This window comes from Candidatus Skiveiella danica, from assembly GCF_022705245.1.
Classification (GTDB): Bacteria; Pseudomonadota; Gammaproteobacteria; order Burkholderiales; family Burkholderiaceae_C; genus Skiveiella; species Skiveiella danica.
The window spans coordinates 1-108202 of the sequence record NZ_JAKJEW010000013.1 but is presented as its reverse complement, the minus strand read 5'-3'; the positions used below and the strand labels follow the sequence as shown (position 1 = coordinate 108202).

The following is a 108202-nucleotide window of genomic DNA, read 5'->3' as shown; positions in this document are numbered from 1 at the left end:
TGCGGCTGGGTTACCTCGGAAAGGTCACCGACAAGATCTCCTTGGGCGCCTCCTATTCGCCCAAGGTTTCCATGAGCAAGTTCGACAAGTACTCCGGACTGTTTGCCGAGAGCGGCAAGTTCGACATTCCCGAGAACTACGCGCTGGGCGCCAGCATCAAGGCTACACCCGACCTGTTGATCGCCGTTGACTATCAGCGAATCAACTACGCCGGCGTCCCCTCCGTGGGCAATCCCAGCTCCAACATCGGTGGCTGCATGATGGGCAACTATGCCAATTGCCTTGGCGGCTCCAGTGGCCCTGGCTTCGGATGGAAGAACGTCAATGTGTGGAAGGTTGGCGCCGAATGGCAGGCCACGCCGCAATGGACGCTGCGCGCGGGGGTCAATGTCGGAACCAATCCGGTTCCGTCGGCGGACGTAACCTTCAACATCGTTGCCCCAGGAGTGACCACATCGCACTTCACGCTGGGCGGCACCTATGCGTTCTCTCCGAAATCGGAACTGACCTTCGCCTATATGTATGCGCCCAAGCAGTCCGTGAGTGGCAGTTCCATGTTCAACGCGATGATGGGGCCGGGCGCCGGCGGCACGGAGACCATCTCCATGTCCCAGAACTCGATCGGCGTCCAGTACGCCTGGCGCTGGTAATTCGGTCTCCTGCCCGGAATGGCGATCCGGGCCAACCGATACCCAGGCTGCCGGGATGACCTTGCAGCCCTGTGATGGCGGGCCCGTCCACGACGCGCCCGCCACTTGAAGGACCATCTTCCCGGGACGGATGCTGGTGCGTCTGCGTCCTGACACTGAAACGAGGAAAGCGACATGCAAGCCAATCTGATCTCGGTCATCAACGTCGCGGCCATTGCCGTGATGCTGGTGTGCCTGTACATGGTGTTCACCCTGCGCAGCAAGATTCCTGGCGGCGTGGTGGGCAAACAGTGGCGCCTCCTGACCGTCTTGGTCACGCTGTTCACCGTGGGCTACTTCGTGACGCCCTTTTTCACGATGTTGCCAGCCAATATCATCAACCTGATCGTGGCGCTGATCTTCTTCTTTGGCGCCATCTACGTGTTGATCACCGTGCGCCTGATCTTTCGCATCATCGAAGAACTCACCAGCTGACGCCTCATGAACGGTGCTGTCATCTACGCCAAGACACGCAAAGGCCTCGAAGAGCTGACGCACCGCACGGCCGCAGTGCCACAGAAGGTGCGATCCATCCTGATTCTCGTTGACGGAAAGACACGTTGCTCCGAGTTGCTGCAGAAGTGTTCGTTCATTTCCGAATGCAAGGAGCACCTGGAGTGGCTGGAGCGCAATGGTCTGATCGAAGCCGTCGGAACGACGAATGCGCCCGGCGCCATAGCGTCCGATGCACCACCCATTCCTTCGCAAGCCCCGGTCACCATCTCACCGAAGAAAGCGCTGATCCAACTCGCGCAGGAACTGCTCGGCGCCCATTCAGGTGCCGTGGTGCAACGCCTTCAGGATTCGGGCGATGAGCACGACGCGCTGGTTCAGACGTTGGAGCGCTGCCACAAGCTGATCCGGCTTTCCATCGATGAGAAGAAAGCCGAGCAGTTCCGCCAGCGGGGTTCCGCCTTGCTGGCGCAGGACTGACCCTTGCGACTGGACGGTCTGACGGACCTCAGTTGTAAAGCCTGGCCATCGCTTCCAGCGGTACCGGCTTGATCTTTGAGGCGTGCCCCGCACAGCCAAACGCCTCAAACCGTGTCTTGACGATGGCGCGGGCCGCATTCTTCGCCGCCGTCAGCGCCTTGCGTGGATCAAACTCGCTGGGCTGTTGCGCAAACACCTGGCGCATGGCGCCGGTCATGGCCAGCCGGATGTCGGTATCGATGTTGATCTTGCGCACGCCACTCTGGATGCCGCGCTGGATCTCCTCCACGGGAACGCCATAGGTCTCCTTGATGTCACCACCAAACTGCCGAATGATCGCCAGCCATTCCTGCGGCACGCTGCTCGATCCGTGCATCACGAGATGGGTGCTGGGGATCTGCGCATGGATGGCCGCAATGCGGTCGATGGCCAGGATGTCGCCGGTGGGCTTGCGCGTGAACTTGTAGGCGCCGTGGCTGGTGCCGATGGCAATCGCCAGGGCGTCAACACCGGTCTTCGCCACAAAGTCCTTCGCCTGTACCGGGTCGGTCAGCATCTGGTCGTGGCTGAGCTTGCCTTCGGCACCGATGCCGTCTTCTTCACCCGCGTCGCCGGTTTCCAATGAGCCCAGGCAGCCCAGTTCGCCTTCGACCGAAACGCCGACCGCATGCGACATTTCGCAAACCCGGCGCGTGATGTCCACGTTGTACTCGTAGCTGGCAGGCGTCTTGCCGTCGGTCATCAGCGAGCCGTCCATCATCACGCTGGTGAAGCCCGAGCGGATCGACTGCTGGCACACCGCGGCGGAGGTTCCATGGTCCTGGTGCACCACAACGGGAATGTCGGGATGGCTCTCGACCGCCGCCAGCATCATGTGGCGCAGGTAGGCTTCACCGGCGTATTTGCGGGCGCCGGCCGAGGCCTGAAGGATCACCGGACTGTCGGTTTCCTGCGCCGCTTCCATGATGGCGAGAATCTGCTCCAGGTTGTTGACATTGAACGCTGGCACGCCGTAGCCGTGCTCGGCTGCGTGGTCCAGCACTTGGCGAAGGGAAATCAGGGCCATGAGGTGTCTCCAGAGGAAAAGAAAAGGAAAATATGAATCAAATTGGCATCATCCCAGCGTCAAATGGTCGTATACAGCTACAAAAACCGAAGTCGCCGGATCGTGGGAGCCGCCCTGTGCAAGAGCCTCAGCCCGCCGCGCGCTTCGTGAGAATCTCCAGCGCCGGCAGCGTCTTGCCCTCCAGCACCTCCAGGAAGGCCCCGCCGCCGGTGGAGATGTAGCCCACGTCCTTCTCGATGCCGTACTTGGCGATCGCCGCCAGCGTGTCGCCGCCGCCAGCAATGCTGAAGGCGTCGGATTGGGCAATCGCCTGCGCAATGACCTTGGTGCCGTTCTCGAACGCGGCGAACTCGAACACGCCCACCGGGCCGTTCCAGACAATGGTGCCGGCCTTCTTCAGCTGGGCGGCGAGCCGTTTGGCGGTCTCGGGCCCGATGTCCAGGATCAGGTCGTCATCGGCCACGTCGGTGGCGGCCTTGATTTCGGCTTTCGCGTCGGCCTTGAATTCCTTGGCGGTGACGACGTCGGTCGGGATCGGCACCTCGGCACCGCGCGCCTTCATGGCCTCGATCACGGCCTTGGCTTCACCCACCAGATCGGCCTCGGCCAGGCTCTTGCCGATCTTCAGGCCGGCGGCCAGCATGAAGGTGTTGGCGATGCCGCCGCCGACGATGAGCTGGTCCACATTGGCCGACAGGCTCTTGAGGATGGTGAGCTTGGTGGAGACCTTGGAGCCGGCGACGATGGCCACCAGCGGGCGCTTCGGGTGCGCCAGGGCTTTGGTGATGGCGTCGATCTCGGTGGCCAAGAGCGGGCCGGCGCAGGCAATCGGGGCGAACTGGGCGATGCCGTAGGTGGTGCCTTCGGCGCGGTGCGCGGTGCCGAAGGCGTCGTTGACAAAGATGTCGCACAGGGCGGCCATCTTCTTCGCCAGGTCTTCGTTGTTCTTTTTCTCGCCCTTGTTGACGCGGCAGTTTTCCAGCAGCACGAGCTGACCAGGGGCGACGGTGACGCCATCGACCCAGTTGGCGATCACGGGAACTTCACGGCCCAGCAACTCCCCTAGCCGTTTGGCTACGGGGGCCAGGGAGTCTTCGGGCTTGAAGTCGCCCTCGGTGGGACGGCCCAGGTGGCTGGTGACCATGACGGCGGCGCCGGCGTCCAGCGCCATCTGGATGCAGGGCACGCTGGCGCGGATGCGGGTGTCTTCGGTGATCGCGCCACTGTCGTCCTGCGGGACGTTGAGGTCGGCGCGGATGAAAACGCGTTTGCCGGCCGCAAATCCGCTGGCCACCACGTCGGAGAAACGGAGGACTTTCATGACGGAGGACCTTACGCCGTTCAGCGTGCGCCGGTGGTGGCGACCACGCGCACCATCTCCAGGCACTTGTTGGAGTAGCCCCACTCGTTGTCGTACCAGGCCACGATCTTCACGAAGGTGCCGTCCAGCGCAATGCTGGCGTCGGCGTCGAACACGCTGGTGCAGGTCTCGCCACGGAAGTCGGTGGCCACCACCTTGTCTTCGGTGTAACCCAGCACGCCCTTGAGCGCGCCTTCGCTCTGGGCCTTCATCTCCGCGCAGATGTCCTTTAGCGTCGCTTCGCTGTTCAGTTCGCAGGTCAGGTCGACCACGGACACATCGCTGGTCGGCACGCGGAAAGACATGCCGGTGAGCTTCTTGTTCAGCGACGGAATGACCACGCCCACCGCCTTGGCAGCACCCGTGCTGGAAGGAATGATGTTCTCCAGGATGCCGCGGCCGCCGCGCCAGTCCTTGTTGGACGGGCCGTCCACCGTCTTTTGCGTGGCGGTGGCGGCGTGCACCGTGGTCATGAGGCCGCGCTTGATGCCCCACTTGTCGTGCAGCACTTTGGCCACGGGGGCCAGGCAGTTGGTGGTGCACGAGGCGTTGGAGATGATGGCCTGGCCGGCATAGGTGTTGTCGTTCACGCCATAGACGAACATGGGGGTGTCGTCCTTGGAAGGCGCCGAGAAGATCACTTTCTTCGCACCGGCGGCCAGGTGCTTTTCACCACCGGCCTTGTCCAGGAAGATGCCGGTGGATTCGATCACGATGTCGGCGCCGACCTCGTTCCACTTCAGGTTGGCAGGGTCCTTCTCCTGCGTCAGGCGGATCTTCTTGCCGTTGACGATCAGGGTGTTGCCGTCCACGCTGACGGTGCCCTTGAAGCGACCGTGCACGCTGTCGTATTGCAGCATGTAGGCCAGATAGTCGGGCTCCAGCAGGTCGTTGATGGCGACGACCTCGATGTCTGCGAAGTTCTGAATCGCGCTGCGCAGCACGTTGCGTCCGATACGGCCGAAGCCGTTGATGCCGATCTTGAGGGTCATGACACGTATTCCGAAAAAAGCGAGTTGAAGGAATTCAGGCGGGCGACAGCGATGTCAGCGTTGCCAGCAAAGCGGTGAAGTCGGCGATCACCCGGTCCGGCGCGCAGGCCTCGATCGGCTCGCCCATGTTGTAGCCGTAGGGCAGCACCCACACCGGTACGCCGGCGTTGCGCGCTGTGGCCACGTCGATGGACGAGTCGCCGACGAACAACGTGCGGTCGCGTTCCACCTGAAACTGCGTCAGGCAGCTGTGGATGCCGGCCGGGTCCGGCTTCTTCACAGACAAAGTATCGCCACTGACCACACGGTCGAAAACCGCTGAAAGCTGGTGTGCGTCGAGCACCGTGGTGGTGTAGCGCGATTCCTTGTTGGTCACGACGGCCAGTTTCACGCCCTGGGCGTGCAGGGCTTGCAGCACCTCGCGCACCTGCGGGTAGAGGTGGCTGCGCGTGCCACAGCGGCGCAGGTAGTGCTTGTCGAACTCCGCGGCGATCAGCGCCAGGCTGTCGGACTGGCGCACGGTATCCACCGTGGTGTCACCGGCAAACGCGAGCGCCTGGATCAGCAGGGTGCGCGTGCCGTGGCCGATCCAGTCGTTGACCTGCTGCTGGGAAACTTCGGGCAGGTGAAACTGGCGCAGCGTGTCGTTGACCGCATCGCAGATTTCCGGCGCGGTTTCGATCAGCGTGCCGTCGAGGTCAAACAGCATCAGGTCAAAAGCTCTGGACATGGTCGCGACCCGGTGAAGCGTTTCAGTGCGTGCCCGGCACGATGTGCTCAGGCAAGGGTTGCTCGCCCCGATGCGCTGCGCGGTGTACCAACGTGCGCACCGCCTCCACCACCCGCTCCGGTGTGATGCCGAAGTGCTTGTACAGGTCGCCGGCAGGGGCCGACTCGCCGAAACTGGCGATACCCACCACCACGCCGGTGCGCCCCACGTACTTGCGCCAGAAGTCGGGGTGCGCGGCTTCCACCGCCACGGTCGGCAGGGCCAGCGGCAGGATCATTTCCTGGTAGGCCTCGCTCTGCCGGTCGAACACATTGGTGCAAGGCATGGAGACGACCCGGGTGGCAATGCCCAGCGCGCTCAAAGCCTGGTGCGCTGCCATGGCCAGCGAGGTTTCGGAGCCTGTGGCGACGATCACCGCCTGCGGGTTGGGCTGTTCGGCCAACACATAGCCGCCCTTTCGGATGTTGCCCACCATGGCCACGTCGGTCAGGCGTGGCAGGTTCTGGCGCGAGAGCGCCAGTGCGCTGGGGCCATCGCGCCGCTCCACGGCGCAGGCCCAGGCCACGGCTGTCTCCAGGCCATCTGCCGGGCGCCAGACGTCCAGCCCGGGAATGATGCGCAAAGAAGGCACGTGCTCGACCGACTGATGCGTGGGGCCATCCTCGCCCAGGCCGATGGAGTCGTGTGTGAAGACGTGGATCACGCGCAGCTTCATCAGCGCGGCCATGCGGATGGCATTGCGGCTGTAGTCGCTGAAGGTCAGGAAGGTGCCGCCGTAGGGGATGTAGCCACGGTGCAGCGCGATGCCGTTCATGATGGCGGCCATGCCGAATTCGCGCACGCCGTAACTCAGGTGATTGCCCCAGTGGTCGCGGCCCGCTTTCACGCAGCCCTTGAAATTGGTCAGGTTGGAACTGGTCAGGTCAGCGCTGCCGCCAAAGAACTCAGGGAGCAGCGGCGCCAGCAGGTCCAGCGCGTTCTGGCTGGCCTTGCGGGTGGCGACCGCGTCCGGTTTCGCCGCAATCGTCGCCAGTGCGGCGTCCAGTCCGCTGGCATAACCCTCACTCAGATCGCCCGCCATGCGGCGCTCGAATTCCGCCGCCTCCAGCGGGAACTGTGAGCGATACGCCTCGAATCTCTCACGCCAGGCCCGTTCGGTCGCGACGCCGCGCGCCACTGCGTTCCAGGCGCCCGCGATGTCAGCCGGAATTTCGAACGGCGCTGCCGTCCAGCCCATCGCCTCTCGCGTGGCGGCCACTTCCGCAGCCCCCAGCGCAGCCCCATGCACATCGTGCGTGCCGGCCTTGTTGGGTGAACCCATGCCAATCACCGTCTTGCAGCAGATCAGCGTGGGCTTGCCATCGACATGGCTGGCCTGGGCGCGGGCCTTGTGGATGGCCGCGTCCAGCGCCGCTGCGTCATGGCCGTCCACGGCAGCGATCACGTTCCAGCCGTAGGCCGCAAAGCGGGCCGGCGTGTCGTCGGTGAACCAGCCTTCCACATGGCCGTCGATCGAGATGCCGTTGTCGTCGTAGAACGCGATCAGTTTTGAAAGGCGCAGCGTGCCGGCCAGCGAACACGCCTCGTGGCTGATGCCTTCCATCATGCAGCCGTCGCCCAGGAAGGCGTAGGTGAAGTGGTCGACGATGTCGTAACTCGTGCCGTCTTCCTCGCGGTTGAACTCGGCCGCCAGCAGCTTCTCGGCCAGCGCCATGCCCACTGCGTTGCTGATGCCCTGGCCCAGCGGCCCGGTGGTGGTTTCCACGCCGGGCGTGATGCCGAACTCCGGGTGGCCGGCGGTCTTGCTGTGCAGCTGCCGGAACTTCTTCAGCTCGTCCATGGACAGGTCGTAGCCGGTAAGGTGCAGCAGCGCGTAGATCAGCATCGAGCCGTGGCCGTTGCTCAGCACAAAGCGGTCACGGTCCGGCCAGTGGGGATTGGCCGGGTTGTGCTTGAGGTGGCGGTTCCACAGCACCTCGGCAATGTCGGCCATGCCCATGGGGGCGCCGGGATGGCCTGACTTCGCTTTTTCAACGGCGTCGACCGCCAGAATGCGGATGGCGTTGGCCATCTGGCGGGCAAACTCGGGGGTTGGGTTCTGCATGGTGCGGGTCTCCCTGGTTTCAGGCTGCGAGAGCCCGCTTGCGGCGCTCCATCATCCGCCAGACGAAGGGCGTGAAGATCAGCTGCATGGCGAGCTCCATCTTGCCCCCTGGCACCACGATGGTGTTGGCGCGCGACATGAACGAATCGTTGATCATGTTGCGCAGGTACTGGAAATCGATGCCCTTGGGGTTGGAGAACCGGATCACCACCATGCTCTCGTCGGCGCTCGGAATATCGCGGGCGATGAAGGGATTGGAGGTGTCCACCATCGGCACCCGCTGGAAGTTCACATGCGTGTGCATGAACTGCGGGCAGATGTAGTTCACGTAATCCGGCATGCGGCGCAGGATGGTGTCCGTCACGGCCTCGGTGCTGTAGCCGCGCTGTTTCTTGTCGCGGTAGAGCTTCTGGATCCACTCCAGGTTGATGACCGGCACCACGCCGATCAACAGGTCCGGGTGCTGGGCGATGTTGACCTCGGGCGTAACCACGGCGCCGTGCAGGCCTTCATAGAACAGCAGATCGGTGTTGGCAGGAACGTCTTCCCAGGGCGTGAAGGTACCCGGCTCCTGTTTGTAGGGCGCGGCCTCCTCCATGTCGTGCAGGTACTTGCGACGCTTGCCGGTGCCGGTGGTCGCGTAGTCGCGGAACAGCGTCTCCAGCTCGGGAAACAGGTTGTTCTCGGCTCCGAAATGGCTGAAGTTGTTGTTGCCTGCCTTTTCAGCTTCGGCCGCCTTGAGCTTCATCTCCTTGCGGTCGTACCGGTGGAAGCTGTCGCCTTCGATGATGGCTGCGTTCACGTTTTCTCGGCGGAAGATGTTCTCAAAGGTGCGCGTCACCGAGGTGGTACCCGCGCCCGACGAACCGGTGATCGCGATGATGGGATGGCGTTCTGACATGGTGGGACCCTCGGATAAGTGGTTTTTGAATGAATTTGTGCTTTACCCAGCGTGGAATGGTCGCAATTAGCTACATTTTCAGTAGCATTCAGTCGCGAAACAGGCTGCGCGGGGCAAACAGCGGATTCTCGATCTCGCGCGGCACAGGCTCGGTGTGGTAGCGCTCGATGCGCTCCACCTCGTTCTTCGAACCGAACACCAGGCCGATGCGCTGGTGCAGCGATGTCGGCATCACGCCCAGCATAGGCTGACGGCCGGTGGAGGCGCGCCCGCCGGCCTGCTCGATGATGAAACCGATCGGATTGGCCTCATACAGCAGGCGCAGACGCCCGGGTTTGCTGGGATCCTTGGTGTCGCGGGGGTACATGAAGACACCGCCTCGCATGAGGATGCGGTGCGCCTCGGCCACCATGCTGGCAATCCAGCGCATGTTGAAGTCCTTGCCGCGTGGGCCGGTCTTGCCGGCCAGGCACTCATCCACGTAGCGCTTCACCGGCGGCTCCCAGAAGCGGCTGTTGGAGGCGTTGATGGCGAACTCCTGCGTGTCCGCGGGGATCTGCAGGTTCGGGTGGGTCAACATGAACTGCCCCAGGTTCGGGTCCAGCGTGAAGCCCGCTGCCCCGTTGCCCACGGACAGCACCAGCATGGTGGTAGGTCCGTACAGCGCATAGCCGGCGGCCATCTGTTGCGAACCGGGCTGGAAGAAGTCGGTCTCCACCACATCGCGCCCGCTGTCGATCACGTCCTGGGGAGCCCGCAGGATGCTGAAGATGCTGCCCACCGTCACGTTCACATCGATGTTGCTGGATCCGTCGAGCGGGTCGAACACCAACAGGTACTTGCCCCGCTGCTGGGCCTCAGGGATCTGGTAGGGGTGGTCCATCTCCTCGGACGCCATGCCCGCGAGGTGACCGCCCCACTCCGTCATCTGGGTGAAGTACTCGTTGCTGATCACGTCGAGCCGTTTCTGTTCTTCTCCCTGTACGTTGACGTTGGTGGTCACCTCCGGCTCGGCATGACCGAGCACACTGGAAAGTTCGCCAAAGGCCACCGATCGCGCGATGGCCTTGCAGGCCAGGGCCACGTCGAGCAGCAAGGCATTGAAATCGCCGCTGGCGCCGGGAAAGCGGCGACGCTGTTCGATGAGGTACTGCGTGAGGGTGAAACGGCGGCGCGTGGTCATGGTGGTTTGCTCTCGGAAAGGTTCAAGGATTCAGCGCAACGCGGACGCAGTGGGCGCAACGTCAGTGGCGGCAGCCTTGATCAGCTGTTGCATCACGGTGCGGTAGCCGCGATCGGCATCGGGCGCGCCAAACACCGCGCTGCCGGCCACACAGGTGTCGGCCCCCGCCTGCACAATTTCGCGGATGTTGTCGGTCTTGACCCCGCCATCCACCTCCAGCCAGATCGGCTGGCCACCGGCTTCTTCATGCGCCCGGATACGGGCGCGCGCTTCGCGCAGCTTGGGCAGCGTGGAAGGGATGAATTTCTGCCCGCCAAAGCCCGGATTCACGCTCATCAGCAGCACGATGTCGAGACGGTCCATCACGTGATCCATCCAGTCCAGGGGTGTCGCCGGGTTCAGCACGATGCCGGCCTTGCAGCCGTGGTCGCGGATCAGTTGCAAGGTTCGGTCAACGTGACGGCTGGCCTCGGGGTGGAAGGTGATGATGTTGGCGCCGGCCTTGGCAAACAGCGGGATCAGCGCATCCACCGGCTCCACCATCAGGTGCACGTCGATTGGAATCTGAACATGCGGGCGGATCGCCTCGCACACCAGCGGGCCGATGGTGAGGTTGGGAACGTAGTGGTTGTCCATCACGTCGAAGTGCACGAGCGCGGCGCCCGCCGCCTCGATGGCGCGGACTTCCTCGCCCAAGCGGGCGAAGTCCGCGGACAGGATGGAGGGGGCGATGCGCACGGTAGGTGGGGTCATGGAGTTCTCCGGATGGAATCAGGCGCGCAGCAACGCCTTCCCTGCATTGGCTTCAGCATGCCACGCACGCAGGTGGGCCACATTGACATAGCGCAGCGACGGCAGCACCCGCAGCGCGCTTTTGAAGTCGTGATGCGCGGTAAATGCGTTCGGCGTGATGATCGTCGCCAGAGACGCCGCCAGCGCGGCCTGCAGCCCGTTGGCCGAGTCTTCCAGCGCAAGGCAAGCCCGTGCGGGCAGTTCGAGCCGATTCAGGGTCTGCAGATAAACCTGTGGATGGGGCTTCTTGATAGGCGCGGTGGAAGCATCCTCGACCACGGTGAAATACTGTCGCCAGTCCGGGCCAATGGCTGTTCGCAGCAGAGCGGTGATGTTGACCGGTGAGGTGGTCGTGGCAATCGCCAGGCGCAGGCCATCGGTGAAAGCAGCCTCGATCAGCTTGAGCACGCCCGGGCGCAATGCCACGGCGCCGTCCTGAACGGCCTGCTCGTAGGCGGCCGTCTTGAGCTCGTGTATCTGGTTGATGGTGTCCTGCACCGCCTGGCCATCCAGCGCCCGGATGTCGGGGTGCGCCTGCATCCAGTAATGACGGATGCGCTCCTTGCCGCCCGAGATGTTGAGAAGTTCGAGGTACAGCGCCTCGTCCCATTGCCAGTCCATGCCCAGTTCGGCAAAAGCATGGTTGAAAGCTGCCCGGTGCGCGCTTTCGGTGTCGGCCAGAGTGCCGTCGACATCGAAAATGAGGGCTTGAAGGGCGGGTGAGGACATTGGCTTCTTTCCGACGAGGTGGGTGCGGCTGGATATATCAGTGAAAGTGGATTTACTTTACCCCCATGAACCCATAAACTCCAATCACGTTTATTGAATATTTCATCAGAATAATTTGATGAATAAGGAGTTGTGCCATGCGTCCCTATACGCTGAAACAGATCCAGACCTTCCTTGAAGTGGCGCGCCAGGGCTCGGTGTCGAAAGCGGCCGAGCGGCTGTTTGTCACCCAGCCGGCGGTATCCATGCAGATCCGCCAGCTGGAAGACGCATTCGGACTGCCTCTGGTCGAACCCGTGGGCCGCAACATCCGCCTGACCCACGCGGGCGAGGCTTTCCGCACGCACGCGATAGCCGCCATGGGCCAGTTCAAGGACCTCGAAGCCCTGATGGCCGATCATGTGGGCCTCAAACGGGGGCGCATCGACCTGGCCGTGGTCAGCACCGCAAAGTACTTCATCCCCATGCTGCTGGTGCGTTTTGGGAAGCAGTTCCAGGGTATCGACATCCAGCTCAAGATCGACAACCGTGAGAATATCCTCGGCCTGCTGGCGCGCAACGAAGCGGACCTGGTGGTGATGGGCCGCGCCCCTGCTGACATGGACTGCGTGGCGACGCCTTTTGCCACCAACCCCCAGGCCGTACTGGCTACGCCCGATCATGCGCTGGCGCGGCGCAAGAAATTGCCGTTCTCGGCGCTGGCCGACCACGGCTTCGTGGTGCGCGAGGAAGGCTCAGGCACACGAGCGGCGATGGAACGGCTGTTTGCCGATAACAAGACGCCGCTGAAGGTCGTGATGGAAATGCCCAGCAACGAGACCATCAAACAGGCCGTGATGGCCGGTATGGGTCTGAGCTTTCTTTCGCTTCGCACAGTGCGTCACGAACTGGCCAGCGGCCATATCGCGCTGGTGGACATTGTGGGCCTGCCGGTCATGGGCCACTGGTATGTGACCCACCTGAGCCAGAAGAAGCTCTCCCCGGCCGCCCGCGCCTTCAAGGAGTTCCTGATCGAGCAAGGGGGTGCGCTGATGGACTCCTGGAGCTGATTTTCAGGAAAAAAGACCTGTGTCCCGTCGTCGGATGGTCATTATTTGCTACAAATTCAGGACTCAATGAGGACGGCCTGCCGATCGGCCAGGGTAACGCGAACCCGCCCGACGGTGCGCCGATCTCCCGTGCGTCTTGAAGCCTCAGCCCTGCCCGGCTTTGCTGTGATCCAGCGCAAACTCCTCTTCCGGCGACAGGATCAGGCGATGGCGACCGACCAGGGCGAAATAGAGGACGCCGATGGCAAACCAGAGGGCGACCCACAGCACGCCTTCGCGGTACACCGGATCGGTCAGCTGGAAATACAAGGTCACAGCTGCGATCAGCACCGTCAGGCCTGCGCCGACGGTACCGAACGGGCTCCGGTAGGGCCGATGCAACCTGGGGAAGTTCCGGCGAAGTTGGATGAAGGCGATCGCCTGCATGATGTACGAGAACATGGCGCCAAAAACGGCCATGTTCAGCAGGTTGCCACCGATGACGGCGGCCCCCTTGTCCGCCCCCAGGCTGAACCACAGTGCCAGCATGACCGCCAGTGCCAGCACCGAACCGGCCGTCATGGCCAGGTGTGGCGTCTTGCGCCGGCCATGGGTGACGGAGAGCACGGTCGGGAAATACCCGGCGCGGCTGAGCGAATAGATCTGGCGACCCTCGGCAAAGATGATGGTGTGAAAACTGGCAACAAGGCCCAGCACGGCAACGGTCGCCAAAGTCTTGGCAATGCCTTCACCATAAATGGCCTTGAGGCCATCCAGCAAAGGTTCCCCGGAGGTGGCCAGTTTGTGGGAGCCGATGCCGGCCACGGATGGGTTCAGCCAAAGGATCATGAAGGCGGAAATGATCAGCGTGAAGATGCCCGCCAGAATGCCGCGTGGCATGTCACGCGCAGGGTCGACGGACTCCTCTGCGGCCAACGGCAACTGCTCGATCGCCAGGAACAGCCAGACAGCAAAAGGCAGGCAGGCCAGAACACCCATGAAACCCTTGGGCAGAAAGGGTCCCTTCCCTTCAGGCAAGGCCACGCCTTCCGCGCCCACATTCATGGCCCACCGGGTGAAGTCGATGGCGGGCAGCGCGCTGAACCAGAACACCACCAGGCACGCCAGTGCCAGCAGGGTCACGATCAACGTCACCTTGAACGAGAGTTCAACGCCAACGATGTTCAGGCCCACGAACAGGATGTAGAACCCTATCCACCACAACGGCAACATCGCGGTCGAGGTGCCGAAGATGCTCGACATGTAGCTGCTGATGAAATAAACGATGACGGCGGGCGTCAACACGTACTCGACATTTTCGGCCAGGCCGGTCAGGAATCCGCCCCACGGCCCCATCGCCGTTCGGGCGAAGGAATAGGCCCCGCCCGTATGCGGCAGCGCCGGTGACATTTCCGCCAGCGAAAAGGTCAGGCCCAGGTACATGATCGCGATCACCACGGTCGCCAGAAACATGCTGCCCCAGCCATTCGCCAGGCCCAGATTCCATCCTGAAAAATGCCCGGAGATCACGGCGCCGACACCCAACGCCCACAGCGACCAGACGCCTGCGTATCGGCGCAGGCCCCGTTTCTCGAAATAGGTCGAGTCCACCTGGGTGTAGTTGAAGCCGGATGAAACGCTCACGATGCCCCCTTGGACGTGTTCCGGGCCATGGCGCCGGTATCGGTTGTTGGACGGGCCGGCCGCGCGGCCCCCTGGATCAAGGGGCGTCCCTATCAACCGGATTCAACGCCGCAGTCTAAGGGCTTTTCTCGCGCAGCCACATTCGGGCGCCACCCAATTCATCAGCAATTTCTGATTAACTGAAAACTTAATTTGAATTTTTTTTATGAATCCAGACGCCTACAGTCCGTTCTATTGTCAGACCTAACCGGAGATTTCCCATGGACCAATCCAACCGCTACGCCGACCTGAGCCTGAAGGAACAAGACCTGATCAGCGGCGGCCGCCACATCCTCGTGGCCTACAAGATGAAGCCCAAGGCGGGCCACGGCTACCTGGAGGCCGCCGCGCACTTTGCGGCCGAATCCTCCACCGGCACCAACGTCGAGGTGTCCACCACCGACGAGTTCACCAAAGGCGTGGACGCGCTGGTGTACCTGATCGACGAGGCGACGGAGGAGATGCGCATTGCCTATCCGCTGGACCTGTTCGACCGCAACATCACCGACGGGCGCATGATGATCGTGTCGTTCCTGACGCTGGTGATCGGCAACAACCAGGGCATGGGCGACATCGAGCACGCCAAGATCTACGACTTCTACATGCCGCCGCGCGCGATCCAGCTGTTCGACGGCCCGAGCAAGGACATCTCCGACCTGTGGCGCATCCTGGGCCGCCCGGTAAAGGATGGCGGCTACATTGCCGGCACCATCATCAAGCCCAAGCTGGGCCTGCGCCCCGAGCCTTTTGCCAAGGCCGCTTACCAGTTCTGGCTGGGCGGCGACTTCATCAAGAACGACGAGCCCCAAGGCAACCAGACCTTTGCGCCCATGGCCAAAACCATCCCGCTGGTCTACGACGCGATGAAGCGCGCCATGGACGAGACCGGCGAGGCCAAGCTGTTCTCGGCCAACATCACCGCCGACGACCACTACGAGATGCTGGCTCGCGGCGAATTCATCCTGCGCACCTTCGGACCGGACGCCGACAAGGTGGCCTTCCTGGTGGACGGCTACGTGGGCGGCCCCGGCATGATCACCACCGCCCGGCGCCACTTTGCCAATCAGTACCTGCACTACCACCGCGCCGGCCACGGGGCGGTGACCAGCCCCAGCTCCAAGCGCGGCTACGACGCCTACGTGCTGGCCAAGATGAGCCGGCTGCAGGGCGCCTCCGGCATCCACGTGGGCACCATGGGCTTCGGCAAGATGGAAGGCACGAACGACGACCGCGCGATTGCCTACATCATCGAGCGCGACAGCTACACCGGCCCGGCCTACCATCAGGAATGGTTCGGCATGAAGCCAACCACGCCGATCATCTCGGGCGGCATGAACGCGCTGCGCCTGCCGGGCTTCTTCGAAAACCTGGGCCACGGCAACGTGATCAACACCGCGGGTGGTGGCAGCTACGGCCATATCGACAGCCCTGCGGCCGGCGCCACCTCGCTGCGCCAGGCTTATGACTGCTGGAAAGCCGGTGCCGACCCCATCGAATGGGCGAAAGAGCACAAGGAATTTGCCCGCGCCTTCGAGTCTTTCCCGAAGGACGCCGACGCGCTGTTCCCCGGCTGGCGCGACAAGCTCGGCACGCACCGCTGATCTAGCCCGGAGGCTGGGCGCAAGAGCGTTTCGCTCCGTGTCCCCCGGCCTGCGGCCTCCTCCTTTACCTGCGCAAAACGTTCTGCCGCCCAGCCTCCTAGCCCTGCTGGACAACACCCATAGTGAGCCCATCATGACTGCTTTGAACGCCCCCGGCATTGCGCCGTTCTACCAGGCCCAAGGCAACGAGGTGGCCTTGTACGAGGCCGCCTATGCGGCGCGCCTGCCGGTGATGGTCAAGGGGCCGACCGGTTGCGGCAAGTCGCGCTTCATCGAGTTCATGGCCTGGAAGCTGGGCCGCCCGCTGATCACCGTGGCCTGCAACGAGGACATGACGGCCAGCGACCTGGTGGGCCGCTACCTGCTCGACGCCGGCGGCACGCGCTGGCAGGACGGGCCGCTGACCGTGGCGGCGCGCACCGGGGCCATCTGCTACCTCGATGAAATCGTCGAGGCGCGCCAGGACACCACGGTGGTGATCCACCCGCTGACCGACCATCGCCGCCAGATGCCCTTGGACAAAAAGGGCGAGACGGTCCAGGCGCACCCGGACTTTCAGCTCGTGATCTCGTACAACCCAGGCTACCAGAGCCTGATGAAGGACCTCAAGCCCTCGACCAAGCAGCGCTTCGCGGCGTTTGAGTTTGACTACCCCGCCGCCGAACTGGAGGCGCAGATCGTCAGCCAGGAAACCGGGCTGGATGCGGCGCGGGCCGCGCAACTGGTGCAGATCGCCGCCGCCGCGCGCTCGCTCAAGGGCCATGGCCTGACCGAGGGCATCTCCACCCGCCTGCTGGTCTACGCCGCCCAGTTGATCCGCCATGGCGTGGCACCGGCCGAGGCCTGCCGAATGGCGATGGTGCGTCCGATCACCGACGACGCGGACATCCGCGACACGCTCGATCACACGATCGACGCGGTGCTGGCTTGAGGCATTGCGGACAGGCTCGGCCTTGCGCACACCACTGATCTTCGGGCGGCACCGTGTCCACCATTGCTGCACCGCCTGAGATCGTTCCCGGTTCCATAGAGCCTGCGCAACTGGAGGCCTGGCGCGCGCGCGTCGCCTGTGGCTTCCCGGCGGTGCAGGACGTGCTGGCCGATTGCCTGCTGGAGGCCCGGGCCGCACTGAGCGCCGAAGGCATGGACGCCTGGCTGGACTGCGCCCATGCGCTGGGGCGCATGGGCCGCGGCGCGGAGCCGGTGCTGGCCTTCCTGCAGGAGTGGCCGTCGGTGGCCAGCGCCGTCGGCGAAGACCTGCTCAACGATGTGATCGCGTTGATCCAGGCGATGCAAAAGTCGCCCAACAGCCGCGCCATTGCGCCGCTGCTTCAGAGTTTGGCGGCAGTCGCGCGCCGGCTGCTCGGGCCCGGGCCGATGCGCGACTACCTGCGCGTGACGCGCGAGCTCATGCAGCGCACGACGGTGTCCCTCCACGGCCACCACGCCACCTTCGAAAGCCCGGGGCTGCCGGTGTTCCTGGAACACGCGCCGCGGGCGCTCGATGTGCTCAACGTGGCCGGCCTCTCGCGCTGGGCCGACTATGGCGCGCGCCACTACCAGCACCATCCCGAGCGCCAGCGCGACTATTTCGCCCTGAAGTCCGCCGACAGCCGTGCGGTGCTGCAGCGCGAGCGGCATGGCACGCTGCTGGTGACGGTGGAGCGCCAGCTTGACCTCACGCTGCGCTGCCTGTGGCAGGACCACGCGCCGCTGCTGTCCTTCAGCACCGGCTTCGAGGACAGCCGGGCGCCCACGCCTTTCTTCGATGCGAACGGCATCGCCCTGCCCGATGTGTATGACGACTTCATGGGCCCGGGCGGACCCTGCGGGCTGGACCGTTATCGCGCCGCCCTGGCCCACATGGCCGGCCACCGGCGCTGGAGCCAGGCCCAGGTGGCCGACAACCTGAGCCCGCTGCAGCGCCTGACCGTGGAGTGCTTCGAGGATGCGCGCATCGATCACCTCGTGCTGCGCCAGTACCCCGGCATGCAGCCGCTGTTGCTGGCCCTGCACCCGCGCCCGGTTGAAGGCGCCTGCGACCCCGACACGGCGAGCTGCCTGCGCCACCGGCTGGCGATGCTCTCAAGCGCCCTGCTGCACCCGGCGCACGGCTACCGCGACGAGGTCCTGAAAGCATTTGTCGACGAGTTTCACGCCCTCATGGCCCAGGGGCCTTCCAGCACCGCCGACATGGCCGCGCTGGCGCTACGCCATGCGGCCCGCACCCGGCGCCAGAGCGACCAGTCGGCCCGCGTGTTCTTCACCGACACCGTGGTGAGCTACCGCGACGACAACCGCCACCTCTGGACCTTCATCGAGGCCGGTGACGAGGAAGACAGCTTTGCCGAGCCACGCCCGCCCGCCGCGCAGGAGATCCAGGGCTTGCCGCCGCGCCACTACCCCGAATGGGACGCCGCCGCGCAGGACTACCGGCCCGACTGGGTCAGCGTGTACGAGGGGCTGCATGCGGGCGGCGACGCCAGCTTGATCGACCGCCTGCTGGCCAAACACGCCGTGCTGGCCCGCCAGCTGGAGCGCCTGCTGGATCTGCTCAAACCCCAGGACCGCGTGCGTCTGCGTTACCGGGAGGAAGGCAGCGAACTCGACCTGGACGTGGCGCTGCGCTCGCTGATCGACTGGCGCGCCGGCGTGCAGCCTGACCCGCGCATCCTGATGAGCCACCGCACCGACGGGCGCAGCATCGCCGTGCTGCTGCTGCTGGATCTGTCCGCCTCATTGAACGATGAAGTGCCCGGCACCGGCCAGACCCGGCTCGCAGTTAGTCAGGAGGCCGTGGCGCTGCTGGCCTGGGCGATCGATCGCCTCGGTGACCCATTCGCGATTGCCGGCTTTCACTCGAACACCCGGCACGAGGTGCGCTACCAGCACATCCTGGGCTTTTCCGAGCGTTGGGGCGAGGCCTCAAAGGGCCGACTGGCGGCCGTGCAGGCGGGCTACTCCACGCGAATGGGCGCGGCCATGCGCCACGCCGCGCACTATTTGGGGGCCCAGAAGGTCGACAAGAAGTTGCTGTTGGTGCTGACCGACGGTGAGCCGGCCGATGTGGACATGAGCGACCCGCAGGCACTGATTCTGGACACGCGCCAGGCAGTGAAGGAGCTCACCCAGCAGGGCATTCACAGCCACTGCATCAGTCTGGATCCGAACGCCGACGCCTATGTGCGTGACATCTTTGGCCACCACTTCACAGTGGTCGACCGGGTGGAGCAACTACCGGAGCGCCTGCCCAGGCTCTTCATGGCGCTGACGCGCTGAAAGGCGACCCGCCGCAAGCATCGGGCCGCGTGGCCTCGGCGCCTCGCTTCCCCCTATTGCAGCGGCAATCCGCGTCGCAGCCAGCCCGGGCCAGCCGCGCTGCCGGCCATGCCTTCCCGGACATTGAAGACCTGCGTGAAACCCTGCGCCTCCAGGTAGCGCTGGACCTGGGTGGTGCGGTTGCCGGTGCGGCAGATCAGGGCGACCGGCGCGTTCTTATCGCCCTTGGTCAGCTTGAGCAGATCATCCATGAAGCCGGGCGCCCCCTTGGGATGCTGCATGTCGAGCCGCACGGCGCCTTGCGCCACACCGGTCTGCTTCCACTCATCTGGCGTGCGGATATCGACCAGGATCAGTTTGCCCGCCTTCAACTGAGCCAGGGCATCGGGCGCGCTCATCTCCAGGCCGGTGGCGGCAAAAGCGGGGATCAGTGTCAAGGCCGCCAGCGATGCCAGTGCGACGCGCCGGGTCGTCAGAAATCTTCCATTCACAAAAAAACACCTCAAGTTCAGGCAAGAAAAATACGGCCTGCAATTCAGATGGACTGCAGGGCCGGCAGATCGAGAATGCGGTACACACGGCCCTGCTTGTCCAAGGGTTGGATCACCTTTTCGCGCACAAGAGCACTGACCTCCCGGCTGACGGTTTCGAGCTTCAGGTCGAGCATGGCACCCATGTCCTCGCGCGAAAACAACGTCGCGATCTGCGCATCGGCCTGATTTCGCATTTTTAGGATGAAATGGGCCACGCGCTGGCGCGCGGTGCCGAAGTTCAGATCAGCCAGCCAGTCATCCGCCTCCTTGAGCGCATGTTGCCATTTCTCCATCAGCCGCCTGTGCAGACGAGCCGAACTGCCCCCCAGCATGTTGATCACCGAAAGCGGTATGCGGCACACGGAAATGTCGGTCAAGGCCACCGCATCGCTGTCGTACTGCGATGTAGCCAATGCCTCCAGCCCCGCAACGTCACCTGGACGCAGCACCCGGACGATGCGCTGGCGGCCATCGGGCGTCACGCGCACCAGCTTGATCATCCCGGTGCGCAACGTGAAGATCCCCATGGCCGCCGTTGACTCGGCAAACAGGGTGGTTCCCGCGCGAAACTCCAGGTCATCAATCGGCGAGTGGATCATGCCGAAATCCTGCTCGTTCAGGTCGGCAAACAGGACCATGTCCCGGATGCCGCAATTGCGGCAGTCGGAGGTGCCTTTCCAGGCGGATTCGGTCTTGATGGGAATCATTGCGTGCCGTCAGGCGTCCGTTGTAGCGTTGTAGTTTCGGGGCCAGCAAATTGTGGCATGCCTGGTCATCTGGCGCCCTGCCATTTAACCTGCGCTGTGGGGGTGCCCCTATCTTGCCTCGGATGCGCGGTCCCGTGCTTCTTTCAGGAAACCATCTTGCAACGTTTTTGATAGCAAATAGTGACCGATCCCCGCTGGGAAAGCACCGAAAGAATCAAGAAATCGTTGGGAGAATCATCCTCGGACGGCCTTTCGTGCCGCTTCCAGGCGCTGATCAAGATACGCCCCATAGAAATCAGGCAGCATCCCGCCCACGAGCCGTTCGGCGACCTCTTGCCCCCCCTTTCCGAAGAACAGGACGGTGGGGGCCAGTTTAATCGCCCAGCGGCGTGTCATCTCTTCATGGGTCAAGGCCTGCCCCTGAAAATCCTTGAGCGGGCGCCCGGTTCGCATGTCGACCTGGACGATATCCAGCCGCCCTTCGGCGCGCAGCGGGGCCAGATAGCTGTTGCGGGCCACCACGCAGAACGGGCAGCCTTCCAGGCTGACCATCACCACCAGGGGCTCGCCATGGCGCAAGGCTGCGGCCAGTTCATCCGCCAGCGAGACCGCCTGGGGCAAGGTAGACGATGCCGACCGCGCCGCCGGCACGAACGCAGCCAGGGCGCCGGCCACCATCAAGTGGCGCCGCGGGAGGGACGCCGCGACGGTGGAACCTGAAACAGGCGAAAGGTTCATTTGGATTCGTGCTCCATCAGCAAATAGGTGTTGTAGGCGTTCATGCGATTGGCAACCCGGAACAACGGAAGCTTCTCGAATCGGCTCCAGTCGGCCGCCTGGTAGGCTTCTTCGAAGGGTTCGAGGTTGCGCGCGGCCTCGCCCATGGTCGCGCGCAGGTAAACGAGGTAGTCGCGGGTCTGCTGCATGTCCTTGCGGGCCTCACCCGACAGCGGGCCATGCCCGGGCACAATGGTGGTGGCGTCGAATTTCAGCAGCACATCCAGCGCCTGGATCCATCGCCCGCTGTCGGCCTGACCGACAAACGGAATGCGGTTGCGAAACACCAGATCGCCCGCGAACAGCACCTTCTCCTTTGGAAGATAGACCACCAGGTCTTCCGGCGTGTGCGACGGGCCCACATGCCGGATCAGGAATTGCGTGCCACCCACGGTGAGGGTCTTGTCGCCGTCGATCCACTCGTCGGCGTTCACCAGCCGGGTCTTGGCATCGACCCAGGGCGCAAGTTCGGTGCGAGAGGTCTCCAGCCGTTGGCGGGCCGTCTCGGAGTTCAGATACTCCAGCGCCGAGCGGTGCGCGATGATGCGCGCGCCCTGGTTCTTGAAGGCCTGCAGGCCATAGATGTGGTCAGCATGGTAATGGGTGACGATCACGTGCGTCACCGGCTGGCGCGTCAGCTTGCGGATCTCCTGCAAAAGGCGCTCCGCCAGCGCCGGCGAGCCCAGCGCATCGATGACCACGACGCCGGCGGGTGTCACCACGAAGGCCGCGTTGGAGACGAAGTTCTGGTTGGCCGTGGAGCCCAGCGCCGACAGGCCCTCGACATACCACGCCGAAGGCGAAACCTGGACAGTTCTCATCACGGGCGCATCTTGCGCCAGCGCGGCCGGAAGCGGCCATAGTGCCAGCCAGAGGATCAGTGCGACCCCCTGGATCAACCGGAAAAGCGCTTCAAGGGCTTTCATCATCATTCCTGACCTGAACGGACCGTCACGCAAACCCAAGCTGGCGACGGCAGTGGCGCATCAGCCCATGGGCGAAACCGCGCCTTCTTGACCGGGATCAACCCCTCGAGACAGCGCCGGGCTACCATCATATAAGTTTTCACTGAATTATTAAGGATCGACGTGAATCTGGCAACCATTTTGGAGCAGTATGGCGACGGTGCCATATTGTCCTCTGGCGGTGCGATCATCGGGGCCCTGTTCGGCTTCACGGCGCAACGCTCGCGCTTCTGCCTGCGGGCGGCCGTCATCGAGTTCTGGCACCGCCAGCTTGGCGAGAAGCTGGCAGTCTGGCTGCTGGCCTTTTCGTCGGCCGTAGTCGGTGTGCAGGCGCTGATTCTGCTGGGGGCTCTGGACGTGAGCAATGCACGGCAGTTGGCCGCGCGCGGCAGTCTCTCGGGCGCGTTGATCGGCGGGCTGCTGTTCGGCGCCGGCATGATCATGACCCGCGGCTGTGCCAGCAGGCTGCTGGTATTGTCAGCCAACGGCAACCTACGGGCTCTGCTGTCCGGCCTGATTTTTGCCGTCACAGCCCAGGCCTCACTCGGCGGCGCGCTGGAACCCCTGCGCAACAGCATCAGTGGACTGTGGACGGTCGACGGCGGCGCTACCCGCGATCTGCTGGTCATCACCGGCGCAGGGCATTGGGGCGGTCTGCTGTTCGGCTTGGGCTGGCTGATCTTTGGGCTGGTCGTCGGCGTGCGCAGCGTGGGCGGCGCCTGGAAGTGGGTGGGCGGTATTGGCGCGGGGCTCTCGGTAGTGGCTGCGTGGTGGTTTTCCAATGCCGTCGCCCGCGACTCTTTCGCCGTGGTACAGGTGCAGGGGCTGACCTTCAGCGGCCCGTCCGCGGAATGGCTGATGCGGGTGCTCCATGCGCCAGCGCCGGCCATCGGTTTCGATTTTGGCCTGATGCCGGGCGTGTTTCTGGGCTCGCTGATCGGCGCCCTCCTCGGGCGTGATTTCAAGCTGGAAGGCTTCACGGATGGCTATGGCATGCGCCGCTACATCGCGGGTGCCGTGCTCATGGGATTCGGCTCCATGCTGGCGGGCGGCTGTGCCGTGGGTGCCGGAGTGACAGGCGGATCCGTTTTCGCCCTGACCGCCTGGATCACCCTGGCTGGGATGTGGGTGGGTGCCGGCCTGACCGACCGGCTCATGGACCACAAGGTGGCCCGCGTGCAGTTTCCCAATGAGAGCCGGTCAGAAGCCAAAGCGCCCTGAAACCGGGCGACCGGCCTACTTGCCGCTCAGGTACTCGGCAACCGCGGCTATCTCAAGCGGCGTCATTTTGGCAACAATGGAGTGCATCACCTCGTTGTCGTTGGTGCGCTCGCGCAGGTTGAACTGCTTGAGCTGGGCTTCAATGTAGACGGCGTACTGTCCGGCCAGGCGCGGCAACGAGGCCGTGCCCAGACCCTCTTTGCCATGGCAGCTGGCGCAAGCCGGAAGGCTGCTGTATCTGTTGCCATGCAGGTAGATGTACTTGCCCATCCCCGACAGGTCTTCATCCTTGGCAGGTTCGCGCGGCGCGGATTTCTTTTCGAAGTACTTTCCCAGCGCCACCATCTCATCGGGTGTGAGCTTGGCAACCATGTTGCTCATGGCCGTGCTCTTGCGCTTGCCGCTCTTGAAGTTTTCCAGCTGCTTGGCGGTGTATTCCCAATGCTGCCCCGCCAGGCGCGGGAAGACTTCGCTGGAAGACTCACCTTCAGCGCCGTGGCACACGAAACAAACCCCACCGACAATTTTTTTCGCACGCTCCTCATCGGCCTGGGCCCAGACCGAACCGGCCATCCCAAGCAAGGCCACCACGGCCAGAGACTTTATCGTTTTCATCTTGAAATTCAACGTCCTAACTGTTGACTGCTTCAAAAAAAAGCCGCCGGCATCACAACCGGCGGCACGCCATGACCGGTCAGGCCAGCGTATCCGCCCAGATATTGCGGGCCCAGGCCAATGCATAGCCTCCTTCGAGTTCATTGGCTGCGCTGGAGACGCCGCCCGAGCCCGGCACCGTCAGCATGGTCTTCTGGGCAGCGTCGTAACGATGCACACTGGCCACATGCACCGCATCCTCGGCGCTGACAAAGCTGTAGCAGGTGTTGGTATAGATCGGCATCGCATTCGGCTGCTTGCCGGTCAGCAGGGCCACCACGGCCGCCGCGCAGGTTTTGCCATGCTGGTTGGCCATGTGCCCTGACTTGGGCATCAGCGGCGCGACCTGGATCGAATCGCCCAACACGTGGATATTCTTGGCGGCTTTGGCCTCGTGTGTGAGGTAGTCAATCTCACACCAGCGCTTGTTGGCCGTGGCCAGGCCCGACTTGACGGCAATGTCGCCAGCGCGCATGGCGGGCAGGACATTGAGCACAGACGCCTTGACATCGTCGTTGAACTCGAACTTGAGCGTGTTGGTGGCAGCATCCACATCAACGACGTTGTGCTTGGGTCGGTATTCGATCATGCCCTTGTAGCGATCTGCCCAGGCTTTCTTGAACAGGGGGCCCTTGGAGGTGACATCGTCGTTGGCATCCAGGATCAGCACCTTGCTCTTTGGCTTGGCCTTGGTGAAGTAGCTGGCCACCTGACAGGCCCGTTCGTAAGGGCCGGGCGGGCAGCGGTAGGGTGCCAGCGGAATGGAGATGGCATAGACGCCGCCGTCGGGCATGGCTTCGAGTTGCTTGCGAAGCGCCACAGTTTGCGGGCCGGCCTTCCAGGCATGCAGCACCTTGTCCTGCGCGCCAGGCTTTGCCATGCCGGGGAGTGTGTCCCACATGAAATCAACGCCTGGTGACAGGATCAGCCGGTCGTAACTCAACTCGCCGCCGCTGGCCAGCTTGAGCGTACGCTTGTCCGCATCGATGCTGGTCACCATGTCGCGCACCACATTGACGCCGTGGCGATTGGCCAGGTTGTCGTAGGAGATGGTGATGTCCGCCATGGTTTTGGTGCCGCCGAGCACCAGATTGGAGATCGGGCAGGAAATGAAGGCCGCACTGGGCTCGACCAGCGTCACTCGGATGCTTTGGTCGGACCACAGGCGAATGTATTTGGCGGCGGTGGCGCCGCCGTAGCCGCCTCCGACCACCACCACATGGGGGCCACCCGATCCGCCCGAGGTGGCGCAACCGGTGATCATGCCCAAGGCGCCGAGCACTGAGCCGGCACCGGCAACCTGAATCAATTGACGACGTTTCATCGCTGGTTCTCCCTTATTTCTTCAAGGCTGCGAAATACGCGGCCAGCGCCTGGAGCTGCTCGTCGGAGTAGCCCTTGGACAATTGGTGCATCAGCGTGGCGGGCTTTTTCCCGGTCTTGAAGTCCAACATCTTCTTGAGCAACTCGTCCTTGTTGACGCCGGCCAGCGACTCCATGCCGGGCTGCGCAAGGCCTGCAGTGCCGTGGCAGGTGGCACAGGTCGACGCCCAGCCGCGCACTTGCAAGGGGTCGACGGCCTGGGCGCTGGCCCAGCCGCACAAAGTGGTCAGCATGCCGACCGCCGCTATCCTGTTCCATCGCTTCATGTTGTCTCCTGAAAAGTTCGCCGGGGAAACCGGCCCCTGAGCCCGATTGGTTGACATGACCTTCGCAAAGGGGCTAAGCGGATGCCGAAGCTAAACACCGACCCACCACGCCCCGGAACGGTGGAATCAAGCATTACATCCGAAACCGCTTATATCTGCTGCGATGTTACGACCTGAATGAACTCAGGACACACCGTAGAAACCCGATGGATGCCATGGTTAAAGCGGCAGGCCACGGCGTTCCATGTGGCTCAGGCCCAGAACCCAGGCGCACCCCGCCACCAGGAGACTACGCAGCCTGACGCCGGTGCCCGCCCAGCAACAAGGCGACGGCTTTACGAGACGGATTCTGCCGCGAAGGTCTGAAGCGTTTTGCCATTGACGCACCGACTCGGGCTGCTGTGACAACCGGGTCAGCTCGCGGCAATGGAGCAACGCACTGAACCAATGAAAAAGGGCTTACGATATTCCGTAAGCCCTTGATTTCATTTTGTATCTCTGGTGGGTGATGCAGGGTTTGAACCTGCGACCCCTGCCGTGTGAAGGCAGTGCTCTACCGCTGAGCTAATCACCCGATTCCAATTGCTTGACGCTGCTGGAAAGCCTTGGATTATGCCACAGTCTGCGTCTGTCCCCCGAGCATCTGGCGCCAGATCGTTTTGCCGCCGCTGGACTTGTCGATCTGCGCAAGCACGTCCCCGTGTGCAGCCAGTTCGGACTCGTTCGGATGAAGCACCGGCAAGGTAAACTGACTCAGATCGACCGATGCATGGCCCAGTCCCTCGCCCTCCACGGTGCCCAGGTCGATCAGCAGCGCATCCTGACCTCGCGTGAGGTTGATATAGACGTCGGCCAGCAGTTCGGCGTCCAGCAGGGCTCCGTGCAGGGTCCGGCCCGAGTTGTCCACGCCCAGCCGGTCACACAAGGCATTCAGACTGTTGCGCTTGCCCGGAAACATCTCCTTGGCCATCACCAGGGTGTCCGTGACGACCCCGACAAACGTGGCGAACGGCGGACTGTTGATCAGCTCGAGCTCCTTGTTCAGGAAGCCGACGTCAAACGCGGCGTTGTGGATGATGATCTCCGCGCCCTGCACATAGTCCAGGAACTCCTGGGCGACCTCCGCAAATCTGGGTTTGTCGCGAAGAAATTCGTTGCTGATGCCGTGCACCTTCAGCGCATCCTCGTGGCTGTCGCGTTCCGGATTCAGGTAGAAATGCAGGTTGTTGCCAGTGAGCTTGCGATTGAGCAGTTCGACGCAACCGATCTCGATGATGCGGTCTCCGCCCTCGGCAGACAGGCCCGTGGTTTCGGTGTCCAGGACGATCTGACGGCTCATCAGTGATTCTCTTTGGCGTGGTTGATCGAGTACTTGGGGATCTCGATCGTGATGTCCTGCTGCGCCAGATAGGCCTGACAGGACAGGCGCGAATTGGGCTCAAGTCCCCAGGCCCTGTCGAGCAGGTCTTCCTCGTTCTCATCGAGTTCGTTGAGGCTGTTGAAGCCCTCGCGCACGACGACATGACAGGTCGTGCACGCGCAGCTCATGTCGCAGGCGTGCTCGATGTTGATATGGTGGTCCAGCAGCGCTTCGCAGATTGAGGTGCCAGCGGGCGCGGAAACCTCGGCGCCGGTCGGGCAGTACTCCGGATGGGGAAGAATTCTGATCATTGGCATGGCTGCTTCCTTAGATGGCTTCCACATTGCGGCCCGCCAGGGCTTTCTGGATGCTGTGGTTCATGCGTTGGGCGGCGAAAGCCTCGGTTCCCTTGGCCAGCGCTGTCGTGGCCGCTTCAATCGCCTGGGCGTCCTGACTGGCGACGGCCGCGGTGCTCAGCGCTTGCATCAGTGCGCCGATCGTCTGGCGCTCCTGTTCGTCGAGCAGGGCGCCATCGGCATCCAGCGCACTTTGCGTCGCCAGCAGCATGCGGTCGGCATCCACGCGGGCCTCAGCGAGCGCGCGGGCCTTCATGTCGGATTCGGCTGTGGTGAAACTGTCCTGCAACATCGTCGCGATCTGGGCATCGGACAAGCCGTAGGAAGGCTTGACATCAATCCTCGCTTCAACGCCGCTGCCCTGCTCTTTCGCGCTGACGCTGAGCAGCCCGTCGGCATCGACGGTAAAGGTGACGCGGATGCGCGCGGCGCCCGCCGCCATGGGCGGGATACCCCGCAATTCGAAACGGGCCAGGCTGCGGCAGTCGGCCACCAGATCGCGCTCGCCCTGCACCACGTGCAAGGACAGGGCGGTCTGGCCGTCCTTGTAGGTGGTGAAGTCCTGCGCCATCGCCGTCGGAATGGTCTGATTGCGTGGAACAATCCGCTCGACCAGGCCGCCCATGGTTTCAATGCCCAGCGAGAGCGGGATGACGTCGAGCAGCAGCAGGTCCCCTGTGGTGTCGTTGCCGGCAAGCTGGTTGGCCTGAACCGCCGCACCAATGGCGACGACTTCGTCGGGATTCAGGTTGTTCAGCGGCTCGCGGCCGAAAAAATCGGCGACCGCTCGCTGAATCTGGGGCATGCGGGTCGATCCGCCCACCATGACCACACCGTGGACGTCGGCCCGCTCGAGTCTTGCATCCCGCATCACTTTGCGCACCGCGCTCAGCGCGCGCGCGGTCAGAGCGGCCGTGGCGGCCTCGAAATCGGATACTTTGACGTCCAAATGGATCATTCCCAGCGTCAAATGGACGTCGACAGCTACTGAATTCGTAGCGCTCAAGGATTCCTTGGTGCGCCGCGCTGCAGCCTTCAGCAGCGCTTTGTCCGTCGCCGTGACGGTCTGCAGGCCGGTCTGCGCCAACACCCAATCCGCCAGCGCCTGGTCGTAGTCGTCACCGCCGAGGGCAGAGTCGCCACCGGTGGCGATGACCTCGAAAACACCTCGGGTCAAGCGCAGGATGGAGATGTCGAACGTGCCGCCACCCAGGTCGAACACCGCATAGATGCCTTCGCTGGCATTGTCCAAGCCGTAGGCGATGGCCGCCGCCGTGGGCTCGTTGATCAGGCGCAGCACGTTGATGCCGGCAAGTTGCGCGGCATCCTTCGTGGCTTGGCGTTGGGCATCGTCAAAGTAGGCGGGCACCGTGATGACCGCTCCGTAGAGGTCGTCGTTGAAGGTGTCTTCGGCGCGATAACGCAGCGTGGCCAGAATCTCGGCGCTGATTTCGACCGGCGATTTCTCGCCCTGCGCCGTATGCAACGACAGCATGCCGGCGGCCTTGTCGACAAACCGGTATGGCAACTTGTCGCGGCCGCGGATATCCGCCAGACCACGGCCCATGAAGCGCTTGACCGACGCGATCGTGTTCTCCGGATCGGTTGCACCAGCCACCAACGCCTCGGCGCCGATCTGGCGCCCGCCGCCTTCGAGGTAACGGACAACCGACGGCAGGATCACATGGCCCTGGCTGTCGGGCAGGCATTCGGCCACACCATGGCGCACGGCGGCGACGAGCGAATGGGTGGTTCCCAGGTCGATGCCCACCGCGACCCGACGCTGGTGCGGGTCCGGTGCCTGACCGGGTTCGGATATCTGAAGAAGCGCCATGTGTGCTGCTGGGGAACGGGCCCGTTTGAATAATGGTTGTGGCTGCGCGGCCGTGGGTGACTATTGTCCCCTGTCGGCAGAGTCCATGGCATCGTGACTGGCATCGATCCGAGCGTTCACTTCTTCCGAAAAGCGCTCGATGAACATCAGCGCGCGGACATGCCCGACGGCGGTCTTGAAATCCTGCAATTGATCGATCGCCTGCCCGCACGCCTCCAAGGCCACACGGCGGGCCTGTATGACTTCACGCGAAAGGGACTCGAGACGACTCAGGTCCGATGCGTCCTCCAGCTCTTCCCGCCACTCCATCTGCTGCATCAAGAAGGCCGCCGGCATCGCCGTATTGTTCTCCGCATTGACCGCGGCGCCGCCCAACTCGCAGAGATACGCGGCACGCTTGAGCGGATCCCTCAGGCGCTGATACGCCTCATTGATGCGAACCGACCACTGCATGGCCACGCGCTGGGCGGCCGCGCCTTGCGCGGCAAAGCGGTCCGGATGCGCCTCTCGCTGAAGGTCCTTCCAGCGTGCGTCGAGCACCGACGCGTCCTGCGCAAACTGCCGGCGTAGCTGGAACAACTCGAAATCGTCGGATTGGAGATTCATGTCAACAAAAAACCGCCTGGACGCGCTGCGCCGGCGGTTCGTCAGCAAGCAGGATCATCAGACCCGGAAGCTCTCGCCGCAACCGCAGCGGTCACGCTCATTCGGATTGTTGAACCGGAAACCTTCGTTCAATCCCTCGCGCACGAAATCAAGTTCGGTCCCGTCGATATAGGCCAAGCTCTTGGGGTCGATCAGGACTTTGATGCCATGCCCTTCAAACACCATGTCTTCGGGTGCGATTTCGTCCACGTATTCAAGCTTGTACGCCAGGCCGGAACAGCCCGTCGTCTTGACCCCCAGGCGCACACCCACCCCCTTGCCACGTTTGGCAAGGTAGCGGGTCACGTGCCGCGCGGCGGCTTCGGTCATTGTCACAGCCATGTCTGTTGCAACCTCAATGGGCGTGCTTTTTCTTGTAATCGTCCACCGCAGCCTTGATCGCGTCCTCGGCAAGAATGGAGCAATGAATCTTCACCGGCGGCAGCGCCAGTTCCTCGGCGATCTGGCTGTTCTTCAGCGCGGCCGCTTCATCAAGGGTCTTGCCCTTGACCCATTCGGTCACCAACGAACTGGATGCGATGGCCGATCCACAACCGTAGGTCTTGAAGCGCGCATCCTCGATCACCCCCGTGGCCGGGTTGACCTTGATCTGCAGCTTCATCACGTCGCCGCAGGCGGGCGCACCCACCATGCCGGTTCCCACCGACTCGTCGCCCTTGTCGAAGGAGCCGACATTGCGGGGGTTCTCATAGTGCTCGACAACTTTTTCAGAATAGGCCATTTGATTTCCCTCTTGCATTCAATCAGTGGGCCGTCCACTGAATGGTTGATAGATCCACGCCGTCCTGGTACATCTCCCACAACGGGCTGAGGTCGCGAAGCTTTGCAACGTTCTGCCGAATGGTTTCGATGGCATAGTCGATTTCGGCTTCGGTCGTCCAGCGCCCGATCGTCATGCGAAGGCTGCTGTGGGCCAGTTCATCGCTGCGGCCAAGCGCCCGCAGGACGTAGCTGGGCTCCAGCGACGCCGAGGTGCAGGCCGAACCCGATGACACGGCCAGTCCCTTGATCCCCATGATCAGTGACTCGCCTTCGACGAAGTTGAAGCTCATGTTGATGTTCTGGGCCACACGCTGTGTGGCATGGCCGTTGAGGAACGCCTGCTCCACGTCCTTCAGCCCATTGATCAGGCGGTCATGCAACGCCCGTGCCTTGGCATTGTCCTGAGCCATTTCAAGGCGTGCCAGACGGAAAGCCTCGCCCATGCCCACGCACTGGTGTGTCGGCAAGGTGCCCGAGCGCATGCCGCGCTCATGGCCGCCCCCATGCATCTGTGCCTCCAGCCGCACACGCGGCTTGCGCCGAACATACAGCGCGCCGATACCCTTGGGGCCGTAGGTCTTGTGTGAAGCCAGACTCATCAGGTCGACCGGCAGCGTCTTGAGGTCGATTTCGACCTTGCCGGTGGCCTGGGCAGCGTCGACATGCAACAGGATGCCCTTTTCGCGGCAAAGCGCGCCAATGGCGGCGATGTCCTGAATCACACCGATCTCGTTGTTCACGAACATCACACTGACCAGGATGGTGTCAGGCCGGATCGCTGCCTTGAGCACGTCGAAGCTGAGCAATCCGTCTTCCTGCACGTCCAGGTAGGACACTTCGAAACCCTGGCGCTCCAACTCGCGCATCGTGTCGAGCACGGCCTTGTGTTCCGTCTTCACCGTGATCAGGTGCCGGCCCTTGCTCTGATAGAAATGGGCGGCGCCCTTCAGCGCGAGATTGTTCGACTCTGTGGCGCCGCTGGTCCAGACGATTTCACGCGGATCGGCGCCGATCAGTTCGGCAACCTGTTCCCGTGCGTTCTCGACGGCGGCTTCTGCTTCCCAGCCCCAGGCATGGCTGCGGGATGCCGGGTTGCCGAAATGCTCGCGCAACCATGGGATCATCACATCTACCACGCGGGGGTCGCAGGGCGTGGTGGCGCCGTAATCCATATAGATCGGGAAGTGAGGGGTGGATTCCATAGACGGTTTCAGATTTCAGTTGGCAGACCAGGTGCAAGAAAAGGCGGGGCGGAGCGACCCGGCGGCAATCCGCCCTCAACTCTTGGCAAAGGCGTTGCCCAAGGCAAACACCGAGTTCGGGGCATTCACACGAACCGGCCGCGAAACCGGCATGGCATGAATCGCCCGTTTGACCGCCGGCTTGTCCTCGATCTGGACGCCCTTGGCCAAATGATCGTCGACCAGTTTCTGCAGGTTTACGGAATCCAGGAACTCGACCATCTTCGTATTCAGCGAAGCCCAGAGCTCGTGCGTCATGCAACGCCCGCCCTCGCCCAAACAGTTTTCCTTGCCGCCGCACTGGGTGGCATCGATCGGTTCATCGACGGATGTAATGATGTCGGCGACGGTAATGTCCACGGCCTTTCGACCTAACGTGTAGCCACCGCCAGGGCCCCGCGTCGACTCGACCAGCTCATTGCGACGCAGCTTGCCGAACAGCTGCTCCAGATAAGACAAGGAAATCTGTTGCCGCTGGCTGATGGCCGCGAGCGTGACAGGGCCCGAATTCTGACGCAACGCCAGATCGATCATGGCGGTGACCGCAAAACGGCCTTTGGTGGTAAGTCGCATGGCTGACTCCTTCTCGAATGGCGATGACTGGCTCGGGTCCGCGTTGGGCTGGATGGCCGCCCCTCTCAACCGGTCATCCGAGATTGCGGATCTGGGTTGGGGTATTTCGGCGGGTTATCCTGACTAACGTGGTCAAGTATAACACAAGACCCAGCGGATTGCTCGGACAAAATTACCAATCAGTCGCCAAATGATCGAATGCGTCCGCGCGGATATCGACCAGGGCTGTCGCAGCACCGCCTCAAGATACGACCGGGTCGCCACCAGGTGCGCCAAAAGCCCTCTTCTTCAGGAGGCTGAGTTCATCGCGTACCCGGGCCGCCTTCTCGAACTCCAGGTCACGCGCAAAGGCGAGCATGGTTTTCTCGAGCCGCTTGATTTCGCGGCCGATGTCCTTCTCCGACATGTCCTCCACCCGAGCCCGCTGCAAAGCATCCTGTTCCAGCCGATCGGCTTCGCGTCCGGCTTTCTCGCTGTAGACGCCATCGATCAGATCGCGAACCTTCTTGACGATGCTGCGAGGCGTGATGCCGTGCTCCAGGTTGTGGGCCACCTGGCGGGCCCGCCGTCGGCCGGTCTCGTCAATGGCCCGCTTCATCGAGTCGGTCACCCTGTCGGCATACAGGATCGCCCGGCCACTGAGGTTTCGGGCCGCGCGCCCGATGGTCTGGATCAGCGAGCGCTCGGAGCGCAGAAATCCCTCCTTGTCAGCGTCCAGAATTGCGACCAATGACACCTCCGGGATGTCCAGGCCTTCGCGCAACAGATTGATGCCCACCAGCACATCAAAAGCGCCCAAGCGCAGGTCGCGGATGATCTCCACCCGCTCCACCGTATCCACATCACTGTGGAGGTAGCGCACCTTCACCCCGTTCTCACTCAAATAGTCGGTCAGTTGCTCGGCCATGCGCTTGGTCAATGTGGTGATCAGCACGCGCTCATGGCGATCCACACGAATCCTGATTTCCTGCAGCACGTCGTCGACCTGGTGGGTGGCCGGTCGCACCTCCACTTCCGGGTCCACCAGCCCGGTCGGCCGCACCAGTTGCTCCACGACCTGCCCCGCATGCTCGTTTTCCCACTGCGCCGGCGTGGCGGAAACGAAAATGGCCTGGCGCATGCGGGCTTCGAATTCCTCGAATTTCAGCGGCCGGTTGTCCAGCGCGCTCGGCAAGCGGAAACCGTACTCGACCAAGGTGGTCTTGCGTGAACGGTCGCCGTTGTACATGCCGCCGAACTGGCCGATCAGCACATGCGACTCATCCAGGAACATTACGGCATCTTTGGGCAGGTAGTCTGTCAGCGTCGCCGGCGGGTCGCCGGGCGCCGCACCGGAGAGATGCCGGGTGTAGTTCTCGATCCCCTTGCAGTGACCCAGTTCGCTTAACATCTCCAGGTCAAACCGGGTGCGCTGCTCCAGCCGCTGCGCTTCCACCAGCTTGCCCTGGCTCACGAACTCTTTCAACCGGTCGGCCAGCTCGACCTTGATGGTCTCTACCGCCGCCAGTACCTGATCCCGGGGTGTCACATAGTGGCTGCTGGGGTACACCGTGAAGCGCGGAATCTTCTGCCGGATGCGACCGGTCAGTGGATCGAACAGCTGCAACGATTCGATCTCGTCGTCGAACAATTCGACCCGAATGGCCATTTCGCTGTGCTCTGCCGGGAAGATGTCGATCGTGTCCCCGCGTACCCGGAACGTGCCCCGGGAAAACTCCATGTCGTTGCGCTGGTACTGCATGCGGATCAGCTGGGCTATCACGTCGCGCTGCCCCATCCGGTCACCGGATCGCAGCGTCATGACCATCTTGTGGTACGCCTCCGGTTGACCGATGCCGTAAATGGCCGAGACCGTCGCGACGATAACCACATCGCGCCGCTCGAGAATGCTCTTGGTGCACGACAGGCGCATCTGTTCGATGTGCTCGTTGATCGCCGAGTCCTTCTCAATGAACAGGTCGCGCTGCGGGACATAGGCCTCGGGCTGGTAGTAGTCGTAATAGCTGACGAAATACTCCACCGCATTGTTCGGGAAGAACTCCCTGAACTCGCTGTAAAGCTGGGCTGCCAGGGTCTTGTTGGGGGCGAACACAATGGCCGGGCGACCCAGGCGGGCGATCACATTGGCCATCGTGAACGTCTTGCCCGAGCCGGTCACGCCCAGAAGGGTCTGGAACACCTCGCCATCTAGCACGCCCTCCACCAGTTTGTCGATCGCCACCGGCTGGTCGCCGGCTGGCGGATAGGGCTGGAACAGCTCGAACGGGGATCCCGGGAAGGTGACAAACCGACCGGCTTTGGCTTCAGGAGTGACGTCGATGACTTCTTGCATGAGGGAAAACCCGGAACGTGTGGCGCACCCCGTTAAAATTGGGGCAACCGCATAGGCTACCTCAGCCCGGGACTATTTGCCTGACTTCCCACCTCCAAGGACCCTCCATGTCTCTCTTCACCGCTGTCGAAATGGCCCCCCGCGATCCGATCCTGGGTCTGAACGAGCAATTTGCAGCCGATACCAATCCCAACAAGGTCAATCTCGGTGTCGGGGTGTACTTCGATGACAACGGAAAACTGCCGCTCCTGGAGTGCGTGCAGGCGGCCGAAAAGACCATGATGGAAAAGCCCGCCGCGCGAGGCTATCTGCCCATTGACGGCATCGCCGCGTACGACGCCGCGGTCAAGAGCCTGGTGTTCGGTGCCGATTCCGAGCCGGTCAAGTCTGGCCGTATTGCCACCGTGCAGGGCATTGGCGGCACCGGTGGCCTGAAAATCGGCGCTGATTTCCTCAAGAAGCTCAATCCCGCCGCCAAGGTGCTGATTTCCGACCCGAGCTGGGAAAACCACCGCGCCCTGTTCTCCAGCGCAGGTTTCATCGTGGAAAGTTATCGCTATTACGACGCCGCCACGCGCGGCGTGGACTTCACCGGCATGTTGGCCGACCTGAACGCCGCCGCACCGGGCACCATCATCCTGCTGCATGCCTGCTGCCACAACCCAACCGGCTACGACATCACTGGCGCGCAATGGGACCAGGTGATCGCCGTCGTGAGAGCAAAGAACCTGGTTCCCTTCCTGGACATGGCTTACCAAGGCTTCGGCAACGGCATCACCGAGGACGGTGCCGTGATCGGCAAGTTCGTGGCCGCCGGCCTGGACTTCTTCGTGTCCACCTCCTTCTCCAAGAGCTTCAGCCTTTATGGCGAGCGCGTGGGCGCGCTGTCGGTGCTGTGCGCGAGCAAGGAGGAAGCCGATCGGGTGCTGAGCCAACTCAAGATCGTGATCCGCACCAACTACTCCAATCCGCCCATCCACGGCGGCGCGGTGGTGGCAGCAGTGCTCGGCAGTCCTGAACTGCGCGCTATGTGGGAGAAGGAGTTGGCCGCGATGCGGGTACGGATCAAGGCGATGCGTCAGAAGCTGGTCGATGGACTGAAGGCGGCCGGTGTACAGCAGGACATGAGCTTCATCACCACCCAAATCGGCATGTTCAGCTATTCCGGCCTGACGAAGGACCAGATGGTGCGCCTGCGCAGCGAGTTTGGGGTCTATGGCACCGACACCGGCCGCATGTGCGTGGCCGCGCTCAACAGCAAGAACATCGACTACGTCTGCCAGGCCATCGCCAAGGTCGTCTGATCACAATCGGGCCGATGCAACCGCGGAAAATGCCACCTTCGGGTGGCTTTTTTGCTCTTGAGTGGCCAGTCCCCATCGCCAATTGGTCATTTTTTGCTATGGTTTCAGGACTTTCCGATCTTGCGTCACGGCATCGATATCGATGCGAAGGCGGCCATCCGTTCCCGTTCGGATGTCGCTTCGTTCAGCCCCGTGAAAGAATATTTTGATAGAAGTCAAATTGACGGTATGAAGGCCTCAGCACGGCTGAGCTCATGACCCGGTATGCACCGTAGGTAGTTGTGCGGAATGCTATTGCGTTCACCAACTGTTATATTGCACCGCACCATTTCCCATCTACACAAAGACGCCACCATGCTCTATCAAATCTATGAAACGCAGCGTTCGCTGATGGAACCCTTTACGGATCTGGCGCAGTTTTCGGCCAAGGCCTACGCCAATCCCCTATCTATTTTTGGCCAGAACCCGTTTGCCCAGCGGATTTCGGCAGCCTTCGACCTCCTGCATCGCCTGGGCAAAGATTATGAAAAGCCGGAATTCGGGATTCGCACCATCGATGCCGATGGCGTCGATATCGCGATCCATGAACGCATTGAAATCAGCAAGCCTTTCTGCGAGCTGCGTCGATTCAAACGGTTCAGTGACGACCCGGCAACATTGGCCAAACTGAAAGACCAGCCAGCGGTGCTCATCGTGGCGCCCCTTTCCGGCCACTATGCGACGCTGCTGCGCGATACCGTCAAGACCATGCTGAAAGACCACAAGGTCTACATCACGGACTGGAAAAATGCGCGCCTGGTGCCGCTTTCCGAGGGCGATTTCCACTTGGATGACTATGTGAACTACGTTCAGGAATTCATCCGCCACCTGCAAGGCATCTACGGCAACTGCCATCTGGTCAGCGTATGCCAGCCGACGGTCCCGGTGCTGGCTGCCGTGTCCCTGATGGCCACCCGCGGCGAACTCACACCGCTGTCCATGACCATGATGGGCGGCCCGATCGACGCGCGCAAGTCGCCCACCGCGGTCAACAACCTGGCCATGACCAAGAGCCACAGCTGGTTCGAGAAGAACGTGATCTACCGGGTCCCCAGCAATTTCCCGGGTGCCGGGCGGCGCGTCTACCCTGGCTTTCTGCAGTATGCGGGCTTCGTGGCCATGAATCCCAGCAATCACGCGCGCAGCCACTATGACTACTTCAAAGACCTGATCAAGGGCGACGGTGCCAGCACCGAGGCGCACCGCAAGTTCTATGACGAGTACAACGCCGTGCTCGACATGGACGCCAACTATTACCTTCAGACCATCAAGGTCGTGTTCCAGGATTTCAGCCTGGTGAATGGCACCTGGGATATCCGCAACCCCAAAGGTCAGATAGAGCGCGTGCGCCCGCAAGACATCAAGACAACCGCATTGTTTTCGGTCGAGGGCGAACTGGACGACATCTCCGGTTCCGGCCAGACCGAGGCCGTTCATGCGATCTGCAGCGGTGTCGTCGACTCAGAGCAACGGCACCTGATCGTCGAAGGCGCCGGGCATTACGGCATCTTCAGCGGCCGCCGCTGGCGCGAAGTGGTCTATCCGGAAGTGAAGAAATTCATCCTGGCGCATCAGCCGGTGCCCGCGCCCACCGCGACCCAAGCCAGCGAGTCGGAGCCTTCCATCACGCCCACTCGCCCTGCAGCCACGAAGAAGGCGGCGAAAAAGCCGGCCGCCGCCAAGCCCACTGCTGCAGCCCAGCCTGTTGGGACTGTTGCCGAAGCTTCTTTGGCCGCACCAACGCCCACTCGGTCGAAAGCCGTGACCAACAAGAAGGCTGTACTCGCCAAGCGCACTCCAGCTACAGCCAGCGGAAAAACGGCGCCCAGAACGGCTCGCGGCAAGTGATCTTGTGGTGACGGAACTGACGTCACCCAATGACCTGGCGGAGCGTATCGCCAGCGCCCTGCCTCAAACCCAGTGCACCCGCTGCGGGTATGACGACTGTGCATCCTATGCACAAGCCGTCGCATGTGGCGCCGCTGGAATCAATCAGTGCCCGCCAGGAGGATCCGAAGGCATCGCACGCCTTGCCGGACTGACAGGCCGGCCCTTCGAGCCGTTGAATCCGGCAAACGGCTCCGAGGGCCCCCGCCGCGTCGCCTTCATTGACGAAGCCTGGTGTATCGGCTGCACCCTGTGTCTGGTCATCTGTCCGACGGACGCCATCATCGGCACCAACAAGCGCATGCACGGCGTGATCGAGCCCTATTGCACGGGTTGCGAACTCTGCATTCCGGTTTGTCCCGTGGACTGCATCGAACTTGAAACGGTCACCGGTGAGCACACCGGATGGGCGGCCTGGTCGCCGGATCAAGCGGCCATGGCCCGGGATCGGTACGAATTCCATCGCGCTCGCAAGGCGCGCGATGCAACCGCCCATGCGGAAAAGCTGGAAAAAAAGGCCGAAATGAAACTCGCCGACCTTGCCGCACATTCCCAACACACCGACCCGCTGATCCTGGACAAGAAGCGTCTGGTGATCGAGGCAGCGCTGGCGCGTGCCCGCGCAAAACGCGCCGGAGGCGACTGAACTGGCCCCTGTTGGACCAGCAGGTCAGCAAGCTCGGATCATCCCAATGCGTCGTTGACCTGCTCGTGGAACTCGGCCATTTCGACCGCTGTTCCGATCTCCCTGGGCAAGGCGTCGCGCACCGAGAACACGCCGAGTATGCGAGACCCCTCACCCATGATGGGCAGGTGACGGAACCCTCGCTCAATCATGATCAGCACCGCGTCGGAAACGAGCACATCGGGCCCAACGCAGCGCGGGTTGCGCGTCATGATTTCAGAGACCAGGGTTGTTGCAGGATTGAGCGCCTTGGCCAGCACCCGGGTCATGAGATCCCGTTCGGTAACGATGCCGAGCAGAGCGCTGGCCGGGTCCACAATCAGCACGCTGCCACAGTTGGCCTTGGTCATCAGGCACGCGGCGTCCCAGATCGTTGCCTGCGGCCCGAGGCTGATGACATGACGTTGGGACATGGATTGAAAAACCGTGCGTTCAGGCATGATGGCAGCCCTTTCAAATGAATATATGCAATCGGATTTCCTGCAGCGGCATTGGCCTAGCGCAGGGACGCGTTGATCTTCTCCAGCGCGCCGACGCCCGGGCAGAGTTCGGTGCGTCCCAGCGTGTTGAGGGGCCGGTGGCTGGTGTTCATGGCCGTGTGCAAATCCGTCGCCAGCGGATCCAGGTAAAGCAGGCCGGTCACGACCTCTCCACGTGACTGGTGCTCGTTCATGTAGCTCATGGCGGCGTAGCGGTCGGTGGGATCGTAATCCTCGTGCAGCTTGCGCAGGCGAAGCACGGTGCCATCGTGCTGGGGCACATCAACCACTTCACCCGGCGCGTACTCGGTGGTGATTTCGCTGCGCGGGGTCATGAAATCGATGCGGCTCACGGCCTCGTTGTGCTGACGCACATAGTCGTAGCTCTTGGTGCTTCCGCCGTGGTTGTTGAAGGTGACGCAGGGGCTGATCACATCGATGAACGCGGCACCGCCATGGGCCATGGCACCTTTGATCAGTGGCACCAACTGGGCTTTGTCGCCGGAGAAACTGCGCGCGACGAAAGTGGCGCCCAGTTGCAGGGCGATACCCACCAGGTCGACAGGGCTGTCGCTGTTCACGACGCCCTTCTTGCTTTTCGAGCCACGGTCCGCCGTTGCAGAGAACTGCCCTTTGGTCAGACCATAGACGCCATTGTTCTCGACGATATAGGCCATACGGACGCCACGGCGCATGGCGTTGGCAAACTGACCCAGTCCGATAGAGGCGGAATCTCCGTCGCCCGACACGCCAAGGTACAGAAGATCGCGGTTGGCCAGGTTGGCGCCCGTCAACACCGATGGCATGCGACCATGCACCGTGTTAAAGCCGTGCGAAGCTCCGAGAAAGTAGTCGGGCGTCTTTGAACTGCAACCGATGCCGGAGAGCTTCGCGACGCGATGGGGTTCAATATCGAGTTCCCAGCAAGCCTGAATGATGGCCGCAGAAATCGAGTCGTGCCCGCATCCTGCGCACAAGGTCGAGATGCGGCCCTCGTAGTCACGCCGGGTGTAGCCCACCTTGTTGGTCGTGAGCGTCGGGTGATGCAGTCTGGGTTTGGCAATGTAGGTCATGCGGTCTCCTTCTGGCGGGCCGGGGCTGAAGCGTTTGCCGACGCGGGTTGAATGTTGTCGCGTATCGCCTGGACGATGAACCGTGCCGTGATCGGAGTACCGTCATAGTGCAGGACCGGAACCAGGCGCGCAGGATCAAAATGAAGCTCGTTGACCAGCATCGAGCGCATCTGCGCATCACGGTTCTGCTCCACCACGAAAACCTTCTCGTGCGTCGCAATGAACTCACTGACCGAATCGGGGAACGGAAAGGCGCGAAGACGCAGAGCGTCCAGATGCTGGCCGTCGGCTTCTAGCACGTCCAGCGCCTCACGCATCGCCGGCGTGGTGGACCCGAAATAAATGACGCCATAAGGGGTCGGTTGGGTCGCCTCGCGAAGCACGGGTTGGGGAACCAGGTCGGCAGCCGTGCGGAATTTGCGCAGCAGGCGCTCCATGTTGTAGATGTAGTCGGGGCCGCGCTCGGAATACTGTGCATATGGGTTGCGGGTGGTGCCCCGGGTAAAGAAACTCCCCTTGGTCGGGTGGGTCCCCGGCAACGTGCGCCAGGGAATGCCATCTCCATCGACATCCTTGTAGCGGCCGAAGTCCTTGCCGGCCTCGAGTTCCTCGGCCGTCATGACTTTGCCCCGATCGTAGTCGCGGGCCCCGTCCCAGCTGAATGGCTTGCACAGGCGCTGGTTCATGCCAATGTCGAGGTCGGTCATGACGAAGATCGGTGTCTGTAGCCGGTCTGCCAGATCGAGTGCAGCAGCCGAGTGCTCGAAGCATTCGTGCGGGTCCTGGGGAAACAGCAACACATGTTTGGTGTCACCGTGCGATGCATAGGCACAGGAAAGCAGGTCGGACTGCTGCGTTCGGGTCGGCATGCCCGTAGACGGACCGCCCCGCTGCACGTTGATGATGGTGACGGGGATTTCCGCAAAGTAGGCCAGGCCGATGAACTCGGTCATCAGCGAGACGCCCGGCCCCGATGTGGCCGTGAACGCACGCGCACCGTTCCAACCGGCACCCACGACCATGCCGATCGAGGCCAGTTCGTCCTCTGCCTGAACGATCGCGTAATAGTGCTGACCCGTCACAGGATCGACCCGGTATTTATCGCAGTACTTCTGAAACGCCTCGGGCACCGAGGACGAAGGCGTGATCGGGTACCACGCCGCTACGGTCGCGCCGCCATAGATGCATCCCAGCGCGGCAGCACTGTTGCCGTCGGTGAAGATCTGGTCTCCGACCATGTCCGAGCGTCGGACACGTATGCCCAAGGGGTATTCAAGGTGCTCCTGGACAAAATTCCGCCCCAGATGCAGCGCCTGAATATTGGACGCCAGCAAACGCTCCTTGCCCTTGTACTGCTCGGCGAACAGCTTCTCAAACACGTCGGCGTCCACATCCAGCAGCACCGATAGCGCGCCGACATAGATGATGTTCTTGAACAACTGGCGTTGTCGCGGGTCGGTGTAGGCCGCGTTGCTGATCTCGGTCAGCGGCATCCCGATCACGTGAACGTCCTTGCGAAAACGCGATTCAGGGATCGGCCGGGTGCTGTCGTAGAACAGGTAGCCGCCCGGTTCGATTTCAGCGATGTCGGCATCCCAGGTCTGCGGGTTCATGGCGACCATCATGTCGACCCCGCCGCGCCGTCCGTGATAGCCTTTTTCGCACACCCGCGCCTCGTACCAGGTCGGCATACCCTGGATGTTGCTCGGGAAGATGTTGCGGGGGCTCACCGGCACGCCCATGCGCATCACGGCCTTGGAAAAGAGTTCGTTGGCCGAAGCCGAACCTGAGCCGTTTACGTTGGCGAACTTGATGACGAAATCGTTGATGGCTTCAATGCGGTTCATGCGACCTCCAGATGTGCTTTGCGTGCGTCCCGACAGCCAGGTCCGGCCTGCGTCGTATTGAGCAGGAACTTCTGCATGTCCCATGCCCCGGTCGGGCAGCGTTCGGCGCAAAGGCCGCAGTGCAGGCAGACGTCCTCGTCCTTGACCATGACCCGCCCGGTCTTGAGTTCGGCCGACACGTACAGATCCTGTGCCGTGTGCATCGCGGGTGCTTTCAGGCGGGTGCGAAGGTCCGCCTCGTCGCCATTGCTGGTGAAGGTGATGCAATCCATGGGACAGATGTCCACGCAGGCATCGCATTCGATGCAGGTTTCCCGGTTGAAAACGGTCTGCACGTCGCAATTCAGGCACCGGCTGGCTTCCTTGAACGCGGTGGCTGCGTCGAACCCCAGTTCCACCTCAACGCGGATGCTGGCCAGCGCCGTCTCGGCCTTGGCCCATGGCACCTTGAAGCGGGTATCTCCCGACACATCATTGTGGTAGCTCCATTCGTGGATGCCCATCTTCTGCGACATCAGGTTGACCCGCGGCGCAGGTCGGGTGGCCACCGACTCGCCATGCAGGAAGCGGTCGATGGAGACGGCTGCTTCATGGCCGTGGGCGACGGCCGTGATGATGTTCTTGGGCCCGAAGGCGGCATCGCCACCAAAAAAGACCTGCGGCACGGTGGACTGGAAGGTCTCCTGCCCGAGGACTGGAAGCCCCCACTTGTCGAACTGGATGCCGCAGTCCGATTCGATCCAGGGGAAGGCGTTTTCCTGCCCGACGGCCACCAACACAGCGTCGCACTCGAAAAATGCGTCTGGCTGCCCTGTCGGAACGAGCGTGCGCCGGCCTTTTTCGTCGTAGACCGCCCGCACGATTTCGAAGGTCATGCCCAACAGCTTGCCATCCTTGTGCTCGAAGCTCTTCGGCACATGGAAATTGATGATCGGAATGCCCTCGTGAATGGCGTCCTCCTTCTCCCACGGCGAGGCCTTCATCTCCTCGAAACCGCTGCGAACGATGACTTTCACGTCGGAGCCCCCCATGCGACGGGCAGAACGGCAGCAATCCATCGCGGTATTGCCACCACCGAGCACGATGACACGTGGCGGCACATTGGTGACATGGCCGAATGAAACCGAGGCCAGCCAATCGATGCCGATGTGGATGTGTGCAGAAGCCTCGATGCGTCCGGGCACATCGAGATCGCGCCCTCGCGGTGCCCCGCATCCGACAAACACGGCGTCGTACCCCTGCTTGAGCAAGGCCTGCATGGACTCCACGCGCTCGCCACTGCGGAACTTCACGCCCATGTCGAGGATGTAGCCCGTTTCCTCGTCGATCACCGATTCGGGCAGACGGAAGCGTGGAATCTGCGAGCGGATGAAGCCGCCCGCCTTGGCTTCGCCGTCGAACACGGTGACCTCGTATCCGAGCGGGGCCAGATCGCGTGCCACGGTCAGGGAGGCCGGACCGGCGCCGACACAGGCGATGCGCTTTCCGTTGGGAGCAGCAATGGCGGGCATGCGCGCCTTGACCTCGCCCTTGTTATCTGCAGCGACCCGCTTCAGTCGGCAGATCGCTACCGGCTCCGGTGCCGCTCCGTTGTTTTCCTCGACGCGACCGCGCCGACAGGCGGGCTCGCAGGGTCGGTCGCAGGTTCGACCCAGAACGCCGGGAAAGACATTCGACACCCAGTTGATCATGTAGGCATCGCTGTAGCGGCCCTGACCAATCAGGCGAATGTATTCGGGTACGGGGGTGTGGGCCGGACAGGCCCACTGACAATCGACGACCTTGTGAAAATAGTCGGGCCGGGTGGTGTTTGTTGGCTGCAAGACGGTCTCCTTCACCAGCAATGGCGCCAGGGGCGGCGCCACGGGTGCGGGCAGTCTATTCCTTCAGGCACCCATTCGGTGCGACCGGTCGGGCAAAAAGCGCCGATCTATGACCCAAATCAAGAATTTTGTGCCCCCACCCCGAACACGACCGACGCGGATCGCGCTCAGAGTGTCTCAGTCGGCGGCAGCGGCCAGGCGCGCGAATGCCGATACCACTTCCGGCGGCGCCTGCACCAGTTCAATGAGCACGCCTTCGCCGCCGATCGGGAATTCGTCGTTGCCCTTCGGATGCAGGAAAGTGATGTCGAAACCGGCAGCCCCCTTGCGGATGCCGCCCGGCGCGAATCGGACCCCTTGCGCAGACAGCCATTGCACCGCCACCGGCAGGTCGTCGATCCACAGGCCGATGTGGTTCAGTGGCGTCGCGTGCACCGCTGGTTTCTTGTCGGGGTCCAACGGCTGCATCAGGTCCACCTCGACCTTGAAGGGCCCGCTGCCGATGGCACAGATGTCTTCATCGACGTTCTCGCGCTCGCTGCGGAAGGTTCCCGTCACTTCCAGGCCGAACATGTCAACCCAAAGCGTCTGCAGGCGTTTCTTGTCGGGCCCGCCGATGGCGATCTGCTGGATGCCCAGCACCTTGAATGGTCGTTGCATGAGTGATTGATCCAGGGTTGTCACTGCCGCTCAGACGAACTCGATGATCGGCTGGTCTACGGTAAGGCTCTCGCCCTTGGCCGCCAGAACCTTGCCCACCACCCCATCCGCTGCCGCGAAAAGCACATTCTCCATCTTCATGGCCTCGATCACGGCGACCCGCTCGCCTGCCTGAACCTTCTGGCCGGGTTGAACGGCCACGTCGACCAGCAGGCCGGGCATCGGCGACAGCACGTAGCGGCTCATGTCCGGCGGCGCCTTAAAGGGCATCAGCCGATGCAGCTCCGCCATGCGTGGCGACATCACCAGGGCCTCGATCTTGGTTCCGTTGTGCTGCACGCGCAGGGCCAGCGGGTTCTTGGCCGTGCCGCGCTCCATCTGCGCCGTGAAAGGCTCGCCATTCACTGTGCCCTCGATGCAGATATCGTTCAGGCGCGAACCGCTGTTGACTTCGTACAGCTTGCCCTCCACATGGATGGCGGCCGCACCGGCCTTGCCGGTGAATTCGTCGACGTGCACCGGCACATACCGGTACTCGGCATGTCCATTCTCCGACAGCACCACGACGGTGTAGTCGACACCCACCTTCACGCCGTAGCCGGGAAGTTGCCCTGACATGCCCGCGGCGCGTTCGCGCGACTTGCGGCGCACAAACGCGGCCATGGCAACGAGGAAATTGACGTCGTCGTGCGGCACATCCTCCGCCCGGAAGCCCTTGGCGTAGTGTTCGGCGATGAAGCCCGTGTTGAATTCACCACTGACAAACCTTGGGTGCGCCAGCAGCGCTGCCTGAAAGGGAATGTTGCTGCTGATGCCGCGGATCACGAATCCGTTGAGCGCCTCGCGCATCTTGGCGATGGCGTCGTTGCGGTCGGTTCCGTGCACGATCAGCTTGGCAATCATCGAGTCGTAGTACATCGGGATCTCGCCGCCATCCTGCACGCCGGTATCCACGCGCACACCGTATCGCTGGCCGGTGTCGGACTGGAACATGGTCTGCGCTGGCGGCGCGAATCGCACCAGACGCCCGGTAGACGGCAGGAAGTTGCGGAACGGATCCTCGGCGTTGATGCGGCACTCGATGGCCCAGCCCTCACGCTTGACATCGGCCTGCGCGATCGGCAGCTTTTCGCCCGCGGCCACACGGATCATCAGCTCCACGAGATCCAGGCCAGTGATGCACTCGGTCACCGGGTGTTCCACCTGCAGCCGGGTATTCATTTCCAGGAAGTAGAAGTCCTGGTCCTTGCCCACCACGAACTCTACCGTTCCCGCACTCTGGTACTTCACGGCCTTGGCCAAGGCCACAGCCTGCTCGCCCATGGCCTTTCGGGTGGCGTCGGAGATAAATGGGCTGGGCGCCTCCTCAATCACCTTCTGGTGGCGGCGCTGGATCGAGCACTCGCGTTCGTTGAGATACACCACGTTGCCGTGGCTGTCGCCCAGCACCTGAATTTCGATGTGGCGCGGCTCCAGCACGTATTTTTCGATGAACACGCGGTCGTCACCGAAGCTGTTGCGCGCCTCGTTGCGACAGCTGGTGAAACCTTCGAAGGCCTCTTTGTCGTTGAAGGCCACACGGAGGCCCTTGCCGCCGCCGCCTGCGGAGGCCTTGATCATCACCGGGTAGCCGATTCCCTTGGCAATTTCCACGGCCTGCTCGGCCGTTTCGATGGCATCGTTGTAACCGGGAATGGTGTTGACCTTGGCCTCGTTGGCCAGCTTCTTGGAGGCGATCTTGTCGCCCATGGCCGCAATGGAGAAGTGCCTGGGGCCGATGAAAGCGATGCCCTCGTCCTCGCAACGCTTGGCAAATGCCTCGTTTTCGCTCAGGAAGCCGTAGCCAGGATGCACCGCCTGCGCCCCGGTCTGTTTGCACGCGGCAATGATCTTGTCGGCCACCAGGTAGCTCTCGCGGCTGGGCGCCGGGCCCAACAGCACGGCCTCGTCCGCCAGCAGCACATGGCGCGCGTCCTTGTCGGCCTCGGAGTAGACGGCTACCGTCTGGATGCCCATCTTGCGGGCCGTGGCGATCACGCGGCAGGCGATTTCACCCCGATTGGCAATCAGTATCTTCGTAAACATGCTGTTCTTCTCCTCGGGTCTCAGAGTGGAATGTTGCCGTGCTTGCGCCACGGGTTCTCGAGCTTCTTGTCCTTGAGCATGACCAGCGAGCGGCAGATGCGCTTGCGGGTCTCGTGCGGCAGGATCACGTCGTCGATGAAACCGCGGGCGCCAGCCACAAACGGATTGGCAAAGCGGGCCTTGTATTCCGCCTCGCGCGCGGCGAGCTTGGCGGGGTCCTTCTTCTCCTCGCGGAAGATGATCTCCACCGCGCCCTTGGCACCCATCACCGCGATCTCGGCGTTGGGCCAGGCAAAGTTGACATCGCCGCGCAGGTGCTTGGAGGCCATCACGTCATAGGCGCCGCCATAGGCCTTGCGGGTGATCACGGTGATTTTCGGCACCGTGCACTCGGCATAGGCGTAGAGCAGCTTGGCGCCATGCTTGATGATGCCGCCGTACTCCTGGCTGGTGCCGGGCATGAAGCCAGGCACGTCCACGAAAGTGACCACGGGGATGTTGAAGGCGTCGCAGAAGCGCACGAAACGCGCCGCCTTGATCGAGCTCTTGATGTCCAGGCATCCGGCCAGCACCAGCGGCTGGTTGGCCACGATGCCCACCGTCTGGCCATCCATGCGCGCGAAACCGATCAGGATGTTCTTGGCGTATTCGGGCTGCAGTTCGAAGAAGTCCCCGTCGTCCACTGTCTTGACGATGAGCTCCTTCATGTCATACGGCTTGTTGGGGTTGTCCGGCACCAGGGTGTCCAGGCTCAGTTCGGTCCGATCGATCGGGTCGCCGCTGGGCCGCACTGGGGACTTTTCGCGGTTGTTCAGCGGCAGGTAGTTGTAAAGGCGGCGCAGCATGAGCAGCGCCTCGACATCGTTTTCGAAGGCCAGGTCGGCCACGCCGCTGCGGGTGGTGTGGGTCACCGCGCCGCCCAGTTCTTCGGCCGTGACTTCCTCGTGCGTCACCGTCTTGACCACTTCCGGGCCGGTCACGAACATGTAAGAGCTGTCCTTGACCATGAAGATGAAGTCGGTCATGGCCGGGGAATACACCGCACCGCCGGCCGACGGGCCCATGATCATGCTGATCTGCGGGATCACGCCGCTGGCCATCACGTTGCGCTGGAACACGTCGGCATAGCCGCCGAGCGAGGCCACACCTTCCTGGATGCGGGCCCCGCCCGAGTCGTTCAGGCCGATCACCGGCGCACCGACCTTCATGGCCTGGTCCATGATCTTGCAGATCTTCTCAGCATGGGCCTCGGACAGCGCGCCGCCGAAGACGGTGAAGTCCTGGCTGAACACGAACACGAGGCGGCCGTTGATCATCCCGTAGCCGGTCACCACCCCGTCGCCGGGGATCTTGGTGTCCTGCATGTCGAAGTCGGCGCAGCGGTGCTCGACGAACATGTCCCACTCTTCGAAGGTGCCCTCATCAAGCAGCACCTCGAGCCGCTCTCGCGCGGTGAGTTTGCCTTTGGCGTGTTGAGCGTCGATGCGCTTCTGCCCGCCGCCCAGCCGGGCGGCTGCGCGCTTTTTCTCCAGTTGAACAAGGATGTCGTGCATGGTCGGTCCTCTCGGTTGAATCTCGGGTGTGGGTGGATGGAGGTGAATCGGTTTCAGGCGGCTGCGGCATGCGCGGCAAGCAGTGTGCGCGCCGCGGTGGAGGCCGCGAGCTGGCCGTTGCGGACTTGTTGCTCGAGCGCGGGCAGTTGTTCGCGGACCTTCGGGTTCTGGCGGAAGGCCTGCTTGAGCCCGGCGTCGATGCGTTCCCACATCCAGGCCAAGGCCTGCTGCTGGCGCCGCGCCGCCAGGCGGCCACTGGCGGTCTGCAGATCGCGAAAGCGCCGCACGGTGTTCCAAAAGGCGTCCACGCCCTGCCCCAGCAAGGCGCTGATCTGGATCACCTGCGGGTGCCAGACCGAATCGTCGTGGCGCGCATGGTCCGGGTGGCCGTGCAGGCCCAGCAGGCGCAGCGACGAGGTGATCTGCGCCTGTGCCCGCATGGCGGCGTTGGGGTCGATGTCAGCCTTGTTGATGACCACCAGGTCGGCCAGTTCCATGACGCCCTTCTTGATGGCCTGCAGATCGTCGCCGGCATTGGGCAGTTGCAGCAGCACGAACATGTCGGTCATGCCCGACACCGCCGTCTCGCTCTGACCGACACCCACGGTTTCGACGATCACGATGTCGTAGCCTGCGGCCTCGCAGACCAGCATGGCCTCGCGGGTCTTCTCGGCCACGCCGCCGAGCGTGCCACTTGATGGGCTGGGCCGGATATAGGCCTGGTCATGCACGGACAGGTGCTCCATGCGCGTCTTGTCGCCCAGGATGGAGCCACCGGAAACCGTGCTGGACGGGTCCACCGCCAGCACCGCCACCCGGTGGCCCTGGCCGATCAGGTACAAACCCAGCGCTTCGATGAAGGTGCTCTTGCCCACGCCCGGCACACCACTGATGCCCAGGCGAAAAGCCCTGCCGGTATGCGGCAGCAGTGTCGTCAGCAGTTCGTCGGCCTGCGCACGGTGGTCCGCCCGCGTGGACTCGAGCAAGGTGATGGCCTTGGCCATGGCCCGGCGGCGCACGGGCGCGCTGCCGTGAACCACGCCCTGCAACCAGTCGCCTGAAATCACCCTTGAGCCTTCCGGATCTGCTCCAACACGTCTTTGGCGCTCGCAGGAATTGGCGTACCGGGGCCGTAGATGCCCTTGACACCGGCGTCGTACAGGAAATCGTAGTCCTGGCGCGGAATCACACCGCCCACAAACACGATGATGTCGTCGGCCCCCTGGTCCTTCAGGGCCTGGATGATGGCGGGCACCAGGGTCTTGTGACCGGCAGCCAGCGTCGAGACGCCGACCGCGTGCACGTCGTTCTCGATCGCCTGGCGCGCGCATTCTTCGGGCGTCTGGAACAGCGGGCCCATGTCCACGTCAAATCCGAGGTCGGCAAAGGCCGTGGCCACTACTTTGGCGCCGCGGTCATGGCCATCCTGGCCCAGCTTGCTGATCATTACGCGGGGTCGCCGGCCAAAGGCGTCAGCGAAATCGGCGATTTCCTTCTTCAGCTGTTCCCAGCCTTCGGCGGAGTCATAAGCAGCAGCGTACACACCGGTCACCTTTTGCGTGTCGGCGCGGTGGCGCCCATAGACTCTTTCCAGGGCGTCCGACACCTCACCCACGGTGGCGCGCAGACGGATCGCCTGGATCGATAGGTCGAGCAGGTTGCCATTGCCCTTTTCGGCGGCAGCCGTCAGTGCATCCAGCGCCGCCTGTACCTTGGCACCGTCGCGGGTGGCGCGGATCTGCTGCAGGCGCGCAATCTGGCCCTCGCGCACCTTGACGTTGTCCACATCCAGAATTTCGATCGGGTCTTCCTTCGCCAGCTTGTACTTGTTGACCCCCACAATGACGTCTTTGCCCGAGTCGATGCGGGCCTGTTTCTCGGCAGCGGCGGCCTCGATCTTGAGCTTGGCCCAGCCGCTGTCCACGGCCTTGGTCATGCCGCCCATGGCGTCCACTTCTTCAATGATCTTCCAGGCTTCGTCGGCCATTTGCTGCGTCAACGTTTCCATCATGTAGCTGCCAGCCCAGGGGTCCACCACGTTGGTGATGTGGGTCTCTTCCTGAATGATGAGCTGGGTGTTGCGGGCAATGCGGCTGGAGAATTCGGTCGGCAGCGCGATGGCTTCGTCGAGCGAGTTGGTGTGTAGGCTCTGGGTGCCGCCGAACACGGCCGCCATGGCCTCGATGGTGGTGCGCACCACGTTGTTGTAGGGGTCCTGCTCGGTCAGGCTCCAGCCGCTGGTCTGGCTGTGCGTGCGCAGCATCAGGCTCTTGGGGTTCTTGGCGTTGAAGCCTTTCATGATGCGGCACCACAGCAGGCGGGCCGCGCGCATCTTGGCGATTTCCAGGTAAAAGTTCATGCCCACCGCCCAGAAGAAAGACAGGCGGCCCGCAAAGTCGTCGACGTCCATGCCTTTGGCGATGGCGGTCTTCACATACTCCTTGCCGTCGGCCAGGGTGAAGGCCATCTCCAGCGCCTGATTGGCGCCCGCTTCCTGCATGTGGTAACCGCTGATCGAGATCGAGTTGAACTTCGGCATGTTCTTGGCCGTGTACTCGATGATGTCTCCGATGATCCTCATCGACGGCTCGGGCGGGTAGATATAGGTGTTGCGCACCATGAACTCTTTCAGAATGTCGTTCTGAATCGTTCCCGAGAGCTTGTCCTGGGACACGCCCTGCTCTTCCGCTGCCACCACATAGCCGGCCAGCACCGGCAGCACCGCGCCGTTCATGGTCATCGAGACGCTGACCTTGTCCAGCGGAATCTCGTTGAACAGGACCTTCATGTCTTCCACGCTGTCAATCGCCACGCCGGCCTTGCCGACATCGCCCGTCACTCGGGGATGGTCGCTGTCGTAGCCGCGGTGGGTGGCCAGGTCAAAGGCCACCGACACGCCCTGGCCGCCGGCCGCCAGTGCCTTGCGATAGAAGGCGTTGGACTCCTCGGCCGTCGAGAAACCGGCGTACTGTCGGATCGTCCAGGGGCGCACCGCGTACATCGTGGCCTGGGGGCCGCGCAGGAAGGGCTCGAATCCGGGCAGCGTGTTGGCGTAGGGCAGATTGGCCGTGTCTTCGGCGGTGTACAGCGGCTTGACGCTGATGCCGTCGGGCGTCAGCCAGTTCAAGGCATTCACATCGCCGCCAGGAGCGGACTTGGCGGCGGCCTTGTGCCAGGCTTCAAGGCTGGCGGCTTGGAATTCGGGCTGTTTCTGGCTCATGGAGTGGGCACTTTCCTGGTGGGCACAACCACGTCTCCAGTGGTCGCGGTTTGTTGCTTCAAGTTTACATCATTCATAATTATTGATGCAAAATATTCAGTCTGGCTTACACTGGCACCTTTCCCGATCATTCATGTCCGCCCTCTCACTTGCCCCTCGCGCCCTGTACGAAGAAGTCGCCGAGCTGATGCGCCAGCGCATCTACCGGCGCGAACTGGCGCCCGGCAGCTGGATCGACGAACTCAAGATCGCCGAGGAATACGGCATCAGCCGCACCCCGCTGCGGGAGGCATTGAAAGTCCTCGCGGCAGAGGGTCTCGTCACCATGAAAGTGCGTCGCGGCGCCTATGTGACTGAAGTCTCGGAAAAAGACCTGAGCAACGTGTACCACCTGCTGAGCCTGCTGGAATCGGACGCTGCCGGAGTCGTGGCACAGACCGCCACGGCGGACGAGCTCAAGGAACTTCAGGGCCTGCACGACGAACTCGAAACGGCCGCCCAGGACCGCGACCGCTTCTTCGCGCTCAACGAGCGCTTTCACATGCGCCTGCTGGAGATTGCCGACAACCGGTGGCGCGACCAGATGGTGGCCGATCTGCGCAAGGTCATGAAGCTGAATCGGCAGAACTCGCTGCTCAAGTCCGGGCGGGTCAAGGAGTCTTTGGCCGAACACCGGGCCATCATGAAAGCCCTGGCCGCCCGCAACGCCGAAGACGCCGCGCAGCGCATGCGCGAGCACTTCCGCAACGGACTCGAAGCCGCCGCCTGACCCTCAATCCGCCTCGACGGCGCCCCCCTCAAGCCGCTTGTCCGGCAGCAGCCACAGCGCAGCCACCCCGAAATAGATGACCATCGTGAACCACTCGGCCACAAAGGCCAGCGGGATCGCTGCCGCGTAGGCCGCAAACGAGAACCAGGCCTTCAGGTTCTGGCCCACCGTGCGCGCCAGCATCGACTCTTTGTCGTGGAACTTCACCAGTACCTGCTCCAGCAGCCGGTAGGACACTCCCACCATCAGCACCACCGCGCCATAGACCGCGACGGGCACCCGGTGGAACTGGTGTTCACCCATCCAGGCCGTCACCGAGGGAATCAGCGACAGCCAGAAGAGAAAATGCAGGTTGGCCCACAACACGGCCCGGTTCACGTGATGCACCGCATGCAGCAGATGATGGTGATGGCTCCAGAAGATACCGATCGTGACAAAGCTCAGCACATAGCTGAGCAGCTTCGGACCCAGGGGCTGCAGCGCCTCGAAGCTGAATTCGTGCGGGCCCCGCAGCTCCAGCACCATGATGGTGATGATGATGGCGATCACGCCGTCGCTGAACATTTCCAGTCGGTTCTTGCCCATGGCTAGTTTCCTGTCATTGCGATGCGGGATTCTGTCGCAGCCCTCATTCCCGCTCAAGGTAGACCTCGGGCTTGAAGGGCAGGCGGAACATGCTCATGTCCGGCACAAGCGCCTTGCGTGCGATGCCGCTGGCCTGCAGCGACTGGTCATGGATGGCCCGGGCCACTGCAACGCCAAGATTGCGAAGGTCCTGGGGTCTGATCCAGTGGTCGAACCCGGCTCGCCCGTAGGTCGTCTCCAGCGTGATCGCGTTGACCGACTCCTGCCGCCGGTTCCACCACCAGGTCTCCGGGAACCACGAGTTCAGGAAACCCGCGCCCCCGTCGGCGGGCGGCTGCTCGATGCGTCCGTCGTAATGGCGCGCCACGTTGCTGATGAAGTCGATCTGCGACGACCAGAGTGCGCGCTGCGCCGGCGTGTAGCGCGCCGGGTCGCTGCCGAAATGCGGGAAGAAGAACGCTGCCGTGTCGGGCTCGGAGTTGGAGGAATGCAGATTCAGCGCCAGCACCACGGGCGCGTCGGCATCCAGCAGCGCCGGCACCATGCCGTACTCGTTGATCAGGCGATTCTCCAGCGGTGCATTGCCATCCAGCAGCGGCGTGCCCAGGGTATTCAGCCACTGGTTTTCGAGATTGATGCTGGTGGCATTGGTCCGGTAGTTGCCCGCGATCACGCCATCCAGGTTGTGCATCGGCACGATCCGGAAGACGTAACGGGCGCGCAACGCCCGGCCCAACGCCTCGTCGGCCAGCACGGTTCGGATCAGCCCTTCTAGCACAAACGACGGCCCGGTCTCCGCAGCATGGGTGCGGGCATGGATCCACACCGTCTGGCGCGGCCCGCTGGCGCTGGCGTCGGCGATCGTGATCCTCTGCAGCGGCTTGCGGTACACCGGGGACGAACCCAGCGTGTCGATGCGCACAGCCGGGTTCTGCGCGATCTCGGTCAGGAAGGCCGACAGGTCCCGGGTGGTGTACGGGAAGGTGCGGGCAATCCAGACCGTGGGCGCGTCGAAGCGCTTCGTGACCACCACACGGCAGCTGTCCGGTACCGCAATCACGCAGCCCGGCACCAGCGAGACTTCGCTTTCTTCGAAGTGCTGCCAACGGGTGCCATCGTAGGAATAGACCGGCACAAAGTAATAAGGAAAGCCCAGTCGGGTGAACTCCATGCGAAGGCTCTGGCCCACCGGCACCTGGTCGGCCCGCAGGTACCACCAGGTCCGAAAGCTGTTGGGCAGGCTGGCGTCGTCGTTGTCGTCGCGCAGGGCCAGTTGCCAGGAAAGGCCGTCGCCATCGAGCTGCTTCACCGCGCCGATGCTGCCGGACTCGAAATCGGTGGCGAAGCGAACCTGGTTCTCGCCGGTGCTGCACGCGGCAAGAAACAAGACCATGAGCAGGACCCAGAGGCCGGCCCAGGGTCGCCGGAGCCGACTTGTTGGCAGGTGATCAGGTTTCATAAGGCAATCGACTCAGGGCGACCCATCGGGCTCCGGATGAAAACAGTATCACTTTCATAGCATCGTTCGACCATCCGGCGTTGGGAAATGCCCAATTTGATCAACATTCAGGCTTTCAGAGGCTCCCCGGAGCCCCTCCAGCGCCTTTTGATGCACCTCGGCCGGCGGCAACGGTTTGAGGTGGTGGTCGCTCCACACCTGGCGCCACTTGCGCGCACCACGCTGGCCGTGGCGCAAGCCCAACATGTGGCGGGCAATCGGGTACCACGGGCAGTCGTCGTCCACCGCCTCGCGCGCCATGTAGGCGACCATGGCCGCTTCGACCGCGTCCGGCGTCAGGGTGGATGACGCCTCGCCGAAGAAGGTCTCGTCCCAGCCGGCCAGCAGCCAGGGGTTGTGGTACGCCTCGCGCCCCACCATCACACCATCCACATGCTGGAGATGGGTGGCGATCTGTTCATTGCTGGTCACACCGCCGTTCAGGCAGATGGTCAGCTGCGGAAAGTCACGCTTGAGCTGGTAGACCATTTCGTAGCGCAGCGGCGGGATCTCGCGATTTTCCTTCGGGCTCAGGCCCTGCAGCCAGGCGTTGCGCGCATGCACGATGAAGACCCGGCAGCCCGCTTCGCTGACCTGGCCGACGAAATCGCGCACAAAGCCGTAGCTTTCGATCCGGTCGATGCCGATGCGGTGTTTCACCGTCACCGGGATGTCCACCACGTCAACCATGGCCTTCACACCGTCGGCCACCAGCGCGGGCTCGGCCATCAGGCAGGCGCCGAAGGCGCCGCGTTGCACCCGTTCGCTGGGGCAGCCGCAGTTGAGGTTGATCTCGTCATAGCCCCACTCCTGGCCCAGCTTCGCGGCAAAGGCCAGGTCTTCCGGTTCGCTGCCGCCGAGCTGCAACGCCACCGGGTGTTCTTCTTCATGAAAGCGCAGGTGCCGCCGCAGGTCGCCATGGCGCAGCGCGCCGGTGGTGACCATCTCGGTATACAAGCGCGTATGGTTCGACAGCAGGCGATGGAAGTACCGGCAGTGCCGGTCCGTCCAGTCCAGCATCGGAGCGACATTTAATCTCCAAGGTGAGAAATCTGGTCTACTCATATGATTTCAATCACTATTTTTAAATGTTCTCCGGCGATCCAAGCCACGCCAACATCCCCTGGCCCGCCCGCCGCCCGCTCGCAAAGCAGGCGGTCAGGAGGTAGCCGCCGGTGGGGGCTTCCCAGTCCAGCATTTCTCCGGCGCAGAACACGCCAGGCAACTCGCGCAGCATCAGGCCGTCGTCCAGCGCCTCGAAGGGGACGCCGCCGGCGCTGCTGATGGCTTCATCCAACGGGCTTGCGGCCGTCAGCGTGACGGGCAGCGCCTTGATGGCGGCAGCCAAGCGCTCCGGCTGTTCCATCGCCTCTTTGGGCAACAGCTCGTGCAGGATGGCCATCTTGATGCCGTCCAGCCGGAGGCGGCTCTTCAGGTGGCTGGTCAGGCTGCGCGAGCCGCGCGGGTGCCGCACTTCGGCCAGCACGCGCTCAGCCGGGTGATCGGGTAACAGGTCCAGCCGGAACGTGGCACGGCCGTGGGCGGCGATGGCGTCGCGCAGCCGGCTGGACGCGGAATAGACCAGACTGCCCTCCACGCCGGTGGCCGTGGCCACGAACTCGCCCCGGCGGTGCCAGGGAGCGCCGCCGTCCTCGTCGCCCAGGTTGATGGCCACCGACTTGAACGGCTGACCGGCAAATCGCCCGCGGAAATGCGACGTCCAGCCCTGGCCGTCACGGCCAGCGGCGTCAAAGCCGCAGTTGCTGGGGGCCAGCGCCACCACCGGCACGCCGCGCGCCGCCAGCAGCGGCACCCAGGCGCCGTCCGACCCCAGCCGGGCCCAGCTGCCGCCACCCAGCGCCAGCAGCACCGCGCGGGCGCGCACCTGGCGCGGGCCTGCCGGCGTGTCGAAGCACAAGGCGCCGTCGGCATCCCAGCCGGTCCAGCGATGGCGCATGTGAAAGGTCACCGGAACGCCCGGGGCCATCGGATGCCGCAGGCGTTGCAGCCAGGCGCGCAGCAGCGGCGCAGCCTTCATGTCGGTGGGAAACACCCGTTGCGACGTGCCCACAAAAGTGTCAACGCCGAGCCCCGCCGCCCAAGTGCGCAGCGTGTCAGGCCCAAAGTCCCGCAGCAGCGGCACGATGGCGGAGCGCCGCTCGCCGTAGCGTGTGACGAAGGCCTCGAACGGCTCCGCATGTGTCAGGTTCAGCCCGCCCTTGCCAGCCAGCAGGAACTTGCGCCCCACCGAGGGCATGGCATCGAACACATGGACCGAGCGCCCTGCACCCGACAGCACTTCCGCCGCCGCCAGTCCGGCCGGGCCGGCGCCGATGAGGGCGATGTCAAGGGAGCTGTCGGCAGGGATGGCAAAGGTCATGCGGCGATTGTCGCCGCTCGTCCCTGCCCCGCGCCGGCGTCAGGACAGCTCGCGGATGTAGGCCGCCACCACCCGCAGCTGCTGGTGGTCCATGCGCAGGATGAAGCCGCGGCTGGCCGAATTGATCATCTTCGTCGCGCCGCTCAGGCCCAGCTTGGCCGACTGCTCGGCCATGAAGCCCACCTGGGCGCGTTGCAGGGGGCGCAGGAAGTACCACTCCATGCCGGCCACCACGAGTTCGGCCACCAGATCGGCCAGCGCTTCGCCATGGCCCCGGTGGCTTGATGCGGCCTCCAGGGCGTCGAGCACCGAATGGGTCTTCTGGCGCAAGGCGTGCGAATGCTGAAAACGCAGGGAGGGCAGCTCGTTGGCCGGGACTGGCGCTGGCTTCTGCACCGGCTTCGCCGGCGCCTTCACCGCCGCCTTGTCGGCGTCGGCCGGCGCCTTGGTCGTGCGGCCGGGGGCCTTTGCTGCGGCAGGTTTGGTGACCGCCTTGGCCGCAGGCTTGGACTTGAGGGTGCGTGCCTTCGAGGGTGGAGTGGTGCTCATGGTGCGGATGGATCTTGGGGGCTCACAGCGTAACAGTTGGCGGCCGTGCCGGCACCCACGCCATGCGATTGGACACGCCCCTTGCGAGCGCGCAAATCCCCGGCAGAACGCCCCGGAACTCGTCCGGAGCGGTAAATTACGTGGCGAAACCACATCAACCCGGGTGACATGGCAATCGCCAGCCCGGCACCGGTCTCAACCCCATTCACGAACGGAAACCTGCAATGACCGACCCGGAACAGAACCCGACCGAACAGTGGATCGAACAGGGGCGCGCCTTGCGCAAGACGGTCAAGCGAAGCGACCACCTGGCCCTGGGCCATCTGCATCGCGACCCGGTCGCCCTGCTCCAGGCCACCGACAAGGGGCGTGTCGAGCGCCTCGTTCCGCTCAAGTATGGCCGTATGCTGACCGCGCCCTTCGCCTTCTTCAGGGGCAGCGCCATCCTGCAGGCCCATGACCTCAAACACACGCCCCACACCGGGCTGCAGCTCCCGATTTGCGGAGACGCCCACCTGATGAACTTCGGCGGCTACGGCACGCCCGAGCGCCAGCTGGTGTTCGACCTGAACGACTTCGACGAGACCCACCCCGGTCCGTGGGAGTGGGACCTCAAGCGCCTGGTGGCCAGCCTGAGCGTGGCGGCCCGCCACCTGGGCTTCACGGCAGCCCAGGGCGATGAAGCGGTGGCGTCCGCCGTCACCAGCTACCAGCAGCACACCGCCGGGTTCTCGCAGATGGACGCCTTGAGCCAATGGCAGACGCTGATCACGCTGGATTCGGTGCATGGGGCCAGCGAAGACACCGCTTCGCGTGAGCAACTGGCCAAGGCCATGAGCAAGGCGCAGCGGCGCTCGCACGAAACGCTGTTGCCCAAGATGGGGGCCAAGGTGGACGGACGCTGGACCCTGCATGAGGCGCCGCCCGCGCTGTTCCACATCCACGGCGACAGCACCCTGTTCTCGCCCGAGGACGACTGGATGCGCCTGGGCCACTGGACCGAGCTGACGGACCACCTGTACAGCGGTTATCTCGCCCACGTGAAACCGGACGTCCGCGCCCTGCTGGGGCGGTTCCGCATGCAGGACCTGGTCTTCAAGGTGGTGGGCGTGGGCAGCGTGGGCACGCGCTGCCTGGTGCTGCTGCTCACCGATGCCACCGACGCGCCGATGATGCTGCAGATCAAGCAGGCCAACGCCTCGGTGCTGGCGCACTACGTGCCGGGAAAATCGCCGCACATCAAGCACCAGGGCGAACGGGTCGTGGCGGGCCAGCGGCTGATGCAGGCCACCAGCGACCGCTTCCTGGGCGCCACCACCGGCCCGTCAGGACGCCATTTCTACGTGCGCCAGCTGCGCGACATGAAGGTGTCTGCCGAAGTGGAAACCTTCAACGCCAACCTGCTCACGCGCTACGGCGCGCTGTGCGGACAGGTGCTCGCCCGCGCCCACGCCAAGAGCGGCGGCTACACAGTACAGGTCAGCGCCTACCTGGGCAAGGGCGGCGCGTTCACCGAGGCGCTGGTGGCCTACGCCAAGGGCTATGCCAACCAGGTCGAGCGGGACTACAGCGCGTTCCGCGAGGCCTGTCGAGCCGGCCGCGTCACGGCCCAGACCGAAGCCGACTTCGCCGCGGATTTCAGCCCCTGAGGCGTGCGCAGCCGGGCTGCGCACCCCGAATTTCGTCCCTCAGCCAGACCGAAAGTCCTGTTTTAATAGCGGATAATGACCATCCGACGCTGGGGAAAAGCACAAAAAGCATGAAAAACGGGTGTGTTGGAGCGCAGGTGAACCTCCAGCGGCTCTGCGGGCCCTTCAGAGACGCTCAGCGCCCCGCGCCCAGTGTGGGCACCACCACCAGGTAGGTCAGCACGAAGATCACCAGGATGCCGCTCAGGTTGAGCCACAGCCCGGCGCGGATCATCTGCGGCATGCGCACCAGGCCGGTGCCGAAGACGATCGCGTTGGGCGGCGTGCCCACCGGCATCATGAACGCGCAGCTCGCGGCAATGGTGGCGGGCACCAGCAGCATGCCCGCCGGCACGCCCAGCACCGGCGCCAGCGCCGCGAGGATCGGCAGCATCGTGGCCACCTGCGCGGTGTTCGAGGTGAGCTCCGACATGAACACCATGATCGTGATGATCGCCAGCAGCGCCGCCCACACCGGCCAGCCCGCAAAGTCCGCCGCCAGCGCGCCGATGTACTGGGGCACGCCGTTGGCCTCGGTCGCCGCGGCCAGCGCCAGCCCGCCGCCGAAGAGGATCAGCACGCCCCAAGGCAGCTTCTGCGCGGTCGCCCAGTCCATCGCGCGGATGCCCTGCGCCCGATCCACCGGAAGCAGGAACAGCGCGATCGCCGCCAGGATGGCGATGCCCGCATCCGAGAGCCCGGCCAGCGGCCGCATGCCGCCCACTGACCAGTCCTTGAGCAGCGGCGAGCTCATCCACAGTACGACGGTGACGGCGAACACGCCCAGCGTCACCCGCTCGCCGGCGTTCAGCGCGCCGAGCTTCGCCCATTCGTCGCGCACGTACTCGCGCCCGCCCTCGATCTCCCCCATGCGCGAGGGAAACAGCAGCGTCGTGTTGAGGAACCAGGCCAGCGGCAGGAAGGCCAGCATCATCGGCACGCCGATCGCCATCCACTCCAGGAAGCCGATGCGGATGCCTGCCGACTGCTCGACAAACCGCACCAGGATGCCATTGGGCGGCGAGCCGATGATGGTGCCGAGCCCGCCGATCGAGGCGGCGTAGGCCACGCCCAGCAGCGCCGAGAAGGCGAAGTTGGACAGGTCGCGGTCGTCCTGCGGAATGCCGCCGTGCTCGGCCAGGCCGCGGCCGGTGCGCCGGCGCAGCGCCACGTCGATCACCGACAGCACGATCGGCACCATCATCGCGGCGGTCGCGGTGTTCGACACCCACATGCTCACGAACGCGGTGGCGGCCATGGTGCCGCCGACGATCGCCTTGGGCCGCGTGCCCACCAGCTTGAGCGTGGCAAAGGCGATGCGGCGGTCCAGCCCCCAGCGCTGGATGGCCAGCGCCAACACGAAGCCGCCGAGGAAGAGAAAGATCACATCCGCGCCATAGTTCGCCGTGGTGCGCGCCAGCGGCATGATCCCGGCCAGCGGAAACGCCGCAATCGGCAGCAGCGCGGTGACCTCGATGTCGACCGCCTCGGTCATCCACCAGGTGGCCATCCACGCCATCATCGCCAGCGTGGCGCGCCCCGCCTGGGAAAAGGCGACGACCTTGCCCTGCGCGTCGGTGAAGGTCTCGGGCAGCGCGAAGTGCAGCGCCAGCGCCAGCACCGGGCCCAGGATGAGGCCGGCGCGGCCGACGCGTTGCTGAAAGGTCAAGGCCATGATTTCCCCTGATTCAAGTCCACCGGACGCAATCATTTTGGGCGCCTGCGGCGCATGCGCCCTTGAGGGGGGTCAAGAACCCGGTCGGCGAGCCTTCGTTGGTCCGGGCGGCGTTCAGCCCAGCTTCACCGCCGTGCCGCTGACGGCGACCATCATCATGCCGTTGGCTTCGCCCAGCACTTCGTAGTCGAAGTCAATGCCGATCACGCCGGTGGCGCCCAGTTCCCTGGCAGCGGCGATCAGGTCTTCCAGCGCAGCATCGCGTGCGCCCGAAAGGGCGCGCTCGTAGCCGCCCGCGCGCCCGCCCACCACGTCGCGCACAGACGAGAACATGTCGCGAAAGATGTTGGCGCCGATGATGGCCTCGCCGTTGACGACGCCCAGGTACTGGCTGGCCGCAATATCCGGGGGTGTCGTGGTGGCAAGAAAAAAGCCGTCGGTGCTCTTGGAAAACCAGCCCATCTGAAACGCTCCTGAGTGAATCAACGCACCACGGCACGGGTGCGCTGCCATTGTGCCCGGGATGGAGCCCGGCCGGCCCCCTAAACTGCGCGCATGTCCACCGCCCAATCACCCGTCCCCGCCCCTTGGCCCGCCCTGCGCGCCGCACGCCACACCGTTGTCCCGCGTCGCCCCGTCATCCTGCTTGGCCGGCATGGCCCGGTGACCGTGGGCAGCGTCGCCGAAGCCCACCTGAGCGCCCTCGCCGCCTGGCCGCACTGGATCGGCATCGACCCGGGCGCCGTCACCTTGCACTTCGGCGGCGACATCGGGGCCATCGACACCCACTGGGCCACGGTGAACGCGCAACTGCGCACCCAGGGCCTGATCGTCGCCTGGCGCGACGAGCCCTACGGCGTGTGGGACGACCAGGAAGTCAGCCACGCCACCATCGAGCGCGCGGCTTCGCGCTTCTGGGGCACGCTGACGCTGGGCGCGCATTGCAACGGCTACGTGGCCGACGCGTTGGGCCGACCCACGCACCTGTGGGTAGCGCAACGCAGCCTGGACAAACCCACCGACCCCGGCATGCTCGACAACCTGATCGGCGGCGGCGTGCCCTTGGGCCAGAGCCCGTGGGAGGCGCTGCAGCGCGAGGCGTTCGAAGAGGCTGGCCTGGCGCCCGAGGAGATCGCCCAGGCCACGCCCGGGCGCGTGGTGGCGCTGCACTGCGACATCCCCGAGGGCCTGCAGCGCGAGCACCTGCATGTGTACGACCTGCGCCTGCCCCCCGGCCGCACGCCCCAGAACCAGGACGGCGAAGTGGCCTGGCACCAGTGCTGGCCCGTGGCGGAGGCGCTTGCCGCTGCCGCCGAGGGCCGCTTTACCACCGATGCGGCGCTTGCCACGCTGGACTTCGCGGTGCGGCATGGCGTGGTGGCGGCACATGATCCGCTGGCCGTGGCGCTGGAGGCGTTGGTGGCGGGTGCGGCGAGCGCGCGCTGACGGCAACGGAGTCCATGCACCGCGATGGCGCGGGCGGCGCACGGCCATCCGGCCCGTGCCGCAGGGTTATCGGGTATTGACCAGAATCCGGCCATGCGCCACGCGTTCATCCCCCTGCTGGTCTGGCTCACGCTCGCGCCGTGGGCGCAGGCGCAGATTGATGACATGCAACCCATCCGAGGTTTCGCGATCGACCGCAAAGAGGTCAGCATCGCGCAGTTCGCCCGCTTTGCGCAGGCCACCGGCACCGTCACAGCGGCTGAAAAGGCGGGTGGCGGCAGCACTTATGAGGGAGGCTGGGTCCAGCGCAAAGGCTGGACCTGGCGCACCCCCTTCGGCCTGCAGGCCAGCGACAACGAGCCCGCCGTTCACATCACCTTCGCGGAAGCCCGCGCCTATTGCCAGTGGGCGGGCCAGCGCCTGCCCACGGATGCCGAATGGATGGAAGCCGCCTACACCGAGCGGCGCGCGCAGCCACCGGCTAGCTTCAGCACCGGCCAGACCTACCCTTACCCCACCGGCAGCACCCCCCAGGGCGCCAACTGCCTAGGCGACTGCGGCGCGGCGCCCACGCCCGCCGCCTACGCCAACCCCGCCATCACCACCCGTGGCCGTGGCCATGCGCCCACCGGCAGCACCAAAGCCGGCGTCAACGGCCTGTTCGAAATGGGCGCCAACGCCTGGGAATGGACCGACGGCGGCACCGACAGCGCCCGCCCTACTCGCGGCGGCTCCTGGTGGTACGGCGCGGCGCAGATGCACCGCGACCACGTCCAGACCAAACCGGCGGACACGGCGGTGGTGTACATCGGGTTTCGGTGCGCGAAGAGCTTGCTGGCCGCCGACAAATAGCGGGCAAAGGGACAAAGCTGCTGACAGCCGGGTCCACAGGCCATCGGTGTGCGCTACCACCTCCCGAAAATCGGTCGGCCTCTCCAAAAGCACCAAACGATTGAATCGAACGATTCGATTAGAATTGAGTCGAGTTGACCACCGCCGAGCAGGAGCCCACCATGCAGACCTTCACCGCCAATCAGGCCAAGACCCACTTCGGCGAATTCCTGGATCTGGCCCAGCGCGAGCCGGTGCGCGTGATGCGCCGCGACCGCGTGGTGGGCGTGATGGTCAGCGCGCAGGACTATGAGGCCATGCGCGCCTTCTACGCCGACCGCCTGCAGCACACCCTGAACCAGAGCGCCGCCCAGGCCGGGGCTCATGGCCTGACCGCCGAAGGCCTGGACGCGCTGCTGGCCGATGAAAGCTGACCACCGCCTGAAGGTGGTGATCGACACCAACGTCTGGATCAGCGCTGCCCTTTCGCCAGGCGGCCCCCCAGCCGCAGTGGTACGGCACACCTTGCGCCGTGGCGTGGCGGTGCTGTCGCCGCCGACCTTTGCCGAGCTGCAAACCCGCCTGTGGAAGCCCAAGTTCGACCGCTACCTGAGCATGGACATGCGCCTTGATCTGCTGCGCAACCTGAACGGCGCCGCCCTGTGGGTCGACATAACGCCCGAGCTGGCCACACAAGGCTACAGCCGCGACCCGCAAGATGACATGTTCATCCACACCGCCCTCGCCGCCGGGGCCGGCTGGCTGATCACCGGCGATCAGGACCTGCTGACCGTCGCACCGATCGACGGCCTGCGCGTGTGCACACCGGCCGACGCGATGGCCCAGGCGGCCTTTCTCAATGCGTTGAGCGGGCCGGAATAACTCCTGACTTCATAGCGACTCATGACCATTTGACGCTGGGTATTGGCCAAAAAACACTGAACTTTCGGGGATTCGGGCCATTGTGGCCGGTACGGTATGCCAACGTGGCCGTGAACGCGGCGCCGCGCTCCCTACGCATGCCCACATGGCAAAAGCGCTGAACTTGCACGCCCGGCGCAAACGTATCTACAATGTAGAAACATCAAAGGAGCCCAGCCATGGAAGCCGTCATTCGCAAATGGGGCAACAGCCCTGCCCTTCGCCTGCCCACCACGGTCTTGAAAGAGGCGGGTTACCACATCGAGCAAAAGGTCGAGCTGCTGGTTTCGCAGGGCCGCATCATCATTCAGCCGTCCGACAAGGTGGAGTACGACCTGGATGCGCTCATCAGCGGCATGGATGCGGAAAACGCCCACGACGAAGTCAGCTTCGGATCACCCGTGGGCAAAGAGGCGCTGTGATGGCAACCGCCTATGTGCCGGACGCCGGCGAGGTGGTATGGCTGGAGTTCGACCCCCAGGCCGGGCATGAACAGGCCGGCCACCGACCGGCGCTGGTCATCAGCCCCGCCAGTTACAACGGCAAGGCCGGGCTCATGGTGTGCTGCCCGTTGTCGACCCGGATCAAGGGCCATCCCTTTGAAGTGGTCACGCAGGTGGACGGCGTCGACTGCGCGGTTCTTTCCGACCAGGTGAAATCACTGGACTGGAAGGTTCGAAAGGCCAAGAGGAAGGCAGTGGTCACCGCCGATGTGATGCTGCACGTCAGGGCCAAGATGAAGGCGTTGTTGCAGATTGCGTAGTGGCAGACAGCCGGATGCCGACCGAGCAATCGAGCCAGGAAACTCCCGACTTCATAGCGCCTTATGACCGTTTGACGCTGGGCACAGGCAGAAAATGGGCGCCATGCCGTCAGGGCATGGCAGTCGGACAGGCCTGTCTGGTCTGTGCCTCTCGCAAAAATGAGGGTAGCCGCCCGAAGCAATTACGGACAGAATCCTTACCAGGGGGAAGAACTACACCGAAATCATCCCGTGTGGACACAAGTACGGAAGCAGAAGGCAAAACCCGCCCCCTTAAAAGTTTGATCGCCGTTATGATTATCCAGTCGGACACCTTGGACTGGCCAGTTTATCTGGCGAGCTAAATCGTTAGGGTCAACCCCCCATTCCACTCGAATCTTGTCAGAAAGATCGCCTGATGCTAGGACACCGATGGCCAATTTCTAGGAGATGTTCGAGTCGTTTGCCCCAATACACCATCGTGCGCTATATCGACTTGGCATATCGAAGTGATAGCGCGATTAAAGAGAGATCACGTTATGGGAGAAACTGAACGCTTCAAGGTGGGCACGCACCTGAAGGGTCGATGGGAAATATTTGAGATTCACCGTGGGGGAATGGGTGAAGTCTTGATCGTATTCGACCACACACTAAAGGAGGCGTTCGCTGCCAAGACTTTTATCAACGATGATTTTGTACGTAATAGTAATTCTCAAGAAAAGTTTCGGCAGGAATCATTGATCTGGATTGGTTTGGATCAGCACGAGAATGTTGCTCAGGCACGATTTGTTGAAAACATTGAAGGGCGACCATTCGTCTTCTTAGAGTACGTCAGTGGTGGTGATCTAGCTAGATGGATTGGCTCGCCGCGTCTTACGCAAAACCTGCCATTGGTTCTCGACCTTGTTCTACAGCTATGCGACGGCATGCTGCACGCCCTTGCGAAAGGCATCACGGCTCATCGCGACCTGAAACCACAAAACTGTTTGTTGACAGAAAACTGGATACTCAAGGTCACCGACTTCGGGCTTGCCAAGGCCGTTGACGGTCTTGATATACGAGAGGAATCCGGTTCCCGGCTCGCCTCATCATGGCTTCAAAGCCGCACAGGGTTCGGCGCAGGAACACCTCCTTACATGGCACCCGAGCAATTCCTCGACTCGAAGCACGTCGATCATCGTGCTGATATATACGCAACTGGAGTACTGCTTTTCGAGTTGTTGACCGGAAAGCTGCCGTTCGTCGGAAAGACTTGGGAAGAATTTCAGACATTGCACCTGCGCGCAAACTTCCCGCCTCTGACTTCAATGTTTGTTGGTGCACCCTTGGTTGGCGTGATCAACGAGATTATTAAGCGATGTGTTGCAAAAAATCCAGAAGATCGATATCAAGACTTCGCCGCATTAAGATCAGAACTTGCCTCACTTTTTCAACGCGTCACGGGGCACGACGCAAGAAGAGCAGCGAGTGGAACTGCGCTGGAGGCATTCCAACTCAGTAACAAGGCGCTTAGCCTCGACCGTTTGGGCTTTCGCGGCGAAGCGCTATCGCTCTACGACCGGGCTTTGGCGCTAGATCCAGACAATGAGAAGACATGGTTGAATAAGGGCGTCTTGTTGATGCGCACGGGGCGCAGCAAGGATGGGATAGGATGCCTCGATCATGCGCTAGCTCTAAACCCATCCTACGCTTATGCGTGGGCGAACAAGGGTGCCGAGTATGCCCAGGCGGGGAAGAGCCAGGAAGCGCTGACATGTCTAGACAAAGCCGTCAAGATCGATCCATTTCTTGAAGAGGCGTGGTTTAACCGGGGGGTAGCTCTTCGCGGTCTTGGTAGAAACGATGACGCGTTGCGCTCCTACGATCAAGCGACGACGATCAATCCTAGGTCATCTCAAGCCTGGTTCAATAAAGGCGCCTTGCTCGGTTCTTTAGGCAAACTCCAGGATGAGTTAGCCTGCTACGAGCGATGCATTGACCTGAATCGGGAAGATGACCAAGCTTTAACCAACAAGGGAATTGCCTTGGCAGCGTCGGGACAGACGATTGAGGCCTTGGAATGTTTGGACGAAGCGCTGCGAATCAACCCGAAAAATGGTCTCGCTTGGTTCAACAAAGCCATTTCCCTCATCAAGCCACTCCGGGAATTCCGGGCAGCGGCCGCTTGTCTACAGGAGGCAAAGAAGCTAGGGGTAGACAGGGCCAAGGACACCCTTGATTACTGCCAAAATCAAATTAATTCCGCTTTAGAACTGGGACGTCGTGGCCTAGTTGCGCGCCAAATGGGCCAGCTTCATCAAGCCCTGGAATATTACGACCGCGCGCTTGACATGTGCCCGCATGACGTGGGAGTGCTAATTAACAAAGGGGCGGTACTTTCTGCACTGGGAGATTCTGAAGGCGCCTTGGCTGCGTTCGATCACGTCACCAGAATTGATCCACGCAATCCGACGGCGTGGTACAACAAAGGTGCAATCCTAGGGCCATCTGGGCGTCTCAAAGACGCATTGCAGTGCTTTGAGAATGCCAGGCGACTCGGACATCCTGAAGCAGTTAAAGGTATTCAACGATGTGCGCGTCTGTTGAATCGATAATGGTTGCGGTTCCATCATTTAATTCTCAGTCAACCAGTTAAACTGGAGCGAACTTGGCAGCCTAACTGATGCTGAACGGTAAATCCATGCAGCGCCGGTACTTTTGCGTTGGCCTCATAAAGGAGTATTCGTGCTCGGCTTCTTCCAAAAACTCCTTAGTGGTAAACCACCGTCGCCTCCCACTTGCAGTGTTGCACAAGCGACGCAGGTGCTAGACTCACTTCCGCCGTGCACTCAGTACGTCGTTGTGGCTAGCGAAAAGTACTCGGGGAAATACAGATGCGAAGTGACCGTAACCGCGTCAGATATTGCGCCCTTTATTAAGAATCTGTGTGATTCAACATTTGGGGGAACCAAAGAATCCCAGTTAGCAAGATTTGCCATGCCAAGATGGCTTGGCAGAGCGTCGTTGAATGACGGTAAGATAAGCTATTTGCCCGCTTCTTTCGTCGAAATTGCAGATCCCTATGTTCTCAACTTCATAAAGGATGGCATAGCTGATGTTTACTGCAAAGAGTGCGGAAAGAGTGTCGTTGACATCAAGTCTGCGACGAGAAATCGGAAGGTAACTGGGCCATGGTCCGAATGGACTGACGCATGGCGGTGCCAAGCCGGCCATCTTCTGTACACGGAAGATCATGAAATTCACATCATGCGTAGCCGTTAGCCCTAACCGTTCAACGCAAATCTCATATTGCCACTTCAGCGACTGGCTTATGAATATTGTGCAACGCTTGTGGCTCAAATTTGACGTTCCCGCAACCATCAAGCCCGCCTTCAGTCCCGACGCCGGAACAGCCCTATTCCGCTACGCGGACGCGTCTTCCTCCACCTCCACCACCCTTCCCTCCCCCGTCAAAAACGCCACCCGCACCGTTGCGCCCGGGTTGGCCTTACGCACCGCATCCCGGTACCGGTTCATCTGCTCCACCAGCGCCGGCTGTTCGTCCGGCCGGTGGACGCTCTTGTAGTCCAGCACCCACCATTCACCGGTGTCGCGCCGGCGCACCAGGCGGTCGATGCGCTGGGTAATGCCTGCGTGCAACAGGGTGACTTCGTTGCCCTGCCAGTCGATCACCGCCTTGTCCCACGCCCAGCGGCCTTCGCCGGTGCGGATGCGGCGAGCCATCGCGGCGGCCTGGCGGACGGCGTCGAGCGGGAGTTCGAATTCGCGCGCGGCACGGGTCACAAAAGCCAGGTGTGCGGGGCTCGTGCCGGGCGTCGTAGCCGGGCTGCCGGCGCTCTCCAGGCCTTCTGCGACCTCCACCGCGCCGTGTTCCAGCAGCCAGTGCATGGCCTCGCCCTGGCGGGCGAGCTCGGAGGCGACTTCAATCGATTCGTTTTCAATAGCAGACTGTGACCCTTCCACGCTGGGAATGGGCACAAAAGGCATGAAAAACGTCTCGGCGGCCACCCCGTGGGCGTCCGGGGTGGCTGCGGCGGCCCTTTCAAGCACCTCCACCGCCTGCGCCAGCGGCTCGATGCGGCGCCAGGGGCTGCGGCCGCTGTCGCGGTGGGGCTCCACGGCCGACAGCGCCAGCACCTGGCGGGCGCGGGTCATGGCCACATAGAGGGCGTTGATTTCTTCGCGCGTTCGCTCGGCGAACTCGGCGGCCAGGGTGTCGGTGGCGCTGGGCGGCGGGCTGGTTTCGCTGGCCAGAAAGACGAAGCGGCGCGGCGCGGGGGCCTCGCCCGGCCAGTCCACCAGCACGCCCATGTTGTCGGCGGCGGCGGGCGGGGCGTCGGTGTCGAGCATCAGCACGGCGTCGGCCTCCAGGCCCTTGGCGCCGTGGATGGTGAGCAGGCGCACGGCGGCGGGGTCGGCGCGGCCGGGCGCGGGGATGCCGCCCTGGCGCAGCGCGCGCACCAGCGCGTAGGGCGTGAGGTAGCGCCCGCCGCCCTGCGCCAGCGCGGTGGTGAGCAGCGCGCGCAGATTGGCCAGCACGGCCTGGCGCTGCTCGGGGCGGGCGGCGGCGGCAAAGCGGGCCAGCACGTCGCCATGGTGATAGATGGCGTCCAGCGCGTCGTGCGGCGGCAAGCTGTGCACCCAGGTGGTGTAGAGCACCAGCGCGGTGGCGGCGGCCTGCAGCGTGGGCGGCAGGTGATCCGCCTCGGCCTGCAGCAGCGCCAGCCAGGGGCGGCCATGATGCGCGTCCTCGCGGCGCAGCAGGGCCAGCGCGGTCAGGTCCACGTCGCTGGCGCCGAACAGCGGCGACTTGAGCGCGCGGGCCAGCGAGAGGTCGTGCGCGGGCGAGACCAGCACGTCCAGCAGGGCCACCAGGTCGGCCACTTCGGGGGCTTCGGCCAGATCGGCTTTTTCGGGCTGCACGGTGGCGATGCCCAGCAGGCGCAGTTCGTCGGCCAGGGGGCTGAGGCGGTTGCGCTGGCGCGCCAGTACCATGATCTCCTTCGGCGGCGTGCCGGCTTCGATCTGCGCTGCCACCCAGCGCGCGGCCTGGCGGGCCTCCAGCGTGCGCAGGGTTTCCTCGGGAAGCTCGCGCGCTGTGGTCAGGCTGTCGCGCCAGGGCAGCTCGGTGGCGTCCGGCGCGTCGGCTTTGCCGGACTTGGGTGGGCGCGGGATGGGCGGCAGGCGCAGCACGCGGCCGGCGGCGCTGGATTCGGTGGTGTGGCTGCGGTAGCCGTTCCAGGCGCCCTCGTCCTGCGCCTGGAGCATCACCGCATTGACCGCGCCGATGACGGCCGGGGCGTTGCGCCGGGTGTGGTCGCAGGCCAGCAGGTCGCCGCCCAGCCCGTCGCGGATGAAGGCTTGCGCGGCCTTGAACACCTGCGGCTCGGCGCGGCGGAAGCGGTAGATGCTCTGCTTGGGGTCGCCCACGATGAACACGCCCGGCGCCGCGCCCGCGCCGGTGTAGCCCGACAGCCAGGCGTGCAGCGCCTGCCATTGCAGCGGGTTGGTGTCCTGGAATTCGTCGATCAGCAGGTGCTTGATCCGCGCGTCCAGCCGCTCCTGCACCCAGCCTGAGAGCACCGGGTCGGCCAGCAGCACCTGCGCGGCGCGCTCGATGTCGTTCATGTCCACCCAGCCCCGGGCGCGCTTGAGCATGGCGTATTCGAGCAGCAGGCAGCGCGTGAGGCGGGCCATGCGCTGCTGATGGAGCCAGGCGGCGTGCTGGCGGGTGGCCTGGCAAAGGCGCTGCAACTCCGCCTCGGCGGCCTGGGCGGCGGGGAATTTCTGCAGATGCTTGGTCAGCCGGTCTTCATCGGCCACGAAGAAGGCCTTGCGCAGAACGCGCAAGCGCGCCTCGGCGTCGTCCAGCGCCCAAGCGTCAACCACCGCATCGGCGGCCTTGGGCGCCGTCTTGCCACTTTCGCGGCCCAACTCGGCCGCCCAAGCCAACCAGCGCCGGCGGGCCTCGTCGCCCCGCAGCGCGTCGGCCGGAGCCGCCAGGTCCGCAAGTTCAGGCCAGAGCGCGCCAAACGGCGGCACGGAGGCCTCCACCACGCCGGCCTCGTCCGCCAGCACGAACTCGGTGCGGCGGCTCAAGGCGGCGGCCAGTGCCTTTTGCGTCTGCGCGCGGCCGTGTTCGGCGGCCACGGCCGCGTAGTCGGCGCGCAGCACCGCATCGGCCGCCACGGTGGCCTGGAACGGGCGCCAGAGGGCGGCCACCGCCTCGTCGTCACTTTCCAGCAGCTCGTAGTGGCCGGGCAGGCCGAGCTGCTGCAGCACGGCCAGCGGCGCGGTGCGCAAGAGCGCGGCAAACCAGCTGTGGAAGGTGCGGATCTGCACCGGGCGGTCGGCGGCGAGCACGGATTGGTACAGATTTCGTAGCGCCTCATGACCATTTGACGCTGGGGACGGTCCAATTCCCCTTGAAATCAGCGCATCGACGAGCTTTTGGGGCTCGGTTTCGCGCGCAAAGTCGGCCAGCCACTCCTGCAGGCGCTGGCGCATCTCGCCGGCGGCTTTCTTGGTGAAGGTGATGGCCAGGATTTCATGCGGCGCGGCGCCGTCGAGCAGCGCGCGCACGATGCGAGAGACCAGCATCCAGGTCTTGCCCGCGCCAGCGCAGGCTTCCACGGCCACGCTGCGGCGCGGGTCGCAGGCGATGGCGTAGAAGGCCTCGCGGGTGGCGGATTGGCCGTTGATCTCATACGCGGCCTTGCTCATGTGGCCCCCACTCTCCCCCACGGCGTGTGGGTCGCTGCCCCCCAGGGGGGCCTTCGCGCCTTGGGGCGGCCCGGCGGCGCTCATGTCGCACCCTCCTCGGTTGGCGTGGCGGGCACGGCCCAGCTGTCCTTGCGGCACAGGCCGCGGGCAGCGCACCATTCGCAGGCGCTGCCTTCGCCCAGCGCGGGCATCGCATGGCCATCGGCGATGCGTTGCAGGTCGCTCTGGATGCCGGCCAGCAGGCGGTCGCGCAGGGCGGTGACGTCGGCCTGTTCATACAGCTTGGTGCCATCGCGGTCGCCCACGTTCAGGTAGGCGGCGCGCAGGCTGTCATCGGGCAGCAGCGCCGCGTAGAAGGCAAGCTGGGTGTCTTCGGCCGCGTCCTTGATGCGATCGGCGGTGCGCTGGCGGCCTTCGGTCTTGTAGTCGATCACCAGCGTCTGGCCGTCGGCGCCGCGGTCCACGCGGTCGAGCCGGCCGTGAAGCTGCCAGGCGCCCAGCGGGGTGACGCCCTCGGCTTCGGCGCGCTCGAAGTGGCCGCCGGTGGCGTCGTAGTCGGTCAGCCAGGCCAGGTAGCCGTCGCGCACGGCGGGCCAGACGGCGGCAAAGGGCAGGAAGTCGCCGTCGTCCAGGCCGTGTTCGCGGGTGGTGTCCATGGCGGCCTGGTCGATCAGGGCCTGGCGCTCGCTTGGGTCCGCTGTGGGCGTGGCTCGCAGCGCCTCATGAAAGCGGCGCAGCACGGCGTGCAGCCACAGGCCAAAGTCGCGCTTGTCGACCTCGGCGTCCAGCTCGTCCGCCTCCTGCAGGCCCAGCTGGCGCAGCGCAAAGAAGCGATACGGGCAGGCGCGCAGGTCGCCGTAAGCACTGGCCGAGATGCGCTTCACCGGCAGCGCCGCGCCCGAGGGCGTGGGGGGCGGCACCGGGGCCGCAGTCAATTCGCGCGGGGGGCGCGGGTCGTCGGCTTCGGGCGCCAGGCCTTCAAGAAGCAGCGCCTGCACCAGCCGGCTGGGCAGCAGCGGCTCGCCGCTGTCGTCGCCCTGGCGCCAGAGGATGTCGCACGCGGGCGCCTGCAAGGCATAGGCCCAAGCGGCACGGTGGGCAGTACCCAGTTCGGCCCTGCTGGGCAGGCCGAGCGCTGCGCGCTGCGTGGCCGTCCAGGGGCCGGGCGGCTCGGGAGCGGCGGGCAGGCGCACGTCGTCACAGCCGGGCAGCACCAGCGCGGCAAAGGGACGCGCCAGCATCTGGCTCAACGGCAGGATGGTGACCTGCTCGCGCGCCGGGTGCGGCGGCACATGGCTGGCGGCTTCGAGCACGGCGTCGACCCAGCTGGTGAACTCGCTCAAGGAAAGGCGACGGGCGGCGCCGCGCACGTCGGCAAATTCCGCCTGGGCGCCCTCCTCCAGCCGCAGCACGCCCAGCAGGCGGACGCCAGCGGCATCCAGGGCCATCGGCCCGGCCAGGCCGGTGTTGTGCAGCAGCGCACGCAGATCGCCGAGCCAGGCGGCCAGGGGCCGCGGTGTGCCAAACCGAGAGCGGACGGCAGCTATGTCGGCCACCCGCGGGGCCAGAGCCGAGGCCCGGGCGTCCGGGCTGTCGGGCGTGCACAGGCGTTCAGCGTCACGCCAGTCGCGCAGGCCCTGGCGGCGCAGCCAGGCTTCGAGCGCCAGGCGCGTCGGCTCATCGCCCCAGGTCGGCGTGTTCTTCAGGGCATCGAGCACGTCGTCGCTGCTGGCGTTCCAGGCCAGAGCGCGCAGCAGGGCCATGAGTTCGGCCGCCACGCGGGTGGTGGAGAGCTTCCAGCCGTTTTCATCGCGGATGGCCACGCCCCGCGCACCCAGCAGTGCACGCACGCGGCGGGTGAGCGCGCGGTCGGTGGCGGCCAGGGCCACGGGCACGCGGCCGGCCTTGATGTGGGCCAGCACCCGGGCGGCGGCGCGTTCGGCTTCGTCCTCGGTGTCCACAGCGGGGAACAGGCGCACCTCGCCGCGCGGGGCGTCCAACGGTAGCGCCAGGGTTTCGGCGCGCTCGCCCCAGCGCGCGGCCAGGGCGCTGGTCAGCGGGTCGGGCTGGAAGCCGTCAAGCACGAAGACCGCGTCCACCGCGTCCAGCGCCAGCGGGCCATAGAGCACGTCGGTCGGCTGCGCCGAGGTGGCGGCCCAGACCAGCGCCAGGCGGGCCACGGCGGCCTCGAAAGCCAGCGGGCCGGATTCAGCGCCGCCCACCACCGGCGTCATCTCGGCGGCCCAGGCCAGGCGTTCGTCGGGCGCGCGCGCCGCCGCCAGCGCGGCGAGCTGCGTGGCCGACTCCACCAGAGCGCTGGCCAGCACGTCACGCTGGGCGCCCAGGCCGGCGCGCTCCAGCAGGTTCTGGGCCAGCGGCAGGTCGCGTGCGGGGTCAAAGCTCAGGTCATCCGGACCCGGGCTGAACGGTGCCAGTTGCCGGGCCCAGTTGCGGGTGGTCTCGAAGCGTGGCGCAAAGCCATCCGGGTGGCAGGCCGCCCACTGGCGCACGGCCACGGGCATGAGCTGCGCAAAAGGCAGCAGCACCAGCGTGCGCGCCGGATGGGCGCCGCGTGCCTCGAGGCGCTGCGCAAGCCGGCCCATCAGCCCCGGCCAGGCGGCCATGGCTCGATGCAGCACGGGTGGGGGTGTCGAAGGGTGATTCATGGCGCCCGGCAGCCCCGTTCATCGGGCGACGGGGGTTGGTTTCTGTCACAATGCCCGCACTTTAGCTGCATCTCCCCTCACCACAAGGATTCCGTCATGGCCAGCGACCTGATCAAACATGTTTCCGACACCACGTTCGAGGCCGATGTCCTCAAATCCGCCCAGCCGGTGCTTGTGGACTACTGGGCCGAGTGGTGCGGCCCCTGCAAGATGATCGCCCCGATCCTCGACGAAGTGGCCACCGCTTACAACGGCAAGCTGCAGATCGCCAAGATGAACGTGGACGAAAACCGCGAAATTCCCGCCAAGTTCGGCATCCGTGGCATTCCCACGCTGATGTTGTTCAAGGATGGCCAACTGGCGGCCACCAAGGTCGGCGCGCTGAGCAAGGCCCAACTCGTGGCCTTCATCGACCAGCAACTGGCCTGATTCTTCGGCAAGCCCGATGGGCCCGCACCGAGCAGCGCGGGCCCGTTTTTCCTGTTTTTTCCTGTCATAATCCCGCCTGACCGCTGATTCGCCAGTCGAAACGGTTCGAGTTCCAGGTTCAGAACTTCGAGGTCGGGCGCATGGGCCCGGTCCTCCCCGACCTCCCCCAGACATTTTTTCAGCAGCCCCGTGACGGGCTGTCATCCCCGCAGGACGTTTCATGCACTTAAACGAACTCAAGGCACTTCACGTGTCTGAAGTCCTCAAGCAGGCCGAAGATCTCGAAATCGAAAACACCGGCCGCATGCGCAAGCAGGAGCTGATGTTTGCGATCATCAAGAAACGCGCCCGCGCAGGCGAACAGGTCTTTGCCGACGGCGTGCTGGAGATCCTGCCGGACGGTTTCGGCTTCCTGCGCAGCCCCGACACCAGCTACACCGCCAGCACCGACGACATCTACATTTCGCCCAGCCAGGTGCGGCGGTTCAACCTGCACACGGGCGACATGATCGAAGGCGAGGTGCGCACGCCCAAGGACGGCGAACGCTACTTCGCGCTGACCAAGCTGGATGCCGTCAACGGTGGGCCGCCCGAGCAGAACAAGCACAAGGTGATGTTCGAGAACCTGACGCCTCTGTTTCCCAAGGAGCAGATGCGGCTCGAGCGCGACATCAAGTCGGAAGAAAACATCACCAGCCGCGTGATCGACATCATTGCCCCGATCGGCCGTGGCCAGCGCGCGCTGATCGTGGCGCAGCCCAAGTCGGGCAAGACGGTGATGATGCAACACATCGCCCACGCGATCACGGCCAATTACCCCGACGTGCACCTGATGGTGCTGCTGGTGGACGAGCGTCCGGAAGAAGTGACTGAAATGCAGCGCACCGTGAAGGGCGAGGTGATCGCCTCCACCTTTGACGAGCCCGCCGCCCGCCACGTGCATGTGGCCGAAATGGTGATCGAGCGCGCCAAGCGCCTGGTGGAACTGAAGAAGGATGTCGTCATCCTGCTGGACTCCATCACCCGTCTGGCCCGCGCCTACAACAACGTGGTGCCCTCCTCCGGCAAGGTGCTGACCGGTGGCGTGGACGCCAACGCCCTGCAGCGGCCCAAGCGCTTCTTCGGTGCCGCCCGCAAGGTCGAGGAAGGCGGCAGCCTGACCATCATTGCCACCGCCCTGGTCGACACCGGCAGCCGGATGGACGAAGTGATCTTCGAAGAGTTCAAAGGCACCGGCAACTGCGAAATCCACCTGGAGCGCCGCCTGTACGAAAAGCGCGTGTTCCCGGCGATCAACCTCAACCGCAGCGGCACGCGCCGCGAGGAACTGTTGCTGGCGCCCGAGGTGCTGCAGAAGACGCGCATCCTGCGCCAGTTCATGTACAACATGGACGAGATCGAGGCCATGGAAATGGTCCTCAAGAGCATGAAGGCCACCAAGAGCAATGTCGAGTTCTTCGACATGATGCGCCGCGGCGGCTGATCACGAAGAATGACCTGCAACTCGTTGATTTCATGTCATAATTGCGGGTTTTCGCGAAAAGTACGCCAGATGGGCTGGCGCGGCTGTCGCAACTGAATAGGAAAGCATCATGAAAGAAGGCATTCACCCCAACTACCGCGAAGTCTGCTTCGTGGACCTGTCCAACGGTTTCAAGTTCGTGACCCGCTCGTGCGCCAGCACGAAAGAAATGATCAAGATGGAAGACGGCCGCGAGCTGCCGATGTACAAGCTGGACACCTCCAGCGAGTCGCACCCCTTCTACACGGGCACGCAAAAGTCGGTGGACAACATGGGCGGTCGCGTCGAGAAGTTCCGCAACCGCTTCGGCAAGACCCCAGTCGCCAAATAATCCGGCGCCATCTTTCCGCCAAGGGCAGCCCGGGTCACCGCGCTGCCCTTTTGCATTAAGGTCCATGGCCACCTGCTCCAACCACCCGTTCCGGGCACTCTTGCACCACCACCCGTGATCCGGTCGACCCCCGCCATCGTTGCCCAGGGCGCCGTGCGCCGTCTGCCGCGGACGGCGTTGATCCTTCTTTGCCTGGCCTACATCCTGCCGGGCTATTTCGGGCGTGAGCCCTGGAAGAACGCCGACATCACCGCCTTCGGCTACATGGTCGAACTGGCCAGCGCAGGTCCGCACGACTGGCTCGCCCCGACCATCATGGGCATCTCCCCTGAGGTGGATGCCTTGCTGCCCTACTGGCTAGGTGCCTGGGCCATGCAGCTGGCGCCAGGCTGGATGGCCCCGGATTTCGCCGCACGACTGCCTTTCGGCCTGATGCTGGTGCTGGTGCTGGTGGCAACCTGGTACGGCATTTACCAGCTGGCGCGCAGCCCCGGCGCCCAGCCGGTGGCGTTTGCGTTTGGTGGCGAAGCCCAGCCTGCGGACTACGCGCGCGCCATGGCCGACGGCGGCCTGCTGGGCCTGATCGGCTGCCTGGGCCTGGCCCAACTCTCGCACGAGACCACGCCGGCGCTGGCGCAGTTGTGCTTCACGGCATTGACCTTCTACGGTCTGTCCGCGCTGAGCGGGTCGCTGCTGTTGCCCCTTGCGGCCATCGGCGCCGGATTGACGGGCCTGACCTTGTCTGGTGCACCTGCGGTCGCCGTGTTGTTCGGGCTCGGTGGCGCCATCTACGGCGCCCTTGAGCGCAAAGAGACGGGCTCAACGCACGGTGGTCGGCTGTGGCGCGTCGCAGGCCCTCTGGTGGCCGCGGCAGCGACGGCCGCATTGGCCAGCTCACTCGACCTTTGGCAATGGCGCATCGCGCCTCCCGGGACGAGTTGGCGCGAATGGCGCAGCCTCGGTCGCCTGTTTCTGTGGTTCACCTGGCCGTTGTGGCCACTGGTTCTGTGGACGCTCTGGCGCTGGCGCCACCAGCTGCGGGACCTTCCGCGCAACCGTCACCTCGCCTGGCCCCTGCTCTTCCTTGCGGTTGCCATGGGCACCACACTGCTGACGCCGGCGTCGGATCGCTCTTTGCTGCTGGCCCTTCCGGCGCTGGCCACCCTGGCAGCATTTGCCTTGCCCACACTGGAGCGCAGTGTCTCTGCGCTGATCGACTGGTTCACGCTGCTGTTCTTCTCGGGCTGCGCGATCGTCATCTGGGTCATCTGGGTGTCGATGCAGGCGGGCGTGCCGAAACAGCCGGCCGCCAACGTGGCCAAACTGGCACCCGGCTTTGAGCCCAGCCTCTCGGGGTTGGCCTTTGTCGCCGCACTCGCCGGCACGCTGGCCTGGATCTGGCTGGTGAAGTGGCGGGTGGGCCGTCACCGTTCGGCCATCTGGAAAAGCATGGTGCTGCCGGCCGGCGGCGCGACGCTGTGCTGGCTGCTGCTGATGACTCTGTGGTTGCCGGTTCTGGACTATGCGCGCAGCTATGCACCGATGGTGCAACGCATTCAGGTGCTGACCAGCCGCCCGAGTTGCGTGCAGGTCCATGGCATGAGCCGCGGCCAGCTGGCGGCTTTGCGCTTCCACGGAAAGATGAATACCGTGTCCGCAGGACGCGCTGCCGTCTGCCCCTGGCTGCTCGTCGATGCGGCCGACGTCTCGAGCCTGCCGCAAGCCGTCGATCCCGGCCAATGGGAATTCCACTCCAGGGTGCGACGCCCGACCGACCGCACCGAGACGATCCTGATCTACCGGCGCGTCGCTGTGCCGTGAAGCCAGCACCTTGTTCGAGCTGAAGACGATCTCCGGGCACGCTGCGACCGTGCTGGTCGGCCAGTTGGCGGTCATGGCCTTTGGCGTCGTCGACACCGTGGTCTCAGGGCGGCATTCGGAAGCCGCGCTGGCCGCACTGTCGGTCGGCTCGGCGATCTACATCAGTGTCTTCGTCGGCTTGAACGGTGTGCTGCAGGCGCTGTTGCCGGTCTGGGCCGAACTGCACGGCGCGCGCCAGCAGACCGGCGTGGGTCGTTCGGTCCGCCAAGCCCTGTACCTCTGGATCTTCGCGTCCATGGTCGGCATGGCCGCCCTGATGTCTCCGCAGCAGCTGCTGGAATGGACGCAAGTCCCCGAAACGATGCAGGGCGAAGTGCGACGCTACCTCGCCGTGCTGGCTTTGGCGCTCCCATTGAACCTGCTGTTTCGGATCTACGGCACGCTGAACCAGGCCTTGGGCAAACCGGTGCTGGTGACCTGGTTGCAGGCCGCTTCGTTGCTGGTCAAGATTCCGTTGTCGATCTGGTTCGCCTTTGGCGGACTCGGCCTGCCCGCACTGGGCGCGGTGGGCTGCGCCTGGGCCACACTGGTGGTGAGCGTGCTCATGATCGCACTCGCCCTGTGGATGCTCGCCAGGCAGGAGATCTACCGGCCCTACCGGATCTGGAGGGCGCCGGAGGCGCCCGATTGGCCAACGATCCGCTCCTATGCGCGGCTCGGCGTCCCTGGCGGACTGGCGATCCTGGTTGAGGTCAGCTCATTCACGCTGATGGCGCTGTTCATCGCGCGCCTGGGCACGGTTGCGTCCGCCAGCCATCAGATCGCGGCCAGCATGGCCGCTGTGATGTACATGCTGCCTCTTTCACTCGCGATCGCGACCAGTTCGCGTGCCAGCTACTGGCTGGGCGCCGGGAGCCCACACCGGGCCCGAGCGGCCATTCGGACCGGTCTGGCCCTGACCTTTGGCGCAGGCGCTGGCCAGTCGGGCCTGATCTGGGTGGGTCGCGACATGGTGGCTGGCTTTTTCGCCGCACAACCGGCCGTCGTTGCCCTGGGCGCCAGCCTGCTGGCGTGGGTGGCGCTGTTCCATTTCTTCGACGCGATCCAGGCGGTGTGCGTGTTCATCCTGCGCTGCTACCGCGTCACTGTGGCACCCCTTCTGGTCTATTGCGTTCTGCTGTGGGGTGTCGGCCTCGGGGGCGGCTACCTGTTGGCCTACGAAGGGCTGGGCGCCCATGACCCCACCCGCACACCTGTCACGTTCTGGGCTGCGGGGGCTGGCGCGCTGGCCCTGACCGCCCTGATTTTTCTAATGTTCATGGCGCGCGCATTGCGCCGCCCTGGCCCACAGCTACCGCCGGCCTGAACCGGTTGGCCGGCAAGACCAGCGCAAAACGCGAACCCTGGCCCAGGACACTGGTCATGATCAACTCGCCGTCGTGTCGTTGCGCGACATGCTTCGCAATGGCCAACCCGAGTCCCGTGCCGCCCGATTCGCGCGAGCGGCTGCGGTCGACCCTGTAGAAGCGTTCGCTCAGGCGCGGCAAGTGCTCCGGCGCGATGCCCGGGCCGGTATCGGTCACCGCGAATTCGACACGGCCGTCGGACAGAATCTCGGCCGTGATGTCGATCTGTCCTCCTGCTGGGGTGTAGCGCACGGCATTGCTCACCAGGTTCGACAGCGCGCTGCGCAACTCACTGGACGATCCTGCGAGTGAAATGGCCGGTACGGCGTGCAGGCGCAATTGCTGTGGCGCAGCCGGCTCCGGCCAAAGCAGCGCGGAAAGAGCCTGCCCTTCGTCGACACACAGCGAGCACAGTTCTTCGGCCTCGATCCACTCTGAAAAACCAGGTGGCGGACTGCCTTCGAGCCGCGACAGGGTCAGCAGATCCTGAACCAGCGTCTGCATGCGTTCGGCCTGGGCGGCCATGAGCCCAAGGTAACGCTCACGCTCGGTCGGGTCGAGCTCCAGGCTTTGCAAAGTCTCGATGAAGCCGCTCAGGACCGTCAGAGGTGTGCGGATCTCGTGCGAAACATTCGCCACGAAGTCCCGACGCATGGCTTCCGCCTGCGCCAGGGCCGTCACATCGCGCGACAGCAACAACAGCCTGCCGTCACCATAGGGATGCAGTTGCACCGACAGCTGCACCGGCCGCTGCGGCGTACTGCCACGGCCCGCCAACAGCACCTCATGCCCATAGTCGCGACCGGCGTAGTACCCCGCAAACACCGGGTCGCGCACCAGGTTGCCGATTTGCTGGCCCAGGTCACGCTGCGGGTCCAGGCCAAAGTCCTTTGCGGCCGTCTGGTTGAACCATTCGATGTACCCCTGCCTGTCCAGAATGGCCACGCCATTGGGTGATGCCTGGATCGCCGCCAGGAAGGCTTGCAGGCGGGCCTCGCTTTCGATCAGCTGCTGGTCGCGCGCGCGCAGCAGGCGCCGGGAGCGATCGGCTGCCTCGCCCCAAAGGCCCCACAGCGTGGGCGCCTCGCGCGCCTGCGGGTCGCGCAGCCAGAGAATCACCCGGCTGCCGCGGGCCAGGTCGGTAAAGAACCAGACCATGGCCCCCGCAATCACACCGGCCAGTGCCCCTGCCAGGCCGCTGGCAAGCCAGCCGATGCCCGCTCCCGCAAGCAGCACGAGCAGGAAGGAACTCAGCCTCCGGAACATGCCGGACTGGCCGTCGGGAGCTGCGCGGTGAGCCGGTAGCCGGCACCTCGCACGGTTTCCACCAGAGCGCCCGCCGGGCCCAGCGCCTCGCGCAAGCGCTTGATGTGAACGTCCACCGTGCGCTCTTCGATGAATACATGGTCGCCCCATACCCGGTCCAGCAACTGGGCCCGGCTGTGCACCCGCTCAGTGTGGGTCATAAGGTAGTGCAGCAGCTTGAACTCGGTGGGGCCCAGCTTCAGCGCCTGCCCCATCCAGCTCACACGATAGGTCGCGGGGTCCAGCGCCAGATCGCCCACGGTCACCGACGCCCCGGCCTGTTCTGGTGCGCGACGGCGCAGCACCGCACGGATGCGGGCCAGCAGCTCACGGGTGGAAAACGGCTTGGTGATGTAGTCGTCGGCACCGACATCGAGACCGGCCACACGATCGGCCTCGTCGCCGCGCGCCGTGAGCATCAGAATCGGCACCGAACGCGTGCGTGCGTCGGCTCGCCATTTTCGGGCGAGCGACAAACCGCTCTCGCCGGGGAGCATCCAGTCCAGCAGAATCACGTCGGGCAGCACCGCATCGAGCTCGCGCTGGGCGGTTTCGCTGTCCAGCGCCCACGTGGGCTGAAAGCCGTTGTGGCGCAGATTCACGGCGATCAGCTCGGCGATCGCCGGCTCGTCTTCCACGATCAGGACACGCGGCAGGCTTCTCATTTCACGGCCGACTCGATCTGCTCGATGGCGGTGTGGCGCACATCGGTTCCCTTGACGATGTAGATGATGAATTCGGCCACGTTCTTGGCGTGGTCGCCGATGCGCTCGATCGCCTTGGCCAGGAACAGCAGATCCAGGCTCGGCGAGATGGTGCGCGGATCTTCCATCATGTAGGTGATCAGCTTGCGGACGAATCCATCGAACTCGCGGTCGATTTCGTCGTCGTCCCGAATGATCGAGACGGCCGCATCGACGTCCAGGCGCGCAAAGGCATCCAGCGCCTTGCGCAGCAGCGTGGACGCCTGCCCGGCGGCGATGCGCAGCTCGGAGGACGGCAGCGCGCGCGCTGATCCGCTGCGGATGATCGACTTGACCATGCGGGCAATCTTCTCGGCCTCGTCGCCCACGCGTTCGAGGTTCGCGGTCGTCTTCGAGATGGCAATCAGCAGACGCAGATCACGCGCGGTCGGCTGGCGCCGCGCGATGATGGAAGAAAGGTCGTGATCGATCTCGACCTCCATCGAATCCACCCGATCTTCGGTCTGGATCACCCGGTCGGCCGTCTCATCGCTGAAGTGGGTCAGGGCGTAGATCGCGTTGAGGAGCTGGGATTCGACCAGGCCGCCCAGCTCCATGACACGGGTCGACACGGAATGCAGTTCGCTGTCGAACTGGCTGGACAAGTGTTTGTCGGACATGGCAGTCTCCTCAGCCGAAACGGCCGGTTATGTAATCTTCGGTTTCCTTGCGGGTCGGCTTGAAGAACATCTGCTCGGTCGCGCCGAACTCGATCAGATCGCCGAGGTACATGTAGGCCGTGTAGTCGCTGCACCGCGCCGCCTGCTGCATGTTGTGGGTCACGATCACCACGGTGTAGTCCTGCTTGAGCTCGACGATCAGTTCTTCGACCTTTGCCGTGGAGATCGGATCCAGGGCCGAACAGGGCTCATCGAGCAACAGAACCTCTGGCTTGATCGCAATGCCGCGCGCGATGCACAGGCGCTGCTGCTGCCCGCCGGAGAGGCTGGAGCCCCCCTGGCGCAGCTTGTCTTTCACTTCGCCCCAAAGTGCGGCCTTGCGCAGCGCCCACTCCACACGCTCGTCCATATCGGTTGCGTTGAGGTTCTCAAACAGCTTCACGCCGAATGCGATGTTGTCGTAGATCGACATCGGAAACGGCGTCGGCTTCTGGAACACCATGCCCACCTTGGCGCGCAGAATCGGCACGTCCTTTTTCGACGTGAGCAGATCCTCGCCGTCCAGCACGATTCGTCCTTCGGCACGCTGCTCGGGGTACAGCTCGAACATGCGGTTGAAGACCCGCAGCAGCGTGGACTTGCCGCAGCCCGACGGGCCGATGAAGGCCGTGACCTTGTTCTCGGGGATCTCAAGGTTGATGCCCTTCAGGGCGTGAAATTTGCCGTAGTAGAAGTTCAGATCCTTGACGGATATCTTGGACTTCTCGCGGGTCGGGGTCAGGGTTTCCATCGGGTTCGAGCCTTTTTCAATTCTTGTGGCGGGTCAGCACGCGGGCCAGAATATTCAGGCCCAGCACCGCAAACGTGATCAGGAACACACCGGCCCATGCCAGCTTCTGCCAGTTTTCATAGGGACTCATTGCGAACTTGAAGATCGTGACCGGAAGGCTGGCCATCGGCTCACCCAGATTCGACGTCCAGAACTGGTTGCTCAGGGCCGTGAACAGCAAGGGGGCCGTCTCGCCGGCAATGCGCGCCACGGCCAGCAGAATCCCGGTGATCACGCCAGCGCGCGCGGCCTTCATCGTGATGCTGAGGATGACCTTCCATTTGGGCGCGCCCAGCGCGTAGGCTGCCTCGCGCAGGCCCGGGGGCACCAGTTGCAGCATGTTCTCGGTGGTGCGGATCACCACCGGAATCACGATCAGGGCCAGCGCAATCACACCAGCCCAGCCTGAGAACGTTTTGAAGCGGGACACGACGACGGCATAGACGAACAGACCGATCACGATCGACGGCGCCGACAGCAAGATGTCGTTGACAAATCGTGTCACAGAGGCCAGCCAGCCATGGGGATCGTATTCCGCGAGATAGATGCCCGCCATGATGCCGATCGGAGCACCGATGAAGGTGGCCAGCGATACCATCAGCACAGAGCCATAGATGGCATTCGCCAACCCGCCGACTTCGTTGGGTGGCGGCGTCATCTGAGTGAAGGTGGAAAGCACCAGCCCACTCACACCCAGGCGCACGGTTTCCACAAGAATCCACGCCAGCCAGAACAGGCCAAAAGCCATGGCGGCCAGGGCCAGACCCACGGCCATCTGGTTGACCCGCTTGCGTCGTGCGTATTTTTGTTCGCGGGGATCGATGGTGACAGCATTCATGACTTCTTCCCTTCGCCCTTGCGCAGCTGCGCCAGCAACACCTTGGACAGCGACAGCACCACGAAGGTGATGAAGAACAGGACCAGGCCCAGATAGATCAGCGAAGCCTGGTGCAAGCCCTCGCCCGCTTCGGCAAATTCATTGGCGAGCGCCGATGTGATGCTGTTGGCAGCCTGGAAAAGGCTCAGTGAATCGAGCTGGTTCATGTTGCCGATCACGAAGGTCACGGCCATGGTTTCCCCCAGCGCACGGCCCAGCCCGAGCATGATGCCGCCGATGACACCCGCCTTGGTGTAGGGCAGCACGATGGTGGAGACCACCTCCCAGGTGGTGGCGCCCAGCCCGTAGGCCGACTCCTTGAGCAGCGGCGGCGTGACCTCGAACACGTCGCGCATCACCGCGGCGATGAACGGGATGATCATGATCGCCAGGATGATGCCGGCCGACAGAATGCCGATGCCCACCGGGGGTCCGCTGACCAGGGCGCCCAGCACCGGCACGCCACCAAACAAGGCCTGCAACGGCTTTTGCACGAAGGTGGCCAAGATCGGGCCAAACACCAGCAGGCCCCACATGCCGTAGACGATGGAGGGCACGGCAGCCAGCAATTCGATGGCCGTGCCCAGTGGCCGCTTCAACCAGGCCGGCGACAGCTCGGTCAGGAACAGCGCGATGCCGAAACTCACCGGCACCGCGATCAGCAGTGCAATGATCGACGTCGCCAGCGTGCCGTAGATCATCACCAGGCCGCCGAACTCCTCGGTGACCGGATCCCAGGTGGTGCTGGTCAGGAAACCGAGGCCATATTTGGCAATCGCCGGCCAGGCGCCAACAAACAGCGAACCCAGAATGGCCACCAGCAGCGAGAGCGTCAAAAGAGCCGCCCCCTTCGCCGCCCAGCCGAAGAGGCGGTCGACAAACGGGCCGGTTCTTGGCGAGCGGGCGGGCGGTGGGTTGGTCATGGCGCGTCCTGCCCCTCTTGCGGAAGGGCCCAAAGGTAAGTTCGTCGGCAGTGTAGATGACACGTCGAGGATCCTGAAGGTCTTTCGGCAGAGCGATCGGTTTACTTGAACGCCACCGGCTTGCCGGCGGTGTCCTTGACCTCAGCCCAGGCCTTCTCGACTTGCGCCTTCACGACGGCCGGCATCGGCACGTATTCCAGGTCTTCCGCCATCTTGTCGCCGTTCTTGTAGGCCCAGGCAAAGAATTTCAGGGCCGAAGCGGCCTCCGCTGGCTTGTCCTGCGCCTTGTGCATCAGGATGAAGGTCGCACCCGTCAGCGGCCACGCGTCCTTGCCGGGCTGGTTGGTCAGGATCTGGTAGAAGCTCTTGGCCCAATCCGCGCCGGCGGCGGCTGCCTTGAACGTCGCATCGTCCGGTGCGACGAAGGCGCCGGTGCTGTTCTGCATCAGCGCATAGTTCATCTTGTTCTGCTTGACATAGGCGTATTCGACGTAACCGATGGAGTTCGGCAGCCGGTTCACGAAGGCTGCCACACCTTCATTGCCCTTGCCCCCCGCGCCGGCAGGCCAGTTCACGGCGGTGCCCTCACCCACCTTGCCCTTCCACTCGGCATTCACCTTGCTCAGGTAGTTCGTGAAGATGAAGGTCGTGCCCGAGCCGTCGGCACGGCGCACCGGTGCGATGTCTGCGTCGGGCAGCGCCACGCCAGGGTTCAACGCCTTGATGGCCGGATCGGTCCACTTGGTGATCTTGCCCAAAAAGATGTCGCCCAGCACCTGGCCCGTGAGCTTGAGCTGGCCGGGTTCGATGCCCTTGACGTTGATCACCGGCACCACGCCGCCAATGACGGTGGGGAACTGCAGCTGGCCCTTTTTCGCCAGATCTTCGTCCTTCAGGGGCATGTCGGACGCGCCGAATGCCACGGTCTTGGAGTCGATCTGCTTGATGCCCGCGCCGGAGCCGACCGACTGGTAGTTGACTTTGATGCCCGTGGCCTTGTTGTACTCGGATGCCCATTTGGCGTACAGCGGCGCCGGGAAAGTGGCGCCGGCGCCCGTGATGTCCTGCGCCAGGGCGCCCAGGGAGAAGGAGATGGCGGTCGCGCCGATCAGGCTGCCCACGGCGAATTTCAGGGTCGTATTCATGCGGTTACCTTTGGTTTGGGTTGATCAATAAGCCGACTGTAGGAAGCTTGTGTGACAACGGTGTGACAAATCACGGGGAAAAGGACTTTGATTTCAAGGGCTTGATCCCGGCGCGGGGCAGGCTGGTGTCACGAATCTGACACACGCCCTGCCTATGCTGGGCGCCTCCACCTACCTTGGACCATCGCCATGATCAATCGCCGCTTCCTCTGCCTCGCCGCCGCCCTGGCCCTTGTCGCCGGCTGCGCCACCCAACCGGTTCCGGTATCCGTTGCCGACACCCTGGCGCAAACCCCGTCGCTGAGCACGCTGCACGGGCTGGTCGTCAAGGCTGGCCTGAACGACACCTTCAAGGGCCCCGGCCCCTTCACGGTGTTTGCCCCGAACAACGACGCCTTCAAGGCCGTGTCCGCCCGGACGATGGACGAGCTCGCCAAGGACCCAGCCCGCCTGAAAGCGGTCCTGACCTACCACGTGGTGCCCGCGCAGGTCATGGCTGCCGAGGTGAAAAACGGTCCGGTCATGTCCGTTCAGGGCACGAATCTGACACTTTCGCGCACTGGCGCTTACGTCACGGTGGAAGAGGCCATGGTCGTGACGGCCGATATCAAGGCCACCAACGGCGTCGTGCACGTCGTGGATCGGGTGCTGCTGCCGCCAGCCCAGAAATGAGCTGGGACCCGTTTTCTCTATCATTTTTGCCCCATCCCAGCGCCGATTGGTCATATTCAGCTATCTCTTTGGTAGCGCCTCACAGGAGTCTTCATGCCCTTGTTGAACGCCAGCCGGCGCCGCCTGCTGCGCTCGGGTGCGGCCGTGATCGCGGCAAGCGCTGCCTTGCCCATGGCGCGGGCCCAGGCCGCTCGCGGCTCGTCCCGCAACCCCGTGGTGGCCCAGATCGTCGATGTGTCCCTGCAGCAGCAGGACGTGTCAAAGGACTTCCTGATCGGCTCGCGCGCCGCCTGGGCCGACCTCAACAGCCGCGCCGGCGCGCGCGGGCGCACGGTACAGCACTTGTCCATCGAAACCGATGGCAGCCCGGGCAGCCTGCGCGCGGCGCTGGCGCAGGTGCGGGACAACCCGGCCTGCGTCGCCCTGTCGGGCACGGTGGCCGCCATCACGGCGCGGCAGCTGTGGGACCACCTGCGGGCGGAGAACCTGGCGATCGCCCACGCCGCACCCTGGCTGCAGGACGCCGGTGACGTGGACGAGCGGACGTTTCCGATCTTTGCCACCCGCCAGGACCAGATCGTCCACGCCCTCAAGTCGCTCTCCAACATGGGTGTGCGGGACCTGGGGGCGATCTACGCCACCCCGCAGGACTATGCCCTGCAGCACGACGGGGTCGAACGGACGGCGGCTGCCCTTCAGCTGCGCCTGCAGAGTTTCCGGAACACCGGCGACGCGCGCGACCTGGGCCAGCGGCTGAACTCTGGCACGCCAGCCATCCTGCTGTTCGTCGGCGGCACGCCCGAGCTGGCCCGCTTCACCCAGGGCCTGGAAAAGCAGTCGCGCCAGCGCTACCTCGTCGCATTGGCCGATGTGAACCTGCAGACCCTGATGCAAATGGGGGCCGCCCGCAACACCCCGGTGATCGCCACCCAGCCGGTGCCCATGGTCACCGCCAGCCTGCCGGTGGTGCGGGCCTACCGCGACGTGCTCGGCCGCCTGTTTGACGAGCCGCCCTCGCCGCTCGGCCTGGCGGGATTTCTGGCGGCGCGCTACACCAGCGAGGTGCTGGACGATGTGGACGGCGCCATGACCCGTGCCAACGTGATGACCGCCTTTCAGAAGCGCGCGGCGCTGGACATGGGCGGCTACCGCATCAGCTTCAACCCCCAGCGATTCGGCAGCACCTACGTCACCCAGAGCATGCTGACCGCCGATGGCCGCGTCATTGGCTGAAGTGCGCGCGCCCATTGCGCGCCGTAGTCGGCGCGAATGCTATGCTGACCCCAGCAACAAGAATTCATTCATGCAAAACGGTACCCGCCTCGCCGCTGTGGACTTGGGATCCAACAGCTTCCGCCTTGAAATCGGCCACCTTGACCACGGTCAGATCCACCGGACCGAATACCTGAAAGAGACCGTGCGCCAGGGCAGCGGCCTGGACGATGATCGCAACCTGACTCCGGCAGCCATGCAGCGCGGCTGGGACTGCCTGGCACGCTTCGGCGAGCGGCTGGCAGGGTTCAAGAAGCATCATGTGCGCGCGGTCGCGACCCAGACGCTGCGCGAAGCGCGCAACCGGGCCGAGTTTCTGATCGAAGCTGAGCGCATTCTCGGCTTCCCGATCGACGTGGTGTCCGGGCGCGAGGAGGCCCGCCTGATCTACCAGGGTGTGGCGCACTCGCTGCCGCAGTCCGCCGAACGCCGCCTGGTCGTCGATATCGGCGGACGGTCCACTGAACTGATTCTGGGCCAGGGTTTCGAGGCCCAGGTCATGGAGTCCTACCGCGTGGGCAGTGTGGCCTGGTCGATGCGCTACTTTCCCGACGCGCAGTTCACGCCGTCAGCATTCAGGATGGCCGAGATTGCCGCCAAGGCCGTGCTCGACGAAGCGCTCAACGCCTACCGGCCCAGCAGCTGGGACGTGGCCTACGGCGCTTCAGGCACGATCGGTGCAGTCGCCGACGTACTGGGGATGGCCGGTGGTGCAGCGGCCTCGGTGACGCGGGAGGGGCTGGACTGGCTGCTGGACCGCCTGCTGAAGGCGCGCCGGGCCGACAATCTGCGCATCGAAGGCCTGAAGGACGACCGGCGCGCGGTGATCGGGGGCGGGCTTGCCGTGCTGCGCGCGGTGTTTGACCTGCTCGAAATCGACGAGATGCGCGCGGCCGAGGGCGCATTGCGCCAAGGCGCGCTTTACGACCTGCTGGACCGCGAGCACATCCAGACCGACGTGCGCGCCACGACCGTGCAGCGCCTGACCCGCAAGTTCGGCGTCGACACGGTGCACGCCAACCGTGTCAGCCGCATCGCCTGCGGACTGTTCCGCCAGATGCGACCGGGAATGACCGAAAGCCAGGCCGGCCGGCTGGAAAACAAGCTCGCCTGGGCGGCTCAACTGCACGAAATCGGCGCACAGATCTCGCACAGCGACTATCACAAGCACGGTGCGTACATCCTGGGCAATTCCGATGCGCCGGGGTTTTCGTTGTCCGAACTGGAGCGCCTGGGGCAGTTGGTCCTGGGCCATCGCGGCAAGCTCGCCAAGCTGGTGATCGATTTCAACGACGTGACCTTCGTGCAGCAACTGCTGGCGTTGCGGCTGGCCGTGGTGTTGTGCCATGCCCGGCGTGACCCTGATCTCAAAGACCTCGTTGTGGCCTGCAACCTCAACAGCCCGCGCCGTGTTTCGGTCAGCCTGCGCGACGGCTGGAGCGAAGCCTGGCCGCAGTCCGCGCACCTGCTGCGCGAAGAGGCGAATGCGTGGCAACGCACGCCCTGGTCCCTGCAAATTCTGCAGTCCTGATACAACGCAGGATAATGCCACTTCGGATGCTTGATCAATGGGCATTGGACCGAAACTGAACGATACGACCAAGGAGGCGCCATGAGCACCAAAACCCCAACCCCTCCGACAACCGCTGCCGTTGCGCCGGCGGCCCCGGTGGCACCCGTGGCCGCGGCGCGGGCACCTTCCAGCCGCAAGGCCGCCGCCAAAAAACCGGCAGCGATGCCGGCCGGGCCTGTGAACGCCAGGGCCAGCGCAAAGTCCACGCCGAAGGCTGCTGCCATACCGGCGGCAAAGCCGCTCGCCAAGGCCTTTGCCCAGCCGGACAAGCCTGCAAAGGCAGAAGCGGCTCCAAAGGCTGCCAAGCCGACCAAGGCCGACACGAAGCCGGCCAAGCCGGCAAAGCCTGCCAAGGTCAGGAAGCCCAAGCTGGTGCGCGACCGTTTCACGGTGACCGCGGACGACTATGCAGCGCTGGTGGCCCTCAAGCAGCGCGCGGCCAAGCTGGCCGTACCGGTAAAAAAGAACGCCCTGCTGCGCGCCGGCATTCGCCTGCTCACCGCGCTGAGCGATACCGCCTTCAAGGCCGAGCTCGGTCAGTTGCCGCCGCTCAAGCCGACTGCCGAAAAGAAGGCCGGCAAGAACTGAAACGCCTCGGGCCGGCGACGCCGTCGCGGCGTGCGCCCCTTGCCCTGCCTCGATGCATCAAAGCAGTTCGGGCGTCTGGACTGTCACGACGACGGTCTGCAGCACGCCTTCGCGTTCGCGACTGCGCACCCACCAGACGGCCCCCTTGCGTACCGGGCACTCCGGATTCTGCAAACCCAGCAAGCGTGACAGGGTCTGCCCCAAGGTAGGCTGATGCCCCACCACCAGGATCGGAGCCCGTGTCTGCGGCCAGCCCACCACGGCCAGCAGATCGTCGACATGGCCTTCAGGCGCCAGTTCGCTGCGCAACTTGTATTTGCGCCCGAGTGCCTGCGCGGTCTGCTCGGTGCGCCGGGCCGGGCTGCACAGGACGCGCACGCCCTCGGGCAGTTGCCGATCGAGCCAGGCCGCCATGCGCGCCGCCTGCTTCTCGCCGCGCGGGGTGAGCATGCGCTCCAGGTCGGTTCCCCCCTCAGCCAGGTCGAAGGCCTCCGCGTGACGCCAAAGAATCAGATCCATCCTCTATTCTCCCTTTTCACTCTCGGACGCGGCATAACGCGCCATCAATGCCGCCTGGGCGCCGTGCCCTGGCGGCTTCGCCTTCAAATCCACCCGGTGGTACACGCCATCGCTTCCCATATCCCAGGCATCGCGTCCATCGTGCAGGTAGGCCACCAGACATTCGTCAATGACGCGCTGGCGCTGCACCGGATCGGTCACCGGCCAGGCCAGCTCGACGCGGCGCAGCATGTTGCGGTTCATCCAGTCGGCGCTGGACAGGTACAGCTCCTCGGCACCGTCGCCCCGGAAATAGAACACCCTGGAATGCTCCAGGAAGCGTCCGATCACCGAGCGCACCCGCACGTTGTCGGTCACGCCCGGCACCCCGGCGGGCAACATGCAGGCCCCGCGCACGATCAGGTCGATCTTCACACCCTGGCGCCCGGCGGCCACCAGCGCCAGGATGAGCGCCTCGTCGGTCAGCGCGTTCATCTTGACGACGATGCGTGCGTCCCTGCCTGACGCAGCCAGGGCGCCAAGCGCCGCAATCTTCGCAATCAATTTCGTGTGCAATCCGAACGGCGCCAGCAGCAAGCGGTTCATGCGCGGTAGATGGCTCTGACTGGCGATGTGCACGAACAGATGCTCCATGTCGGCGGTCAACAGTGGATCCGCCGTCAGGCAACTGACGTCGGTATACAGGCGCGCGGTGCGCGGGTTGTAGTTGCCGGTGGAGAGGTGCCCGTAGCGCTTGAGGGTCTTGCCCTCGCGTCGCGTCAGCAACAGCATCTTGGCGTGGGTCTTCAGGCCCAGCACGCCGTACACGACCTGTGCGCCGATCGACTCCAACGCCTCGGCCCAGTTGATGTTGGCCTCTTCGTCGAAGCGCGCCTTCAGTTCCACCACGACGGTGACCTCCTTGCCGCGGCGCACCGCTTCGCGCAGCAGCTCCATGAGCTCCGAATCCGAGCCGGTGCGGTAGATGGTCTGCTTGATGGCCAGCACGTCGGGATCGTTCACCGCCTCGCGCAGGAACGCCAGCACCCCGTCGAAGCTCTCGAACGGCTGGTGGATCAGCACATCGCCCTGCTTCAGGCGCGAAAAGAAGGATTCGCCAGCGTTCAGCTGCACCGGGTAGCTTGCCTTGTAGGGCGCAAACAGCAACTCCGGCCGGTCCACCAGGTCGATCAGCTGCGTGAGGCGGGCCAGGTTCACCGGGCCGTGCACCCGGTACAGCGCCTGCGCCGGCAGGCCGAACTGGCGCAGCAGGAAACTGCTGAGGTATTCGGAACAGCCCGCCGACACCTCGAGCCGCACGGCCTGGCCGAAATGGCGGTGCACCAGGCCCTGGCGCAAGGCGGTGCGCAGGTTCTCCACATCCTCCTCGTCCACCGACAGGTCGGAATGCCGGGTGACCCGAAACTGCGAGAACTGCCCGACCTCGCGCCCGGCAAACAGGTCCACCAGGTGCGAGCGAATCACGCTCGAGAGCGAGACGAACAGGGTGCGCCCCTCGGACACCGCATCGGGCATGCGGATGAAGCGCGGCAGCACGCGCGGCACCTTGACGATGGCGATCTCGTTGGCGCGCCCAAAGGCATCCTTGCCCCCCAGGCGCACGATGAAGTTCAGCGACTTGTTGGCCACCTGCGGAAACGGGTGCGACGGGTCCAGCCCCACCGGAATCAGCAGGGGCCGGACCTCGCGCTGGAAATACGCCTTGACCCAGCGGCGCTGCGCCGGCGTGCGCTCGCCGTGCGCGACGATCCGGATGCCCCGTTTGCGAAAGGCCGGCAACAACTGGTCGTTGTAGATCACGTACTGGTGCGTCACCAGCCGGCTCGCGCTCGCAGCCAGCGCCTCGAACGACTCCCGCGTGTACAGGCCCCGGTGCGCGCCCGCCTGGCTGGCGCTGAGGTGAGGCTCGGCCCGCACTTCAAAGAACTCGTCGAGGTTGGACGAGACAATGCACAGGTAGCGCAACCGCTCCAGCAAGGGCACCGCGGGACGGCAGGCCCAGTCAAGCACCCGTTCGTTGAAGGCGAGGATGCTGTGGTCGCGGTCCAGCAGTGTGACGGGCGACGAGCTGATCGACGCGTCAGGGACGGCCTCGCGCAGGCGGGAGTCGGACTTGGAGTCGGGGGCTATCGGCATCAGAGCGAACGGGCGGCTTCAGGAAGGCCTATTGTTGCCTATCCAGAGGCACCCAGCCCATCCGGTAGGCCTTGCTACTGGGTCCCCTGAAAACATCGGGTCGCCCATTCCGAAGCCGTGCCTCATGCCGAGCGCAGGAAATCCCGGCGAAAGCGCGGCGCCAGTTCGTCCAGGCGCATCAGCAAGGGCAGATCGGCGGTGTTGAAGTCCGGGTCCCAGGCCGGTGGGCCGAGCACCTTCGCACTGAGGCGCAGGTAACCCCGGATCAGTGCGGGCGGTTCGACATCAAGCTGGTCGTCGAGTTGCTCCACGGGCAGCGCCAGGCGGGGAAACACGCGATCCTGAATCGGCGCCAGGTGGGTGTCGCGCAGCTGCCGCCACACGCTGGCCGCCCCATCGCCACTGAGCACGCCGTTGTGCAGCATCGGAATGCTGGCGCAACCCATCATGACATCCAGGCCGTTGCGCTCCATGAAGCCCGCCAGCGCGCCCCACAGCACCATGATCACGCCGCCGTGCCGGTGATCGGGGTGCACACAGCTGCGCCCCAGCTCGACCATGCGCGGTCGCAGCGCGCGCAGGCGGGTCAGATCGAACTCAGTGTCGCTGTAGGTGCGGCCCACCCGTTTGGCCTGGGCCGGCGTCAGCACGCGGTAGGTGCCGATGACCGGGCCGTCAGCACATTCGCGCACCAGCAGGTGCTCGCAGAAATCGTCAAAGAGATCGATGTCGTGGCCAGGCACAGTCACCGGCAGGCGCGCGCCCATCTCGCCGGCAAACACCTCGAAGCGCAGCCGCTGGGCCAGCCGCACCTCGTCCTGGTGCCGAGCCCAGGTCACCGTCAGGCCGCCGCGCGCTTCGGTCGTTTTGGGAGAGCCCGACGCGATCGGGCGCAGGGCCGGCGTCTGCGGCGCCATCAGCAGCCGGGCCATCGGCGAGGCAAGGGGTTCGTTCATGGGCGATCTCCTGGTTACGTGCGGGGTACGGCAACCCAGGCATGGTGCGAGGCCCGGGTGACACCCTGATGGCAGCTGTGTGTCGTTTTGATGACATTTTCAGCCCCATCCCAGCGTCGAGGGGTCATGTGGCGCTATGGTTTTGTGACCCCGTACGGTTTCATTGATCCCCGTCACGGAATCGTCACCTATTTCAACTATCATTGAAATATGGAAACGACACAGCCTGATTCCGTCGCCGACGAGGCCCGCACCGTGAAGGCGCTGGCCGCACTGGCCCAGCCGCAACGCCTGCGTGCCTTTCGTGCCTTGGTCGTGGCCGGCCCTGCCGGCCTGACGCCCGGGGTGATCGCCGAGCAACTCGGCATCGCGCCCAGCGCCCTCTCCTTCCACCTCAAGGAACTGGCCAACGCGGGTTTGGTCAGCAGCGAGCCGCGCGGACGCTACCTGATCTACCGCGCCAACTTCGCGCAGATGAATGCCCTGCTCGGCTACCTGACGCAGCACTGCTGCGAGGGGCAGGCCTGCGAGCTCACCGAATCCGCGAACTGCATCAACTGCTGACCTGCCGCACAGGAAGAACACCATGAACCTGGCCGACGCACTGAACCTGGGCTGCATGTGCCAGACCCTGAGCCCGGACCGTCTGCGCGAACAACTTGAGACCGACCCCAGCCTGGCGGGTCTGACCCAGCAACTGGCCGCGAGCCATCCCCACCTGTTCTCCGACACTGCCGTGTTTCTGGACGCCGGAACCCGCGATGCGCTGGCCGCCACGGTGTCGGCCATCGAACGGGTGATCGCCCTGCCCGCCTACCAGCACTACACGCTGGCGAACGCCCCGGCCATCGCCCGGCACGCCTTCGGGCCCTCGGGCGTGTTCATGGGCTACGACTTCCACATGGGCGCTGACGGTCCACGCCTGATTGAGATCAACACCAACGCCGGCGGCGCCCTGCTCAACGCCGCCCTGGCGCGCGCGCACCGGGCCTGCTGCGATTCGATGCGCGGCCTGTTCGACACCTCGACCGACCTGCTTCACCTCGACGAAACCTTTCTTGCGATGTTCCGCGCCGAATGGCGGGCGCAGCGCGGAGAAGCACCGCTGCGCACCGTGCTGATCGTGGACGACGCACCGGACACCCAGTACCTGGCGCCCGAGTTCGCGCTGGCGCGGCAGCTGTTCCTGCAGCACGGCATCACGACCGCCGTCGCCGATGCCCGCGAACTGCAGTGGCATGACGGCGCGCTGTGGCACTCGGCCCTTCCCGCCGGCCAGCCGGTGGACCTGATCTACAACCGCCTGACCGACTTCGACCTCTCCGATCCCTCGCATGCCGCGCTGCGTGAAGCCTACGTGGCCGGCGGCGCGGTGGTGACGCCGCATCCCCGCGCCCATGCCCTGTTTGCCGACAAGCGCAACCTGGTCACGCTGGGCGACGATGCGCTGCTCGAATCCTGGGGCGTTTCCCCGCAAGACCGGCGCATCCTGCAGGCCGCCATCCCGCGCACCGTGCAGGTGACGCAGGAGCAGGCCGATGCGCTGTGGGCGCGCCGGCGCCAGCTGTTCTTCAAGCCCGTCGCGGGGTATGGCGCCAAGGCCGCTTACCGTGGCGACAAGCTCACCCGCCGCGTCTGGAGCGACATCCTTGCCGGCGACTTTGTCGCGCAGGACCTCGTGCCGCCCAGCGAGCGCCTGGTCGAGGTGAATGGCCAGCCCCAGCGGCTCAAACTGGACTTGCGCGCCTACACCTGGCTGGGCCAGATCCAGTTGCTGGCCGCGCGCACCTGGACCGGCCAAACCACCAACTTCCGCACGCCCGGCGGGGGGTTCTCTCCCGTCGTTGTGCTGCCGTCCCTCGAACCCGCTGCGCCCGGAATTCCTTCGACGCCCCATTCCGACAACCACGTCCTGACAGCCACACCATGACCGACACCACCCACCCGCTGAACGTCCTTTTCCTGTGCACGCACAACTCGGCCCGCAGCATCCTGGCCGAAGCCATCCTCAACCACATCGGCAAAGGCCGCTTCAAGGCCTTTTCGGCCGGCAGCAGCCCACGCGAGAACCAGCAACCCAACCCCTTGGGCCTGCAGGTGCTGCAGAACGCCGGCATCTCCACCGAGGGCCTGCAGAGCAAGAGCTGGGACGAATTCGGAACCCTCGACGCCCCGCACATGGACCTGGTCATCACCGTCTGCGACAACGCTGCTGGTGAAGTCTGTCCGTACTGGCCCGGCCAGCCTGCCACCGCGCACTGGGGCTACCCGGACCCGTCCGCCGGCGACGGCACCGACGCCCAGAAGCTTGAGGCCTTCCGCCAAACGCTGCATGCGCTGAAGCGCCGGCTGGAGTTGCTGGTGAGCCTGCCGACCGAGAAGCTGGAAAAAACCCTGCTGCAAGGCACGGCCCGCGAACTGGCAAGCCGTTGATTGAACCTTCACACGAACAAACTAGGAAAAACCATGAAAACCATCCAGATCTTTGACCCCGCCCTGTGCTGCAGCAGTGGCGTGTGCGGCCAGGACGTCGACCAGTCGCTGGTCAGCCTCGCAGCCGACCTCGACTGGGCGAAGCAGCAAGGCGTCGCCATCGAACGCTTCAACCTGGCCCAGCAACCGATGGACTTTGCCCACAACGCCACCGTGAAGGCCTTTCTGGAGCGCTCGGGTGCCGAGGCGCTGCCGCTGGTGCTGGTGGACGGCGAAGTCGCGCTGGCCGGCCGCTACCCGAACCGCGCCGAGCTGACCCGCTGGGCTGGCCTGGCCGCGCCGGCAGCAGCCCCGGTCCTGGCCGAAGTGGCTCCCGCAGGCAGTTGCTGCTCCGGCGGCAAATGCTGTTGAACACGCCACCCCACACGTATCCCTGAAGGCCCCCATGAATTTTCTGCAACAGCCGCCCCGGTTCCTGTTCTTCACCGGCAAGGGCGGCGTCGGCAAGACCTCGATTGCCTGTGCCACGGCTATCGAACTGGCACAAGTTGGCCAGCGCGTGCTGCTGGTCAGCACCGACCCGGCGTCCAATGTGGGGCAGGTGTTCGGCATCACCATCGGCAACCACATCACCCCCGTGGCCGCCGTGCCGGGGCTGGACGCGCTGGAGATCGACCCGCAGGCCGCAGCCCAAGCCTACCGCGACCGCATCGTCGGACCGGTGCGCGGGCTGCTGCCGGATGACGTCGTGCGGGGCATCGAGGAGCAGCTCTCGGGCGCCTGCACCACCGAGATCGCGGCTTTCGACGAATTCACCGGCCTGCTGACCGATTCCGCGCTGACGCAGGCCTACGCGCACATCATCTTCGACACCGCACCCACCGGGCACACCATCCGCATGCTGCAGTTGCCCGGCGCCTGGAGCGGCTTTCTGGAAGACGGCAAGGGCGACGCCTCGTGCCTGGGGCCGCTGGCCGGGCTGGAGAAGCAGCGTGCCCAGTACAAGGCCGCTGTCGATGCCCTGGCCGACCCCGATCGCACGCGGCTGGTGCTGGTCGCCCGCGCGCAGACCTCCACGCTGTTGGAGGCCGCGCGCACCCACACCGAACTCGCGGCCATCGGCCTTTCAAAACAGTACCTGGTCGTCAACGGCGTGTTCCCGGCCGTCGAGGCCGCAGCCGACCCGCTGGCCGCCGCGATCGTCGCGCGCGAACGGGCCGCCCTAGGCCGCATGCCCGCCGAGCTGACCCGGCTGCCCACCGACCAGATTCCGCTTAAGGCCTTCAACCTGGTCGGCCTGGATGCCTTGCGCCACCTGCTGGGCGATTCAGCGCCCATAAGCGCGGACGATCTTGCGCCCGAGGCCCCGCTGGTCGCGCCCAGCCTTGCCGCGTTGGTGGACGACATCGCGGCGAACGGCCACGGCCTGGTCATGCTGATGGGCAAGGGCGGCGTCGGCAAGACCACGCTGGCCGCCGCCGTGACGGTGGAACTCGCCCGGCGCGGCCTCCCGGTGCACCTGAGCACCTCCGACCCCGCCGCGCACCTGGCCGAGACGCTGCATGGCACGCTGGAGCACCTGACGGTCAGCCGCATCGATCCGCAGGAGGTCACCGCGGCCTACCGGGCCCACGTGTTGGCCACCAAGGGCGCGGCGCTCGACGCCGCCGGCCGCGCGGTGCTCGAAGAAGACCTGCGCTCGCCCTGCACCGAGGAGATCGCCGTGTTCCAGGCCTTCTCACGGATCATCCGCGAGGCGGGCAAGAAGTTCGTGGTGATGGACACCGCGCCCACCGGCCACACCCTGCTGCTGCTCGACGCCACCGGCGCCTACCACCGCGACATCGTGCGCCAGATGGGCAGCACCGGCGTGCACTTCACCACCCCGATGATGCAGTTGCAGGACCCGAAGCAGACCAAGGTGCTGCTGGTGACGCTGGCTGAGACCACGCCGGTGCTGGAAGCCGCCAACCTGCAGGCCGACCTGCGCCGCGCCGGCATCGAGCCCTGGGCCTGGATCATCAACAACAGCGTGGCTGCCGCCTCGGTGAGCTCGCCCCTGCTGCGCCAGCGCGCGCGCAATGAACGCAGCGAGATCGAAGCCGTGGCCACCTGCCACGCCCGCCGCTACGCCGTGGTGCCGCTGCTGGAAGACGAGCCCGTGGGCGTGGACCGCCTTGAACAACTGGTCATGAATGGAGTTGCTGCATGAGCGTTCAATGTGAAGTCACAGCCAAACAGGCCGCGCACGCGCCGATGAGCGTGTTCGAGCGCTACCTCACCGTCTGGGTGTTCCTGTGCATCGTCGCGGGTATCGCACTCGGCCAGCTGCTGCCGGGCGTGTTCCAGGCCATCGGCGGCATGGAAGTGGCCAAGGTGAACCTGCCCGTGGGCCTGTTGATCTGGGTGATGATCATCCCGATGCTGGTGAAGGTGGATTTTGGCGCCCTGCACGAGGTGCGCCAGCACATGCGCGGCATCGGCGTCACGCTGTTCGTGAACTGGCTGGTCAAGCCGTTTTCGATGGCCTTCCTGGGATGGCTGTTCATCCGCCACCTCTTCGCGCCGTTGCTGCCGCCTGACCAGATTGACAGTTACATCGCCGGGCTGATCCTGCTGGCCGCTGCGCCCTGCACCGCCATGGTGTTCGTGTGGAGCCGGCTCACCGGCGGCGACCCGCTGTTCACGCTGTCGCAGGTGGCGCTGAACGACGGCATCATGATCGTGGCCTTCGCGCCGCTGGTGGCTTTTCTGCTGGGCATCTCGGCCATCACCGTACCGTGGGACACGCTGCTGACCTCGGTGGTGCTGTACATCGTGATCCCCGTGATCCTGGCGCAGCTCTGGCGCAAGGCGCTGCTCGCCAAGGGGCAGGCGGCGTTTGATGCCGCCATGGAAAAAGTCGGACCGTGGTCAATCAGCGCCCTGCTGGCCACGCTGGTGCTGCTGTTTGCCTTCCAGGGCGAGGCCATCCTGCGCCAGCCGCTGATCATTGCCCTGCTGGCGGTGCCGATCCTGATCCAGGTGTTCTTCAACTCCGCACTGGCCTACTGGCTGAACCGTGCGGTCGGCGAGAAGCACAACATCGCCTGCCCGTCGGCCTTGATCGGTGCGTCCAACTTTTTCGAACTGGCGGTGGCGGCCGCCATCAGCTTGTTCGGCTTCAACTCCGGCGCGGCGCTGGCCACGGTGGTGGGCGTGCTGATCGAGGTGCCGGTGATGCTGCTGGTGGTGAAGATCGTCAACAACTCCAAAGACTGGTATGAACAGGGCCTCAGCGCCGAAAGAACCCCCTCATGAGCACCATCACGATTTATCACAACCCGAAATGCGGCACCTCGCGCAACGTGCTGGCGATGATCCGCAACGCCGGCATCGAGCCGACGGTCATCGAATACCTTAAGACGCCCCCCAGCCGCGCCGAACTGGTGGCCTTGATCGCGGCCACGGGCGCGCCCGTGCGCGAGCTGATCCGCGCCAAGGAGCCGATCTACGCCGAGCTGAAACTGGCCGACCCGGCCCTGAGCGACGACGCGCTGATCGACGCGATGCTGGCGCACCCGATCCTGATGAACCGGCCCCTCGTCGTCTCGCCGCTGGGCACGCGCCTGTGCCGGCCGTCAGAGGCCGTGCTGGACCTGCTGCCTGCGGCGCAAAAGGGACCGTTTGCCAAAGAGGATGGAGAAGTCGTCATCGACGCACAGGGTCGTCGCGCCAAAGCTTGACCCACCGCAAGGCATGACCGTCCCCGGAGGAGGATGCTGACCGGGTTGCCTCTCAAGACCTCCTTATGAGCGACGTCCTGCATTTGCTGAACGGCGGCGCCGGCAATCTGGCCGCCTACCTGGCCGCCCACGTGCTGTTGTGCCTGTTGCCGGCTTTCTTCATTGCCGGGGCCATGGCCGCGCTGATTCCCAAGGCCAGCATCACGCGCTTTCTGGGTCGCACAACGCCGCGCCATGTGTCGTACCCGGCCGCCGCGGCGGCGGGCTCGCTGCTGGCGGTCTGCTCCTGCACCATCGTGCCCTTGTTCGCCGGCATCTACCGCAAGGGCGCGGGCCTGGGACCGGCCATCACCTTCCTTTTTTTTGCGCCAGCCGGCAACATCATGGCGCTGGCCTACACCGGCAGCATCCTGGGCGCCGAGTTCGCCGCGGCCCGGTTCGTGCTGTGCCTGCTGTTCGGCATCGGCATCGGCCTGCTGATGGCCCTGCTCTTCTGGCGCGACGACGCCGCGCACGATGCGCAGACCGACACCCTCTTTGCCGACAAGGCCAGCATCGGCCCGGCCGCCATCGGGGTGCTGCTGTCACTGGTGGCGCTGCTGGTTGCCGGCACGCTGAAGCTGTGGCCACTGACCGCCACCATCGCCACAGTGAACCTGCCGCTGCCCTGGGCAGAGGCCTGGCAGGCCACCTTGATCCAGTGGGTGCCTTTCGATGCGGCCAAAGGCGAAGAAGGCGTCAGCGCGCAGGGTTCGCTACTGATCGTGCTGCTGCTCCTGATCGGTGCGACCGCCTGGAAGGGCCTGGAAAACATCGTCGAAGGCGCCAACCGCTGGACCTGGATCGCGCTGGGCCTGGCGGCGACCACCCTGGGGGTGGCGGCGCTACGGCTCACCCCGCATGCGGGTGGGCTGCAGGTCGCCCTCACCGGCCGCGTGGTGGCCGTGGCGCTGACCCTGTGGGCCGTACTTCGGTACGCAAGGCGGCTGAATCCGGAAGACTGGCAAGCCTGGATGTGGGAATCCTGGCGCTTCGTGAAGCAGATCTTCCTGCTGCTGGTGGTCGGGGTCTTTGTCGTGGGCGTGATCCGCCAGTTGATCCGGCCCGAATGGATCCAGGCCCTGGCCGGCCAGAACAATCTGCAGGGCAATGCCGTGGCGGTGGTCTTTGGCGTGTTCATGTACTTCCCGACGCTGGTGGAAGTGCCGGTGGCGCGCATGTTCCTCGACTTGGGCATGCACCCTGGCCCGCTCCTGGCCTACCTGATGGCCGACCCGGAACTGAGCCTGCAGAGCATGTTGATGGTGGCCGCCGTCGTCGGCCGCGCCAAGACGGCCGCCTACGTCGGCCTGGTCGCCGGTTTCAGCATCTGCGCGGGTTTGCTGTACGGCGCCTGGGTCGATGGCATCAACCCGGTCTGGCTGGCTCTGGGTTTGGCCGGGTTTGCCGCGTTACTTGTAGCCGCCTTGGCTTGGCTGCAAAGTCGCCATCAGCGTGCAGTTGCAGGCTCGTAGAAACCGACCGATTCCAAAAGGAGAAACCCCATGCTCACCGTCAAGATTCTGGGCTCCGGCTGCGCCAACTGCAAGAAGCTCGAAGCCGTGGCGCGGGAAGCCGCCACCAGTGCCGGCGTCGAGGCCGAATTCATCAAGGTCACCGACATGAAGGCCATCATGGCCTACGACCTGCTGTCTACCCCCGGGCTGGTGGTCAACGAGAAACTGGTGAGCAGCGGCCGAATTCCCACGCAGGCCGAGGTGCGGCAGTGGATGGGCGCCTGAACGGCCTCCACAGGGCCAATTTTTCAGCCAGATAGCCCCCATCCCGTCGCGCAACGGTCGTGCGCTGCTATCAATAGTGAATCAACCCGCTGTCGGCGGTTCTCCCTCGCTCGGATCCCATGCGCGCAGTGCCCGCAGCAACGGGCGCTTCTTGCTCTGGTGCGCCTGCATGCGACGCAGGATGTCGTGCAGCGTTCGCATGGCCTCCGTGATGTGCGGCCCCTTGTTGAGCATCACGCATTCGGCGCGTTCACCCATGGCGGCGTCGGTGATCTCGGCGCGGGACGGCAGACCGGTCTTGGCCAGCGTTTCCAGCACCTGGGTGGCCCAGATCACCGGCATGTGCGCCGCTTCGGCCGCCCAGAGGATCTCCTCCTGCACTTCGGCGAGCCGTTCGTAGCCACATTCCACCGCCAGGTCGCCCCGCGCGATCATGATGCCGGCCGCCGGGCCGGCCATCGCCGCAAACAGCAGTTCGGGCAGATTTTCGAACGCGCGACGGGTTTCGATCTTGAGCACGATGCCGAGGTTGGGCTTGCCAAGTTCCCGCAGGCGCGAGCGCAGCGCCTCGACATCGTCAGCCTGCTGCACAAAGGACAGGCCCACCATGTCGGCCACCTTGGTGGCCACGGCCAGGTCGGCGATGTCCTTGTCGGTCAGGGCCGGCAGGCTGAGCTGGCTGTCGGGCAGGTTGATGCCCTTGTCGCCGGCCAGCTTCTCGCCGCTGTCGCGCGCGTGGGTGATCTCCACCTCCACCCCGTCCGGCTCGACGCGACGGATCACACCGCCGATGCGGCCGTCGTCGAACCAGATGCGCTCGCCGACACAGACCTGGGCGAACACCTCGGGCAGCGTGCAGGCCACCGACGCGATCGTGGTCAAATTGCTGCCCCGCACCCGGTCAGGCACGGCCGCAGGCTCTGCGCCGGCCCGCGTGAGCCGCAGGACGGAGCCGCGCTGCAGATGCAGCAAGCCTTCGCCACGGGGCAGCTCGGTCAACGTGGTGCGCCGAGGCTTTTTCCCCTTGTGATCATGCTTGAGGGTGGTATCGGGCACCAGATAAGCCGTCTGCTCGCAAGCCGCGAGGGCGCCGATTTCGTCCGTGTGCAAGACCTTCAGACAGCGCCGGGCACCCCGCGCATCCTTGAAATCGATGCGATCGCCGACCTCCAGTCGCGCCAGCCAGTCGGCGTCGACGCCGGCATGCACGAATGCGCCCGCGACCGGCATGGTGGCACCCGCCGGACGCAAACCCACATGGGCGGCAGTCACGAGGCGGCCGAAGTCGTCACGCTGGGGCCGAAGTTTCAGCACCGCTGCGCCCTGCGCCAAGCCCCCCGTGCGCAGCTTCGGTCCGCCGAGATCCATCAGGATGCGCACCGGACGGCCCACGGCACGCGCCGCGCGGCGCACCCGCGACGCCATCGCCTTCCACTCGTCCGGCCCGTCGTGAGCACAGTTGATGCGGGCAATGTCCATGCCGGAGGCGACCAGCTGGCGCACCAACCCGAAGTCACTGGCCGCCTCGGAGGGCAGCGTGACCATGATGCGCACGGACCGCTCGGCCGGAGACGGGCCCAACAGGTCGGCCGTGTGGCGCTCCAGCAGCTTGCGGCTGCTGCGGGTACCAATGGGCTCGTCGCCGCCATGTGTGGCCCAGGCCTGCCCGGTCAGCCGGTGCAGGATGCCCAACACCTTGTCCAGATTGGCCATGGCATGGGATTCGGAGCGGCCCAGTGACGACACGCCGGCGTGGGTCAGCCATTCCTGCAGCGTGCGCTGGTCGTCATGGCGCAGGGCCAGGTAATGGGCCAGGTTGCGGGCGCTGGCCTGGTAGGTGGCATCGGCGCCGCCCAAGAGCGGCGCCAGGCGCTTTTCGCTGGCTTGCATAGCGGCGCGCAGCGCCCAAAGCTTCTCAATGACCCCCTTGCATTCGTCTTCGTCCCAGGCATCGGAGGGGGGCCTCTCCTGTTGGTGCTTGTTCCGGTGCTTGTGGCTGGCTTTGCTCATGGGGTGTGGGAATGGGATATCGGGATGCATGCGGCCGCAAAACGGCATCCTTCAGTCTAGGCCAACACTGTGACATCCCGATGACACCTGCCGTCATCGCGGTCAGGGGCCGCGCCCGCTGGCCGTCGTCTGTCAAAGGCCGGTCGGGCCCGCTGCAGGCCAGGCGCGATGGCTTGCCCCGCGCAGCGCGAGACTCAACCGGTCGACCACTTCCGCCCATTCGGCGTCCCGGCCGATCTCTTCACGCAGAAAAGCGGCCTGGCTAGCGCTCCAGAAGGGCGCCTCGGCCAGCGCGAGGTCCGGCGCCAGCGGAGCATGAGCGGCGATGAAACCGCGGATCGAGGCCTCGTCAGACGCCAGTCCCAACTGTGCAAAAAGATCCGTGAAGCGGTGTAACGACATGTCCATGGCACCCTCGGCAGGTTGGTTGGCTGGCGCATCGCGCAGCAGTCTTTCGCCCCGTCGATTAGAACGCAGGATGGCGACAGCGCGTCATGACACCACGGGCAGTGTGGTGGATACCACCTCGCCGCCGCGGATCGCAACGAGTTCCCCCTCCGCCAGCGGACGCCATGTTTGCGTCGTCAGCGGTACGCTGGCGACCAGCATCACGGTCTGCGGCCCGGCGCCACGGACTGCGATGGCGGGACAGTCCGGGAAGGGATCGCCCGGCTTGCAGTGCCGCTGCAGCAGCCACAAGCCTGGCGGCTCAATGCGGCCGCTCTCACGCTGGATGCGTCTGTGCCCATGCGCGAACAAGGCATCGCCATCGGCGTAGAGGAAGTTGGCCGGGCCCAGCGGACGCAGCTCGGCTGCAAACGCGGCCAGCAGGGAAAGCCGGTCTTGCAATGGCGGCACAAAGGCGCCGTTCCACAGGGCACCAAGGCGTTCCATCAGGTCGCAGAACACCCGCTCGGAGTCGGTCTGGCCGACCGGGTGGTACCGACTGGCGGGCAACGGTGTGCGCTCCAGGACGCCCGGCAGGTTCCCGTTGTGCGCAAAAACATGGGTGCGCCCGGCCAGTTCACGCACAAAGGGCTGCGTATTGGCTAGCGTGACCGCGCCCTGCGTCGCCCGGCGGATGTGCGAAAGGGCCAGCGGCGTGCTGGGCCCCCCAGCCTCCAGCTCGCGCACCAGGGCACTGTCACCCGCCGGTGCGGCCTCGCGATGCAGCACGACATGATCGCCCTGGTAAAAGGCGACGCCCCAGCCGTCGGGCGAAGCGGCATCGGGGGCGCCATGCGAGGCCAGGGTTCTCAGCGAAAGGGTCAGTCGCGCCGGCTGCGAAGCCGACATGGCCAGCAGTTCACACATGGTCGCCATCCCCGGCATATTCATCACAAGCCCGCATGAACGGTATCTGAACGACCTGCAGCGTCACGTGGGTGATCTCGAAGTCATCATGGAGTTTCTCCGTGGCGTCTTTCAGAAAAGCGTCGCCAGGGGTTCCCTCCGGCATCACCAGATGGGCGGTCAGGGTGACATGGGAGGTGCCCGTCGCCCAGATATGCAGGTCATGCACCCGTGTGACACCCGGGAGCCCCGCCAGAAGGGCCCGAACCGCCACCGGGTCCACGCTGTCGGGCACGCCGTCGAACAGCAGGTGCAGGGACTGCCTGAAAAGACTCCATGTGCCGATGAGGATCACGGCCGCAATGGCCAGGCTCACCACCGGGTCAAGCCAGGCCCAGCCCATCCACAGCGTCAGCGCTCCGGCAACCACGACCCCCGCCGACACCAGCGCGTCGGCTGCCATGTGCAGGAAGGCGCCTCGAATGTTCAGATCCTTGCTGCCCCCGCGCATGAACAATAAGGCCGTGGCGGTGTTGATCCCGATGCCGATGCTGGCCACCACCATGATGGTGATGCCCTGTGCTGCCGCCAGCGGATCCGGCGACAGCAACCGGCCCACCGCCTCCCAGACCAGCGCACCTATCGCCATCAGCAGCAGGAAGGCATTGGCAAAGGCCGCCAGAATCGTGGCGCGCTTCCAGCCGTAGGTGTGCCGGGCATTGGGGCGGATCTTGACCGCCAGCGTCCCGCCCCACGCCAGCACCAGCCCGGCCACGTCGCTGAGGTTGTGCCCCGCATCGGCCAGCAGGGCCAGAGAGTTGACCTTCCAGCCGTAAAACGCCTCGATGATCACGAAGCCCAGATTCAGCGCAATGCCGATGGCAAACGCCCGGTTGAAGTTGGCCGGGCCATGGCCTGCCTTGTGGTGATGCCCGTGGGCGTGTCCATGCCCTCTCGCGGTGGCGTGATCATGTGAGTCGCTCATGCGCCCATTCTGCAGCCGATCAGGCGCCCGCGGCGAGCCATTGCTCGACCTTTTCCCGGCTGGGCACACCGCCGGCATGCACCACCTTGCCGTCAATGACCACGCCCGGGGTGCTCATGACGCCGTAGCCCATGATGTCACGCAGTTCTTCCACTTTTCCCAGCGTCACGGCCACGCCCTTCGCCTTGGCGACCTGATCGATGAGGGCGATGGTGTTTTTGCAATTGGCACAGCCCGTGCCGAGTACCTTGATGTCCATGATCGATTCCTTTGAGTGAAACAATTTGAAGTTCGGTGTGTAGCGCCCTACTCGCGCTCCATCTCCAGATAGGTCATGTTGGCCAGTTGCGGGATCCACACGTCGGCGTGCTTCAGGTGGGCAAATAGCTGGCCGTTGAAGCTTTTCACGGCCGTGCTGATGTCGGTGCCGTCATCCACCGCCTTCTTCATGTGCGCGCGCAACGCCAGCAGCAGGTCGCGCGTCTGGGCCTGGGCGGTGGCGAGGTCAGTGACCTTGCCGTGGCCCGGCACGATGATCTGCGGCTGGAGGCTGTCGATCACGGCGAACGATTCCAGCCAGGTTTTGGTGCAGCTCACCGGGTGCAGGCCCAGCACGCGATCGACATAGACCACGTCGCCGGCAAACAGCACGTTCTTTTGCGGCAGCCACACCAGGGTGTCCCCCGGCGTGTGGCCGCCGCTGCGGTGCTTGAGCTCGATCGCCACGCCGCCCAGTTCAAGGCGGGTGTCCTTGTCCTTCACGAAGCGCGTGGGTAACGTGGGCACGGTACCGTCGAGCCGCTCCTTGAGAACCTTCAGGCCTTCCATCTGTTCGCCGGAGCGGGCTTTCATGTCGTCCTCGCCATCGGCGTGGGCGATGGTCTCGATGCCCAGGGACTTGAAGTAGCCGTTGCCCAGCCAGCGATGGTCCTGATCGCCGGTGTTGATGACCCACCTGATAGGCTGGGTCGTGACCTTCTTTGCCGCCTCATGGATCTTGCGGGCGGACTGGAAGGTTGCACCGCTATCGATCAGCACCGCGCCCGCCGGCGTGACGACCAGGCCGATGTTGGCATTCAGCCCTTCGTTTTCGTAGGTGCGGCCTTCGATGTCACCCACGTAGGCATACACGCCGTCGGCCACGGGTTTGAAGACCACCTCCACAGCTGCGGCTGGCAGCGCGGTCCCGATGGCCAGAGTTGTCAACATCACGGCCAGCCGTTGGCCAATCCCGCTTTTCATCGTGTCTCCTGCTTTCAGATCAAAAAGGCCGCTGTGCTCACAGCACGGCGTTGAACACAAACCCCACCAGCAGGATGCCACTGGCCACCACCGCCACGAAGGTGGCGATCAGCCGCATCTTCAGCACCTTGCGCAGGATGATCATCTCGGGTAGCGACAGCGCAATAACGCTCATCATGAAGGCCAGCACCGTGCCCAGCGCCGCGCCCTTGGCCAGCAGCGCCTGCACGATCGGGATGACCCCGGCCGCGTTGGTGTACATCGGCACACCGATCAGCACAGCCAGTGGCACCGACCACCAGGCATCCTTGCCCATGAAGCTGGCCATGAAGTCCTGCGGCACCCAACCATGGATGCCCGCGCCGATGGCGATACCCGCCAGGATGTAGGGCCAGACCTTGCCGACGATCTCGCGCACCGAGGCAAAACCGGCCTGAATACGATCCGCCAGCGTGGCCCCGGCATCCTCAAACTGCGCCGAAGTCCTGGGCATGTCGCGCACCCAGTCCTCCAGGTACGCCTCCATCTTCAGGCGGCCGATGATCCAGCCAGCCACGATGGCCACACTCAGGCCCAAGCCGAGGTAGAGCAGCGCGATTTTCCAGCCGAACAGGCCGAACAACAGCGTCAGCGCCACCTCGTTGACCATCGGCGCGGAGATCAGGAAGGAAAACGTCACCCCTAGCGGCACACCCGCCTGCACGAAGCCGATGAACAGCGGCACCGCCGAACAGGAGCAGAACGGTGTGACGATGCCCAGACTGGCCGCCATCACGTTGGCTGCGCCCTCGCTGCGCCCGGCCAGCAGCGCCCGGGTGCGCTCGGGTGTGAAGTAGCTGTTGACCATGCCCATGACGAACACCACGCCGGTCAGCAGCATCAGCACCTTGGGGGTGTCATAGAAGAAGAACTGCAGGGCGCCGCCCAGATGGCTGGCCCGGTCCACCGGCAAGGCCGCCACCAGCGCCTCGGCCGCCGGATTGAGCGTCTGGTACAGCGCGAGCCACACAATGGGAGCCAGGATCAGGAAGGCGACGGGCTGGCGCGAAGGCCAGCGCTGCAGGGTGTGGGTGGCGGTGCTCATGCCTGTGAAGACGAACGACGAGCCCAAAAGACGCTGAAAAGCCACCAAAAAGCAAAAATACCAGAAAAAGAGGCACCATCCCATGGCCCCCTCAAATTCCAAGTGCAACACCCCATTTCAGAACTGGAGGTTCAGCATGAAGGAAGATCGGAAA

At 64.4% G+C, this 108202-nt stretch carries 99 protein-coding genes and 1 tRNA gene; 38 read left to right on the top strand and 62 right to left on the bottom strand.

Features of this window, described 5'->3' with window-relative positions:
* From ACMUOY_RS09590 to ACMUOY_RS09580, 3 genes are all read left to right on the top strand, one after another.
* Positions 1 to 650, top strand: a 650-nt coding sequence (locus tag ACMUOY_RS09590; protein ID WP_413892491.1) for an OmpP1/FadL family transporter, incomplete at its 5' end; no start/stop codon positions are given.
* A 174-nt stretch (positions 651 to 824) separates the two neighbouring features.
* Positions 825 to 1124 (top strand): hypothetical protein, encoded by a 300-nt coding sequence (locus ACMUOY_RS09585; RefSeq protein ID WP_413892490.1) that lies wholly within the window; start codon positions 825 to 827, stop codon positions 1122 to 1124.
* A 6-nt stretch (positions 1125 to 1130) separates the two neighbouring features.
* Positions 1131 to 1622, top strand: a complete 492-nt coding sequence (locus tag ACMUOY_RS09580) for a hypothetical protein (protein ID WP_413892489.1) — start codon at positions 1131 to 1133, stop codon at positions 1620 to 1622.
* Between the two features lie 28 nt (positions 1623 to 1650).
* On the opposite strand, the gene fba is transcribed toward ACMUOY_RS09580, so the two are convergent.
* The 9 genes from fba to ACMUOY_RS09535 form a co-directional block, all read right to left on the bottom strand.
* The gene (gene fba / locus ACMUOY_RS09575) at positions 1651 to 2688 is read right to left on the bottom strand and encodes a class II fructose-bisphosphate aldolase (protein ID WP_413892488.1); all 1038 of its coding nucleotides are present in this window, start codon (positions 2686 to 2688) and stop codon (positions 1651 to 1653) included.
* Positions 2689 to 2815: 127 nt separating this feature from the next.
* The gene (locus ACMUOY_RS09570) at positions 2816 to 4009 is read right to left on the bottom strand and encodes a phosphoglycerate kinase (RefSeq protein ID WP_413892487.1); all 1194 of its coding nucleotides are present in this window, start codon (positions 4007 to 4009) and stop codon (positions 2816 to 2818) included.
* 20 nt (positions 4010 to 4029) lie between these two features.
* Positions 4030 to 5040, bottom strand: a complete 1011-nt coding sequence (gene gap / locus ACMUOY_RS09565) for a type I glyceraldehyde-3-phosphate dehydrogenase (protein WP_413892486.1) — start codon at positions 5038 to 5040, stop codon at positions 4030 to 4032.
* A 34-nt stretch (positions 5041 to 5074) separates the two neighbouring features.
* Positions 5075 to 5770, bottom strand: coding sequence for an HAD-IA family hydrolase (locus tag ACMUOY_RS09560; RefSeq protein WP_413892485.1), 696 nt, complete (start codon positions 5768 to 5770; stop codon positions 5075 to 5077).
* Positions 5771 to 5792: 22 nt separating this feature from the next.
* A complete protein-coding gene (gene tkt / locus ACMUOY_RS09555) occupies positions 5793 to 7874 on the bottom strand; it encodes a transketolase (RefSeq protein ID WP_413892484.1) in 2082 nt (693 codons plus the stop codon).
* A gap of 19 nt (positions 7875 to 7893) precedes the next feature.
* A complete protein-coding gene (locus tag ACMUOY_RS09550; protein ID WP_413892483.1) occupies positions 7894 to 8775 on the bottom strand; it encodes a phosphoribulokinase in 882 nt (293 codons plus the stop codon).
* A gap of 88 nt (positions 8776 to 8863) precedes the next feature.
* Positions 8864 to 9958 (bottom strand): class 1 fructose-bisphosphatase, encoded by a 1095-nt coding sequence (locus ACMUOY_RS09545; protein WP_413892482.1) that lies wholly within the window; start codon positions 9956 to 9958, stop codon positions 8864 to 8866.
* Between the two features lie 30 nt (positions 9959 to 9988).
* Positions 9989 to 10711 (bottom strand): ribulose-phosphate 3-epimerase, encoded by a 723-nt coding sequence (gene rpe, locus ACMUOY_RS09540; protein WP_413892481.1) that lies wholly within the window; start codon positions 10709 to 10711, stop codon positions 9989 to 9991.
* 18 nt (positions 10712 to 10729) lie between these two features.
* Entirely contained in the window at positions 10730 to 11479 is a 750-nt protein-coding gene (locus ACMUOY_RS09535) for an HAD-IA family hydrolase (protein WP_413892480.1), read from the bottom strand.
* Positions 11480 to 11616: 137 nt separating this feature from the next.
* On the opposite strand from ACMUOY_RS09535, the gene ACMUOY_RS09530 reads away from it, so the two are divergent.
* Positions 11617 to 12528: a LysR family transcriptional regulator gene (locus tag ACMUOY_RS09530; RefSeq protein WP_413892479.1), complete on the top strand. Its 912-nt coding sequence runs from the start codon at positions 11617 to 11619 to the stop codon at positions 12526 to 12528.
* Between the two features lie 144 nt (positions 12529 to 12672).
* On the opposite strand, the gene ACMUOY_RS09525 is transcribed toward ACMUOY_RS09530, so the two are convergent.
* Complete coding sequence (locus ACMUOY_RS09525; protein ID WP_413892478.1) at positions 12673 to 14151, bottom strand: amino acid permease; 1479 nt, start codon at positions 14149 to 14151, stop codon at positions 12673 to 12675.
* A 260-nt stretch (positions 14152 to 14411) separates the two neighbouring features.
* On the opposite strand from ACMUOY_RS09525, the gene ACMUOY_RS09520 reads away from it, so the two are divergent.
* From ACMUOY_RS09520 to ACMUOY_RS09510, 3 genes are all read left to right on the top strand, one after another.
* A complete protein-coding gene (locus ACMUOY_RS09520) occupies positions 14412 to 15791 on the top strand; it encodes a ribulose-bisphosphate carboxylase (protein ID WP_413892477.1) in 1380 nt (459 codons plus the stop codon).
* A 133-nt stretch (positions 15792 to 15924) separates the two neighbouring features.
* A complete protein-coding gene (locus ACMUOY_RS09515; protein WP_413892476.1) occupies positions 15925 to 16722 on the top strand; it encodes a CbbQ/NirQ/NorQ/GpvN family protein in 798 nt (265 codons plus the stop codon).
* A 53-nt stretch (positions 16723 to 16775) separates the two neighbouring features.
* Positions 16776 to 19070, top strand: a complete 2295-nt coding sequence (locus ACMUOY_RS09510) for a nitric oxide reductase activation protein NorD (RefSeq protein WP_413892475.1) — start codon at positions 16776 to 16778, stop codon at positions 19068 to 19070.
* Between the two features lie 53 nt (positions 19071 to 19123).
* On the opposite strand, the gene ACMUOY_RS09505 is transcribed toward ACMUOY_RS09510, so the two are convergent.
* The 4 genes from ACMUOY_RS09505 to ACMUOY_RS09490 all read right to left on the bottom strand — a co-directional run bounded on the left by ACMUOY_RS09505 (position 19124) and on the right by ACMUOY_RS09490 (position 22013).
* Positions 19124 to 19561, bottom strand: a complete 438-nt coding sequence (locus ACMUOY_RS09505) for a rhodanese-like domain-containing protein (RefSeq protein ID WP_413892474.1) — start codon at positions 19559 to 19561, stop codon at positions 19124 to 19126.
* A 44-nt stretch (positions 19562 to 19605) separates the two neighbouring features.
* Positions 19606 to 20310 (bottom strand): Crp/Fnr family transcriptional regulator, encoded by a 705-nt coding sequence (locus ACMUOY_RS09500; RefSeq protein WP_413892473.1) that lies wholly within the window; start codon positions 20308 to 20310, stop codon positions 19606 to 19608.
* A gap of 234 nt (positions 20311 to 20544) precedes the next feature.
* Positions 20545 to 20988, bottom strand: coding sequence for a thioredoxin fold domain-containing protein (locus ACMUOY_RS09495; protein ID WP_413892472.1), 444 nt, complete (start codon positions 20986 to 20988; stop codon positions 20545 to 20547).
* Between the two features lie 56 nt (positions 20989 to 21044).
* Positions 21045 to 22013, bottom strand: coding sequence for an MBL fold metallo-hydrolase (locus tag ACMUOY_RS09490; protein ID WP_413892471.1), 969 nt, complete (start codon positions 22011 to 22013; stop codon positions 21045 to 21047).
* 162 nt (positions 22014 to 22175) lie between these two features.
* Here ACMUOY_RS09490 and ACMUOY_RS09485 point away from each other — a divergent pair, with 162 nt between their 5' ends.
* Positions 22176 to 23273 carry a YeeE/YedE family protein gene (locus tag ACMUOY_RS09485; protein WP_413892470.1) on the top strand — a complete coding sequence of 366 codons (1098 nt, stop codon included), beginning with the start codon at positions 22176 to 22178 and terminating at the stop codon, positions 23271 to 23273.
* Between the two features lie 15 nt (positions 23274 to 23288).
* On the opposite strand, the gene ACMUOY_RS09480 is transcribed toward ACMUOY_RS09485, so the two are convergent.
* The 13 genes from ACMUOY_RS09480 to uvrB form a co-directional block, all read right to left on the bottom strand.
* The gene (locus ACMUOY_RS09480) at positions 23289 to 23888 is read right to left on the bottom strand and encodes a c-type cytochrome (RefSeq protein WP_413892469.1); all 600 of its coding nucleotides are present in this window, start codon (positions 23886 to 23888) and stop codon (positions 23289 to 23291) included.
* Positions 23889 to 23967: 79 nt separating this feature from the next.
* A complete protein-coding gene (locus ACMUOY_RS09475; RefSeq protein WP_413892468.1) occupies positions 23968 to 25251 on the bottom strand; it encodes an NAD(P)/FAD-dependent oxidoreductase in 1284 nt (427 codons plus the stop codon).
* Between the two features lie 13 nt (positions 25252 to 25264).
* Positions 25265 to 25576 carry a c-type cytochrome gene (locus ACMUOY_RS09470; protein ID WP_413892467.1) on the bottom strand — a complete coding sequence of 104 codons (312 nt, stop codon included), beginning with the start codon at positions 25574 to 25576 and terminating at the stop codon, positions 25265 to 25267.
* 499 nt (positions 25577 to 26075) lie between these two features.
* A tRNA-Val gene (locus ACMUOY_RS09465) sits at positions 26076 to 26150 on the bottom strand.
* Between the two features lie 36 nt (positions 26151 to 26186).
* Positions 26187 to 26915 (bottom strand): DNA polymerase III subunit epsilon, encoded by a 729-nt coding sequence (gene dnaQ / locus ACMUOY_RS09460; protein WP_413892466.1) that lies wholly within the window; start codon positions 26913 to 26915, stop codon positions 26187 to 26189.
* Positions 26915 to 27253 carry an ISC system 2Fe-2S type ferredoxin gene (fdx, locus tag ACMUOY_RS09455; RefSeq protein ID WP_413892465.1) on the bottom strand — a complete coding sequence of 113 codons (339 nt, stop codon included), beginning with the start codon at positions 27251 to 27253 and terminating at the stop codon, positions 26915 to 26917. The genes dnaQ and fdx overlap by 1 nt, the downstream gene beginning before the upstream one ends.
* 10 nt (positions 27254 to 27263) lie before the next feature.
* Entirely contained in the window at positions 27264 to 29126 is a 1863-nt protein-coding gene (gene hscA / locus ACMUOY_RS09450; RefSeq protein ID WP_413892464.1) for a molecular chaperone HscA, read from the bottom strand.
* A 60-nt stretch (positions 29127 to 29186) separates the two neighbouring features.
* The gene (hscB, locus tag ACMUOY_RS09445) at positions 29187 to 29732 is read right to left on the bottom strand and encodes a Fe-S protein assembly co-chaperone HscB (protein ID WP_413892463.1); all 546 of its coding nucleotides are present in this window, start codon (positions 29730 to 29732) and stop codon (positions 29187 to 29189) included.
* Positions 29733 to 29789: 57 nt separating this feature from the next.
* Positions 29790 to 30113 (bottom strand): HesB/IscA family protein, encoded by a 324-nt coding sequence (iscA, locus tag ACMUOY_RS09440; protein WP_413892462.1) that lies wholly within the window; start codon positions 30111 to 30113, stop codon positions 29790 to 29792.
* 13 nt (positions 30114 to 30126) lie between these two features.
* Positions 30127 to 30513: a Fe-S cluster assembly scaffold IscU gene (iscU, locus tag ACMUOY_RS09435; RefSeq protein ID WP_413892461.1), complete on the bottom strand. Its 387-nt coding sequence runs from the start codon at positions 30511 to 30513 to the stop codon at positions 30127 to 30129.
* 22 nt (positions 30514 to 30535) lie between these two features.
* On the bottom strand, positions 30536 to 31756 hold the full coding sequence (locus ACMUOY_RS09430) for an IscS subfamily cysteine desulfurase (RefSeq protein WP_413892460.1): 1221 nt from the start codon (positions 31754 to 31756) through the stop codon (positions 30536 to 30538).
* A gap of 75 nt (positions 31757 to 31831) precedes the next feature.
* A complete protein-coding gene (gene iscR / locus ACMUOY_RS09425) occupies positions 31832 to 32368 on the bottom strand; it encodes a Fe-S cluster assembly transcriptional regulator IscR (RefSeq protein WP_413892459.1) in 537 nt (178 codons plus the stop codon).
* Positions 32369 to 32609: 241 nt separating this feature from the next.
* Positions 32610 to 34700, bottom strand: a complete 2091-nt coding sequence (gene uvrB / locus ACMUOY_RS09420) for an excinuclease ABC subunit UvrB (RefSeq protein WP_413892458.1) — start codon at positions 34698 to 34700, stop codon at positions 32610 to 32612.
* 107 nt (positions 34701 to 34807) lie between these two features.
* Between uvrB and ACMUOY_RS09415 the strand changes: the two genes are divergently transcribed.
* From ACMUOY_RS09415 to rsxB, 3 genes are all read left to right on the top strand, one after another.
* The gene (locus ACMUOY_RS09415; RefSeq protein ID WP_413892457.1) at positions 34808 to 36004 is read left to right on the top strand and encodes an amino acid aminotransferase; all 1197 of its coding nucleotides are present in this window, start codon (positions 34808 to 34810) and stop codon (positions 36002 to 36004) included.
* Positions 36005 to 36358: 354 nt separating this feature from the next.
* Positions 36359 to 37891, top strand: coding sequence for a polyhydroxyalkanoate depolymerase (locus tag ACMUOY_RS09410; protein WP_413892456.1), 1533 nt, complete (start codon positions 36359 to 36361; stop codon positions 37889 to 37891).
* Between the two features lie 16 nt (positions 37892 to 37907).
* Positions 37908 to 38576, top strand: coding sequence for an electron transport complex subunit RsxB (gene rsxB / locus ACMUOY_RS09405; protein ID WP_413892493.1), 669 nt, complete (start codon positions 37908 to 37910; stop codon positions 38574 to 38576).
* 38 nt (positions 38577 to 38614) lie between these two features.
* Here rsxB and ACMUOY_RS09400 read toward each other — a convergent pair whose 3' ends face one another.
* The 9 genes from ACMUOY_RS09400 to scpA form a co-directional block, all read right to left on the bottom strand.
* Positions 38615 to 39055, bottom strand: a complete 441-nt coding sequence (locus ACMUOY_RS09400) for a cyclic nucleotide-binding/CBS domain-containing protein (protein WP_413892455.1) — start codon at positions 39053 to 39055, stop codon at positions 38615 to 38617.
* Positions 39056 to 39111: 56 nt separating this feature from the next.
* Positions 39112 to 40167 carry a 2-oxoacid:ferredoxin oxidoreductase subunit beta gene (locus ACMUOY_RS09395; protein ID WP_413892454.1) on the bottom strand — a complete coding sequence of 352 codons (1056 nt, stop codon included), beginning with the start codon at positions 40165 to 40167 and terminating at the stop codon, positions 39112 to 39114.
* Positions 40164 to 42014: a 2-oxoacid:acceptor oxidoreductase subunit alpha gene (locus tag ACMUOY_RS09390; RefSeq protein ID WP_413892453.1), complete on the bottom strand. Its 1851-nt coding sequence runs from the start codon at positions 42012 to 42014 to the stop codon at positions 40164 to 40166. Before ACMUOY_RS09390 ends, ACMUOY_RS09395 begins: the two co-directional genes overlap by 4 nt.
* Positions 42011 to 43837 carry an FAD-dependent oxidoreductase gene (locus ACMUOY_RS09385; protein WP_413892452.1) on the bottom strand — a complete coding sequence of 609 codons (1827 nt, stop codon included), beginning with the start codon at positions 43835 to 43837 and terminating at the stop codon, positions 42011 to 42013. Before ACMUOY_RS09385 ends, ACMUOY_RS09390 begins: the two co-directional genes overlap by 4 nt.
* A 177-nt stretch (positions 43838 to 44014) precedes the next feature.
* On the bottom strand, positions 44015 to 44497 hold the full coding sequence (locus tag ACMUOY_RS09380; RefSeq protein ID WP_413892451.1) for a VOC family protein: 483 nt from the start codon (positions 44495 to 44497) through the stop codon (positions 44015 to 44017).
* 30 nt (positions 44498 to 44527) lie between these two features.
* The gene (locus tag ACMUOY_RS09375; RefSeq protein WP_413892450.1) at positions 44528 to 46582 is read right to left on the bottom strand and encodes an acetyl-CoA carboxylase biotin carboxylase subunit; all 2055 of its coding nucleotides are present in this window, start codon (positions 46580 to 46582) and stop codon (positions 44528 to 44530) included.
* 20 nt (positions 46583 to 46602) lie between these two features.
* Positions 46603 to 48135 (bottom strand): acyl-CoA carboxylase subunit beta, encoded by a 1533-nt coding sequence (locus ACMUOY_RS09370; RefSeq protein ID WP_413892449.1) that lies wholly within the window; start codon positions 48133 to 48135, stop codon positions 46603 to 46605.
* 53 nt (positions 48136 to 48188) lie between these two features.
* Entirely contained in the window at positions 48189 to 49202 is a 1014-nt protein-coding gene (gene meaB / locus ACMUOY_RS09365) for a methylmalonyl Co-A mutase-associated GTPase MeaB (RefSeq protein WP_413892448.1), read from the bottom strand.
* Positions 49199 to 51355 carry a methylmalonyl-CoA mutase gene (scpA, locus tag ACMUOY_RS09360; protein WP_413892447.1) on the bottom strand — a complete coding sequence of 719 codons (2157 nt, stop codon included), beginning with the start codon at positions 51353 to 51355 and terminating at the stop codon, positions 49199 to 49201. Before scpA ends, meaB begins: the two co-directional genes overlap by 4 nt.
* A gap of 133 nt (positions 51356 to 51488) precedes the next feature.
* Here scpA and ACMUOY_RS09355 point away from each other — a divergent pair, with 133 nt between their 5' ends.
* The gene (locus tag ACMUOY_RS09355) at positions 51489 to 52124 is read left to right on the top strand and encodes a GntR family transcriptional regulator (protein WP_413892446.1); all 636 of its coding nucleotides are present in this window, start codon (positions 51489 to 51491) and stop codon (positions 52122 to 52124) included.
* A gap of 3 nt (positions 52125 to 52127) precedes the next feature.
* Here the strand turns inward: ACMUOY_RS09355 and ACMUOY_RS09350 are convergent, their stop codons facing one another.
* The 5 genes from ACMUOY_RS09350 to ACMUOY_RS09330 form a co-directional block, all read right to left on the bottom strand.
* A complete protein-coding gene (locus tag ACMUOY_RS09350) occupies positions 52128 to 52709 on the bottom strand; it encodes a TMEM175 family protein (protein WP_413892445.1) in 582 nt (193 codons plus the stop codon).
* Between the two features lie 43 nt (positions 52710 to 52752).
* Positions 52753 to 54102, bottom strand: coding sequence for a M14-type cytosolic carboxypeptidase (locus ACMUOY_RS09345; RefSeq protein ID WP_413892444.1), 1350 nt, complete (start codon positions 54100 to 54102; stop codon positions 52753 to 52755).
* 120 nt (positions 54103 to 54222) lie between these two features.
* Complete coding sequence (gene dusA / locus ACMUOY_RS09340) at positions 54223 to 55272, bottom strand: tRNA dihydrouridine(20/20a) synthase DusA (protein ID WP_413892443.1); 1050 nt, start codon at positions 55270 to 55272, stop codon at positions 54223 to 54225.
* Between the two features lie 19 nt (positions 55273 to 55291).
* Positions 55292 to 56587 carry a TIGR03862 family flavoprotein gene (locus ACMUOY_RS09335; RefSeq protein ID WP_413892442.1) on the bottom strand — a complete coding sequence of 432 codons (1296 nt, stop codon included), beginning with the start codon at positions 56585 to 56587 and terminating at the stop codon, positions 55292 to 55294.
* A 39-nt stretch (positions 56588 to 56626) separates the two neighbouring features.
* Positions 56627 to 57136: a hypothetical protein gene (locus ACMUOY_RS09330; RefSeq protein ID WP_413892441.1), complete on the bottom strand. Its 510-nt coding sequence runs from the start codon at positions 57134 to 57136 to the stop codon at positions 56627 to 56629.
* Between the two features lie 224 nt (positions 57137 to 57360).
* On the opposite strand from ACMUOY_RS09330, the gene ACMUOY_RS09325 reads away from it, so the two are divergent.
* Complete coding sequence (locus ACMUOY_RS09325) at positions 57361 to 58785, top strand: DUF2252 domain-containing protein (RefSeq protein WP_413892440.1); 1425 nt, start codon at positions 57361 to 57363, stop codon at positions 58783 to 58785.
* A gap of 175 nt (positions 58786 to 58960) precedes the next feature.
* Here ACMUOY_RS09325 and ACMUOY_RS09320 read toward each other — a convergent pair whose 3' ends face one another.
* Together ACMUOY_RS09320 and ACMUOY_RS09315 are read right to left on the bottom strand one after the other, a co-directional pair.
* Entirely contained in the window at positions 58961 to 60499 is a 1539-nt protein-coding gene (locus ACMUOY_RS09320; protein WP_413892439.1) for an SLC13 family permease, read from the bottom strand.
* A 114-nt stretch (positions 60500 to 60613) separates the two neighbouring features.
* Positions 60614 to 60961, bottom strand: a complete 348-nt coding sequence (locus ACMUOY_RS09315) for a heavy metal-binding domain-containing protein (RefSeq protein ID WP_413892438.1) — start codon at positions 60959 to 60961, stop codon at positions 60614 to 60616.
* A 93-nt stretch (positions 60962 to 61054) separates the two neighbouring features.
* On the opposite strand from ACMUOY_RS09315, the gene ACMUOY_RS09310 reads away from it, so the two are divergent.
* The 7 genes from ACMUOY_RS09310 (at position 61055) to ACMUOY_RS09280 (ending at position 67033) form a co-directional block, all read left to right on the top strand.
* Complete coding sequence (locus tag ACMUOY_RS09310; RefSeq protein ID WP_413892437.1) at positions 61055 to 61945, top strand: NUDIX hydrolase; 891 nt, start codon at positions 61055 to 61057, stop codon at positions 61943 to 61945.
* 93 nt (positions 61946 to 62038) lie between these two features.
* Positions 62039 to 62797 (top strand): formylglycine-generating enzyme family protein, encoded by a 759-nt coding sequence (locus tag ACMUOY_RS09305; protein ID WP_413892436.1) that lies wholly within the window; start codon positions 62039 to 62041, stop codon positions 62795 to 62797.
* Between the two features lie 161 nt (positions 62798 to 62958).
* Positions 62959 to 63210, top strand: a complete 252-nt coding sequence (locus tag ACMUOY_RS09300) for a type II toxin-antitoxin system Phd/YefM family antitoxin (RefSeq protein ID WP_413892435.1) — start codon at positions 62959 to 62961, stop codon at positions 63208 to 63210.
* Entirely contained in the window at positions 63200 to 63658 is a 459-nt protein-coding gene (locus tag ACMUOY_RS09295; protein WP_413892434.1) for a putative toxin-antitoxin system toxin component, PIN family, read from the top strand. Before ACMUOY_RS09300 ends, ACMUOY_RS09295 begins: the two co-directional genes overlap by 11 nt.
* A 218-nt stretch (positions 63659 to 63876) precedes the next feature.
* Positions 63877 to 64119: an AbrB/MazE/SpoVT family DNA-binding domain-containing protein gene (locus tag ACMUOY_RS09290; RefSeq protein WP_413892433.1), complete on the top strand. Its 243-nt coding sequence runs from the start codon at positions 63877 to 63879 to the stop codon at positions 64117 to 64119.
* A complete protein-coding gene (gene mazF, locus ACMUOY_RS09285) occupies positions 64119 to 64460 on the top strand; it encodes an endoribonuclease MazF (RefSeq protein WP_413892432.1) in 342 nt (113 codons plus the stop codon). Before ACMUOY_RS09290 ends, mazF begins: the two co-directional genes overlap by 1 nt.
* Before the next feature lie 518 nt (positions 64461 to 64978).
* Positions 64979 to 67033: a tetratricopeptide repeat protein gene (locus tag ACMUOY_RS09280; RefSeq protein WP_413892431.1), complete on the top strand. Its 2055-nt coding sequence runs from the start codon at positions 64979 to 64981 to the stop codon at positions 67031 to 67033.
* An 808-nt stretch (positions 67034 to 67841) separates the two neighbouring features.
* Here the strand turns inward: ACMUOY_RS09280 and ACMUOY_RS09275 are convergent.
* Positions 67842 to 71162: a UvrD-helicase domain-containing protein gene (locus ACMUOY_RS09275; protein ID WP_413892492.1), complete on the bottom strand. Its 3321-nt coding sequence runs from the start codon at positions 71160 to 71162 to the stop codon at positions 67842 to 67844.
* 80 nt (positions 71163 to 71242) lie between these two features.
* Complete coding sequence (locus ACMUOY_RS09270; RefSeq protein WP_413892430.1) at positions 71243 to 73801, bottom strand: PD-(D/E)XK nuclease family protein; 2559 nt, start codon at positions 73799 to 73801, stop codon at positions 71243 to 71245.
* 123 nt (positions 73802 to 73924) lie between these two features.
* Here ACMUOY_RS09270 and trxA point away from each other — a divergent pair, with 123 nt between their 5' ends.
* The 5 genes from trxA to ACMUOY_RS09245 all read left to right on the top strand — a co-directional run bounded on the left by trxA (position 73925) and on the right by ACMUOY_RS09245 (position 79297).
* Entirely contained in the window at positions 73925 to 74257 is a 333-nt protein-coding gene (gene trxA / locus ACMUOY_RS09265; RefSeq protein WP_413892429.1) for a thioredoxin TrxA, read from the top strand.
* 220 nt (positions 74258 to 74477) lie between these two features.
* Entirely contained in the window at positions 74478 to 75740 is a 1263-nt protein-coding gene (rho, locus tag ACMUOY_RS09260; protein WP_413892428.1) for a transcription termination factor Rho, read from the top strand.
* Positions 75741 to 75849: 109 nt separating this feature from the next.
* A complete protein-coding gene (locus ACMUOY_RS09255) occupies positions 75850 to 76110 on the top strand; it encodes a 50S ribosomal protein L31 (RefSeq protein ID WP_413892427.1) in 261 nt (86 codons plus the stop codon).
* Positions 76111 to 76224: 114 nt separating this feature from the next.
* A complete protein-coding gene (locus tag ACMUOY_RS09250; protein WP_413892426.1) occupies positions 76225 to 77931 on the top strand; it encodes a hypothetical protein in 1707 nt (568 codons plus the stop codon).
* A 10-nt stretch (positions 77932 to 77941) separates the two neighbouring features.
* Positions 77942 to 79297 carry an MATE family efflux transporter gene (locus tag ACMUOY_RS09245; protein ID WP_413892425.1) on the top strand — a complete coding sequence of 452 codons (1356 nt, stop codon included), beginning with the start codon at positions 77942 to 77944 and terminating at the stop codon, positions 79295 to 79297.
* On the opposite strand, the gene phoR is transcribed toward ACMUOY_RS09245, so the two are convergent.
* From phoR to pstS, 7 genes are all read right to left on the bottom strand, one after another.
* The gene (gene phoR / locus ACMUOY_RS09240; protein WP_413892424.1) at positions 79248 to 80603 is read right to left on the bottom strand and encodes a phosphate regulon sensor histidine kinase PhoR; all 1356 of its coding nucleotides are present in this window, start codon (positions 80601 to 80603) and stop codon (positions 79248 to 79250) included. The genes ACMUOY_RS09245 and phoR overlap by 50 nt on opposite strands.
* Positions 80588 to 81307 (bottom strand): phosphate regulon transcriptional regulator PhoB, encoded by a 720-nt coding sequence (gene phoB / locus ACMUOY_RS09235; RefSeq protein WP_413892423.1) that lies wholly within the window; start codon positions 81305 to 81307, stop codon positions 80588 to 80590. Before phoB ends, phoR begins: the two co-directional genes overlap by 16 nt.
* Positions 81304 to 82005, bottom strand: coding sequence for a phosphate signaling complex protein PhoU (phoU, locus tag ACMUOY_RS09230; RefSeq protein ID WP_413892422.1), 702 nt, complete (start codon positions 82003 to 82005; stop codon positions 81304 to 81306). The genes phoB and phoU overlap by 4 nt, the downstream gene beginning before the upstream one ends.
* 10 nt (positions 82006 to 82015) lie before the next feature.
* Positions 82016 to 82795, bottom strand: coding sequence for a phosphate ABC transporter ATP-binding protein PstB (gene pstB / locus ACMUOY_RS09225; protein ID WP_413892421.1), 780 nt, complete (start codon positions 82793 to 82795; stop codon positions 82016 to 82018).
* 16 nt (positions 82796 to 82811) lie between these two features.
* Positions 82812 to 83672 (bottom strand): phosphate ABC transporter permease PstA, encoded by an 861-nt coding sequence (pstA, locus tag ACMUOY_RS09220; protein WP_413892420.1) that lies wholly within the window; start codon positions 83670 to 83672, stop codon positions 82812 to 82814.
* Positions 83669 to 84634, bottom strand: coding sequence for a phosphate ABC transporter permease subunit PstC (gene pstC / locus ACMUOY_RS09215; RefSeq protein ID WP_413892419.1), 966 nt, complete (start codon positions 84632 to 84634; stop codon positions 83669 to 83671). Before pstC ends, pstA begins: the two co-directional genes overlap by 4 nt.
* Positions 84635 to 84735: 101 nt before the next feature.
* Positions 84736 to 85779, bottom strand: coding sequence for a phosphate ABC transporter substrate-binding protein PstS (gene pstS, locus ACMUOY_RS09210; protein ID WP_413892418.1), 1044 nt, complete (start codon positions 85777 to 85779; stop codon positions 84736 to 84738).
* Between the two features lie 189 nt (positions 85780 to 85968).
* Between pstS and ACMUOY_RS09205 the strand changes: the two genes are divergently transcribed.
* The 4 genes from ACMUOY_RS09205 (at position 85969) to ACMUOY_RS09190 (ending at position 89884) form a co-directional block, all read left to right on the top strand.
* Complete coding sequence (locus tag ACMUOY_RS09205) at positions 85969 to 86451, top strand: fasciclin domain-containing protein (RefSeq protein ID WP_413892417.1); 483 nt, start codon at positions 85969 to 85971, stop codon at positions 86449 to 86451.
* 93 nt (positions 86452 to 86544) lie between these two features.
* On the top strand, positions 86545 to 87684 hold the full coding sequence (locus ACMUOY_RS09200) for an ABC transporter substrate-binding protein (RefSeq protein ID WP_413892416.1): 1140 nt from the start codon (positions 86545 to 86547) through the stop codon (positions 87682 to 87684).
* A 70-nt stretch (positions 87685 to 87754) separates the two neighbouring features.
* Positions 87755 to 89254: an exopolyphosphatase gene (gene ppx, locus ACMUOY_RS09195; RefSeq protein ID WP_413892415.1), complete on the top strand. Its 1500-nt coding sequence runs from the start codon at positions 87755 to 87757 to the stop codon at positions 89252 to 89254.
* Between the two features lie 81 nt (positions 89255 to 89335).
* Positions 89336 to 89884 carry a hypothetical protein gene (locus tag ACMUOY_RS09190; RefSeq protein ID WP_413892414.1) on the top strand — a complete coding sequence of 183 codons (549 nt, stop codon included), beginning with the start codon at positions 89336 to 89338 and terminating at the stop codon, positions 89882 to 89884.
* Positions 89885 to 89941: 57 nt separating this feature from the next.
* Here ACMUOY_RS09190 and ACMUOY_RS09185 read toward each other — a convergent pair whose 3' ends face one another.
* From ACMUOY_RS09185 to ACMUOY_RS09175, 3 genes are all read right to left on the bottom strand, one after another.
* Positions 89942 to 90403 carry a SixA phosphatase family protein gene (locus ACMUOY_RS09185; RefSeq protein WP_413892413.1) on the bottom strand — a complete coding sequence of 154 codons (462 nt, stop codon included), beginning with the start codon at positions 90401 to 90403 and terminating at the stop codon, positions 89942 to 89944.
* A gap of 3 nt (positions 90404 to 90406) precedes the next feature.
* The gene (gene ppk1, locus ACMUOY_RS09180; protein ID WP_413892412.1) at positions 90407 to 92539 is read right to left on the bottom strand and encodes a polyphosphate kinase 1; all 2133 of its coding nucleotides are present in this window, start codon (positions 92537 to 92539) and stop codon (positions 90407 to 90409) included.
* A 122-nt stretch (positions 92540 to 92661) separates the two neighbouring features.
* Positions 92662 to 93495, bottom strand: a complete 834-nt coding sequence (locus ACMUOY_RS09175) for a GNAT family N-acetyltransferase (RefSeq protein ID WP_413892411.1) — start codon at positions 93493 to 93495, stop codon at positions 92662 to 92664.
* A gap of 210 nt (positions 93496 to 93705) precedes the next feature.
* Here ACMUOY_RS09175 and ACMUOY_RS09170 point away from each other — a divergent pair, with 210 nt between their 5' ends.
* The 9 genes from ACMUOY_RS09170 to ACMUOY_RS09130 all read left to right on the top strand — a co-directional run bounded on the left by ACMUOY_RS09170 (position 93706) and on the right by ACMUOY_RS09130 (position 101434).
* Positions 93706 to 94059: an ArsR/SmtB family transcription factor gene (locus ACMUOY_RS09170; protein WP_413892410.1), complete on the top strand. Its 354-nt coding sequence runs from the start codon at positions 93706 to 93708 to the stop codon at positions 94057 to 94059.
* A gap of 22 nt (positions 94060 to 94081) precedes the next feature.
* The gene (locus tag ACMUOY_RS09165) at positions 94082 to 95425 is read left to right on the top strand and encodes a hypothetical protein (protein WP_413892409.1); all 1344 of its coding nucleotides are present in this window, start codon (positions 94082 to 94084) and stop codon (positions 95423 to 95425) included.
* Positions 95422 to 95928 carry an arsenate reductase ArsC gene (locus tag ACMUOY_RS09160; RefSeq protein ID WP_413892408.1) on the top strand — a complete coding sequence of 169 codons (507 nt, stop codon included), beginning with the start codon at positions 95422 to 95424 and terminating at the stop codon, positions 95926 to 95928. Before ACMUOY_RS09165 ends, ACMUOY_RS09160 begins: the two co-directional genes overlap by 4 nt.
* Positions 95929 to 95961: 33 nt before the next feature.
* Entirely contained in the window at positions 95962 to 96339 is a 378-nt protein-coding gene (gene arsD, locus ACMUOY_RS09155; protein WP_413892407.1) for an arsenic metallochaperone ArsD family protein, read from the top strand.
* Between the two features lie 34 nt (positions 96340 to 96373).
* Positions 96374 to 98140, top strand: coding sequence for an arsenical pump-driving ATPase (gene arsA, locus ACMUOY_RS09150; protein WP_413892406.1), 1767 nt, complete (start codon positions 96374 to 96376; stop codon positions 98138 to 98140).
* Entirely contained in the window at positions 98137 to 99228 is a 1092-nt protein-coding gene (arsB, locus tag ACMUOY_RS09145) for an ACR3 family arsenite efflux transporter (protein WP_413892405.1), read from the top strand. Before arsA ends, arsB begins: the two co-directional genes overlap by 4 nt.
* The gene (gene arsC / locus ACMUOY_RS09140) at positions 99225 to 99653 is read left to right on the top strand and encodes an arsenate reductase (glutaredoxin) (protein ID WP_413892404.1); all 429 of its coding nucleotides are present in this window, start codon (positions 99225 to 99227) and stop codon (positions 99651 to 99653) included. The genes arsB and arsC overlap by 4 nt, the downstream gene beginning before the upstream one ends.
* 65 nt (positions 99654 to 99718) lie before the next feature.
* Positions 99719 to 101167, top strand: a complete 1449-nt coding sequence (locus tag ACMUOY_RS09135; RefSeq protein WP_413892403.1) for a permease — start codon at positions 99719 to 99721, stop codon at positions 101165 to 101167.
* A gap of 30 nt (positions 101168 to 101197) precedes the next feature.
* Positions 101198 to 101434 (top strand): thioredoxin family protein, encoded by a 237-nt coding sequence (locus tag ACMUOY_RS09130; RefSeq protein ID WP_413892402.1) that lies wholly within the window; start codon positions 101198 to 101200, stop codon positions 101432 to 101434.
* Between the two features lie 81 nt (positions 101435 to 101515).
* On the opposite strand, the gene ACMUOY_RS09125 is transcribed toward ACMUOY_RS09130, so the two are convergent.
* The 7 genes from ACMUOY_RS09125 to ACMUOY_RS09095 all read right to left on the bottom strand — a co-directional run bounded on the left by ACMUOY_RS09125 (position 101516) and on the right by ACMUOY_RS09095 (position 108048).
* Positions 101516 to 103444, bottom strand: coding sequence for a pyruvate kinase (locus ACMUOY_RS09125; RefSeq protein WP_413892401.1), 1929 nt, complete (start codon positions 103442 to 103444; stop codon positions 101516 to 101518).
* A gap of 132 nt (positions 103445 to 103576) precedes the next feature.
* A complete protein-coding gene (locus tag ACMUOY_RS09120; protein WP_413892400.1) occupies positions 103577 to 103852 on the bottom strand; it encodes a DUF2789 domain-containing protein in 276 nt (91 codons plus the stop codon).
* Positions 103853 to 103936: 84 nt separating this feature from the next.
* Positions 103937 to 104758: a class II glutamine amidotransferase gene (locus ACMUOY_RS09115; RefSeq protein WP_413892399.1), complete on the bottom strand. Its 822-nt coding sequence runs from the start codon at positions 104756 to 104758 to the stop codon at positions 103937 to 103939.
* Positions 104751 to 105722, bottom strand: coding sequence for a cation diffusion facilitator family transporter (locus ACMUOY_RS09110; protein WP_413892398.1), 972 nt, complete (start codon positions 105720 to 105722; stop codon positions 104751 to 104753). Before ACMUOY_RS09110 ends, ACMUOY_RS09115 begins: the two co-directional genes overlap by 8 nt.
* A gap of 19 nt (positions 105723 to 105741) precedes the next feature.
* Positions 105742 to 105981: a thioredoxin family protein gene (locus tag ACMUOY_RS09105; protein ID WP_413892397.1), complete on the bottom strand. Its 240-nt coding sequence runs from the start codon at positions 105979 to 105981 to the stop codon at positions 105742 to 105744.
* Positions 105982 to 106028: 47 nt separating this feature from the next.
* Entirely contained in the window at positions 106029 to 106964 is a 936-nt protein-coding gene (locus ACMUOY_RS09100) for an MBL fold metallo-hydrolase (RefSeq protein ID WP_413892396.1), read from the bottom strand.
* A gap of 37 nt (positions 106965 to 107001) precedes the next feature.
* Positions 107002 to 108048, bottom strand: coding sequence for a permease (locus ACMUOY_RS09095; RefSeq protein ID WP_413892395.1), 1047 nt, complete (start codon positions 108046 to 108048; stop codon positions 107002 to 107004).
* Between the last annotated feature and the right edge of the window lie 154 nt (positions 108049 to 108202).

Bases quoted from the DNA above. Each gene is read 5' to 3' on its own strand.
- ACMUOY_RS09585 (WP_413892490.1), top strand. From the start codon at position 825: ATGCAAGCCAATCTGATCTCGGTCATCAACGTCGCGGCCATTGCCGTG.
- ACMUOY_RS09580 (WP_413892489.1), top strand. From the start codon at position 1,131: ATGAACGGTGCTGTCATCTACGCCAAGACACGCAAAGGCCTCGAAGAG.
- fba (WP_413892488.1), bottom strand. From the start codon at position 2,688: ATGGCCCTGATTTCCCTTCGCCAAGTGCTGGACCACGCAGCCGAGCAC.
- ACMUOY_RS09570 (WP_413892487.1), bottom strand. From the start codon at position 4,009: ATGAAAGTCCTCCGTTTCTCCGACGTGGTGGCCAGCGGATTTGCGGCC.
- gap (WP_413892486.1), bottom strand. From the start codon at position 5,040: ATGACCCTCAAGATCGGCATCAACGGCTTCGGCCGTATCGGACGCAAC.
- ACMUOY_RS09560 (WP_413892485.1), bottom strand. From the start codon at position 5,770: ATGTCCAGAGCTTTTGACCTGATGCTGTTTGACCTCGACGGCACGCTG.
- tkt (WP_413892484.1), bottom strand. From the start codon at position 7,874: ATGCAGAACCCAACCCCCGAGTTTGCCCGCCAGATGGCCAACGCCATC.
- ACMUOY_RS09550 (WP_413892483.1), bottom strand. From the start codon at position 8,775: ATGTCAGAACGCCATCCCATCATCGCGATCACCGGTTCGTCGGGCGCG.
- ACMUOY_RS09545 (WP_413892482.1), bottom strand. From the start codon at position 9,958: ATGACCACGCGCCGCCGTTTCACCCTCACGCAGTACCTCATCGAACAG.
- rpe (WP_413892481.1), bottom strand. From the start codon at position 10,711: ATGACCCCACCTACCGTGCGCATCGCCCCCTCCATCCTGTCCGCGGAC.
- ACMUOY_RS09535 (WP_413892480.1), bottom strand. From the start codon at position 11,479: ATGTCCTCACCCGCCCTTCAAGCCCTCATTTTCGATGTCGACGGCACT.
- ACMUOY_RS09530 (WP_413892479.1), top strand. From the start codon at position 11,617: ATGCGTCCCTATACGCTGAAACAGATCCAGACCTTCCTTGAAGTGGCG.
- ACMUOY_RS09520 (WP_413892477.1), top strand. From the start codon at position 14,412: ATGGACCAATCCAACCGCTACGCCGACCTGAGCCTGAAGGAACAAGAC.
- ACMUOY_RS09515 (WP_413892476.1), top strand. From the start codon at position 15,925: ATGACTGCTTTGAACGCCCCCGGCATTGCGCCGTTCTACCAGGCCCAA.
- ACMUOY_RS09500 (WP_413892473.1), bottom strand. From the start codon at position 20,310: ATGATTCCCATCAAGACCGAATCCGCCTGGAAAGGCACCTCCGACTGC.
- ACMUOY_RS09495 (WP_413892472.1), bottom strand. From the start codon at position 20,988: ATGGTGGCCGGCGCCCTGGCTGCGTTCGTGCCGGCGGCGCGGTCGGCA.
- ACMUOY_RS09490 (WP_413892471.1), bottom strand. From the start codon at position 22,013: ATGAAAGCCCTTGAAGCGCTTTTCCGGTTGATCCAGGGGGTCGCACTG.
- ACMUOY_RS09480 (WP_413892469.1), bottom strand. From the start codon at position 23,888: ATGAAAACGATAAAGTCTCTGGCCGTGGTGGCCTTGCTTGGGATGGCC.
- ACMUOY_RS09475 (WP_413892468.1), bottom strand. From the start codon at position 25,251: ATGAAACGTCGTCAATTGATTCAGGTTGCCGGTGCCGGCTCAGTGCTC.
- ACMUOY_RS09470 (WP_413892467.1), bottom strand. From the start codon at position 25,576: ATGAAGCGATGGAACAGGATAGCGGCGGTCGGCATGCTGACCACTTTG.
- dnaQ (WP_413892466.1), bottom strand. From the start codon at position 26,915: ATGAGCCGTCAGATCGTCCTGGACACCGAAACCACGGGCCTGTCTGCC.
- fdx (WP_413892465.1), bottom strand. From the start codon at position 27,253: ATGCCAATGATCAGAATTCTTCCCCATCCGGAGTACTGCCCGACCGGC.
- hscA (WP_413892464.1), bottom strand. From the start codon at position 29,126: ATGGCGCTTCTTCAGATATCCGAACCCGGTCAGGCACCGGACCCGCAC.
- hscB (WP_413892463.1), bottom strand. From the start codon at position 29,732: ATGAATCTCCAATCCGACGATTTCGAGTTGTTCCAGCTACGCCGGCAG.
- iscA (WP_413892462.1), bottom strand. From the start codon at position 30,113: ATGGCTGTGACAATGACCGAAGCCGCCGCGCGGCACGTGACCCGCTAC.
- iscU (WP_413892461.1), bottom strand. From the start codon at position 30,513: ATGGCCTATTCTGAAAAAGTTGTCGAGCACTATGAGAACCCCCGCAAT.
- ACMUOY_RS09430 (WP_413892460.1), bottom strand. From the start codon at position 31,756: ATGGAATCCACCCCTCACTTCCCGATCTATATGGATTACGGCGCCACC.
- iscR (WP_413892459.1), bottom strand. From the start codon at position 32,368: ATGCGACTTACCACCAAAGGCCGTTTTGCGGTCACCGCCATGATCGAT.
- uvrB (WP_413892458.1), bottom strand. From the start codon at position 34,700: ATGCAAGAAGTCATCGACGTCACTCCTGAAGCCAAAGCCGGTCGGTTT.
- ACMUOY_RS09415 (WP_413892457.1), top strand. From the start codon at position 34,808: ATGTCTCTCTTCACCGCTGTCGAAATGGCCCCCCGCGATCCGATCCTG.
- ACMUOY_RS09410 (WP_413892456.1), top strand. From the start codon at position 36,359: ATGCTCTATCAAATCTATGAAACGCAGCGTTCGCTGATGGAACCCTTT.
- ACMUOY_RS09400 (WP_413892455.1), bottom strand. From the start codon at position 39,055: ATGCCTGAACGCACGGTTTTTCAATCCATGTCCCAACGTCATGTCATC.
- ACMUOY_RS09395 (WP_413892454.1), bottom strand. From the start codon at position 40,167: ATGACCTACATTGCCAAACCCAGACTGCATCACCCGACGCTCACGACC.
- ACMUOY_RS09390 (WP_413892453.1), bottom strand. From the start codon at position 42,014: ATGAACCGCATTGAAGCCATCAACGATTTCGTCATCAAGTTCGCCAAC.
- ACMUOY_RS09380 (WP_413892451.1), bottom strand. From the start codon at position 44,497: ATGCAACGACCATTCAAGGTGCTGGGCATCCAGCAGATCGCCATCGGC.
- ACMUOY_RS09375 (WP_413892450.1), bottom strand. From the start codon at position 46,582: ATGTTTACGAAGATACTGATTGCCAATCGGGGTGAAATCGCCTGCCGC.
- ACMUOY_RS09370 (WP_413892449.1), bottom strand. From the start codon at position 48,135: ATGCACGACATCCTTGTTCAACTGGAGAAAAAGCGCGCAGCCGCCCGG.
- scpA (WP_413892447.1), bottom strand. From the start codon at position 51,355: ATGAGCCAGAAACAGCCCGAATTCCAAGCCGCCAGCCTTGAAGCCTGG.
- ACMUOY_RS09355 (WP_413892446.1), top strand. From the start codon at position 51,489: ATGTCCGCCCTCTCACTTGCCCCTCGCGCCCTGTACGAAGAAGTCGCC.
- ACMUOY_RS09350 (WP_413892445.1), bottom strand. From the start codon at position 52,709: ATGGGCAAGAACCGACTGGAAATGTTCAGCGACGGCGTGATCGCCATC.
- ACMUOY_RS09345 (WP_413892444.1), bottom strand. From the start codon at position 54,102: ATGGTCTTGTTTCTTGCCGCGTGCAGCACCGGCGAGAACCAGGTTCGC.
- dusA (WP_413892443.1), bottom strand. From the start codon at position 55,272: ATGAGTAGACCAGATTTCTCACCTTGGAGATTAAATGTCGCTCCGATG.
- ACMUOY_RS09335 (WP_413892442.1), bottom strand. From the start codon at position 56,587: ATGACCTTTGCCATCCCTGCCGACAGCTCCCTTGACATCGCCCTCATC.
- ACMUOY_RS09330 (WP_413892441.1), bottom strand. From the start codon at position 57,136: ATGAGCACCACTCCACCCTCGAAGGCACGCACCCTCAAGTCCAAGCCT.
- ACMUOY_RS09325 (WP_413892440.1), top strand. From the start codon at position 57,361: ATGACCGACCCGGAACAGAACCCGACCGAACAGTGGATCGAACAGGGG.
- ACMUOY_RS09320 (WP_413892439.1), bottom strand. From the start codon at position 60,499: ATGGCCTTGACCTTTCAGCAACGCGTCGGCCGCGCCGGCCTCATCCTG.
- ACMUOY_RS09315 (WP_413892438.1), bottom strand. From the start codon at position 60,961: ATGGGCTGGTTTTCCAAGAGCACCGACGGCTTTTTTCTTGCCACCACG.
- ACMUOY_RS09310 (WP_413892437.1), top strand. From the start codon at position 61,055: ATGTCCACCGCCCAATCACCCGTCCCCGCCCCTTGGCCCGCCCTGCGC.
- ACMUOY_RS09305 (WP_413892436.1), top strand. From the start codon at position 62,039: ATGCGCCACGCGTTCATCCCCCTGCTGGTCTGGCTCACGCTCGCGCCG.
- ACMUOY_RS09300 (WP_413892435.1), top strand. From the start codon at position 62,959: ATGCAGACCTTCACCGCCAATCAGGCCAAGACCCACTTCGGCGAATTC.
- ACMUOY_RS09295 (WP_413892434.1), top strand. From the start codon at position 63,200: ATGAAAGCTGACCACCGCCTGAAGGTGGTGATCGACACCAACGTCTGG.
- ACMUOY_RS09290 (WP_413892433.1), top strand. From the start codon at position 63,877: ATGGAAGCCGTCATTCGCAAATGGGGCAACAGCCCTGCCCTTCGCCTG.
- mazF (WP_413892432.1), top strand. From the start codon at position 64,119: ATGGCAACCGCCTATGTGCCGGACGCCGGCGAGGTGGTATGGCTGGAG.
- ACMUOY_RS09280 (WP_413892431.1), top strand. From the start codon at position 64,979: ATGGGAGAAACTGAACGCTTCAAGGTGGGCACGCACCTGAAGGGTCGA.
- ACMUOY_RS09275 (WP_413892492.1), bottom strand. From the start codon at position 71,162: ATGAGCAAGGCCGCGTATGAGATCAACGGCCAATCCGCCACCCGCGAG.
- trxA (WP_413892429.1), top strand. From the start codon at position 73,925: ATGGCCAGCGACCTGATCAAACATGTTTCCGACACCACGTTCGAGGCC.
- rho (WP_413892428.1), top strand. From the start codon at position 74,478: ATGCACTTAAACGAACTCAAGGCACTTCACGTGTCTGAAGTCCTCAAG.
- ACMUOY_RS09255 (WP_413892427.1), top strand. From the start codon at position 75,850: ATGAAAGAAGGCATTCACCCCAACTACCGCGAAGTCTGCTTCGTGGAC.
- phoR (WP_413892424.1), bottom strand. From the start codon at position 80,603: ATGTTCCGGAGGCTGAGTTCCTTCCTGCTCGTGCTGCTTGCGGGAGCG.
- phoB (WP_413892423.1), bottom strand. From the start codon at position 81,307: ATGAGAAGCCTGCCGCGTGTCCTGATCGTGGAAGACGAGCCGGCGATC.
- phoU (WP_413892422.1), bottom strand. From the start codon at position 82,005: ATGTCCGACAAACACTTGTCCAGCCAGTTCGACAGCGAACTGCATTCC.
- pstB (WP_413892421.1), bottom strand. From the start codon at position 82,795: ATGGAAACCCTGACCCCGACCCGCGAGAAGTCCAAGATATCCGTCAAG.
- pstA (WP_413892420.1), bottom strand. From the start codon at position 83,672: ATGAATGCTGTCACCATCGATCCCCGCGAACAAAAATACGCACGACGC.
- pstC (WP_413892419.1), bottom strand. From the start codon at position 84,634: ATGACCAACCCACCGCCCGCCCGCTCGCCAAGAACCGGCCCGTTTGTC.
- pstS (WP_413892418.1), bottom strand. From the start codon at position 85,779: ATGAATACGACCCTGAAATTCGCCGTGGGCAGCCTGATCGGCGCGACC.
- ACMUOY_RS09205 (WP_413892417.1), top strand. From the start codon at position 85,969: ATGATCAATCGCCGCTTCCTCTGCCTCGCCGCCGCCCTGGCCCTTGTC.
- ACMUOY_RS09200 (WP_413892416.1), top strand. From the start codon at position 86,545: ATGCCCTTGTTGAACGCCAGCCGGCGCCGCCTGCTGCGCTCGGGTGCG.
- ppx (WP_413892415.1), top strand. From the start codon at position 87,755: ATGCAAAACGGTACCCGCCTCGCCGCTGTGGACTTGGGATCCAACAGC.
- ACMUOY_RS09190 (WP_413892414.1), top strand. From the start codon at position 89,336: ATGAGCACCAAAACCCCAACCCCTCCGACAACCGCTGCCGTTGCGCCG.
- ACMUOY_RS09185 (WP_413892413.1), bottom strand. From the start codon at position 90,403: ATGGATCTGATTCTTTGGCGTCACGCGGAGGCCTTCGACCTGGCTGAG.
- ppk1 (WP_413892412.1), bottom strand. From the start codon at position 92,539: ATGCCGATAGCCCCCGACTCCAAGTCCGACTCCCGCCTGCGCGAGGCC.
- ACMUOY_RS09175 (WP_413892411.1), bottom strand. From the start codon at position 93,495: ATGAACGAACCCCTTGCCTCGCCGATGGCCCGGCTGCTGATGGCGCCG.
- ACMUOY_RS09170 (WP_413892410.1), top strand. From the start codon at position 93,706: ATGGAAACGACACAGCCTGATTCCGTCGCCGACGAGGCCCGCACCGTG.
- ACMUOY_RS09165 (WP_413892409.1), top strand. From the start codon at position 94,082: ATGAACCTGGCCGACGCACTGAACCTGGGCTGCATGTGCCAGACCCTG.
- ACMUOY_RS09160 (WP_413892408.1), top strand. From the start codon at position 95,422: ATGACCGACACCACCCACCCGCTGAACGTCCTTTTCCTGTGCACGCAC.
- arsD (WP_413892407.1), top strand. From the start codon at position 95,962: ATGAAAACCATCCAGATCTTTGACCCCGCCCTGTGCTGCAGCAGTGGC.
- arsA (WP_413892406.1), top strand. From the start codon at position 96,374: ATGAATTTTCTGCAACAGCCGCCCCGGTTCCTGTTCTTCACCGGCAAG.
- arsB (WP_413892405.1), top strand. From the start codon at position 98,137: ATGAGCGTTCAATGTGAAGTCACAGCCAAACAGGCCGCGCACGCGCCG.
- arsC (WP_413892404.1), top strand. From the start codon at position 99,225: ATGAGCACCATCACGATTTATCACAACCCGAAATGCGGCACCTCGCGC.
- ACMUOY_RS09135 (WP_413892403.1), top strand. From the start codon at position 99,719: ATGAGCGACGTCCTGCATTTGCTGAACGGCGGCGCCGGCAATCTGGCC.
- ACMUOY_RS09130 (WP_413892402.1), top strand. From the start codon at position 101,198: ATGCTCACCGTCAAGATTCTGGGCTCCGGCTGCGCCAACTGCAAGAAG.
- ACMUOY_RS09125 (WP_413892401.1), bottom strand. From the start codon at position 103,444: ATGAGCAAAGCCAGCCACAAGCACCGGAACAAGCACCAACAGGAGAGG.
- ACMUOY_RS09120 (WP_413892400.1), bottom strand. From the start codon at position 103,852: ATGGACATGTCGTTACACCGCTTCACGGATCTTTTTGCACAGTTGGGA.
- ACMUOY_RS09115 (WP_413892399.1), bottom strand. From the start codon at position 104,758: ATGTGTGAACTGCTGGCCATGTCGGCTTCGCAGCCGGCGCGACTGACC.
- ACMUOY_RS09110 (WP_413892398.1), bottom strand. From the start codon at position 105,722: ATGAGCGACTCACATGATCACGCCACCGCGAGAGGGCATGGACACGCC.
- ACMUOY_RS09105 (WP_413892397.1), bottom strand. From the start codon at position 105,981: ATGGACATCAAGGTACTCGGCACGGGCTGTGCCAATTGCAAAAACACC.
- ACMUOY_RS09100 (WP_413892396.1), bottom strand. From the start codon at position 106,964: ATGAAAAGCGGGATTGGCCAACGGCTGGCCGTGATGTTGACAACTCTG.
- ACMUOY_RS09095 (WP_413892395.1), bottom strand. From the start codon at position 108,048: ATGAGCACCGCCACCCACACCCTGCAGCGCTGGCCTTCGCGCCAGCCC.